The sequence below is a fragment of the Acinetobacter sp. ANC_7511 genome (genome assembly GCF_056779975.1).
Genome location: NZ_JBWYIY010000001.1, coordinates 57,672 through 173,014 on the forward strand (window position 1 = coordinate 57,672; position 115,343 = coordinate 173,014).

General features: G+C 38.4%; 127 protein-coding genes, 1 other RNA gene, 1 pseudogene and 1 riboswitch (2 of these 130 cut by a window edge). Of the genes and pseudogenes, 52 read left to right on the forward strand and 77 right to left on the reverse strand.

Going from position 1 to position 115,343, the window contains the following annotated elements; translation table 11 throughout:
• From AC1M9L_RS00305 to AC1M9L_RS00430, 26 genes are all read right to left on the reverse strand, one after another.
• Positions 1–2,055, reverse strand: partial view of a glycoside hydrolase family protein gene (locus AC1M9L_RS00305; RefSeq protein WP_481590990.1) — the 5' portion only. Its footprint begins 261 nt before the window's first position; only the first 2,055 of its 2,316 coding nucleotides appear in the window; the start codon lies at positions 2,053–2,055; its stop codon lies beyond the left edge, outside the window.
• 59 nt (positions 2,056–2,114) lie between these two features.
• Positions 2,115–2,972, reverse strand: coding sequence for a DUF2163 domain-containing protein (locus AC1M9L_RS00310; RefSeq protein ID WP_481590991.1), 858 nt, complete (start codon positions 2,970–2,972; stop codon positions 2,115–2,117).
• Positions 2,969–3,610 (reverse strand): DUF2460 domain-containing protein, encoded by a 642-nt coding sequence (locus AC1M9L_RS00315; RefSeq protein WP_481590992.1) that lies wholly within the window; start codon positions 3,608–3,610, stop codon positions 2,969–2,971. The genes AC1M9L_RS00310 and AC1M9L_RS00315 overlap by 4 nt, the downstream gene beginning before the upstream one ends.
• Positions 3,611–3,620: 10 nt before the next feature.
• Positions 3,621–7,316, reverse strand: a complete 3,696-nt coding sequence (locus AC1M9L_RS00320; RefSeq protein ID WP_481590993.1) for a lytic transglycosylase domain-containing protein — start codon at positions 7,314–7,316, stop codon at positions 3,621–3,623.
• 111 nt (positions 7,317–7,427) lie between these two features.
• Positions 7,428–8,195 carry a hypothetical protein gene (locus AC1M9L_RS00325; RefSeq protein ID WP_481590994.1) on the reverse strand — a complete coding sequence of 256 codons (768 nt, stop codon included), beginning with the start codon at positions 8,193–8,195 and terminating at the stop codon, positions 7,428–7,430.
• A 73-nt stretch (positions 8,196–8,268) separates the two neighbouring features.
• Positions 8,269–8,508, reverse strand: coding sequence for a hypothetical protein (locus tag AC1M9L_RS00330; RefSeq protein WP_481590995.1), 240 nt, complete (start codon positions 8,506–8,508; stop codon positions 8,269–8,271).
• Positions 8,509–8,531: 23 nt separating this feature from the next.
• On the reverse strand, positions 8,532–8,852 hold the full coding sequence (locus AC1M9L_RS00335) for a hypothetical protein (protein ID WP_481588146.1): 321 nt from the start codon (positions 8,850–8,852) through the stop codon (positions 8,532–8,534).
• 6 nt (positions 8,853–8,858) lie between these two features.
• Complete coding sequence (locus tag AC1M9L_RS00340) at positions 8,859–9,620, reverse strand: hypothetical protein (RefSeq protein ID WP_481590996.1); 762 nt, start codon at positions 9,618–9,620, stop codon at positions 8,859–8,861.
• A 59-nt stretch (positions 9,621–9,679) separates the two neighbouring features.
• On the reverse strand, positions 9,680–10,120 hold the full coding sequence (locus AC1M9L_RS00345; protein WP_481590997.1) for a hypothetical protein: 441 nt from the start codon (positions 10,118–10,120) through the stop codon (positions 9,680–9,682).
• Complete coding sequence (locus AC1M9L_RS00350) at positions 10,113–10,595, reverse strand: hypothetical protein (protein WP_481590998.1); 483 nt, start codon at positions 10,593–10,595, stop codon at positions 10,113–10,115. The genes AC1M9L_RS00345 and AC1M9L_RS00350 overlap by 8 nt, the downstream gene beginning before the upstream one ends.
• 7 nt (positions 10,596–10,602) lie before the next feature.
• A complete protein-coding gene (locus AC1M9L_RS00355; protein WP_481589996.1) occupies positions 10,603–10,791 on the reverse strand; it encodes a hypothetical protein in 189 nt (62 codons plus the stop codon).
• A 9-nt stretch (positions 10,792–10,800) separates the two neighbouring features.
• Positions 10,801–11,184, reverse strand: a complete 384-nt coding sequence (locus AC1M9L_RS00360; protein WP_481590999.1) for a DUF4054 domain-containing protein — start codon at positions 11,182–11,184, stop codon at positions 10,801–10,803.
• A gap of 8 nt (positions 11,185–11,192) precedes the next feature.
• Positions 11,193–11,576 carry a hypothetical protein gene (locus tag AC1M9L_RS00365; protein WP_481591000.1) on the reverse strand — a complete coding sequence of 128 codons (384 nt, stop codon included), beginning with the start codon at positions 11,574–11,576 and terminating at the stop codon, positions 11,193–11,195.
• A gap of 13 nt (positions 11,577–11,589) precedes the next feature.
• The gene (locus AC1M9L_RS00370) at positions 11,590–12,585 is read right to left on the reverse strand and encodes a DUF2184 domain-containing protein (RefSeq protein WP_481591001.1); all 996 of its coding nucleotides are present in this window, start codon (positions 12,583–12,585) and stop codon (positions 11,590–11,592) included.
• Positions 12,586–12,591: 6 nt separating this feature from the next.
• The gene (locus AC1M9L_RS00375; RefSeq protein WP_481591002.1) at positions 12,592–13,062 is read right to left on the reverse strand and encodes a structural cement protein Gp24; all 471 of its coding nucleotides are present in this window, start codon (positions 13,060–13,062) and stop codon (positions 12,592–12,594) included.
• Positions 13,063–13,076: 14 nt separating this feature from the next.
• The gene (locus AC1M9L_RS00380; RefSeq protein WP_481591003.1) at positions 13,077–14,261 is read right to left on the reverse strand and encodes a DUF2213 domain-containing protein; all 1,185 of its coding nucleotides are present in this window, start codon (positions 14,259–14,261) and stop codon (positions 13,077–13,079) included.
• A 236-nt stretch (positions 14,262–14,497) separates the two neighbouring features.
• Positions 14,498–14,794 carry a hypothetical protein gene (locus tag AC1M9L_RS00385; protein ID WP_481591004.1) on the reverse strand — a complete coding sequence of 99 codons (297 nt, stop codon included), beginning with the start codon at positions 14,792–14,794 and terminating at the stop codon, positions 14,498–14,500.
• 47 nt (positions 14,795–14,841) lie between these two features.
• Positions 14,842–15,651 carry a phage head morphogenesis protein gene (locus AC1M9L_RS00390; RefSeq protein ID WP_481591005.1) on the reverse strand — a complete coding sequence of 270 codons (810 nt, stop codon included), beginning with the start codon at positions 15,649–15,651 and terminating at the stop codon, positions 14,842–14,844.
• Positions 15,626–16,984 (reverse strand): DUF1073 domain-containing protein, encoded by a 1,359-nt coding sequence (locus AC1M9L_RS00395; protein WP_481591006.1) that lies wholly within the window; start codon positions 16,982–16,984, stop codon positions 15,626–15,628. Before AC1M9L_RS00395 ends, AC1M9L_RS00390 begins: the two co-directional genes overlap by 26 nt.
• Positions 16,985–16,992: 8 nt before the next feature.
• Positions 16,993–18,519, reverse strand: coding sequence for a phage terminase large subunit (gene terL / locus AC1M9L_RS00400; RefSeq protein WP_481591007.1), 1,527 nt, complete (start codon positions 18,517–18,519; stop codon positions 16,993–16,995).
• Positions 18,497–18,979 (reverse strand): DUF2280 domain-containing protein, encoded by a 483-nt coding sequence (locus AC1M9L_RS00405; protein ID WP_168396906.1) that lies wholly within the window; start codon positions 18,977–18,979, stop codon positions 18,497–18,499. Before AC1M9L_RS00405 ends, terL begins: the two co-directional genes overlap by 23 nt.
• A 46-nt stretch (positions 18,980–19,025) precedes the next feature.
• A complete protein-coding gene (locus tag AC1M9L_RS00410) occupies positions 19,026–19,670 on the reverse strand; it encodes a putative metallopeptidase (protein WP_481591126.1) in 645 nt (214 codons plus the stop codon).
• Between the two features lie 41 nt (positions 19,671–19,711).
• Entirely contained in the window at positions 19,712–19,963 is a 252-nt protein-coding gene (locus AC1M9L_RS00415; RefSeq protein ID WP_481591127.1) for a DUF6953 family protein, read from the reverse strand.
• A 1-nt stretch (position 19,964) separates the two neighbouring features.
• Positions 19,965–20,204, reverse strand: coding sequence for a DUF2158 domain-containing protein (locus tag AC1M9L_RS00420; protein ID WP_481591008.1), 240 nt, complete (start codon positions 20,202–20,204; stop codon positions 19,965–19,967).
• 78 nt (positions 20,205–20,282) lie between these two features.
• A complete protein-coding gene (locus AC1M9L_RS00425; protein ID WP_481591009.1) occupies positions 20,283–20,453 on the reverse strand; it encodes a hypothetical protein in 171 nt (56 codons plus the stop codon).
• Positions 20,454–20,959: 506 nt separating this feature from the next.
• On the reverse strand, positions 20,960–21,190 hold the full coding sequence (locus tag AC1M9L_RS00430) for a hypothetical protein (protein WP_481591010.1): 231 nt from the start codon (positions 21,188–21,190) through the stop codon (positions 20,960–20,962).
• Positions 21,191–21,515: 325 nt separating this feature from the next.
• Here AC1M9L_RS00430 and xseA point away from each other — a divergent pair, with 325 nt between their 5' ends.
• From xseA to AC1M9L_RS00445, 3 genes are read left to right on the forward strand one after another with little or no spacing between them, the layout of a single operon-like run.
• Positions 21,516–22,778: an exodeoxyribonuclease VII large subunit gene (gene xseA, locus AC1M9L_RS00435; protein WP_481591011.1), complete on the forward strand. Its 1,263-nt coding sequence runs from the start codon at positions 21,516–21,518 to the stop codon at positions 22,776–22,778.
• The gene (gene xseB, locus AC1M9L_RS00440; protein WP_481591012.1) at positions 22,771–22,965 is read left to right on the forward strand and encodes an exodeoxyribonuclease VII small subunit; all 195 of its coding nucleotides are present in this window, start codon (positions 22,771–22,773) and stop codon (positions 22,963–22,965) included. The genes xseA and xseB overlap by 8 nt, the downstream gene beginning before the upstream one ends.
• A gap of 1 nt (position 22,966) precedes the next feature.
• Positions 22,967–23,650, forward strand: coding sequence for a hypothetical protein (locus AC1M9L_RS00445; protein WP_481591013.1), 684 nt, complete (start codon positions 22,967–22,969; stop codon positions 23,648–23,650).
• A gap of 32 nt (positions 23,651–23,682) precedes the next feature.
• Here the strand turns inward: AC1M9L_RS00445 and AC1M9L_RS00450 are convergent, their stop codons facing one another.
• Genes AC1M9L_RS00450 through AC1M9L_RS00475 form a run of 6 tightly spaced genes read right to left on the reverse strand, consistent with a single transcriptional unit; the run spans position 23,683 to position 26,468 of the window.
• Positions 23,683–24,198 (reverse strand): hypothetical protein, encoded by a 516-nt coding sequence (locus tag AC1M9L_RS00450; RefSeq protein WP_481591014.1) that lies wholly within the window; start codon positions 24,196–24,198, stop codon positions 23,683–23,685.
• 2 nt (positions 24,199–24,200) lie between these two features.
• The gene (locus AC1M9L_RS00455) at positions 24,201–24,605 is read right to left on the reverse strand and encodes a DUF559 domain-containing protein (protein WP_481591015.1); all 405 of its coding nucleotides are present in this window, start codon (positions 24,603–24,605) and stop codon (positions 24,201–24,203) included.
• Complete coding sequence (locus tag AC1M9L_RS00460) at positions 24,602–24,862, reverse strand: helix-turn-helix domain-containing protein (protein WP_179998045.1); 261 nt, start codon at positions 24,860–24,862, stop codon at positions 24,602–24,604. The genes AC1M9L_RS00455 and AC1M9L_RS00460 overlap by 4 nt, the downstream gene beginning before the upstream one ends.
• Positions 24,859–25,782 (reverse strand): helix-turn-helix domain-containing protein, encoded by a 924-nt coding sequence (locus AC1M9L_RS00465; protein ID WP_481591016.1) that lies wholly within the window; start codon positions 25,780–25,782, stop codon positions 24,859–24,861. Before AC1M9L_RS00465 ends, AC1M9L_RS00460 begins: the two co-directional genes overlap by 4 nt.
• Positions 25,783–25,793: 11 nt before the next feature.
• Positions 25,794–26,243: a phage regulatory CII family protein gene (locus AC1M9L_RS00470; RefSeq protein ID WP_481591017.1), complete on the reverse strand. Its 450-nt coding sequence runs from the start codon at positions 26,241–26,243 to the stop codon at positions 25,794–25,796.
• Positions 26,244–26,282: 39 nt separating this feature from the next.
• Positions 26,283–26,468: a Cro/CI family transcriptional regulator gene (locus AC1M9L_RS00475; protein ID WP_116763120.1), complete on the reverse strand. Its 186-nt coding sequence runs from the start codon at positions 26,466–26,468 to the stop codon at positions 26,283–26,285.
• Between the two features lie 101 nt (positions 26,469–26,569).
• On the opposite strand from AC1M9L_RS00475, the gene AC1M9L_RS00480 reads away from it, so the two are divergent.
• The 8 genes from AC1M9L_RS00480 to AC1M9L_RS00515 all read left to right on the forward strand — a co-directional run bounded on the left by AC1M9L_RS00480 (position 26,570) and on the right by AC1M9L_RS00515 (position 32,950).
• Positions 26,570–27,217 (forward strand): LexA family protein, encoded by a 648-nt coding sequence (locus AC1M9L_RS00480; protein WP_481591018.1) that lies wholly within the window; start codon positions 26,570–26,572, stop codon positions 27,215–27,217.
• A 49-nt stretch (positions 27,218–27,266) separates the two neighbouring features.
• Positions 27,267–28,415, forward strand: coding sequence for an ABC-three component system protein (locus AC1M9L_RS00485; protein ID WP_481591019.1), 1,149 nt, complete (start codon positions 27,267–27,269; stop codon positions 28,413–28,415).
• Between the two features lie 10 nt (positions 28,416–28,425).
• Positions 28,426–28,908: a three component ABC system middle component gene (locus tag AC1M9L_RS00490; RefSeq protein ID WP_481591020.1), complete on the forward strand. Its 483-nt coding sequence runs from the start codon at positions 28,426–28,428 to the stop codon at positions 28,906–28,908.
• Positions 28,905–30,815 carry a DUF3732 domain-containing protein gene (locus AC1M9L_RS00495; RefSeq protein WP_481591021.1) on the forward strand — a complete coding sequence of 637 codons (1,911 nt, stop codon included), beginning with the start codon at positions 28,905–28,907 and terminating at the stop codon, positions 30,813–30,815. The genes AC1M9L_RS00490 and AC1M9L_RS00495 overlap by 4 nt, the downstream gene beginning before the upstream one ends.
• A gap of 114 nt (positions 30,816–30,929) precedes the next feature.
• Positions 30,930–31,358 (forward strand): hypothetical protein, encoded by a 429-nt coding sequence (locus AC1M9L_RS00500; RefSeq protein ID WP_481591022.1) that lies wholly within the window; start codon positions 30,930–30,932, stop codon positions 31,356–31,358.
• Positions 31,358–32,479 (forward strand): ATP-binding protein, encoded by a 1,122-nt coding sequence (locus tag AC1M9L_RS00505; RefSeq protein ID WP_481591023.1) that lies wholly within the window; start codon positions 31,358–31,360, stop codon positions 32,477–32,479. The genes AC1M9L_RS00500 and AC1M9L_RS00505 overlap by 1 nt, the downstream gene beginning before the upstream one ends.
• On the forward strand, positions 32,476–32,619 hold the full coding sequence (locus AC1M9L_RS00510; RefSeq protein ID WP_481591024.1) for a hypothetical protein: 144 nt from the start codon (positions 32,476–32,478) through the stop codon (positions 32,617–32,619). Before AC1M9L_RS00505 ends, AC1M9L_RS00510 begins: the two co-directional genes overlap by 4 nt.
• A gap of 64 nt (positions 32,620–32,683) precedes the next feature.
• Positions 32,684–32,950, forward strand: a complete 267-nt coding sequence (locus AC1M9L_RS00515) for a helix-turn-helix domain-containing protein (protein WP_481589973.1) — start codon at positions 32,684–32,686, stop codon at positions 32,948–32,950.
• Positions 32,951–32,964: 14 nt separating this feature from the next.
• On the opposite strand, the pseudogene AC1M9L_RS00520 reads toward AC1M9L_RS00515, so the two are convergent.
• Together AC1M9L_RS00520 and AC1M9L_RS00525 are read right to left on the reverse strand one after the other, a co-directional pair.
• Positions 32,965–34,226 (reverse strand): annotated as a pseudogene (locus AC1M9L_RS00520) (tyrosine-type recombinase/integrase).
• 313 nt (positions 34,227–34,539) lie between these two features.
• The gene (locus tag AC1M9L_RS00525) at positions 34,540–34,773 is read right to left on the reverse strand and encodes a hypothetical protein (RefSeq protein WP_035270711.1); all 234 of its coding nucleotides are present in this window, start codon (positions 34,771–34,773) and stop codon (positions 34,540–34,542) included.
• Positions 34,774–35,045: 272 nt separating this feature from the next.
• Here AC1M9L_RS00525 and AC1M9L_RS00530 point away from each other — a divergent pair, with 272 nt between their 5' ends.
• Together AC1M9L_RS00530 and AC1M9L_RS00535 are read left to right on the forward strand one after the other, a co-directional pair.
• Complete coding sequence (locus AC1M9L_RS00530; protein WP_179998064.1) at positions 35,046–35,594, forward strand: hypothetical protein; 549 nt, start codon at positions 35,046–35,048, stop codon at positions 35,592–35,594.
• 148 nt (positions 35,595–35,742) lie between these two features.
• Entirely contained in the window at positions 35,743–36,219 is a 477-nt protein-coding gene (locus AC1M9L_RS00535) for a hypothetical protein (RefSeq protein WP_035263591.1), read from the forward strand.
• Between the two features lie 43 nt (positions 36,220–36,262).
• On the opposite strand, the gene AC1M9L_RS00540 is transcribed toward AC1M9L_RS00535, so the two are convergent.
• From AC1M9L_RS00540 to prmB, 3 genes are all read right to left on the reverse strand, one after another.
• On the reverse strand, positions 36,263–36,616 hold the full coding sequence (locus AC1M9L_RS00540) for a hypothetical protein (protein ID WP_143047393.1): 354 nt from the start codon (positions 36,614–36,616) through the stop codon (positions 36,263–36,265).
• 98 nt (positions 36,617–36,714) lie between these two features.
• Positions 36,715–37,800: a chorismate synthase gene (gene aroC, locus AC1M9L_RS00545; protein ID WP_092766326.1), complete on the reverse strand. Its 1,086-nt coding sequence runs from the start codon at positions 37,798–37,800 to the stop codon at positions 36,715–36,717.
• Between the two features lie 14 nt (positions 37,801–37,814).
• The gene (gene prmB / locus AC1M9L_RS00550) at positions 37,815–38,825 is read right to left on the reverse strand and encodes a 50S ribosomal protein L3 N(5)-glutamine methyltransferase (RefSeq protein ID WP_092766327.1); all 1,011 of its coding nucleotides are present in this window, start codon (positions 38,823–38,825) and stop codon (positions 37,815–37,817) included.
• A 371-nt stretch (positions 38,826–39,196) separates the two neighbouring features.
• Here prmB and AC1M9L_RS00555 point away from each other — a divergent pair, with 371 nt between their 5' ends.
• From AC1M9L_RS00555 to AC1M9L_RS00580, 6 genes are all read left to right on the forward strand, one after another.
• Complete coding sequence (locus AC1M9L_RS00555; RefSeq protein ID WP_035263597.1) at positions 39,197–39,406, forward strand: cold-shock protein; 210 nt, start codon at positions 39,197–39,199, stop codon at positions 39,404–39,406.
• A 123-nt stretch (positions 39,407–39,529) separates the two neighbouring features.
• Positions 39,530–39,835 (forward strand): hypothetical protein, encoded by a 306-nt coding sequence (locus tag AC1M9L_RS00560; RefSeq protein WP_481589968.1) that lies wholly within the window; start codon positions 39,530–39,532, stop codon positions 39,833–39,835.
• Positions 39,836–39,978: 143 nt separating this feature from the next.
• A complete protein-coding gene (locus AC1M9L_RS00565) occupies positions 39,979–41,352 on the forward strand; it encodes an ABC1 kinase family protein (protein ID WP_481591025.1) in 1,374 nt (457 codons plus the stop codon).
• Between the two features lie 227 nt (positions 41,353–41,579).
• Positions 41,580–42,875, forward strand: coding sequence for an acyl-CoA dehydrogenase family protein (locus AC1M9L_RS00570; protein ID WP_481591026.1), 1,296 nt, complete (start codon positions 41,580–41,582; stop codon positions 42,873–42,875).
• A 30-nt stretch (positions 42,876–42,905) separates the two neighbouring features.
• Entirely contained in the window at positions 42,906–44,105 is a 1,200-nt protein-coding gene (locus AC1M9L_RS00575) for an acyl-CoA dehydrogenase family protein (RefSeq protein WP_481591027.1), read from the forward strand.
• A gap of 73 nt (positions 44,106–44,178) precedes the next feature.
• Entirely contained in the window at positions 44,179–44,664 is a 486-nt protein-coding gene (locus AC1M9L_RS00580) for a GNAT family N-acetyltransferase (protein ID WP_481591028.1), read from the forward strand.
• Positions 44,665–44,703: 39 nt separating this feature from the next.
• Here AC1M9L_RS00580 and AC1M9L_RS00585 read toward each other — a convergent pair whose 3' ends face one another.
• A complete protein-coding gene (locus AC1M9L_RS00585; RefSeq protein ID WP_035263607.1) occupies positions 44,704–45,915 on the reverse strand; it encodes an alkane 1-monooxygenase in 1,212 nt (403 codons plus the stop codon).
• A gap of 188 nt (positions 45,916–46,103) precedes the next feature.
• Here AC1M9L_RS00585 and AC1M9L_RS00590 point away from each other — a divergent pair, with 188 nt between their 5' ends.
• Positions 46,104–47,036 carry an AraC family transcriptional regulator gene (locus AC1M9L_RS00590; protein WP_179998072.1) on the forward strand — a complete coding sequence of 311 codons (933 nt, stop codon included), beginning with the start codon at positions 46,104–46,106 and terminating at the stop codon, positions 47,034–47,036.
• A 75-nt stretch (positions 47,037–47,111) separates the two neighbouring features.
• Here AC1M9L_RS00590 and AC1M9L_RS00595 read toward each other — a convergent pair whose 3' ends face one another.
• The 3 genes from AC1M9L_RS00595 to AC1M9L_RS00605 all read right to left on the reverse strand — a co-directional run bounded on the left by AC1M9L_RS00595 (position 47,112) and on the right by AC1M9L_RS00605 (position 49,975).
• On the reverse strand, positions 47,112–48,977 hold the full coding sequence (locus AC1M9L_RS00595) for a SurA N-terminal domain-containing protein (protein ID WP_481591029.1): 1,866 nt from the start codon (positions 48,975–48,977) through the stop codon (positions 47,112–47,114).
• A 128-nt stretch (positions 48,978–49,105) separates the two neighbouring features.
• Positions 49,106–49,378, reverse strand: a complete 273-nt coding sequence (locus AC1M9L_RS00600) for an HU family DNA-binding protein (RefSeq protein ID WP_035263613.1) — start codon at positions 49,376–49,378, stop codon at positions 49,106–49,108.
• Positions 49,379–49,546: 168 nt separating this feature from the next.
• Complete coding sequence (locus AC1M9L_RS00605) at positions 49,547–49,975, reverse strand: phasin family protein (RefSeq protein WP_481591128.1); 429 nt, start codon at positions 49,973–49,975, stop codon at positions 49,547–49,549.
• Positions 49,976–50,208: 233 nt separating this feature from the next.
• Here AC1M9L_RS00605 and AC1M9L_RS00610 point away from each other — a divergent pair, with 233 nt between their 5' ends.
• The 8 genes from AC1M9L_RS00610 to fdx all read left to right on the forward strand — a co-directional run bounded on the left by AC1M9L_RS00610 (position 50,209) and on the right by fdx (position 56,401).
• Positions 50,209–50,859 (forward strand): hypothetical protein, encoded by a 651-nt coding sequence (locus AC1M9L_RS00610; protein ID WP_481591030.1) that lies wholly within the window; start codon positions 50,209–50,211, stop codon positions 50,857–50,859.
• A 139-nt stretch (positions 50,860–50,998) separates the two neighbouring features.
• Positions 50,999–51,472, forward strand: coding sequence for an Rrf2 family transcriptional regulator (locus tag AC1M9L_RS00615; RefSeq protein ID WP_035263618.1), 474 nt, complete (start codon positions 50,999–51,001; stop codon positions 51,470–51,472).
• Position 51,473: 1 nt separating this feature from the next.
• Complete coding sequence (locus tag AC1M9L_RS00620) at positions 51,474–52,691, forward strand: IscS subfamily cysteine desulfurase (RefSeq protein ID WP_481591031.1); 1,218 nt, start codon at positions 51,474–51,476, stop codon at positions 52,689–52,691.
• Positions 52,692–52,794: 103 nt separating this feature from the next.
• Positions 52,795–53,181 (forward strand): Fe-S cluster assembly scaffold IscU, encoded by a 387-nt coding sequence (iscU, locus tag AC1M9L_RS00625; protein ID WP_035263622.1) that lies wholly within the window; start codon positions 52,795–52,797, stop codon positions 53,179–53,181.
• A gap of 30 nt (positions 53,182–53,211) precedes the next feature.
• Entirely contained in the window at positions 53,212–53,532 is a 321-nt protein-coding gene (gene iscA / locus AC1M9L_RS00630) for an iron-sulfur cluster assembly protein IscA (protein WP_035263624.1), read from the forward strand.
• Between the two features lie 101 nt (positions 53,533–53,633).
• A complete protein-coding gene (gene hscB, locus AC1M9L_RS00635; protein WP_092766335.1) occupies positions 53,634–54,149 on the forward strand; it encodes a Fe-S protein assembly co-chaperone HscB in 516 nt (171 codons plus the stop codon).
• A 37-nt stretch (positions 54,150–54,186) separates the two neighbouring features.
• The gene (gene hscA, locus AC1M9L_RS00640; RefSeq protein ID WP_481591032.1) at positions 54,187–56,046 is read left to right on the forward strand and encodes a Fe-S protein assembly chaperone HscA; all 1,860 of its coding nucleotides are present in this window, start codon (positions 54,187–54,189) and stop codon (positions 56,044–56,046) included.
• Between the two features lie 16 nt (positions 56,047–56,062).
• The gene (fdx, locus tag AC1M9L_RS00645; protein ID WP_481591033.1) at positions 56,063–56,401 is read left to right on the forward strand and encodes an ISC system 2Fe-2S type ferredoxin; all 339 of its coding nucleotides are present in this window, start codon (positions 56,063–56,065) and stop codon (positions 56,399–56,401) included.
• A 65-nt stretch (positions 56,402–56,466) separates the two neighbouring features.
• On the opposite strand, the gene AC1M9L_RS00650 is transcribed toward fdx, so the two are convergent.
• The 7 genes from AC1M9L_RS00650 to AC1M9L_RS00680 all read right to left on the reverse strand — a co-directional run bounded on the left by AC1M9L_RS00650 (position 56,467) and on the right by AC1M9L_RS00680 (position 64,636).
• On the reverse strand, positions 56,467–57,909 hold the full coding sequence (locus AC1M9L_RS00650; RefSeq protein ID WP_481591034.1) for an adenylate/guanylate cyclase domain-containing protein: 1,443 nt from the start codon (positions 57,907–57,909) through the stop codon (positions 56,467–56,469).
• A gap of 52 nt (positions 57,910–57,961) precedes the next feature.
• Entirely contained in the window at positions 57,962–58,399 is a 438-nt protein-coding gene (locus AC1M9L_RS00655; RefSeq protein WP_035263634.1) for an HIT domain-containing protein, read from the reverse strand.
• 224 nt (positions 58,400–58,623) lie between these two features.
• Positions 58,624–62,082 carry a transcription-repair coupling factor gene (mfd, locus tag AC1M9L_RS00660; protein ID WP_481591129.1) on the reverse strand — a complete coding sequence of 1,153 codons (3,459 nt, stop codon included), beginning with the start codon at positions 62,080–62,082 and terminating at the stop codon, positions 58,624–58,626.
• Positions 62,083–62,183: 101 nt separating this feature from the next.
• Positions 62,184–62,534: a hypothetical protein gene (locus AC1M9L_RS00665; RefSeq protein ID WP_180027816.1), complete on the reverse strand. Its 351-nt coding sequence runs from the start codon at positions 62,532–62,534 to the stop codon at positions 62,184–62,186.
• 99 nt (positions 62,535–62,633) lie between these two features.
• A complete protein-coding gene (locus AC1M9L_RS00670; RefSeq protein ID WP_481591035.1) occupies positions 62,634–63,419 on the reverse strand; it encodes a glutathione S-transferase N-terminal domain-containing protein in 786 nt (261 codons plus the stop codon).
• Between the two features lie 30 nt (positions 63,420–63,449).
• Positions 63,450–63,959 (reverse strand): ribonuclease E activity regulator RraA, encoded by a 510-nt coding sequence (rraA, locus tag AC1M9L_RS00675; RefSeq protein ID WP_481591036.1) that lies wholly within the window; start codon positions 63,957–63,959, stop codon positions 63,450–63,452.
• 11 nt (positions 63,960–63,970) lie between these two features.
• A complete protein-coding gene (locus AC1M9L_RS00680; RefSeq protein WP_092766339.1) occupies positions 63,971–64,636 on the reverse strand; it encodes a Rossmann-fold NAD(P)-binding domain-containing protein in 666 nt (221 codons plus the stop codon).
• Positions 64,637–64,851: 215 nt separating this feature from the next.
• Here AC1M9L_RS00680 and rpsT point away from each other — a divergent pair, with 215 nt between their 5' ends.
• A complete protein-coding gene (gene rpsT, locus AC1M9L_RS00685) occupies positions 64,852–65,121 on the forward strand; it encodes a 30S ribosomal protein S20 (protein ID WP_035263646.1) in 270 nt (89 codons plus the stop codon).
• Between the two features lie 78 nt (positions 65,122–65,199).
• Here the strand turns inward: rpsT and AC1M9L_RS00690 are convergent, their stop codons facing one another.
• The 3 genes from AC1M9L_RS00690 to AC1M9L_RS00700 form a co-directional block, all read right to left on the reverse strand.
• Positions 65,200–65,937 (reverse strand): histidine phosphatase family protein, encoded by a 738-nt coding sequence (locus AC1M9L_RS00690; protein WP_481591037.1) that lies wholly within the window; start codon positions 65,935–65,937, stop codon positions 65,200–65,202.
• A 61-nt stretch (positions 65,938–65,998) separates the two neighbouring features.
• Entirely contained in the window at positions 65,999–66,847 is an 849-nt protein-coding gene (locus AC1M9L_RS00695) for a 3'(2'),5'-bisphosphate nucleotidase CysQ family protein (RefSeq protein ID WP_180027811.1), read from the reverse strand.
• Between the two features lie 320 nt (positions 66,848–67,167).
• The gene (locus AC1M9L_RS00700) at positions 67,168–67,305 is read right to left on the reverse strand and encodes a hypothetical protein (protein ID WP_171076720.1); all 138 of its coding nucleotides are present in this window, start codon (positions 67,303–67,305) and stop codon (positions 67,168–67,170) included.
• Between the two features lie 297 nt (positions 67,306–67,602).
• On the opposite strand from AC1M9L_RS00700, the gene AC1M9L_RS00705 reads away from it, so the two are divergent.
• The 4 genes from AC1M9L_RS00705 (at position 67,603) to AC1M9L_RS00720 (ending at position 70,603) form a co-directional block, all read left to right on the forward strand.
• Positions 67,603–68,295: an HAD-IA family hydrolase gene (locus AC1M9L_RS00705; protein WP_481591038.1), complete on the forward strand. Its 693-nt coding sequence runs from the start codon at positions 67,603–67,605 to the stop codon at positions 68,293–68,295.
• The gene (locus tag AC1M9L_RS00710; protein WP_035263651.1) at positions 68,279–68,719 is read left to right on the forward strand and encodes an RNA-binding S4 domain-containing protein; all 441 of its coding nucleotides are present in this window, start codon (positions 68,279–68,281) and stop codon (positions 68,717–68,719) included. The genes AC1M9L_RS00705 and AC1M9L_RS00710 overlap by 17 nt, the downstream gene beginning before the upstream one ends.
• Positions 68,720–68,865: 146 nt before the next feature.
• Positions 68,866–69,909, forward strand: a complete 1,044-nt coding sequence (gene recA / locus AC1M9L_RS00715) for a recombinase RecA (protein WP_035263652.1) — start codon at positions 68,866–68,868, stop codon at positions 69,907–69,909.
• Between the two features lie 67 nt (positions 69,910–69,976).
• The gene (locus AC1M9L_RS00720) at positions 69,977–70,603 is read left to right on the forward strand and encodes a regulatory protein RecX (RefSeq protein WP_481591130.1); all 627 of its coding nucleotides are present in this window, start codon (positions 69,977–69,979) and stop codon (positions 70,601–70,603) included.
• A gap of 27 nt (positions 70,604–70,630) precedes the next feature.
• Here the strand turns inward: AC1M9L_RS00720 and ffs are convergent.
• Positions 70,631–70,727, reverse strand: an RNA gene (gene ffs / locus AC1M9L_RS00725) — signal recognition particle sRNA small type.
• Positions 70,728–71,014: 287 nt separating this feature from the next.
• Between ffs and AC1M9L_RS00730 the strand changes: the two genes are divergently transcribed.
• Positions 71,015–71,842, forward strand: a complete 828-nt coding sequence (locus AC1M9L_RS00730) for a YbgF trimerization domain-containing protein (protein ID WP_481591039.1) — start codon at positions 71,015–71,017, stop codon at positions 71,840–71,842.
• 46 nt (positions 71,843–71,888) lie between these two features.
• On the opposite strand, the gene lpxA is transcribed toward AC1M9L_RS00730, so the two are convergent.
• The 12 genes from lpxA to rimO all read right to left on the reverse strand — a co-directional run bounded on the left by lpxA (position 71,889) and on the right by rimO (position 84,172).
• Positions 71,889–72,677 carry an acyl-ACP--UDP-N-acetylglucosamine O-acyltransferase gene (gene lpxA, locus AC1M9L_RS00735; protein WP_035263657.1) on the reverse strand — a complete coding sequence of 263 codons (789 nt, stop codon included), beginning with the start codon at positions 72,675–72,677 and terminating at the stop codon, positions 71,889–71,891.
• Positions 72,674–73,156 carry a 3-hydroxyacyl-ACP dehydratase FabZ gene (fabZ, locus tag AC1M9L_RS00740; protein ID WP_035263658.1) on the reverse strand — a complete coding sequence of 161 codons (483 nt, stop codon included), beginning with the start codon at positions 73,154–73,156 and terminating at the stop codon, positions 72,674–72,676. The genes lpxA and fabZ overlap by 4 nt, the downstream gene beginning before the upstream one ends.
• Position 73,157: 1 nt before the next feature.
• Positions 73,158–74,228, reverse strand: a complete 1,071-nt coding sequence (gene lpxD / locus AC1M9L_RS00745; RefSeq protein ID WP_092766345.1) for a UDP-3-O-(3-hydroxymyristoyl)glucosamine N-acyltransferase — start codon at positions 74,226–74,228, stop codon at positions 73,158–73,160.
• 3 nt (positions 74,229–74,231) lie between these two features.
• A complete protein-coding gene (locus tag AC1M9L_RS00750) occupies positions 74,232–74,720 on the reverse strand; it encodes an OmpH/Skp family outer membrane protein (protein ID WP_481591040.1) in 489 nt (162 codons plus the stop codon).
• A 28-nt stretch (positions 74,721–74,748) separates the two neighbouring features.
• Complete coding sequence (gene bamA, locus AC1M9L_RS00755) at positions 74,749–77,244, reverse strand: outer membrane protein assembly factor BamA (protein ID WP_481591041.1); 2,496 nt, start codon at positions 77,242–77,244, stop codon at positions 74,749–74,751.
• Between the two features lie 41 nt (positions 77,245–77,285).
• Positions 77,286–78,641, reverse strand: a complete 1,356-nt coding sequence (gene rseP, locus AC1M9L_RS00760; RefSeq protein WP_481591042.1) for an RIP metalloprotease RseP — start codon at positions 78,639–78,641, stop codon at positions 77,286–77,288.
• Position 78,642: 1 nt separating this feature from the next.
• Positions 78,643–79,839, reverse strand: coding sequence for a 1-deoxy-D-xylulose-5-phosphate reductoisomerase (gene ispC, locus AC1M9L_RS00765; RefSeq protein ID WP_481591043.1), 1,197 nt, complete (start codon positions 79,837–79,839; stop codon positions 78,643–78,645).
• Positions 79,840–80,664, reverse strand: a complete 825-nt coding sequence (locus AC1M9L_RS00770; protein WP_035263666.1) for a phosphatidate cytidylyltransferase — start codon at positions 80,662–80,664, stop codon at positions 79,840–79,842.
• Between the two features lie 2 nt (positions 80,665–80,666).
• Positions 80,667–81,413: a polyprenyl diphosphate synthase gene (gene uppS / locus AC1M9L_RS00775; protein WP_481587503.1), complete on the reverse strand. Its 747-nt coding sequence runs from the start codon at positions 81,411–81,413 to the stop codon at positions 80,667–80,669.
• An 8-nt stretch (positions 81,414–81,421) separates the two neighbouring features.
• Positions 81,422–81,976, reverse strand: coding sequence for a ribosome recycling factor (gene frr / locus AC1M9L_RS00780; protein ID WP_035263669.1), 555 nt, complete (start codon positions 81,974–81,976; stop codon positions 81,422–81,424).
• Between the two features lie 76 nt (positions 81,977–82,052).
• A complete protein-coding gene (gene pyrH, locus AC1M9L_RS00785; protein WP_035263670.1) occupies positions 82,053–82,781 on the reverse strand; it encodes a UMP kinase in 729 nt (242 codons plus the stop codon).
• Positions 82,782–82,828: 47 nt separating this feature from the next.
• Positions 82,829–84,172 carry a 30S ribosomal protein S12 methylthiotransferase RimO gene (rimO, locus tag AC1M9L_RS00790; protein WP_179998097.1) on the reverse strand — a complete coding sequence of 448 codons (1,344 nt, stop codon included), beginning with the start codon at positions 84,170–84,172 and terminating at the stop codon, positions 82,829–82,831.
• Positions 84,173–84,533: 361 nt separating this feature from the next.
• Here rimO and glnL point away from each other — a divergent pair, with 361 nt between their 5' ends.
• From glnL to AC1M9L_RS00805, 3 genes are all read left to right on the forward strand, one after another.
• The gene (gene glnL, locus AC1M9L_RS00795) at positions 84,534–85,643 is read left to right on the forward strand and encodes a nitrogen regulation protein NR(II) (RefSeq protein WP_180027802.1); all 1,110 of its coding nucleotides are present in this window, start codon (positions 84,534–84,536) and stop codon (positions 85,641–85,643) included.
• Positions 85,630–87,120, forward strand: a complete 1,491-nt coding sequence (glnG, locus tag AC1M9L_RS00800; protein ID WP_481591044.1) for a nitrogen regulation protein NR(I) — start codon at positions 85,630–85,632, stop codon at positions 87,118–87,120. The genes glnL and glnG overlap by 14 nt, the downstream gene beginning before the upstream one ends.
• A 104-nt stretch (positions 87,121–87,224) precedes the next feature.
• Positions 87,225–87,875 carry an aminotransferase gene (locus AC1M9L_RS00805; protein ID WP_481591045.1) on the forward strand — a complete coding sequence of 217 codons (651 nt, stop codon included), beginning with the start codon at positions 87,225–87,227 and terminating at the stop codon, positions 87,873–87,875.
• A gap of 35 nt (positions 87,876–87,910) precedes the next feature.
• Here AC1M9L_RS00805 and prpC read toward each other — a convergent pair whose 3' ends face one another.
• Together prpC and prpB are read right to left on the reverse strand one after the other, a co-directional pair.
• The gene (gene prpC / locus AC1M9L_RS00810; protein WP_481591046.1) at positions 87,911–89,041 is read right to left on the reverse strand and encodes a bifunctional 2-methylcitrate synthase/citrate synthase; all 1,131 of its coding nucleotides are present in this window, start codon (positions 89,039–89,041) and stop codon (positions 87,911–87,913) included.
• Positions 89,042–89,045: 4 nt separating this feature from the next.
• Positions 89,046–89,930, reverse strand: a complete 885-nt coding sequence (prpB, locus tag AC1M9L_RS00815; protein ID WP_035263679.1) for a methylisocitrate lyase — start codon at positions 89,928–89,930, stop codon at positions 89,046–89,048.
• Positions 89,931–90,149: 219 nt separating this feature from the next.
• Between prpB and AC1M9L_RS00820 the strand changes: the two genes are divergently transcribed.
• Together AC1M9L_RS00820 and argF are read left to right on the forward strand one after the other, a co-directional pair.
• Positions 90,150–90,803, forward strand: a complete 654-nt coding sequence (locus AC1M9L_RS00820) for a TetR/AcrR family transcriptional regulator (protein WP_092766355.1) — start codon at positions 90,150–90,152, stop codon at positions 90,801–90,803.
• Between the two features lie 118 nt (positions 90,804–90,921).
• On the forward strand, positions 90,922–91,842 hold the full coding sequence (gene argF / locus AC1M9L_RS00825) for an ornithine carbamoyltransferase (RefSeq protein ID WP_092766356.1): 921 nt from the start codon (positions 90,922–90,924) through the stop codon (positions 91,840–91,842).
• A 49-nt stretch (positions 91,843–91,891) separates the two neighbouring features.
• Here the strand turns inward: argF and AC1M9L_RS00830 are convergent, their stop codons facing one another.
• From AC1M9L_RS00830 to rpiA, 8 genes are all read right to left on the reverse strand, one after another.
• Positions 91,892–93,184: an MFS transporter gene (locus AC1M9L_RS00830; protein WP_092766357.1), complete on the reverse strand. Its 1,293-nt coding sequence runs from the start codon at positions 93,182–93,184 to the stop codon at positions 91,892–91,894.
• Between the two features lie 215 nt (positions 93,185–93,399).
• Entirely contained in the window at positions 93,400–93,753 is a 354-nt protein-coding gene (locus AC1M9L_RS00835; RefSeq protein WP_481591047.1) for a YnfA family protein, read from the reverse strand.
• Between the two features lie 61 nt (positions 93,754–93,814).
• Positions 93,815–96,091, reverse strand: a complete 2,277-nt coding sequence (gene clpA, locus AC1M9L_RS00840; RefSeq protein ID WP_481591048.1) for an ATP-dependent Clp protease ATP-binding subunit ClpA — start codon at positions 96,089–96,091, stop codon at positions 93,815–93,817.
• Between the two features lie 9 nt (positions 96,092–96,100).
• Positions 96,101–96,514: an ATP-dependent Clp protease adapter ClpS gene (gene clpS / locus AC1M9L_RS00845; protein ID WP_035263688.1), complete on the reverse strand. Its 414-nt coding sequence runs from the start codon at positions 96,512–96,514 to the stop codon at positions 96,101–96,103.
• A 16-nt stretch (positions 96,515–96,530) separates the two neighbouring features.
• Positions 96,531–97,280 (reverse strand): DUF6776 family protein, encoded by a 750-nt coding sequence (locus AC1M9L_RS00850; RefSeq protein WP_481591049.1) that lies wholly within the window; start codon positions 97,278–97,280, stop codon positions 96,531–96,533.
• Positions 97,281–97,356: 76 nt separating this feature from the next.
• Positions 97,357–98,406 carry an N-acetyl-gamma-glutamyl-phosphate reductase gene (gene argC / locus AC1M9L_RS00855; protein ID WP_481589944.1) on the reverse strand — a complete coding sequence of 350 codons (1,050 nt, stop codon included), beginning with the start codon at positions 98,404–98,406 and terminating at the stop codon, positions 97,357–97,359.
• A 649-nt stretch (positions 98,407–99,055) separates the two neighbouring features.
• Complete coding sequence (locus AC1M9L_RS00860; RefSeq protein WP_481591050.1) at positions 99,056–99,739, reverse strand: M48 family metallopeptidase; 684 nt, start codon at positions 99,737–99,739, stop codon at positions 99,056–99,058.
• Between the two features lie 112 nt (positions 99,740–99,851).
• The gene (gene rpiA, locus AC1M9L_RS00865; RefSeq protein WP_481591051.1) at positions 99,852–100,523 is read right to left on the reverse strand and encodes a ribose-5-phosphate isomerase RpiA; all 672 of its coding nucleotides are present in this window, start codon (positions 100,521–100,523) and stop codon (positions 99,852–99,854) included.
• A 104-nt stretch (positions 100,524–100,627) separates the two neighbouring features.
• Here rpiA and ilvA point away from each other — a divergent pair, with 104 nt between their 5' ends.
• From ilvA to AC1M9L_RS00885, 4 genes are all read left to right on the forward strand, one after another.
• Positions 100,628–102,166 carry a threonine ammonia-lyase, biosynthetic gene (gene ilvA, locus AC1M9L_RS00870; protein WP_481591052.1) on the forward strand — a complete coding sequence of 513 codons (1,539 nt, stop codon included), beginning with the start codon at positions 100,628–100,630 and terminating at the stop codon, positions 102,164–102,166.
• Between the two features lie 114 nt (positions 102,167–102,280).
• Entirely contained in the window at positions 102,281–102,628 is a 348-nt protein-coding gene (locus tag AC1M9L_RS00875) for a hypothetical protein (protein ID WP_481591053.1), read from the forward strand.
• 107 nt (positions 102,629–102,735) lie between these two features.
• Positions 102,736–103,392 (forward strand): potassium channel family protein, encoded by a 657-nt coding sequence (locus AC1M9L_RS00880; RefSeq protein WP_481591054.1) that lies wholly within the window; start codon positions 102,736–102,738, stop codon positions 103,390–103,392.
• A complete protein-coding gene (locus tag AC1M9L_RS00885; protein WP_035263851.1) occupies positions 103,392–104,741 on the forward strand; it encodes a TrkH family potassium uptake protein in 1,350 nt (449 codons plus the stop codon). Before AC1M9L_RS00880 ends, AC1M9L_RS00885 begins: the two co-directional genes overlap by 1 nt.
• A 241-nt stretch (positions 104,742–104,982) precedes the next feature.
• On the opposite strand, the gene AC1M9L_RS00890 is transcribed toward AC1M9L_RS00885, so the two are convergent.
• Entirely contained in the window at positions 104,983–105,306 is a 324-nt protein-coding gene (locus tag AC1M9L_RS00890) for a hypothetical protein (protein ID WP_481591055.1), read from the reverse strand.
• Between the two features lie 186 nt (positions 105,307–105,492).
• Between AC1M9L_RS00890 and AC1M9L_RS00895 the strand changes: the two genes are divergently transcribed.
• From AC1M9L_RS00895 to AC1M9L_RS00915, 5 genes are all read left to right on the forward strand, one after another.
• Complete coding sequence (locus tag AC1M9L_RS00895; RefSeq protein WP_035263702.1) at positions 105,493–106,392, forward strand: LysR substrate-binding domain-containing protein; 900 nt, start codon at positions 105,493–105,495, stop codon at positions 106,390–106,392.
• An 85-nt stretch (positions 106,393–106,477) separates the two neighbouring features.
• Positions 106,478–107,563 (forward strand): tRNA (uridine(54)-C5)-methyltransferase TrmA, encoded by a 1,086-nt coding sequence (gene trmA / locus AC1M9L_RS00900; RefSeq protein WP_481591056.1) that lies wholly within the window; start codon positions 106,478–106,480, stop codon positions 107,561–107,563.
• A 242-nt stretch (positions 107,564–107,805) separates the two neighbouring features.
• A complete protein-coding gene (locus AC1M9L_RS00905; protein WP_035263705.1) occupies positions 107,806–108,039 on the forward strand; it encodes a hypothetical protein in 234 nt (77 codons plus the stop codon).
• Positions 108,040–108,153: 114 nt separating this feature from the next.
• Positions 108,154–108,390, forward strand: a complete 237-nt coding sequence (locus AC1M9L_RS00910; RefSeq protein WP_035263707.1) for a hypothetical protein — start codon at positions 108,154–108,156, stop codon at positions 108,388–108,390.
• Positions 108,391–108,537: 147 nt separating this feature from the next.
• The gene (locus AC1M9L_RS00915; RefSeq protein WP_481591057.1) at positions 108,538–109,125 is read left to right on the forward strand and encodes a lecithin retinol acyltransferase family protein; all 588 of its coding nucleotides are present in this window, start codon (positions 108,538–108,540) and stop codon (positions 109,123–109,125) included.
• Positions 109,126–109,343: 218 nt separating this feature from the next.
• On the opposite strand, the gene AC1M9L_RS00920 is transcribed toward AC1M9L_RS00915, so the two are convergent.
• On the reverse strand, positions 109,344–111,065 hold the full coding sequence (locus AC1M9L_RS00920) for a glutamine--tRNA ligase/YqeY domain fusion protein (RefSeq protein ID WP_481591058.1): 1,722 nt from the start codon (positions 111,063–111,065) through the stop codon (positions 109,344–109,346).
• A 165-nt stretch (positions 111,066–111,230) separates the two neighbouring features.
• On the opposite strand from AC1M9L_RS00920, the gene AC1M9L_RS00925 reads away from it, so the two are divergent.
• From AC1M9L_RS00925 to nfsB, 4 genes are all read left to right on the forward strand, one after another.
• Positions 111,231–111,740 (forward strand): peptidylprolyl isomerase, encoded by a 510-nt coding sequence (locus AC1M9L_RS00925; protein WP_481591059.1) that lies wholly within the window; start codon positions 111,231–111,233, stop codon positions 111,738–111,740.
• A 117-nt stretch (positions 111,741–111,857) separates the two neighbouring features.
• Entirely contained in the window at positions 111,858–112,589 is a 732-nt protein-coding gene (locus AC1M9L_RS00930) for a UDP-2,3-diacylglucosamine diphosphatase (RefSeq protein WP_035263713.1), read from the forward strand.
• 135 nt (positions 112,590–112,724) lie between these two features.
• Positions 112,725–113,144 (forward strand): hypothetical protein, encoded by a 420-nt coding sequence (locus AC1M9L_RS00935; protein ID WP_035263715.1) that lies wholly within the window; start codon positions 112,725–112,727, stop codon positions 113,142–113,144.
• 113 nt (positions 113,145–113,257) lie between these two features.
• Entirely contained in the window at positions 113,258–113,911 is a 654-nt protein-coding gene (nfsB, locus tag AC1M9L_RS00940) for an oxygen-insensitive NAD(P)H nitroreductase (RefSeq protein WP_035263717.1), read from the forward strand.
• Positions 113,912–113,953: 42 nt separating this feature from the next.
• Here nfsB and AC1M9L_RS00945 read toward each other — a convergent pair whose 3' ends face one another.
• On the reverse strand, positions 113,954–115,198 hold the full coding sequence (locus tag AC1M9L_RS00945; protein WP_481591060.1) for a D-amino acid dehydrogenase: 1,245 nt from the start codon (positions 115,196–115,198) through the stop codon (positions 113,954–113,956).
• 139 nt (positions 115,199–115,337) lie between these two features.
• Positions 115,338–115,343, reverse strand: a riboswitch (glycine riboswitch); it runs 83 nt beyond the window's last position.

Below are 115,343 nucleotides of genomic sequence, written 5' to 3' on the forward strand. Positions count from 1 at the left end.
ATTATCGACACTAATATTTTTAAGCTTTGATCCTCCAGATGCCAAAAGTCGGACACCATTGTGCAAACCTCTACCTGAAATACTGTTGATTTGAATATCTTCAATATCTCCACCAAAACCACGATCACCATAACCGCCTACCTGCATCGGATAAATATAGTTGCCTGACGGGTGTTGGACAATAAAGTTCTGAATCGCTGAAAGTGCAACCATGTCATCACCAGTAAAGCCAGTGATATTGTAAATTTTTCCTTTTTTACAACCCTGACGTACATCAACACCATCCCCGTTTTTAACAGTAGTGTGGAACCCAATGTTGTAGACTTCGAAATTTTCACAACCATGCTCTTGAGAAATCGCCCAACACGTTGTTTGAACCATGCCAAAGTCATGCAATTTATAGTCTTTCACATTTGCAAATAAAACTGGCAATGTTCTCCAGCCGTAGAAATCACCAACCCACGGGATCGGATCACCGCCTTTGGTTGGATGAGGCGCAGTGTATGGAACATCTGGACCGCTAAGCAAAGAGACTGACTTATTCTTACCAAATACTCGAATATTGCGATTTTCGTTGAGCTCCAGCGCATATTCAAAAGGATCGGGATTTGGAACAATCCCCTCATTGCGAATCACATTATCAAATACACCGTCAGCAAGTTTTATAGTGGCTTCGTTTAGATATATCCAACAATTATCAGGCAATAGTACAGCTGAGTTACGTAACCATACGCCTGATTCCATATCCAAAATTCCCCAACCCCGCTTTTTGATAAAACGTATTGCCGTATCAATTTGCTCATGTTGCGTAGGAGCTGAAAATTCTGAAATTTTCAGCACATTACCATTTTTGAACATTTCAGACATCATATCGGCCATTGCGCCAAAACTACTGCTACCACCACCAAGGCTTGGTGAATTTTTTAGTGTTTCAATATCGGTTTTTAATTCTTGGTATACCGCCTGAACTGATAACACGGATTTAAAACCCGTAATTTCTAAATTTGAATTTTCTGCGGTTCCAGCAACCTCAAGTGTTCTTAAAGCGTACTTTGCACCACTCGGTATGGTCAGGCTACCGTTTCCATACTTGGTTGAGATAGTTAAACGGTTTAACTGTGAATCTGCAAAAACCCAAACCCACTGTGGAATATCTGTGCGAGCATTTCTTATTTCAATGCGTTCAAACTCAGAAACATCGAGTTGTAGATAACTTCGATCAACACCTGGTGCAAGTAAATTCGGATTATCACTATTTGTAGCTACTGCAGCTCCAACAATAGGTTCAAGCTCAAGCTCAATTTCCGAAGCGCCGCCTTTCAGATCTTCTACTTTTTCCGCGACTTCACCTAAGCTTTCATTGAGTAGATCGATTCGATTATTTCCAAGCGCATCGTATACAAGATAACTTGTTGCTATGTTTTCGGAGATTGTACTTTTCACTGTTTTTAAAGCAAATACAGCTCCAGCTGGGACTATATATAAACCGTCACCATAGTTTTCTGATACAGAGATTCTATTACCTGAAGCATTAATATAATTTAGTCGCCAAGTTGACTCATTACGGCTGCCCTCAATTTTTACTTGATCCCCTGCTTTAACAGGGATCTTAATATATTGCCCGCCTGTATATGGTTTCAACACCGCATTATTAATATTCGAATCAATAATATAATCATTAACTGTAATTATCCCTTCAACTGTTTTAAAGCCAGGAGTGTAAACACTTTCAGAAAGCTTAGAATCTGTATAGTTATTTGCAAGACCGACAGGATCGTATGGACTTTTTGTTAATGTCGTCGCATTCTCTGTTGACTTATAATAATCACCGCCATTCGCTAAGCTGTTTACACGCACAGTTACGCCCAACGGTATATTCGAAATGTCATTATTAGCGGTGACTAAATCTGTATAAGACTTAAAATATCCACCGGATGTTGCGGCTTGACGAGCATCAAGTTCCCCGACAAAATTTAGAAACTTAGCTTGCGCAATTTGGAAATTACGTTGAGTAATATTTGTACCAGCAAATTCAAGAATGTTAGGTAAAGGCATTTTTTGACCCCACAAAAAAACCCAGCTCAATGGCTGGGTATGGATTAATACAAATTTGATTAAACTGCGGTTTCAGGTACCGGTATAAAAGGCGCACCACGGAAACGAGAGAAATTATTGAAACGGTTCTGGCAAGTTTCCAGTCGCTTATCACATCCTGGATAAACTTTGATTCGTTGCCCTGCCTGTGGTGCTTCCAACAACGGCAAAGTCAATAACAAAGCACCTGATTCGTGCATTCGAATCGTCCGTTTTAGACCTGCATTTCCACCTTCCAGAAACTCGATCACACCTTGAGTAAACCAACCTTGAGGCTGATTCACCTGGCATATAATTCGTGATGCAGTACTGCCTGTTTCAATAGTTGTCTGCACCATGAAATTTTGACGCAATAGACCGCATGCCGTGTCAAATAGCGTATTGGTACAACTTGGCTGATAAAGATTTCGCGGCATTTGCACGTTCAATTCATCCAGATCTGATGCAACACTAGCTTGAATTAAATTGCGATCTAAGTCAGGCTCAATGATTCGACCTTCGAATAATTTGATCGTCCCGGCACTGGTGTCCGTTGGCATACTCATATCCATAAATATGCGCTCCAACTTAAATCGAGCACCATCTAATTGACCATTATGAAACGCTTGAACAACATTAATGCCGCTCCATTCTTTATCATCAATACAATTAATGCTGATCGATAAATTATCAACTTCAATACCGAGTGACAGACTAATTCCTTCCCGGCTGATGATCGGACCTTTCGAACTATATGCTTGACCTGCAACAGTCAAATCAAAATCATAATTGGTATATCTGAATACATCACCCTGCACAGTTGTAATCGTATAGAGATCTGCCATTACAAACCGATCTGCATCAAGCAATGCAATTAATTTTGGAGAAGCAGCTCTCATACTTTATTTCCTAAAGATCCCACCAGATCAACTCTTTTTGCGTTCCAAAGTTTATGCATAAAGTTCGTAAACTGTTGCTCATCATCAGCAAATCGACACCGATAATAAAAAATGCCATCAACTTGCAACGTATCACCTTCAGCAAGGGGTATCGGTAAATTTAACAAACCGTTCTTTGTAATTTCATACTGTGTTACCCACATTTTTGCCTCAAGATCAGTCCACATTGGTTGATCAAGATCATCACTCCACATAAGAGGGTCTTCAGATACAAACTCAGCCGTATGACTTACCGGTATTTCTAGGCTGGCCATTTTCTTATGCAATTGAAAAGAAGTGGTTTCACCATCACCTTGAAAAGTGCAATTAAACTCATAATCATCAGGCATCTTGAAAAGAAATGAATCGAAAGCACCACGGCGCTCTAAAAAGAAACTTTCGAGTTGCTGCAATTCATTCCTACCATTATTTTCACGTAAAAATGCAAATGACATTGAGATTTCATACTTAGGAACGGCTTGGTAACTTGCTCGTAGCTCTCGACCATTCACAGAAGTCATAATTTTGGTATTAAAAATGGGAGTTTTTGACAACTCCCATTCAAGACCAGGTAATTCAGGAAATAATACATCAGACACGAAAACCTCCTTAGGTACCGAAATTACGGCGATGGCCCTTTAATCCACTCGCCAATTCACGACCATGCTTTTCAAAGAAACGCTTTACGTCACGTGAGTCAAAGGCTTGAATTGAGAAATGGTTACTCACTTGTTGACTTGGAGTTTGAGGTGTGCCAAAGCTTCCATCTGCACTTAGTGACTTACCTAAGGCACGAATCGTATTCGCGTGCTGCTTAGGTAAAACCATTTCTTCTTCGTGAAGTTGAGTCATGGGGTTTACACCAGCAGGAATATCGTACCCGCCTCGAGCAGAGGCCACTTTTCCAACAATTGCTGATACACCCGCGAATGCAGCAATACCAGCCGCCACACCCAATGCAGGACCTACGATTGGAATAGACGAAAGCGCAGCCCAAGCACCAGCCATAGCCTCCCAAGCTGACATCATGATTGACTTTAAGACTTCCATGAGCTTTAAACCTAAACGAGCAATTACACCTGTTGAAGTTGCAGCGGTTTTCATGCCTTCACCAGCTACCACGGCGCTAGTCTGTGCAGCTTGACCTGTCACCTCCGCAGCGGTTTCAGTTTTGATGAATCCAAGCTTCGTAGCCAAACGAACAGCGAGTTCTTTAGCTAGTTTTTTGGTTGGTTCAGTGATCATATTTTGAATGAATTCACCAGCAAGTTCTGTGAATATGGCGTTCATGGCATTTTTCCATGTGAGTGTTCCATTCATCATGGATTGAATACCTTTCTCCCATAGCCCTGACATACGTGAAGTCAGACCACCAAACTTTTCTTCAAAATCAGCTAATTGAGCATCATCCAACTTCTTAGGTTGATTTATATCGGAAAGGCTTTTTTGATAATCTAAAGCACCTAGGTTATTACTGGCAGTAGCAATGCCTTTTGGGTCACCTGTCAGTGCACCTAATTGCATCTCAAGATCAAGCCGCTCTTCTAAGCCAATCCGTTTTGTAGCAGTCAGCTTATCTTGAAGTTCTTTTTCAAGATTAACCTTGTCAACATTTGAAATCTTTCCAGCATCAAACAGTGCTTGAAGCTGAGCCATTTCAATTTCGTAAATACGATCAGCTAGGATTTCACGTCCTGATATCTCAAGCTCATTCAGGCTTAATCGGTGCTCAAGATTTTCAATATCAATTGCTTTGATTTTTTCTGCTGCATCTTTTTCTGCTTGAATCGCAAAAGCTTTTTTCTCATCACTGCTTAATGTTGATTTCTCAATCTCATCAAGCTCATTTTTGAGATCAATAGCAATCTGCTTTCGCTCATCTGCATATTTATACTGCAGTGCTAGCATTTCCTTTTCAGCTTCTTCAGCTTTGCGGATTTGTTCTTGAAGTGATTTATCAAAATCTGAAGATTCAGTCCCTGCTTCTACACCGTTAACGCCAGCCATGTAACCCTTGACGTTTTTCACGTACTGGCGATTAATTGGACCAATACCGGTACCACGATCAACATTCCCTTCACCTGCATGATAAGCAGAAATAGCCTTGTTGATATCACCATACTTATCTAGCAAGAAACGCATGTATTTGGCTGCGCCTTCAGCAGCTTGTTTTGTGTCGAATGGATCAGATACGCCAAAGCGCTTGGCGGTCATATCCAGCATTTGAAAGTTGCCTTTCGCCGTGCCGTATTTAGTCTGAACGCCTTCAACATTTCGACCCTTAGTCTCTTGCATGTTAAGAGCTGATAGCATGCCACTCGGCAAGCCATACTTGGCTTCAAATCCTGAATAGTTAAACTTTTCAGCATTAGCTTTTACACGTGCATTGACCTGCAAGATCTGTTGCTGTTTTTCAAGCTCCTTAGTTTGACGTTTTTGAGTCTCCTCAGCTTTCTTTTCAGCCTCCTCACGCGCTTCAGCTGCTTGTTTACGCTTCCAGTCCGCTTCTTCAGCCTGTTTAACAGCTTCAGGCATTGCACCGTCTTTAGCGGTGTACCCCATTCCTGCCTTATCGCGAGCATCTGCCATGTGCTCAGCACGCTCACGCGACACACCACCAACTTTCATGTTGTGTTGAATATAGCGTTCTCGTTCAGAATGTTTGTTAGATTCACGAACATACTCCATCTGCTTTGCAGTCAAATTGGCTAATGCATTTGCTTTATCGTTGATGGAATTGGTGTGTTCTTTATTATCCTTAGTACCTTGTGTCACAACTTGGTTATAAGTCTTTAGAACCCCCTGAGCATCAATGACTGCTTTACGCTCTTTAATGGCAGCCGCAGCGGTGTCATCAATGCTTTTTTTATGCTTAGCCTCAACCGTACTTAGGTTGTTAATACCAGTAGCAAGCTGATCAACAGAGATTCTTTTCTGCAGATAAAGATCATATAATTCTTTAGCTGCTTTTTTATCAGCATCTGATGCATCGGAATGATTAACAACCGCACGCACCAAGCCAAGTAATGCAATTTCCTGTTTACGGAAACCTTGCTCAGCTGTGGATAAATCTGCTGTAGCTTGTCGAGTCAATACACGCTGTTGAGCCTTATCAAGCTTTTCATATTCCTCGCGAAGTTGAGCAACTGTTTTACCTTGTGTGCTTAAAGCAGGTAGAGCTTCATCACTGCTTCGTTTCATGTAAAGAAATGCAGCACCTGCCGCTACACCTTGAAGTACTAACATACCTAGGCCAGCAGGTCCACCAAGCAATGCGGATGCGCTTCGCAGTACACCCATCGCCGTAGCGGTACGCATTGCCTGTCCTTGAAGCGCAGACAATTGCATTTGATAAGCCATGCCTTGGGCAACACCAATCACAAACTCTTTAGCTAATACGGCGCATTGAAGAACCAGTTTAGCTGAAATAGCTGCACCTAAAGCGATGACCACAGCTTTGATATTGTCAAAGTTCTGCGCAATAGCAGTCACTGCAGGCGTTAATGAATTGATCAGCATTGCCTGAAAGCCTTGGAACTGAAGCTCTAGTGTGTAAAGGTTTTCTTTAGCCTTACCGAGGTTGTCCACCATATCTTTAGACATAATAGCGCCAGCATTCTTGGCTTCTTCACCCCATTTTTTAAATCCTGCACCGCCGTCTTTGAGTAATGGAATAAGCAAACTGCCATCATTGACGATCTGCTCCATGTAAGTGATAGTTTCAGCGTGCGATAAATTGGCTTTTTCCAATCCATCGTAATATGCCTGGATAACTTCTGGACCACTTAAATCTTTGAACATATTGATGGTCACACCAATTTTAGGCGCAACATTTTCAAAGAAGTCCATCATTTCGCCTTCACCACGGCGTGCTTCACCGAGCCGATCAAGCGCATCCTTACCCATCATCCCGAACTGTTCTAATGATAATCCAGCTGTTTGAGCACCCTTGGCAAAGTATTGAAGGTCTTCTACCGATTCACCCAGCATGTCAGACATTTTCTGAACTTCTGAAGCGGTGCTAATTGCATTGCGAGTGAAACTGACCAATCCATCTACAGCTAAGGCAGAACCAATACCAGCAGCAATTTTTTTACCAAGGCCCAGCATCTGCGTTGAGATATTGCTTGAGAGATTATCAAAGGTCTTTTGCAAACCCGACACGTCAATCTGAAAGTCCACTTTTTTACCTGTGACTTCAATCTCCTGCGCCGTATCTTTAACAATACTTTCGGCTTCATTCATGCCTTTTTTAAGTTCGGAAGTCTTCGCACCAACGTGCACTTCCACTCGATTGTTGCTCATAATTCCTATCTCGCAGGCATAAAAAAACCGCCGTGAGGCGGTATAGAAAATTTTCAGGTGTTAAAAAGCACTCTAAGGTGCTTCTTTAAGTAAGTTTCAAAACTATGGGAGTTACTGTTTTGTTCCTAAGTACAGTACTGCGTTCTGCCTATTGTTATTTTCTGCCACTGCATAAAGTGATTTAATTGATGAATCATAATAAACCACGCCCTTTACAGACTGTCCCGCTAAGATACAAGGTGAATAACCAAAAGCTAAATCAACATTGTAGTAAGGTGCATTTTCTTCAACTGCTATTTTCCCCGAGAACGTGCAGCCACTTTGTCCCTTACCTGAAATCACTCCCGTATTTGAAATTGTTAAGGTTGCTTCTTCAATACCTTCAACTATCGCTGATTGACCTATATAAGATCCTGCAATTGTCGTGAGATTGGATAAAGAGTTATTTAAATCAGCATCATATAAAGTGTCAAATGTAACCTGATTTGAAGGCGTATAAGTGATCGTTCCATTTAGGCTCTTTTTAGTTTCAAAAGTACCACTAATAGATGTGTCGTAAACTGCACTACCACCAAAATAAAAGTCTTTCCCTTTATTCGCTTTTACTGTGTTATCAGAAACAGTTAAGTCACCAGTCATGAAGCCAGTAATTCCGTTAGAATAAGGTGGTGTATATAAAAACCAGAATTTATTATTTTTATCTACCAACCCAATAACATTCTGCGATTGATTGGTCTTGCCAGTATAAACACCAGTGATTTCAGCATTAGCTACAGGTGTTTTATCTCCCTCATTATTAGAAGAAGATGAATTACCCCCACCACCACCGCAAGCAGTCAATGCCAAAGTTAATAGACCCAATCCAATTACTTTTTTCATGGTTATATCCAAGTTGTTATAAAGTTCCCGCAAACTTTAACCAACTCAAAAACTTTAATCAATCAGGGTAGCCTTAGCCACCCTGAGGAAAGTTCTGCAGATCCGCAAACAGATCATCTTCATCATCGCTTTGCGTATCATCTGAACCAGTATTGTCTTCAATCCCCATAAATGCCTCAAGGATCCGACACAGACGCTGAATGCCAACATGGCTGGGAGGAAACTGCTTGTGATACGTATTCAATGCTTTGACTCTTGGGAAATCCAATTCATTACGCACATAGTCGTAATCCTTGCCCAAAGTCAGTACCAAATGCGTGTACAGCTCCTCCCAGTCTATTCCCCCGAATCAGTGGCCTGCTCGTCTTCCCCTGTATAAACCAGACCTGAAGCCCCCATGACCGTTTCAAATACGGCGTTCACGTGACCAACATCAAGTAGTTCATCAGCAATAAATTCGCGGGTAATGTCAGGATAGTTACGCTTTAAAGAGCTATGTGCTACATCTGCCACTAAAGCAAAGTCACTTGGATCAAAGGTTTTAAGCTTTGGCATCAGCTTTTCAGCAGCACCCAAGGATAACGGCGCAAAAATCCAAATCTGGCCATTAATTTTAAGCGGATTACCACGTGGGTTTTCGACCTGGTTAAATTGCATTTGGTATTACTCCGAAGTAGTCCATTTGAAGACACGACCTAAATCATCGGCCATTGGCTGGAATTCAAACTCAGGTAGATCGTAATCATCCTGTTTTGAACTGAATGCCAATTTGTTACTGACACAGCGGAAGAATTCCATACCATAGAATTTACCCTTGTAGTCACGGAACAGATCAACACTGAATTCAGGCGTATAACCCATATCCAAGTTGCTTACGACACCCGATTTGGCACCTGCCACCGTCGCTGTGTATTTAAAGCTGATAAATACCGTTTTACCCACATCAGCTGCTGCAAAGGTATAAACACCTGTCGCTTCATCCACACTGTATTGACCTGCAACCGGTGCACTTTCTACACGCTTTAAAGGAACTGCTTTGGCATCTGTCACACCCAAGTCTTTCAAGAATGTGCCGCTGTTCGGAACGACTGGTGTTACTGACGCTGCAACGACTTCACCATTAATGGTTTGCGCGACTGCAGTAATACCACCTTCAGTGACCACACCACCAAAGAAAATGGAATTCAGCAATGCGCCGTTGATGCGACCCATGGTTGCTTTACACTTAATCGAACCTTTACCGCGTGCGGCATCCACGGCGAACTGACCACGACCATAGAGTTCTTTTAAGTCATAGCTGATATCAACTGACGTTGACTGCAGTACGCCCACTTCAACGGGTGTACCGTTGATGATTGGATTACCGTGCACATCCTGTAATGGTGTGGCAAAGATTTTACCGGCACCAAATAAATATTGAGCCATATCGACCTCTTAAAAATGAAAAACCGCCGTATTGGCGGTCATGGAATTTATAAATTGCTTTAGGTAGTGGTAAGGATCCGAATCGGAATGATGGCAATCCCTTGGTCATCGAGCATGTTTTCCACTGCTTCAAAAACTTCGATGGTGCCCTCAATCCAACAATGCTCGACCAATCCCCCTAAGGTTTGGTATTCGCAGATGTCAGGATGATCAGGCGCAAGCTTGGCACGTACTTGATCAATCATCTGATTCAACTGGACCGACGGCGGTATTGTTGGATCTGATTCATGAATGTAAACGTACACTTCCGCTTCAAGCTCAACCTTGGCATCCAAGCCTTTCACTGGCACTTCGGTTTGATTACCTTGCGTCACGAATAAGGCAGGACGGTCATCAGGTGCTACATGATTAAAATGCTTCAAGCGTCGACTGGTGGTTTTAATCCCATCAATACATGAAAGTCGGTCAAACAATGCCTGGTAAATGGCTTCACTATTCACTGCTCAACCCCCTCTCAATTGCAGCATCAATATTCTTCGGCACGATCTTCGCCACGTCATCCAATGAATCACGCATAAAACGGCGTTCTCGAAAGTCTGCTTTACGCGAATGGGCTTTGATCATGATTTGACGTGGTGTGATCGGCTTACCAAAGACTTTCTTGATCATCCGAAGATGTGCCTTAATGGCCATTGCACCTTTAAGCCCAAATTCATGAGCAAAGGCATACGGTACCAAGGCACCACCAGCTCCGACTGTACCCTCGATCCAGTCCTTATCCTCTTCCACCTTGGATGAAACGGATCCTCTTAAACGTCCAGACTGCACATTCAAACGCTGACCTGTCAGCATATCTTCCTGAATAGTGCGCTGAAGTTTAAGTGTGAGTGCATTTACCGTGCGCCGTATTTCAGCACGTACACGTTCATTGACCTCGTTAAAATCAACATCAGCATCAACACGGTAATCACTCATACATCACCTACTTTGCAGCAGTTTCCTTTTTAGGTTCTGCTTTGGTTTCAACCGCACGTTTAAAACCATGCGGTGCCAGAATGTGTGCAATATCGGTATCCGACTCAATCACACCTTTTTCAACCTTGTATGTGGTGCCTGCAATTTCAAGCGAAGTCGCTTTAAAGTTTTCAGGCGCTTGATACTTAAATGACATGCCTTGCTCCTAAACAACGAAAGCACCAACACCAATACGATTGGGATTAGTACCATCATTGCCAACTGGAATTGAATTTTTTAATGCCAGGTAACGCTGGCCATAAATGCTTTGGTTATAAAATGCATCGGTACCAGAACGTGAAAAGCTCACACTCTGACCTGCAATAGTCATACTTGATGCATCTGAAAAGCTGTTACCAGACTTTGATTTGTGTGCAACTCTGAGAATATGTGCTGCATATAGACCCACAGCACGTTCTTTCAGATCACCAAATTCAAGCGCCGTTACAACAAGATCAGCCTCTTCTAATGCATCGGCAATTTCAGCATCAGAAGTATTTAATAATGTTGTGTCGTACTTAAACTTTAATTTAAAAGCTTGTGGGTCCATAGTTCACCTTATTCAGTAGCTTGAGCAAGTTTTTCTTGCAACTGTTCAAGGGTTTCATCTTCAGCAAAGGTGATTTCAAGATCAGTCAGCGCTTTACGCACGTCATCAATCGTGAGCTCAGCAGGTTTGGATTCATCCTTACCTTTACCATCGTCAGCTTTGCCAGATTGTGCACCTTTACCACGACCTGAAGCAGGTTTTTCAACCGCTTCTGCAACTTCTTCAAAAGCAAGCTCACCCGCATCAATCAGGTGCTTAGCAAACTTATTTTTTTGAAGTGCTTTGTGGTGATTGGCTTCGACTACTACGGCGATACCTTTAGGCAAAGTTGCCACACCCGCAAAAACAAAAGCGGCATTAGAGCCGCTGTAAGTGTATAAATATTTAGCCATGTGGTTTTAATCCTTATGCATGGTCAAGGTAACGAAGTGAATCAACACGCTTCAGCCAAACACCTTGGTATTTGTAGTGGCCTGGCACAAGTACATCCAGTCCTTTCGGTTGCGCCGTCAGGAACTCAACGCTGTTGCCTTTGAATTGAATACATGATGGATCACGGCGATAGATGATCGAACGGTCAGCACCAGCGGTACCTTTACCATTGCCACGACCAGAACCACGAATAGTTAATGTTTTGCCTTGAGTGGTGAAGATGTTGTTTTCTTCAATGTACTTCAGGAATGTTTTACCACCTGAGTTTGGTACCACACGTGTTGAAAGGTGTGTGTACTGCGCTGATGCCATCAAGTAGGTATCAGGCTCAATAGACGCATCACCGTCAAACAGGTCTGCTGAGTCAGCCAGCGAATTATTGAAGTCGGATAATACCTCTTCAATGGTCGCCGTAGACCAATCATGCTGACCTGTCACAATAGTGACGCCTGTTTGGTTTAGGAAACCATTCACCTGTTCAAGTTGACCACTTGCATTGGCTTTTGTGTAACCATACCAAGCCACATTCGACATGTGCTTTTCAGCTGCCAAATTTGCAGCCTGAACTTTATCCGCTTCAAGCGTGAGGTTCATTTGCTGTGCGGTCGCCAATTCAACCACTGAATATTGGTAGCCAATCACACCCACCTTCACAGGTAGGCTTACAGTATCGTATTCAACTTCTGCAAGCGGAATATCATCACCAGTACCAGCATAATCTTCGCCGATACCCACACCTTTTTTACGAGACAGAATTTCACCACCACCATAAATCGCATTTACATTGGTCACTGGGATGAACTTGGCATAGTCAAGGACCTGTGCAAGCTGTGGTGTAATTTCGTTTTGTTCTTCGATCTTTACGAAGAGCTGTGCCAATGCATCCATGTTGAACGCATCGCCTACTTGTGCCTGAATGGCAGGTGAAATCGGCGTTAAACGCGCTTTCATTTTTGCTAATTTGCTCATGTTTAATTAAGCTCCACGAAGATTAAGAAGGGCTAAACCATCGGCACCTGTCACGGTTTCCCATGCTGCGCCTGGCAATACTGTTCCGTCAGTTGCTGAGCTCGACAAAGAACCCAACGGCGCTGCTGTAGTACCGTTAGCAGTTTTTACATAAACCGCAGCAGTAATGTCTGTGATCGGCGCTGAAGGCTTAACCCAAATCGCACCTTCAAACATCACTGGCACCATATCAGCCGCTTTATAGGCTTCTTTGCCAGCCGCCGTTTTGCCTGTCTTACCAACGCCGTGGCGTACCACCACGCCAAAACGTGTCGGTGTAGCTCCTGTTACAGCCGTTACAGATTTACCATCGGTCGTGCGAACAACCACATCACCATCATTGACTAAAGTCAGACCTGAAAGTGGTAATGACAGTACAACCTCTTTGGCAGTTAAGCGGCCACGCTGACCGACCACCGCATTTAATTGCTGAACCATGATTCAAGTTCCCCTTAAATTGTTTTGTATGCAGCAGACTTGTCATAACCCTTATTTTCTTTAGGGTCCTGATTATTGTTTTGCTGTTGTTGCTGTTGATGTAATGCATCACCGACGGCATTGCCTGGTGTGGTCGATTTCACGGCTGACAGTGCACGGAATACCGTGTCGATCTGCTCAGGTTTAGCATCACCGACGGCAACACCACCCAGTACAGCGGTCACCAATGTGTCACCTGCTTTGGCTGCAATCACATCACGTTTGATTTGCTCACATGAACAGCCTTCAGTTTTGATACCTGGTACCAAGGCAACGGCGTCCGCAACCACTGACGCACGTTCAGCCACAACCTGATCCAGTTTTTCAGGTGTGATTTGGTTTTTCTCAAGATCACCGATTTTTTGTTTCAGTTCCGCATTTTCAGTCTGCAAGGTATCAACCACTGCTTGTACAGCTGGCAATTCGTCACCGATGGCAAATTGTTTATCACCGACTTTGAGTTTTGCTGCTTTTAAGTTTTCAAGCTGGTCTTCTTGTTGCTTTACAGCATCAGCTAGCGCTTGGTTGTCACCAATCTCAAAGCGAATACCGTTTACTTTAATTTCCATCTTCTTCCCCTTTGGGTTTGGTTTATGGTCACCGACGCGACAATCACCGCCACAGCGACCGTATTTCACCAGCGCCACGTGATTGCCTTTAAAATTGATAAATTTGGCTTGATACGGCGTACCATCTGGCGCCGTGCCTTGTTCAAGGACAAGATCAGCCGCATAGCCTAATGAGATCTCAACGCGCTCATTGTTTTGGATTAAACCGATACTGTTCTGGTCTTTAATGATCAGATCACCGACCAAGAAATCACCCTCTTGGCGCACATTGAAACATTCGCCAATGTGGTATTCCTTCCAGTTGGATGCATTGATTTCATTCTTAGGTGGGTGATAGTCCGTTGTGTCTACGCCGTCGAATCCTTTAATGACTTCAGGCTTAAATAGATCCTCAGCTGCCACATAGACATTGATGACCTGATCCGCTGAATAGCCTTCCAAATTTGGAAATTCATAAGCGTAGTACTGACGGACTTGAGGTGCTTTGGCCAAACGTACATTGACGCATTTCAGATACCCTTCTTGAGTAAATGAGCGTGTACTTTCGCTTGGTGCAAAGTCACCAATTTTGAGTTGGTAAATGAGTTTCATAAATTGAGCTCAATAAAAAACCACCCTAAGGTGGTCTGCTATGGTTTCTTTGGTGGATAAACGACTATTGGCGGTGTGTCTATATTGGGTGGAATTGGTCTTGGTTTTGGTTGATAGCCTGAGGCTCTATTGCACGAGCAAGCACAACAATGTTTACAGCACATACATCACCTTTCTGTGGGCAATAAAAAACCCACCGAAGTGGGTTAAATTAGATAAAACATCAAGTGACTTTACTATTGATCTTTAAGTGAATTCATCATTACCGAAGCATCTGCTGCCCAACACTCTAAAGCACAATCTTTATCAAATTTACTTAATCCAATCCCTTCACAACAATTTTTAGTCACTTGTAGAATTTCAATTGAATCCATATTCAACAGCAACTCGATATCGAAGTTCGATTCTTTAAAAACATCAAATAAAGGCTGAAAGTGGGGATCAACCACATCCATAGAAAGATACTCTCCAATCCATTCAATTGATCTATTTTTTACATCCAACAAAATATCTAGTTTTTGGTATTGTTGCATCTGTAATCCCCTGCATATCGAAAGATACTTTAAACCAACCTTTTAAATCAGTCGATCAAAATATCCTCATAATTCGGCAACGCCGTGCATCGACATCTAATCTTTTGACCAGGATGACCTCCCTTTGGCGGTGTATCCCATCGAAAGGTTTTACCATGATGGCTTCGGCATAACGGACGAACTTTTTCATCCTTTGATGTTAAATAATCGTAAGTCGTTACACCTAAAGACGTCTGACGTTTCTTATTGATAGCGCCGTTGATCTTACCCATCTGATCGGCTGCAATCAGTCGTGCACGACTGTCTGTGCTATGACCGAGTTTTTTTATTTCCTGAGCTAATTCCTCGTTGGTCTGCCCTGTCTGCAAGGCATTCATCACCAATGCTTCAAGCTTATCAGTGTATTGACTTGGGATAGACTTAATCAGTGAAACGTTTGCAGCAATCTGATTATCGATTTCATCCTGAATATCAGCACCTCGGAAAAACGGCGTCAAATCCACACCAAGGATGGTCTTGGTATGACTGGCAATTTGCTTATCCACTTCCTTGCTGGTATCCATGACCACCTTAGTGGCCAAAGATACCGACACTTCCATGGTGTACTTGACCATCTTTTCACGTAACGCCGTGAATAGATCCGTCACCCAGCTATCACCAATATTCCGCCCTACAGTGGGTAAAACTAGATCCTTGGTTTGTTCCTGGCAATATTTGGAGATTTCCAAAAGCTGACGAGTATAGAACAGCTCAACACGGCGATTTACCTTGACTGCCTTAGGTTTAGCCTTGCGTCCTTTCTTACTTTTCTTGATCTGCTGAAGCTGAGGCTTAAGGATCTGTATGATCGTCGTCATTGGCTGTCACCATGGTTTCCAGCAATTTGATGTGATCTTCACTAATCACAGAGTAAACGCCATCAATATTAAGCTGACGTGCGATCTGCGGTTCAGTAATGATGCCCATATTGAGATACTTTTCATCACGCTCAGCATTGGCTTTTTCCACTTCCGCTCGGACTTTCGCATCCAATTGCCAAAGCGGGTTAAATACGACATCCAGCTCAGGTATTTTACGCCCAAACGTGGACTGACAGATCACAGCGAGAAACTTCATCAAGATCGGCTTAAGGTCCCATTCCTGCTTAGTAGCAATCGAGTCGTAATAATTACGAGTGTCATGCTCACCAGTGGCATTCATGCCTGCAGGTGATTGGCCAAACAGAATCGTATAAGGGATATCTGCCGCGCCTGCTGTCTGGACTGAGAATTCACGCATCATGTCAGGCAAGCCGCCGAAACTATACGTTTTTGATTCGTACTTTTCTTCAGCATCAAGGACCAACATGCCGTTTAAGCTTTTCATCAGCCCCACAGACATGAAACGTTCCATGACGCCTTTCATATCCTCTCTAATCTTATCGACCAAGTTCGGCGTTTGAATGACATCAATCTTTGATTCATGAATAAGGCTAGCAGATCCACGCTTTACACTGGCATGGTCAAGTAGATCCTCATAGACTTCTTGCAGAATGCTTTGAGGCTCTTCATTCACCACATCAGCATGAGCAATACGAATTAGACGAGTATGGTGAATGCGCTTTTTCGCTTCATTCCCCATTTTCATTTCGTAAAATTCAGGCTGTTTTAGCAATCCACAGCATGCCGACGGCGGTAAATAACTGTTTTTATCCGCCGTGATGTATTTCTTCTTGATGACCGTAAAGAATTCCAAACGACCTTGACCAAGTTTAGAAATATCTAAAGGTTGATCTAAGGCAGCACCGTCAGCTGTTCCAAGCAGGATATACACAACGCCGTAAAGGCGAGACAGGATTAAGCCTGATAAAAGCACATGCTCTAAGTTAAATGCCTTACACGCTTCCTCAAGACGTTTTAAATCATCACCTTGAATGCCTTCATAAAACCATCCAGCACGCAGCATGTCAGATGCAGGACGATTGACAATACGGCGTGCAAGCCAATTCTGATACACCGCTTCAAGTTGATCATCGTCGATGTCTTTACGGACGAACTTGCCACCTGTAGCTTTGTCACGCTCGGTACCAATATTCGATACCAAGTTTGTATATGCACCCGCATCGCCAATGGCGTTGATTGCCTGTTTTACTGCGTCAGCTACAAGCGTTTTAATTTTACCGCCTGTATCAGACTTTTTATCTTTAGCCATAAATACCTCTAATCAAATACAGTCGGCTTTTTCGCAAGTGAGTCATTAATCGCATCGATGGTAGGGTCCCATTGGTCATCATGCTCATGTGTGAAGTCGGCTTTAAGACCCTCGATTTCTTCAACATAATTCAATAACCACGGCGCACTCACAGGTAGAACAACACGGCGATCTTCAACGTAGAACACCACATCCATAGTACGAGTCAGCTTGTCTGTATCACGCTGAATCGCTTTGATCGGTAATGTGGTTTCACGCGAAATGTTTTGAATCAGCATCGTTCCAGATGCTTTATCCTCGATGGCCATGTATCGAAGCTTGCCGATCTTGGTATTGCTTTCCTTATGCTTATTGATGAAAGCCTTAGCTTCCTTAATCAGCTCAGGTGCTTCCCATTTGCCACGGCGCACATCGATGATGTACAGGCGATTGTCATAACCAAGCCCTGCACATAAGAACACTGAATAGTCGTTATGCTCTTTGGTTTTTTGCGCCGTATCTGCCCATATCGCACGCCACTTCAGTGGAGGCAATTCAAGATAGCGATCAAACCATTCAGCTTTAACAAGGTCACCGCCAAGCTTTTTAGGTTCTTGCTGGTACTGACTGCTGAACGTGTAACGCGACACTGTGGCGCCGTCTTTGTCCTGACCGCCTTTCTCCAACTGCAGTAATGACTGCAATGATTCTTTCAGTGGCCAATAACTCTGACGTCCTTTCTCATCACGCTCGACATCACGTGGCACTTTACGGCGTATATGCTCAGGCAAGGTATTGATGTAAGCATCATCAATCAGTGCCGGTATCGAGATCTGATGCCATTTCCCTGGCACGTTGCCAGTCATCACAAAGTTAGTCGGATCCTCAACGTGTAAACGCTGCATAATCAGAATAATCGGTGTAGATGATTTGGCTTTACGTGAGTTGACCGTGTTCAGAATCTTACGATTTGCCTTGTTACGTGCCGTCTTACTAAATGCATCTTCAGGCTTGAGCGGATCGTCCAGGATAATCGCACCAGTAAATCCAGCATCTGCCAAAGTACCTGCACGGCGGCCCGTAACTTGACCACCCATCGAAGCGGAATAAACATGTCCCGCTTCATAGCCGTCTACAGTCGTTTTCCAGCTTGCCTTAGCATCGGTACTGGTCGAGATCTTCACAGGCCATAAGCCCTGAAAATCAGCCGATTTCACGATGTTTCGCGCCGTAGATGACACATCCTCTACAAGTGACTGCGAGAATGACAAATATAAGAATCGTGAACGCTGGTTTCGAGCAATACCACGTGCAATCAGATTGGTCAGTAGTTCAGTCTTACCCGAACCCGGTGGAACGTTAATGACTAAATTTTCAATGCGACCAGCAATGACTTCATCAATTGCCCATGCAATATATTCATGGTGCCAATTAACTGAGAACTTAAACCCCATACGAGGCATGAAAAAACGGCGTGTGAAAAACAAATGTTCACGTTCACATTTCTCACGTTCGATCTTTATCTCAAGCGGTCTAGTATTTACTTTCGAGTTCATCTAACACCTGCTTCACTAATTCAGGGCTAGCATCCACGTAGGTAACATTTTCGCTTTGTAATGGTCCACCACCCGCGCCAGTCAATTCTGTTTTATTGGTGTACTTACCACCGACATCTTCAGCCACCTGTTTAAGAATGGTCAGCTGTAAAATCGGGTTACGTTTGTTCTGTGGGTTATTCAGCAAATTCTCATAATGACGTAAGCGCACGGCGAGATTCGCCAAGGGCATTTCATCTGTGTTTTTACGGAACTGCTCCCGGGTTTTATAAAACTCGTCAGCGAGTGCTTTACTGAGGTTTTGCCCTGTACGTTTGGTCGGGTCGTATGCCTCACACTGCTGACGTGAAATAGTGATGCCAAACTCTTGTTGGACAAGCTCAACGGTTTCAGTAGGTGTATTCCACTGCGCTAAGCTACGCACGATAAAGAGTTTGTGCTTTTGATTTAGCGTTGCCATTGCTCTTTATCCGTCCAACTTCGTCCAACTTAATGGACAAAAAAATTTAAACGACCTTCAGGAAGCAAGTACCGCACGCATGGTAAATATCGGCTCTTGAAATTTCAGGTCGCTGTTTCGCTGCATCAATCATGGTTTGAACTTCTTCGCTTGCACCATAACGGCGTACCACACCAGTGAATTCCTCCACGTCATGCCCTTTTATCTCAAGCTTTGGTAAACCTGTTTCACGGTTAAATTGAGGAATACCCCATTCATCACGCTTATGTGCAATGTGGTAAAGCTCATGCTCAACCAGTGCACAAAATGCAATATCATTCGCCACCTGGGCAAATTTGGCATCAAACGTAATAAGGTATTCAGGAACTTGACCAAACCATTGTTCAAATTGTTCCTCTTGGCGTGCTTTCTTCCATCCACCCATATTGATCATGACTTTTTCAGCCTGACCAACAACGAAGCGCCCCTGTTTGATAAATCCGCCGTTTGCCCACATCACGGCGATCTGTGGCCAGTAAAATGAGTCCAGATGAATATGATCAGGGTTAAACACTTCGGAATGTTCATCCAGAAATACCGCTTTAATCCATGCCCATAGTTCTGGTGCTGGCATGAAGTTCGGTGTATCTAAATCGAATATTTGTTTTGGCGGGTATGGTCGAACTGGTATGGCTTGTCCGACTTCTTTCATAAATTTTTCCATTAAAAAAGCCACCTTACGGTAGCTTAAATTTAACCTCTAGCTTCTCTGCCAGTCTCATCTTCAGCAATTCGATAACGCCAATATCGATCTGGCTTAACCCAAACCACATTATCTTCAGTTTGCATTTTGAATCCACTATTTACATTGAGCTTAAGAACCAAGTTTCCATCTGTATTTTCTTTCAAAAAATCCATTTGGTTTTGTTTTACAAGGAAATCAACCACATCTTCTTGATAGAGACATCCATCTTTTTCCAAATTATTAAGCATCCAATGAATCACATCACTCAAGTTCAGGCTCTGAACTGGGAGTAGACCCTGCTTGCTGCTCCTCTTTAACCAGTACTAACTCACTTTTATAAAAGAAGCCTGACTCCAATTTCTTTCCAGCAAACCACTGACAGCGATATTGTCCTATATTTTGTCCAGTAGTCATAAGTTTGTTCACAGACATATCTGGGCCACCTGCTACGGACTTAACCACTGTTCCTACAACTAATTCTTGATTATTGTCTTCACTCATTTTTTTCTCTAAAAGTACTAATGAAATTAATACTTTGGGTTTAACACAAGTAATTCAAGATATAAATTTAAAAATTTTTTAATATAATACGTTCCGTAAGTTTCGGATGCGCTCCTTAAGCTCAATCATGATTTCATCAATCGCAATCATTTGATGACGCTTAAGTCCTGAACGGCTGAGGTTTTGATATTTAGCCAGCTCCGCACAACAGAACTGTAAATCTTGTTTAGCTTGCACACGATCTGTCATATAAGTCCCTACCGCGTTAATACAATATTTCAAACAAAAGAAACCCCACTAACAATTACGTTAGTGAGGTTTAGTGCCGTAATAAGTTCGGCAAGTACTTCAAAAAGGGCTTGCTCTTACCTGCGAGCCCTTTAGGTTGGCATGGTGCAAATACATGCATGCGTTAGAAATTCAAGTTAGATGTTAAACATCCAAGTTTGTTGAAAGGAAAACGCAATTCCGTATTTCAACTTGAACACTTCCGTATTGCTTACGGTTACAACCCAAGATCACATTAACACCCCTTTAAACTTGAAAAATAAAGTTAATGTAAGGGAATTTATTTATCGCTTTAACTTGCTAATTCAATGAACGATTAATTATGTTAATAATTTAAATGGCAAAAAAATACCTCCTGGGTGAGGAGGTAAAATTGAAGAACAGGTTAGGTCCTGTGCATAAATAATATTCAATTTCTAAAAGCGTAGCATTAGCAATAAGTTACAATATTATATTAGAAGAATTCATTAACCCGAAGATTTTAATTCAAGCTGTCTATCATCTTGAGTAATCTTAATTTTAATATTTTGATAAGTACGCTTACTAGGATTCATAGCGGATCCTACTACCTCTTCAAAAAACCATCTATCTTTCATTAACTCTGCATATAGCTTGTAGCCTATCAATATTCTTTCAGGTTTTTTATTATTCGCTAATGTTTCTTTAAAAATATTGTTTAACTGGTTTACATCTACCATAAATAAAAATTAGCTCTAAGTTTAAGAAGCCCATTATGCCTTATTTAAAAGTTCAAACAATGACAACTGCCTGTTATTAAAGCTTTCAGAACAAACAAACGTTTAAAACACTATACTTCGTAACTTTATCACCAAAAAAAAGAAATATTGATAACAAAAAAGCCCACCATTTGGCGAGCTTTTAAATTAACTTCATGTATCAACGTACACTTCGGTCACTATAGCTGAAATATGCCATAACCCTTGTGCAAGGTCAAACATTCATCATTGTCTTTGAACAATATGTTCGTTAGTATTTTTAGTAACCTCATCTCGCTGCTCAATGATGTCTGATTACAAGCTAACCTTAAGTGAATATTTATCCACTGTTCAAGAAGTTATACGGGTCACCTTTGATGAACCTGTTTGGGTCAAAGCAGAGATAAGAAATTTAAATATTAAAAGCGGACATTATTATCTTGAGCTGGCAGAAAAAGAGGAAGGTTCAGACAAAGTGATCGCCAGTTGTAAAGCGACTATTTGGAAGTCTTCTGCTCAAAAGATGGTTCTAAAGTTCGAACGTGAAAGTGGTATTGAGTTATCACGAGATCTTAATGTTCTGATAAAAGTTAAAGCCAAGTTTGACCCTCAATATGGTTTCTCAGTTAATGTAGAAGATATTGATTCAAGCTTTACGTTAGGTGATATAGCACGGCGCTATCAGCAGACATTAGAAAAATTACAAACCGAAGGTCTTACAGATAAAAATAAACAGCTACCTACGCCGTTTGATATTCAAAATGTCCTGGTCATTGCACCTGAAAATGCTGCAGGTTTAGGCGATTTCAAAAAGGATGCTGACGCATTAGACAAAGCCGGTGTCTGCCATTTCGTTTATCACAGTGCAACTTTCCAAGGCAATACAGCGCCAACAAGTATCCGAGATTCTTTAATAACTGCCCTTAAGCAATGGGTCAAAGATTATGAAGTTGCCCCTGATCTCATCGTTCTTATACGCGGTGGTGGATCTGTAAATGATTTAGCATATTTAAATGATTTTGATTTGGCAGCTCTGCTTTGTAAGCGTTCCGTCCCTATCTGGGTCGGTATTGGCCATGAAAAAGACCGAACGATTTTAGATGAAATTGCACATCGATCTTTTGATACACCCAGTAAGGTCATTGGAGGTATACGTAATTTGATTGTAGAGCGTGTCCAAAATGTATCTGATTCTCTACAAACTATTAAGTTGTTATCTCAGCATCAGATCACGGCGTATCAAAGCCAGAATGATCAATACATAAAGTCAATCAAGACACTGGCGAATAATCAAATTAGTTTAACTAATCGAAATTTAGACTTAATTAAAGACACCACTCAATATTTAGCTCAGCAACAGGTTAAGCTGGCTTCTCAGCAAGTTGAATCTCTCATGCGCGAAACATTACTTCAGAATCCCAAAAATGTTATGGCCAAAGGTTTTGGTATCGTCCGTAGCCAAGGCAAAGCCATACGTTCTATTCAACAAATATCAGGTCATAGCATTCAAGTAGAATTACAGGATGGTATTATCAATGCCAATGTGACTCAGGTATCTAGCAATGACTAAGAAAGAATTAACATTTAAAGAAGGCTATGAAATTCTCAAAAAGAACGCCGAGCTCCTTGAGTCTCAAGATGAACCAGATATTGATAATTTGATGAAAATTGTTGAAGAATCGATGTCAGCATATAAAGCCTGTAAATCACGTGTAGACGCCGTTCAACAAGCTTTGAATGAGACATTTAAGGATTGAAATGCATAATTCACTTGAAAGCTTCTTAAAAAGAATATCTTTTTTCCTTATTTATTTACCAGCACTCATTTATGGTTGCCAAATTGCTTATTTTTCAGGAATAAGTGAACCGTTGGGAATAGACATCTCATCCTTAGGAATGAATTATTTTGAGGTTTCATTTTTTGGTTATTTAAATCTATCTACTACGTTTTTAGATAATTTAAATAAACTAGCATTATTAATTGCATTTTCTATGTTGTATTTAGCCATAGCATTTTTATTACATGTTTTGGCGATTCACCCTTCAGAAAAAGAAAATGAAAAATTCAGAGTTGATGCACTATTATCTAGTTTTGAATTTCAGAAACCGATTATTTACTCTAAGTTTGTCAAAATGGTAAATTCATTTTGGTTTACTACTACTATCTATTTCTTTATATTTATTTTTAGTCTATTGCTCATTCTTACATTCTATAATAAAGGTAAAAAAGATATTATTTCTACTGTTGATAAGATTAAGACATCTGAAATTTGTGAATACACTACTGGTTATATCAAACAAAATAACGAACAATTCAGAGTCAAACCTATTCTGTGTGGCAACTATAAATGTTATGGAATTAACTTAGATAGACTTGAAGTAATCACTTACCTCCCTGAAAACTATAGTCAATTTTTAAATGTCCCAAATAAATTTAAATAAATTAATACTTCAAGAACGATTAATTAAGCACCTTATTTGGTGCTTTTTTTATATCCAACAAACCCATACCGACTATGCAAAGCAGCTAAACCGCACTTAACATCCATTCTTGAATCTGCTTGAGTACGATTCTCTCGTACCATTTCAGACCAAGAATTCCCATAAAAATAACGATCAATAACTGCATCCATCCAATCATCTAAAACTTCAGATTGTCCCTGCATATCTAATATTAAACGTTGTACGGCGCGTGCTTCATTATCATCAATCTGACACACAATTTTTGTCTGCTTTAATTTTGGTAATTGATAATCACCAGTCAGGAAATCAACAATGATTTTTGATTCCTGTAAATCGGTCAGTTTTTTCTGTTTTCTTTTCTTAGTGGCATGATCCATGGCCACTGCAATTGGATTAATACTTTGGCTACATGTTCCACTAACTGAATTCATCCATGCGCCGAATTGGTGTAACCATCCTTCTAAATCAAAACGTGACCAATCTATTGTTTGTAAAATATGTTGTTTCGTTGCCTCTGCTACAACCATGACTATTCCCCTACCATCTTCTCAATTTGTTGTATTGCTAAACCTGATTTCACTTGTTCTGTACTAAACCGTATTACCTGGTAACCCATCATTGTTGCTGCGTTGTATTTTTCCATATCGTCGATATAACCTTTGCCTCTAGTGTGTCTACCTCCACTCCATATTCCACCTTCAACCTCGATCAATATTTTTTTGCAGTTTAGATGGAAATCAGCTCTCCATTTACGTTTGGGATGAAACCTAAACTCTCTCTCAAATTCGATTCTGTGCGCCTTAAGTTGTAAAGCTAATATCGACTCTCCCATACTTTCAATTTGCTTATCACGGCGCGGAGATTTTGACTTAAGTACATTTTTACTCTTTGAGCCGTACAAGCTTTTATATTCAGCAAGGGAAATACTTGTCATACTGATTTTCCAAAAGCGATATCAGCAAATAATTCCCTTGCTGATTTGCTCAATCTGAATCCCTGCGGAGTTTGGCCATCCTTTTCCACGAGCCCCCAATTCGCTAGTCCATTCAAATAACGTTGCAGGCTACGGATTGAAATTCCCATGTTCGGTTGAATCTCATCGAAAATTTGTTTCACAGAGATTCTTCCATTCGTTGAAGACATAATTCTCAAGATCATCAGGTTTGTAATCGTGCGATCAGCTTCAGTCACGCTGCACCTCCCATTAGCACGCCGTTGAAACCTACTTGTTTCAAATAGGATTCCCACTTTTTCGCCTGTTCAGGTTTTTCAAGTTTCATTGAGATACGAGCTGCAAGTTTTTCATAGGACTCGCCTGGCTCAGCGTACTTACCAGCAAACTCTGGGTGCTTAGCTAATTTCTGAGCAAACACCTGAATCTGTTTGTCAGTGAGGTATTTTGGTTCTGCAGTAGAATTTAATTTCTGATGGCCAGTGAAATTTGAGTACTTGGTGCGGTATGCGTTGATCAACCAATCTGCAAAATGGAAATTCATCAGTTCATCACAGAGATTCTTTCCAGCGTTGTATATTTCAAATGCACGTTTTTCACGATCACCCCAAGTTGCGTTCATGAGCATTTCAAAATCCAAATCGGGATCAGCCAGAAAAATTTCTTCACGAAGTTTTTTGAAGCAAAGCCACCCTTTTTTATTTTTAGATTCAAATGGGAGATTCATTGGGAGATTCTGTGTCCCAATTTCGGTACTGGTCTCGGTACCGTTTTTGGGACTGGTACTTGTTCCGTTTTCGGTACTAGTACCAATATAGGAACCTGTACCTAAATTGGAACTAGTCCCGTTTTTACCACTAGTCCCCTTTTTGGTACTGGTTGGATGATCTTCCCGACCGACCACACCCAGCAGTTGGTAGACTTTTACGCCGTTGCCGACGATCTTCCCTGTATATTTAATAAAGGCTTTTTTCTCTAGGTCGTCTAAAACTTTGATGATGGTTTTGCGGTTCATCTTGGTGTCTTTGACCATTCGCATAATGCTTGGGTAGCATTTGTGGTCTTCCCCTGCGCGGTCTGCCAGTGATAGCAATATGAGGCGTTGTGTAGAACTGTCTACATCCGCTCTCCAAGCCCAAATCGTTGCATCTAAACTCATATGGGTTACCTCTATTTGTCTTCTACGCACTGGTGTATTTGTGCATCCAGTTCGGCCAGTATTTCGTGTAGTCGGTGAATGACCTTAGACATGTCTATGGCTTCTCCGCGTGTGATACGTCCGTCTGCCATCATTTCTTTAAATAGCGTGTAGACGTTTCCGCCTTTCATCCCAAAGCTCAGCACCAAATCTGTGAGTGCTGTATCTCTGCATTCGGGTATGACAGGCAGGTTGATTGCGACTTTGCCGTGTTGGGCATTGAGGCTTTGAAGTATTCGGTAGTCATTCGTTAACGCCATCAGCTTGGATGCTTCTACTAGCGTCAAGTGATGGGTGTCTGTATTTGGATTGACTTTGCTATTGAGCACGGCGGGACTTTTCATGTCCATACGGGGTGCGAGTGCGTTTGCTCCACCTTTGTAGTCGTGCACGGTGTGATAAGCAGCATCTAATAAGTTCATAACGGCTTCCTTTGAACGTGTTTTTAAATTTGATGCGGCTTAATTTATTGATGTACTTCTTTTTAAAGGTAATAAGCCTTTGGCCAAATCTCTTATTTGATATTCACGCACAAGTGGAATTTTATTTTCTGACCATTGACTGATTGCTTGAGAGCTAATTCCTAGTTTCAAAGCTAAGTCTGTAACGTTGCAATTCAAAAGCTCTAATGCTTCTTGTTTTGTCATTAAGTGCACTCGATTAGGTAACTTTTCTTACCTTATTAAATAACATAAAACTTACCTAGTCAAATGGTAAGATTCCTTACATTGAAAATGGGCAAAAAATTATGGAAACTTTAGGAACTCGCCTGAAAGAACTAAGAAAAAATAAAAAAATTACGCAACAACAAATTGCTGATGCGATAGGCGTGTCTAAGACATCCGTTATTTATTGGGAAAAAGACGACAATCTTCCTAAACATGAAAGTTTAATGGCACTAGCAAAAGTACTTAGCGTATCTCCTGCATATTTATTAAATGGGGACACAAATGATAATTCTGACTCAAATGTATCCATGCCTTTTCAAATTTCAGGGCGATTAATTCCTGTTATTTCGTGGGTTCAAGCTGGTACTTGGACTAGTGTAGAAGCTGTGCCTGCGGGTACACAGTTTGATGAGTGGTTACCGCCAAACCCTAAATGTGGAAAACATGGGTACGGACTAGAAGTATCTGGAGAGTCCATGCTTCCAGACTTCCGCCCTGGCGATAAAATTTATGTGAATCCTGACTTTCAAGTAAGTGACTTAAAAACTGGAGATCTAGTCATTGTTTCGAGTGAGGGTGGTAAAGCTGCTACTTTCAAGAAGCTAATTGTTGAGACTGACAACATGTATTTGCAGCCGCTAAATCCTGAATGGTTGGAAAAAGCTATAGCGTTAGAAGATGGATGTAAATTGGTCGGAAAAGTTGTGGGCCTTTATAGAGATGTATAATTATAATTTATAAAGATGTCACATTATAATTCATAGAGGGGAAACTATTTTGAAAAATAATCCTTATGCTGCTGCTGCATCAAGTATTGGTTACGATTACCAAATAAGATTAGCTCTTCTCAAGTCATTTAAAATCAATGAAGAGAGCGAAGTCCATATTGAAGCATTAGATGATATAGAGCTTAATACAAAGGATGGAAAACAATTACTATCATTAAAGCATAAACAGATTAATGATACTCTTACAGACCTTTCAGTTGATTTCTGGAAATCAGTCAATATCTGGATCGATAGAATAAAAATTATCACTACTCCAATAAATTTCTTATTATGTACAACAGCTGAAGTATCTGATAGCTCATTTTTAAAAATCATCACAGATGGAAGTAAGAGAACTATTCAGTTAAAGGATATAACTCAAATTGAAGAAATTTTAGATACTTCAACTAACAAAACTATAATTCCTATCAGAGAAAAATTTAAAGCACTTGAAGATTCTAAAAAAATTGAATTATTCAACAGGATTACAATTATAGATAAATCAATAAGAATCAATGACATACCTAATTATATTATGGATAATTATTTTAGAACGGTGAACCAACAATATAGAAATAATGTATACGAAACATTAGAAGGATGGTGGTTTTCTAAAGTTATTGAAAAAATGACAGGTAGTTTAAAAGATCCTTTAATTGTTAGAGATATAAGTGCAAAACTTCAACAAATAAGTGAGCAATATTTTGTAGATAATCTTCCTATAACATTTGATGAATTGACACAAGATCAAGTTGATATAACAAGTTATTTGGACAATGAATTTCTTTTTGTACAAAAAATGAAACATATAAGCATACGAGACACCCAACTTCAACGCTCTATTTTCGACTTCTACCGCGCCTATAATCAAAGAGTTGAATGGTTAAAATCCAATTTAGTAACATCTGAAGAAATATCAAAATTTGAAAAAAAACTAATAGATGAATGGGAACGATTTAAAGATGATCAATATTTTGATGATAAAGAAATTACACAACCTGAATTGTTAAAAATTGGACGTGCAATTTTTAGTTGGGCTCAGAACACAAATATATTTATCAGACCCAAAGTTACAGAACAATATGTAACGAGAGGAAGTTTTCATATCTTAGCTGACAAAGAAGACGACTTAATCTATTGGCTGCCAAAACTTCCTTGATAGGTATAAAATGACTGATTTTAAGAAACAACCTAGTGAATCAAGAGCTTTATTTTCGCCATCTTATTGTGCGCTGATTATTGCAAATTTCATTGATCATTATCAAAAAAAATCTGGTAAAAGTATCCCACCAGCATTGATACATGTAATTCTCCCCTTAGTACTTAATGAAGACTATGCATCATGCTTTCTAAATAATAGTAGAAAAAATTTTTTCCATATAGTTGAATCTAATAGAAATATTTACTCATCATTCCCATTAAAATACTTTAACTCAATTGAGATCACTAACAACGCCCTACTTTTCCTTGCCGAAGCTAAAATTTTGTCTGTACAAGACGGCACAATTGAATTGAATGATAATTTTCTAAATAAAAGTTACTTTAAAACCAATCTTAAATATGAATTCCAAACTTCTAATACTATTTCTAACTCTATTTCAAAAATAGATGATGTAACTGGTATATTTATTACGCTAGGTATTAATCCATGAAAATTAAATCCATACATATATATAGTCACAATGGTGATGTTAGAAGTATTAACTTCAAAATTAATGGGCTAAATATTATTACAGGATTAAGCTCTACTGGAAAATCTTCAATTATCAATATTATTGAATATTGCTTGGGAAAATCAGATTGTTTAATTGCAGAAGGTGTTATCACGTCTAAGGTTTCATGGGTTAGTGTAATTTATACTATAGGTGAGCAAGATGTATTGATTGCAAAGAAACTACCCGAAAATGGAAAAGCTAGCTGTAGCCAGTTAATGTTAAAAAGAGGAGTAGATCTCACTGCTTGTGATTTCAAAGAATTAGAAAATAACTCTAATGATGATACTTTAACCTTGTTATTTAATAATTTACTGAATATTCCGAATGAATATACGAATGTTGATTCTAATCAAACACGTACTTCATTTAATATCAATTTATCTCATACCAAATTTTATTTATTTCAGCCTCAATCTTTAATAGCAAATAAAGATAGTTTGTTCTACAGACAATCAGAAAGTTTTATTCCTCAAGCCATTAAAGATACTTTCCCAATTATCGTGAAAGCGGAATCCTTAGAATATAGAATAATCTTCGAAAAAATCAAACAGTTATCAAAAGATATAAATTTAATTGAAAAAAGAATTGAAAATGAACAAAATGATGGCAGCTATTTAATATTTGATCATCTAAAAAATGAAGCATCAAATTTTAAAATCGACATTTCAAATGTATTATCACCAGAAAAACTCTTAAGTTTAGTAAAATTAAAAACTAGTGAAGCTAATCTTCAAGAAGATTTTTCCGAAGCAATCGTTAGTATCCAAAGAGAAATTCTCGAGCTCCGAAAGGAAAAAAGCAAATTAATTACTGAACAGTCTCTACTAGAAAAATTTTTCTCAGAAAAAGACACTTATTTTACAAATCAAAAACTATTGGAATCTAGGCTATCTACAATAAATGCTTTCAAAAATATAGAGTTATCAGATAGTCAAAGTTTCAATGAAATTATTAACTTAGTTAAATCAGACTTGGTAAGTATTAGTAAAAAACTAAAAACTTACAATAAGATTTCTGATGATCTTAATAAAGACAAAGTTTTTGATGAATTATCAAAGAGAATCAATGATATAGATAAAAATATTATCAAACTAAATCATCAACTTGCAGATCTCAATGAAGCCAATAATACATATTTAAATGATTCATTCGATCTTGCAAACTATTATATTTTAATTGGAAAAATTAAAAGTTTCATCGAGAATATAAATATTAAATCGTCTGAAAGCCTTCAAGAAGAATTAATTCAAAAACAGCTCAAACTTTCAGATCTAAAAACAGCTCTTGAAGAGTATGATAGTATTTCGGAGAAATTAGATTCAATTATTTTTCAGATTTCTTTAAAAATTACCGAGTATTTGAAACTATTAAATTATGAACATGGTACTTCTACAACCAGATTCGATTTAAAAAATTTAACTTTAATTACAACAAGATCTTCTGGAAAATCTATACCTATGAATAAAATAGGTAGTGGTGCTAATCATCTAGCTTTACATATTTCTGCTCTTTTAGCTTTTCATTATTATTTTCAAAATTTTAGTTGCCCAGTTCCATCTTTCATAATTTTCGATCAACCAAGTCAAGTATACTTTCCTCAATTAGGATTAGAAGCCAAAACTGATTTACGCGATAACAAACACTATAATAGAGATGATATTCAAGCAGTAAAAAACTTGTTCAAGTTCCTAATTAATTTTATAAAAGAGGAAGTACCTAATTTTCAAATCATTGTTACAGAACATGCACTTTTCAATGAACAATGGTTTACAGATTGTATGATTGAACCATTTTGGGCACCTCCACATGCACTTGTACCAGAAAATTGGCCCAACCTTGGGTAAGCTAAATTACTATTTGACATTTTAGGTAAGTTAACTTACCTTTATCTCGTACACAACAAAAAAGCACCCCTGCCTTCGAACTCATGGGTGCTTTGCATCACTGCGAGATCAATTATGAATCTAAATTTTAGCCCATTCAATACCGTCGCCGTAAGTTTAATGATATCTACTGTAACGATTGGTGCATTAGTCTTCACTAAACAACCTCAAGCGACAGATTTGAAGCTTAGCTACTCAAGCTATATACCTAATCAAACATCAGTCGCAGCATTAAAACTGACTTCTGAATCGACTGGCTACGCTGTAATACGTTTTGATGAATACACACTCGACGTGTCATTTGACTATGAAAAGTTTACGAATGATTACGGCGTTCCTGGTAGTGAATTTGATGATGCAATGATTACATCGCTGACGATCGACAAAATTCACGATGTCTTAGGTAACTCAGTATCAGATTTTACAGATCACAATGACCATTACAACATTAATCAAATGTTGATCACTCACATGCATCAGAATCGCATGTTAGGGGGTGTGTAATGGCCCTTCCTATCATTGAAGCGAACCAAACACTATTGGTTCAAGCAATCATTATTTATCTCTATGCGGATCCAGGACTTGGCAAAACTTCGATTGGCTTTACAGGTGATAAAGCAATTTCCTTTGACTTTGATAAAGGTGCACATCGTACTGGTGAGCTTCGTCGTGGTGCAGTAGTTCAAGTTCAACAATGGTCGGATGTAGCAAATCTCACACCTCAAGATTTAGCACCATATAACACAGTGGTTATTGATACTGTTGGCGCCATGCTTGAAAGCATCAAGACGCACTTGGCCTTAAACAATACCAACAAACAAAAAGATGGTTCACTGAAATTAAAAGCTCAAGGTTTAGCGAACAATATCTTCAAACAATATGTAAATACATTGATTGCATCAGGCAAGGACGTGGTTTTCATTGCACATGCTTCTGAAGATCAAAACGGCGAACAAATTGTATATCGTCCTGATCTAGGCGGTAAGAACCGTAATGAGCTTTACCGTATTGCAGACATTATGGGTTACCTGACTACCGTGACTACAGGTGAAGGTAAAAATGCACGTGTCATTAGCTTTAAGCCTTGCCCTACTCATCATGCAAAAAATGCTGGTGGCTTAGGTGGTGAAACTGGTGAGGTGTGGGTACCTGACTTAAAACAGAATCCTACATTCTTGGCTGACATCATTAAACAAGCGAAAGACCATATCAACAGAATGACACCTGAGCAGTTGGAAACCATCAAAGCGGATGAAGACTTTGAAAATTGGAAACAAAGTTGCTCAGAAGCTCAACATGCTGGGGATTTAAACCAACTCACTGAATCATTACCTCAGGGCCATCGTTACGTAATGGATATGTGGTACGCAGTTCAGCGTCGGGCTAAAGAACTAGGCTGTCCATACAACAAAGATGAAAAGAAATGGCTCAATTCACCTGAATTCAATGGCATTTCAAATGAGCAACTTGCTCAGCTTCAAGACTTCATTGCAGAACGTGGCTTAGACACTAAAACCGTTTGTGAATACTTAGGCTTAGATGCCTTGGCACAGATTGAGGTAAAGCAATTTGCAGCGGTTAAAGTCGATATAGATAACTATGCGAAAAGTATGGTGAAAACATGAAATTTAATTATTCCTCTATTACCCGAACACTGACAGTGATCGGGACGCGAATGACCCATATTTTCGAAAATGTTGGTATTGGTGAAATTGATTCTTTGGTCATCAATGCAAAGTTTAAAGAAGCAACTTGGAGAAAGTAATGAAAAAAATTTATGTATCAGATTTTCAAAATGAAAAACAAATACAAACAACAGAGGTGTTTTCATGGCTTTGAAAAGTTTTAAGAATATCAATGAAGATGAACGATCTAAATTATTAAAACCATTTTTAGATGCACCTAATGATCAAAAGTTTGGACAAGATTTGGTAGCTCTATATTTAGATTGTTCCCCGTGGACTTTAGCCAGAATGCGCTGTGATGGGTCTGAACTTCCCTACACCAAAATAGGTCGTCGAGTTGCTTATAGAAAAGCTGATGTACTCGCTTTCGAAAAAAGAAGAACTGTCACCTGCACAGCACAATACGCATAATTAAAAAGGCAGGTTTATCCTGCCTTTAATTGTTTGAGTCTTTCATCCCAGACACTTTCGTAGTTAAAACAATCAATTTTTCCTTGGTATACAGCCTCAATCATATTCATGGAAGCTCTTAATTCCTCCATCGGTATTTGTACATATCCACCTGTGACATCTAAACGCGGTCTAGCAGTATGGTTTAGCAGTCGTTTAGTCACATAGATATTAAATCTTAGTAAATTACATATCGTCGCGAAGGTGCGTCTAAAATCATGCATCGATACATAAAAATTAACTTGGGTACCTATTTTTTTGAGTGCAGTATCTACTACAGTAGCGTGAATATTATGAGACGTTGGAAGTTTAGTCGCCGGGAATACCCAATCATTTTCTTTAAGTAAGTATCTTTCTTTTAGTACGGATAGTAAGTGGTCCCCTACTGGAAACTCATGATTTGAACCATTTTTCGTGTCTCTAAAAATAACTATACCTTCTTTAAAATTTACATCTTCCCATTTAAGACCGCAGACTTCTTGACGACGACAACCGGTATACATGGTAAATAAAATGATATCTCTATGCGTGTTGGATCGTGCTGTATTTTCTAGATTAAGTTCATCCTCATAATTCAAAACGGCGTTGTAGTACTTATGAATGATACTTTTATCTAAATGCCTATTACGACTTTCAATCTTATTCCAGCCTTTAGTTACGGCAATAATATCTACCGGATTGCTTTTTAAAATTGGGTTTTCATAGGTCGAATAAAGCACATGAATATATTTCCAAACCGTGCCGAGCAATGAAATTGCACCATTGGCTGATGACTTGCTGAGCTCAGATACTTCGATAAATTTATCCAGGACTTCTTTTTTGTTATTTCAAAGAGCGTACGATCTGACCACTTTAAGTATAAATCAAAGTATTTTTTATACTGCCTAATTGTTTTAGGTTTGAAATCATTTCTATCGATATAAATCTTTAAAGCTTCATCGACAGTGATATTTAAAAAATTATTTACGGAAACTTTTTCATTTAGACTAATGTATTCCCCATTGGAGATTTGAGCCAAAATCATTTGGGCTTTTGCTCGAGCAGAATTTACGGATATTTCGTTCGCTTTCCCAATCACGACTCGATAAAGTTTCCCCTCGTGTCTCCGTTCTACAATATAGGATTTTGATTTAGTGGTGACTCGAATCGCGAAACCGATCAAATCTGTATCTCTAATAATTTTTTGACCAGAATCCGTCAATGGGATAGCATCAACATTAGACTTGTTGAGTTTCATGATTAATCCAATAAACCTTCAGTAAGTTTATTAAATCATGCTTCTCAACAGTCTACAAATAGTCTACACGTGATTTTTTAAGACTTTTATAGCATCGTTAAAATTTATATAAACTACTAATAAATATATAATTTTAAGTTAATAATAATCCACAATGGTGCTATAGAAAAAGTAGAATCCACCTAACCTACTTTGGATTGGGAATGTTTGGTGCATATTGAACCGTGCTTAATTTCGAATAGAACTATAATATTATAAAATAGATAATGAATAGTGATGAGAATGAGTAAGGCAGCTCAAGGCTGCCATTAAATTAATTCAGTGCGATGACTTTAACTAAGATTGTTTGTGATTCTTCAAAGTCATCAAATATTTGCTTTCGATTAAGTTCTTTTGACTTCACTTTAAACTCATGATTCTGGTACTGAATGACTGATGGAATTGAATCGAAATACGCATAGTCTGCCTCGATGGTTTCTTCAAACAATGGAGTGCCCAATTGATAGTCTTTGCTCTTCAGCACCACATATTTCACAGTCGTTTTCATTTCATACTCTTTTATTAACGCTTTATTTTTAGTTATATCACCTTTTGAAAAGTGTTCAATCAAAAATAGAAACGTTTGACCATAAAGGACTCAATCAATTATTTTTTACCACCTTTAAACTTAATTCAAGCAACCTGACAAGCATCACAAAAAGAAAAATAGCAAAACACGACAATAAATATATATTTTTTGATAACTGGTTAACATTTATATGGATTGTATGCTAAATTTAGCATATACAAAAACAACATCTATTTAACTGGTTGATAATAATGAAAGTTCAATTTATATCTATTCTTACTGCTCTTTCACTGAGTGGGTGTATAGTTGTATCCAATAAACCAAATGCAAGTTCTGCAAAAGCTTATGCATCTAATGTTATTGATTTTAAACCTTCAGAAAATGCCAAACGAATTGAAACACGTGGTCAGGTGATTTGTGAACCATCAAAACCATGCACTGAGTTAACATTTGATTGGAAACAGCAGAGCAATAATTTATTTAGAGTACATACCAATCTATTTGATCGAAAATCTTTTGATATCAAGCAAGTGATTTTCACGCTAGATGGTCAAACTTATCCTTACACAACTTTAACTCAAACCAATACACGATCAGTCAACAATTCTGATCTCATTAACTCTACAAATTACATTGATGTACCAATGAATTTTGTCGTTATGTTTGATCAGTCTAAATCTATCGATATTGCTGTAGTAACAGATCAAGGTGCTATTACGCATAGCATTTTAAAAGATGGGCATGCATCGTTTGCCTATCAAACATTTAAAAGTGGCTACCAACAATTTAAGCAAAAGTAAAAAAAGACCCACTATGGGTCTTTTTTTAATCATCGATACAAAACTGCAACGTGTTATTAGACTGCTAGGCATTTCATTTTTTAGAATTTTTCGTTAGATTTAACAAATTGTGTACACAGTTATAATAAACAAGACAATAGGTAAAATCATGAAAATCAAACTAGCGCTTATTTCAGCATTGGTTGTATTAACAGGTTGTGCAGGAAGTTATCCAGAACGTGTTGTAACCAAAGGACCTCTCATCTGTGCTACTGATGAAATTTGCCCTGAGCTTGCACTCCGTTGGAATGATGAAAAGCGTAATGGTTTTAAAATAACTGCAGATGTAAATGACACTATACAGCACGATATAAAACAATTGAACTTTATTGTTGATGGTCAGCCTTATGTCTATTCAACAATTCAACCAACCCAATATGCAACTGCAGCTGGTGTAACGAATTCATCTAATTTTATTGTCGTTCCTGTAAGTTTTTTAAACTCATTTAGAGACGCAAAACAAATTGATCTAAAAATCGTGACAGCTAACGGCGAAGTGACTCGTCCCATCCTGCAAGCTGACGGTCAGAAGTCTTCTGCTTACTTAACATTTATCAAAGGTTATACAGGTCAAACTATCGAATAAATGAATTATTCACTAAAAAGCCAGTTCGTTGAACTGGCTTTTTTTAAGGCTTACAACTTTTTTGATAACTTGTTCCTAAATCTTGGAATGATAACTCAAAAGAATTTCTCATTTTTTTTGCAAATAATGCTTCTTCTTTTGCTTTAGCCATATGAATATTCTTTTGTGCTATTCGCTCTAAAGCATTTAATGCATCTGCATATTCACAAGCTCTTTGAATGATCAACGAAATATTCTGCTTACTATCGACCGATTGATGTAATCGAATTTGACTCGCTTCAATTTCGTTATAAATTGACTTCACTTCAATATCAAACTGAGATTGTGTTAAGCCATTCGCATAACTATACGATAATCCGCATAAGACCATCGCCCCAACCAATATCCTTATTTTCAATTGAATTCCCCATAAAACGTTCAATTGCAATTTTAAAATTATATTAAAAAGCCAGATCAATCATCTGGCTTTTTACATCATACGCTTTTTTACTTTGGTTAAATTGGCTCAAATGGCGCAACAACGTCGGCATTTTGGGCACGATGACGCATAAAGTGATCCATTAACACGATTGCAAGCATCGCTTCAGCGATTGGTGTCGCACGAACACCCACACAAGGATCGTGACGACCTTTAGTAAGAACATCCGTATCTTCACGATTAATGGTAATCGTTTTGCCTGGTGTGGTAATAGAAGCAGTAGGTTTTAGTGCAATTGATACACGAATATCTTGACCACTTGAGATACCACCTAATATACCACCAGCGTGATTCGCTAAGAAGCCATCAGTTGTCAGTTCATCACGTGTTTCATGACCAAATTGTTCAGCCACACCAAAACCATCACCAATCTCTACACCTTTAACCGCATTAATTGACATCATCGCATGTGCGATATCAGCATCTAAACGGTCGAAAACAGGTTCTCCCCAGCCTACGGGTACTTTAGAAGCAATAATTTCAAGTCGTGCTCCACAGCTTGTTCCTTTTTCACGCAATGATGTCACAAGTGCTTCAAAGCGTGGTACGGCATCAACATCACCACAAAAGAATGGATTATTCGGCACTTCATTCCAATCTAATTTTGCTGTTTTTTCAGTTCCGATTTGAGTTACATGGCCACGGATTTCAATACCAAATTTTTCAAATAAGAATTTTTTAGCAATTGCACCCGCTGCAACACGCATCGCTGTTTCACGTGCGCTTGAGCGACCACCACCACGGTAATCACGGAAACCATACTTTTGTGTATAGGTATAGTCTGCATGACCTGGACGGAAAGTTTGTGCGATATTACCGTAATCTTTAGATTTTTGGTCTGTATTACGAATTAAAAGACCAATGGATGTCCCAGTGGTTTTACCTTCGAACACACCTGAAATAATTTCAACTTCATCTGGTTCTTTGCGTTGTGTTGCAAATTTAGAGGTACCTGGTTTACGACGATCTAAGTCTATTTGTAAGTCCTCAGCTGATAACTTCAGACCTGGTGGAACTCCATCTACAATCGCCATCAAACCCACACCGTGAGATTCACCACAAGTTGTTACACGGAACAATTGTCCAATACTATTGCCAGCCATGTTCAACAACTCCTTTAAACTTGAACAGATTGAATGAATAAATCACGATATTGACGGCATTGTGCTGCAGTCAGTGCAAAAATACCTGATCCACCACGTTGGAATTGCAACCAGTAGAAATCAACAGTATTAAAGTTTTGCTTCATCGCCCATTCTGAGTTGCCCACTTCAATGACGATTAAACCATCTTCAGTTAAATAGTCTGCGGCTTGAGCCAGCATTTTACGCACAAGATCCAAACCATCTTGACCCGCTGCCAATGCCAATTCTGGCTCGTGATGAAACTCATCTGGTAAATCTGCCATATCTTCAGCATCGACATACGGCGGATTAGAAATAATTAAATCGTATTGATTTTCAGCAGGTATTTTAGCGAAAAGATCAGATTCCAATAAAGCGACTTGATACTGTTTATTGTGATGCTCACAGTTGATTTGAGCAACCTCAAGGGCTTCTTTTGAAATATCAGTAGCATCGACTTCAGAATCAGGGAATGCATATGCCAAAGCAATTGCGATACAACCAGAGCCAGTACACATATCCAAAATACGCTGTGGAGTTTTAGGATTTGGATTCACTGGCAAATTATTGACCGCTTCACCCATTTCACCATTTTCAGTCAAACAATAAGGTGCAAAACGATTTTCAATTAGCTCAACGATTGGTGAGCGTGGAATCAGTACACGCTCATCTACATAAAATGGTTTACCAAAGAAATAAGCAAGATTTAATAAATATGAAGTAGGAACACGGTCATTGATACGACGTTCGAGTAAACTCAAGAATTCCGCAACTTCGCTTGGCAGCAATTTTGAGTCTAAAATCTCAGCATCGGCATTCCAGTCTAGTGACAAAGTTTGTAAAACTAAAGCAGAACTTTCAGCAAAATAATCTTCAGTACCTTGACCTAAGTGTGCATCGTATTGACGTAATGCTGTAACTCCAAAACGAATAAAATCTCGAATAGTTGTTAAGTTTTCAGCGGCTTCCTGTAGATGTTCAGGGCTAATAGTCGGTCGATCCACTTAAGGCGTCTCCAAGGTCAATTTTTTAAAAACGGTCTATGATACCTTGTTTTATCTTATTAATAAAAAGTTCTATCGGTGTTATTCGGCAAATTTGTATTGAAAATTTGAATAGTTAGAATTATCCATTGAATAAGGTCTACTCATTCAGGTTTTAAAATAGCGAGAAAGTTGATTAAAACTAACGATATTGAAAATAATCGTGTATACTCGAAGCCAACTAGAAAATTTATGTTGTTTCATTAAATCTTTTATTTCGCAGTGTTAGTCATAATCCTACGTTTGGTTTCAGATTTTAAGTTTCATTTTTTTTCCAAGTTACATCATTGAGTTCAAACTCATAACATTAAAGTTTTATTAGGATTCCTATTATGTCTAATACTGTTAAAGGTACAGTTAAATGGTTCAACGAAACTAAAGGTTTCGGTTTCATCCAACAAGAAAACGGTCCTGACGTTTTTGCTCACTTTAGCGAAATCAAGGGTTCAGGCTTTAAAACTTTGGCTGAAGGCCAACAAGTTGAATTCAGCGTAACTCAAGGTCCTAAAGGTCCTAACGCTGTTGACATCGTAGCAGTTTAATTAACTGTTAAAAAAAAGCGGGCTTTGCCCGCTTTTTTTGTCTCTCGAAAAGCTCACCAGACTTGAAAAAGAAAATTTAGACTCAAACTAATAAAAGTTAAAGTGAATTTCAAAAGTTAAAGTATGAGTTATAAACACAATAATTTAATGGCAATGCGTCAAAATTACTGGGGTGATGATTCTTCCCCTCGTGTCACAACAGAAAAACAATTTCTTAAGCAATTTTTGATGGATCATCAAATTTTTGAAAATCCAAGTTTGGATGATGTTAAATATTTTTTCTTCAGCTTACCTAGCGTCATTATTATCAAAGCATATGCCCTTGGATTTATTCATGAAACTGTTGTCAACTTAATGAAGTTATTCATCTCTGAGTATCGCGTGTCTCTGTCTACTCGAGCTCAACTCCCAGTTAAATATCGACTTTAAAAAGCTTAGGCTATTTCAGTTTGAATAAATTGACCATTTATACACCTGATATTGAAATACTTGAACTATTTTAATACGTTCATAACATGTAATATTCAATACAATGATTTCTCTGCGCGATTCGCTTAAAGGACCTAAACTTCATGTCAGATCAGAATGAAAAGCTTAAACAATTAAAAACTTCTTCAATGGATCGCCGTCTTTCGATTGCGAAAGCTTCTCTACTGGCTGGCACACGCTGGGCTGCTTCAAGTGCGAGTTCTATTTTTTCAAGCGAAGAAGAAAAAGAAAAAAAACGTAAACAAGCGATGAAAGAACAAGCTGACTATCTCGTTGCTGAAATCGGTAAATTAAAAGGCTCTATCGTCAAAATTGGTCAAATGATGGCGTTATATGGTGAGCATTTTCTACCTGAAGAGATCACGCAAGCTTTAAACACTTTAAATAATCAGACCGTTGCCCTCGCGTGGCCTGCGATACATGAGCAACTGCGCAACCAACTTGGCTCTAAACTCGATGATCTCACTATTGATCATGAGCCTTTAGGCACCGCATCATTAGCACAGGTTCACCGTGCAACACGTAAGTCTGATGGTCTTGAATTGGTGCTCAAAGTTCAATATCCCGGTGTAGCAAGCGCAATTGACTCAGATATGAGCTTGTTTAAGAACATGCTCAAACTTACACGCATGGTTCCTCAAACTCGTGAATTTGATCAATGGTTTGATGAGGTTCGCGAAATGATGCACCGTGAAGTAAATTACAAAATTGAAGCTGAAACAACACGTCGTTTTAGAGCGCGTTTAAAAGATGATCCGCGTTATGTTGTTCCACAAATTATTGATCCATATTGTACAGATCAAGTGCTTTGTATGACTTTTGAGCGTGGTGTTCCGATTAATAGCCCAGTCATGCTTTCACTCCCTCAGGAACGTCGCAACAAATTAGGTGAAGCATCGCTTGAAATTGCCGTTCGTGAAGTGTTTGAATGGGGCGAGATGCAGACTGATCCTAACTTTGGTAACTACCTAGTACGCTTAGGTGACGGCGCGCAAATTGAAGATAAAATCATTCTTTTAGACTTCGGTGCGATCCGTCAATTTGATGATCAACTCCTCAAGGTAGCTCGTAATTTAATTACCGCGGGCTATCATCATGATGCTCAAGCCATGGTCAATGCTATGACAGGTTATGAGTTTTTCGATGCAATGCCATTAAGCATTAAACCTGACATGGCAAAAGTGTTCCTTCTAGCTACTGAAGCTTTTAGTACTTATAGCAATAATCCAGACCTACCAACAGGCATTATGGATGAACAGCAGCGCTATGATTGGAAACAAAGCCAACTGCATAGCCGTGTGATGCAACGAGCATCCAAGTCGATGGCATCGCGCTATTTTTCAGTTCCACCGAAAGAATTTATGTTCATCAGCCGTAAGTTCATAGGTGCATATACATTCATGACTGTGATCGAAGCAAAAACAAATGTGCGCAAAATGATCCAATCATATGTTTAAGGAACAAAGACCATAGTGATCTATCGTGTCACTATGGTCAATTTATTAAATAAAAAATTTAATTACTAAAAAGAATATATCTTAAATTTCATTAGAATACCTATTCAATTACCATTTATCTGTTTGGTCAAAAAAGTCTTTTAAGCTAGTCATTTTCGACATAGTCATTTCACTAAACACATGTCACGATCTTGTTGTATAAAAAAACCATCAGGGAATTTACAACAATGAATGATATCGCAAACAAAGCGCAAGGTTTAGGCTTAGCCTTGATCACTAAGCTCGCAGGCAGTGATTTAATCGATCAATTAAAACTAAGAAAAATTATCGAACGCTCGCTTTATCAAGGTTCTAAGGCTGGATTTAAAACCTTGGGCTCTACACAGAAAATTTTTAAACAAAAATCCAATACTCCGACTCAACGTCTATCCAATCAGCAAAAAGGGTTATTTGATCTCAGCCTTTCTGAAGAACAACAGATGACTGTTGATGCGATGCAACAATTTGCTCATGAAGTTCTCTACCCCCTAGCACATACAGCCGACCACCAAGCTACTTTTCCAGAAAACTTATGGGCTCAATTTAAAGATTTAGGTGTCAATTATTATGCATTGCCTGAACAATACGGCGGCGTTGCTTCAGAAAAGAATGTGGTTACAAATGTGCTGATCGCAGAGCAACTTGCACAAGGTGACTTCTCATTAACAGCTACATTACTCTCCACGTTCTCAGTCATTAATGCAATTACACAGTGGGGTTCAGCAGAGATTCAAAATAAGTATTTGTCGGCATTTAGCGAACAAGATGATCTATTTGCAACTTTTGCTGTTCAGGAAAATACACCTGCTTTCAACCCTTTCCAATTAAAAACAAAAGCGACACGCCAAGGCGATCATTTTGTCATTAATGGTGAAAAAACTATCGTTATTCTAGGTGAGCAGGCAGATCTTTTATTGGTTTCCGCAGATTTAGATGGAACAGCTCAGGTTTTCATTGTTGAGCGAAATGAAACGATTTCATATAAAGCAAATCCAGCAATGGGGCTGAAAGCAACCCAATCTGTGAGCCTAAAATTTAACAACACACCAGCATTTAAACTAAATGAGCAAGATTTTGATTATACAGCGTTCATTGATCTGGGCAATTTAATGTGGTGTGCAATGGCAGTGGGTACATGCCAAGCGGTTAAACAATATTGCATTCAGTATGCCAATGAACGCACTGCATTTGGTGAACCAATATCCCACCGTCAAAGTGTTGCATTTATGATCGCGGATATGGCTATTGAAATTGATGCTATGAAAATGTTGGTTTTGAATGCTGCAAGCCGCGCAGAATCAGGTTTAAGTTTCTATCGTGAAGCATACTTAGCACGAATTTTGTGTGCAGAAAAATCAATGAAAATTGGCACTGATGGCGTACAACTCTTAGGTGGACATGGCTTTACCAAAGAACATCCAGTTGAACGTTGGTATCGGGATTTGCGTGCTACTGCCATTATGCATTCTGGTTTACATGCTTAATCAAATAATAAAAATTTAAGGACAAAGATGATGAATTTAGAAAATCCGAGAAAATTTAAAATGCTTGTTGATCAAGCTCATCAGACAGCGTTAAACGTGCTTCGCCCTATTTCACGCAAATATGATAAAGCTGAACATGATTATCCCAAAGAACTCGACATGTTAGCATCCCTATTGGATGGTATGAATGAAGGTGGCGATGGCATGAATGCTGGCGCTGCCGTCAATAAACGTGGAGATACGACTCAAGGCAACAAAAATGGCGTGAACATGTCTACTGCTTTGGGTGTAATTGAGATGTGTTATGGCGATACTGGTTTATTACTTACCATGCCTCGCCAAGGATTAGGTAACTCTGCAATTGCTGCTGTAGCCAATGAAGAGCAACTTGAACGCTTCAAAGGAACTTGGGCTGCGATGGCAATTACCGAACCAGGCTGTGGATCTGATTCTGCAGCAATACGCACCACAGCAACTAAAGATGGTGATGATTATATTTTAAATGGCGAGAAAATTTTCGTCACTTCTGGTGAACGAGCTGATTCAGTCGTGGTTTGGGCAACACTCGATAAAAAACTTGGGCGTGCAGCAATCAAATCATTTGTTGTTCCTAAAGGCACGCCTGGCATGACCGTTGAACGTCTTGAACATAAACTCGGAATTAAAGCTTCAGATACTGCTGTCATTCGCTTTATCGATTGTCGTGTCCCTGCTGCAAATTTATTAGGCAATGCTGAAATCGATGTTGCAAAAGGTTTCGCTGGCGTCATGGAAACTTTTGATAATACACGCCCTCTTGTGGCCGCAATGGCAGTTGGGTGCTCTAAAGCGTCTTTAGAGCGTATCAAGGAAATTTTTAAAGACCAACTAGATGCTGAATATGCCACCCCCTACCTTCAATCCTCAAATATTGCAGCTCAGATTTATCGTATGGAAGCAGAATGGGAAGCTGCTCGTTTATTAACCCTAAAAGCTGCATGGATGGCTGACAATAAAAAGCCTAACTCGCGTGAAGCTTCAATTGCAAAAGCGAAAGCTGGACGAATTTGTAATGAAATTACATTGAAGTGTGTCGAACTTGCTGCAAGTGTAGGCTATACCGAAGATGAGTTGTTGGAAAAATGGGCGCGTGACTCCAAAATCCTAGATATCTTCGAGGGCACACAACAAATTCAACAGCTTATTGTTGCGCGCCGTGAACTTGGAAAATCATCAAGCGAATTGAAATAAATCACGTTGAATTAAACTCAACTCCGATGAAACTTAGATATACTCTGTGAAGATTTACTAAGTTTCATCGATTATGTACTTTATTCGAACTATTCAACCCCAAGATAATCTCCATATTGCAAAAATCATTCGTGAAGTCTCAGTGGAGTTTGCTCTCGCTGCTGAATCAGGCTTCGCAGTAGCAGATCCAATTCTAGATCAACTCTATGACGTTTATACAAAACCTCACTCCATATATTGGGTTATTAGCAATGACCAACACGAGGTCTTTGGTGGTGGGGGCATTGCACCTTTGCTGTGCCACGAAAACACCCTAGAGATACAAAAAATGTATTTTATGCCCTCAATACGAGGTTTGGGTTTTGCAAAACAAATTCTAGAAAAATGTATCCAATTTGCACGAGATCAGGGTTACACGCAAATTTATCTCGAAACCACAGCATCTCTCTGGCAGGCTGTAAAATTATATGAAAAATTAGGTTTTCAACATCTACAACACCCATTAGGAAATACTGGACATAGTGATGCATGCGAAATACGCATGTTAAGAGTATTATAAAAAAACCGACCCATGGTCGGTTTTTTTTATTTTTGAGTGTTAGCCCAATAATTTATCAATAACACCAAATTTTTTAAAAATTTTTGCTCGTCGTTTTGGATGAATATTGGCTTTATTTAAATCGCCACCATAATGGTCAAATACGCGCTTATCCATAATTTTAAACCATAACTTAGGTATTAAAACTGGGATCAACATCGTCGCATATCCACTTGGCAACACTGGCGCTTCTTCAAAGTTTCTCAATGCTTGGAATGGTCGTGTCGGATAAGCATGATGATCCGAATGGCGCTGCAACTGGTATAAGAATAGATTGGTTGTGATGTTATTATTATTCCAACTATGTTCAGGCATAGTACGCGAATAACTTCCATCTTCTTTCTTTTCTCGCAATAAGCCGTAGTGCTCAAGATAGTTGACCATTTCAAATAAAGTCACACCGTAAAGTGACTGTATGGCTAAGAATGGTAAAATTTTCTTACCATACAGTTTTAGCATCGTTGCGTGAAAAGTTGCACTAATGGCTGCGCCGTGAAATAACTCATTTTTCAGTGAAAAGAACGACTCACCCTTACGATTTAATCGATGTTTTTCAATCTGTATTGCTGACTTCAAGCCACCGCTAATGGTTCTTGGAAGAAACTCGTAAAAGGTCTCACCCATCTTAGAAGTCGCTGGATCTTCTGGAGTAGCTGCGCGCTTATGATGCCCATATGGGTGCTCAATACGGAAATGATTGTATCCAAGTGGTGCTAGTGTCACGTGTGACCAATAATGATCTGCACGCTTCGGTCGATGGCATAGTTCATGGGCAGTATTCACACCAATACCGTTGATCAACCCCATAGTACAACCAATCAACAACTGATCCAACAATGGGGTTTCTTTACGAGAGACCACGTACCCAGCAAAAAAATTGGCTGCATATTGTAAAGGAACAAACATTTTTACTATACGATCATAGTAAGGATCACTGACTAATTTTTTGATCTGCTCATCACTCGGATTATTCTCATCAGTACCGACCAAAGCATCAATGGTGGGAATAATTACGTGTAATAATAAAGGTCCACCTAATGCAAACAATTTTTTAGTTGCTTTAGGTCCGTATTGATATCCAGCCAAAAAGCCCATCCCTAATACAGGTAGTGCTGGACTAAGCAACCATAAGTAACGCTTCTTATCCAGTTGTAAGCCTTGCGCTATCGGGTTCTGACTCAATAACTCTTCAACTTTTACCTTTGCATTCACTTGCAATTTTCCTTTTCTATTTCTTATTTTTATCTTTGGTCATTTCAAACTTCAAATACAGTCGTAATCGTCCAAAAAAGCTATTGAGTCGTATTTCCACGATGATTTTGAAGTTAAAATACATTATAGAAATATTTACACATGTTAAGATTCAGCAATTGTAAGCGTATAGGGAATATACAAAAAACATGGATGCCCTCAGTCAAGTTTTTGAAGATATTCACCTCAAAAATACGGAATATCTCTACCTTCAAGCACAAGGTAAATGGGCTTTTGAGTTAAGTCATCAAACAGCCATGATTACCTATATTTTATTATACGGTGAAGCCTTTTTTAAATTTCAAAATGGCGAACAGCTACACTTAAAAGCTGGAGATATGGCAATTATTCCTTCTGGAATGTCACATCAAGCCTATAGCCATCAAGAACAAAGATTAGTCAACATTACTCAAATAGAACATTTATTTAAAGGTTTAAGAGATGATGAAATTATCCTCGGTGACGAAGATGATAAATCTGAGAAATCTCTCATCTTCAGTATACGATCTAACATGGACAGTATTATGGGTGGACCATTGATTCAAGCCTTACCCACTTATATCCATTTAAACAATGCACTGAATGCTAGAGAGCCGGAGTGGTTAAGGATCGGGCTTTATTTCGTAGCTGATGAAACCAAGATGAACCGACCTGGTCGCCATAAGATTATGGATCACGTGGTGAGTATTATGTTAATCGAATGCGTGAGAGATTACATTTCCACGCTTACAGATCAGAATAACTGGTTAAATGCACTGACTCACCCAGAACTGAGCCCTGCATTTTCAGCGATTCACAGCCAACCAGAACGAAACTGGACTGTAGAATCATTGGCAGAAACTTGCTTTATGTCGCGTTCAAAATTCGCTCATTTATTTCAAAATATGGTGAATGAAACACCATTAGCATACTTACAGAAACACCGTTTAAGATTAGCCAGTCAACTTTTACGCTTGAGCCAGCTTTCAATTCAACAAATCGCGCACAAAGTTGGTTATTCATCAGAGACTGCATTTAGCCAAGCCTTTAAAAAACATTATCTATGCAGTCCAAGCCAATATCGTAATACTTATTTGAATTAATCGAATTGAATAAATCATAGCAAAATAAAAAAAGCACCGAAGTGCTTTTTTTATGAAGATAGAATTACTGGTGAGTTACTTGATTTTTGCAACTGACTTTAAATACTCAGTGTAATCTTTAAGTAATTGTGTACCACGATAGTTTTGATAAAGCTGTGCAAGCTGCTGTTTTTCTTCAGCCGAAATCGAATCCATAGATGGTTTTTTTACCTCAGCCACACCGATAATTACCATTTCATTTGGTAATTGAGCTGTAGTCACAGACCACATTCCTGCTTTAGGTGCAGGTACACTAAATGCAGCACGTTCAATTTCTCGTTTAAGACCTTGAGAACGACTAAAAACACCAGCATTTACGAAAGATTGCTGATGCTTAGTTAAAACCTGCTGCGAAGGTAGTGTTTTAAAATCCTTTAACATTGCAGCAACTTTTGCTTGAGCAGCTTCATATGCCTTTTGATTCAACAGCTTTTCTTTAACCTTCGCTTTTGCTACTGATAAAGGTTGAACACCAGCTTCACGGTATTCACGAACTTTCAACCAAACTGTATCACCATTCGCCAATTGTATATTGCTGGTCGCGTTACGATCACCATTTTTTACATCTTGACTAAAGATCTTAGATTTTACAGCAGGATCCGCTAGGACTGTATTTTGAGTGGCAAGAGTTACATTATTCGCAGTGACCAATTTAGCCGATTTTAATTCCTGAGGGACTACATCTAATGCATCGCTACTTACAACGAGCTCGTTCAAACCATTTACTAGATCAGAATAAGCATTGGCATTTTTAGATTTTAATAAATCAGCTTCAAGACGTGCTTTTTCAGACTCAAAACTAGCAACATTCACTTGATCAGCTTTAGCTTGAATAATATGTACACCAAAATCGGTTTTTACTGGCTTAGAAATCGTACCTTTTGAAGCTTGAACTGCATTATCAAAAGCATCACCGAATACACCGGCTTCATAACCATCAACTCGACCCGCATTATCTTTGGAACTAGAATCTTCAGAATACTGTTGAGCGGCCTCTGCAAAAGATAATCCTGATTTAATTTTTGCATAGACCTCATTGGCTTTTTTTTCAGCCTCAAGCGCAGTACGATTATCTGTTGTAATCAAAATATGTTGGACTTCAACTTTGGCATTTTTATTTTGTTGAGCTACATATTGATCATAAGCTTGTTTTAATTCTGCCTCTGTAACAGGTGTTGTGGCATTTGCTACCATAGCAGGCGTTACCAATACATAATCAAGATCAACTGAGGCAGGTTGCTTAAACAGCACTTTATGTTTTTCATAATAAGCCGCGACTTCAGCATCAGTTATTTTTACAGACGTTTTGTAATCATCCAATTTTACAGATGACATAAATAACGTACGTTGCTCACCTTGTAGATTTGCGATTTGCTGAATATCACTTTGGCTTACCAAAGAATTATCACGAATGCTTGAAACTAACATTTGAAGCGCATGATCTTGTCTTAAATTTTGGATTAGACCCTGGCTCGTCATATTAATTGATCGAAGATAGTTTTCATAAGCTTGTTGTGAAAATTTACCATCAACCTGCAGACTTGGCTGTTGAGCAATCATTTGTTCAATCTGAGCATCACTTAAACTGATGCCTAACTTTTCAGCCTGCTGAACCAATAAAGCACGATCAATTAAACTATCTAGAGCCATTTGTTCAATATACGATTGATTCAGAAGTGATTCATCACCTTGAACCATTTGTAAGAATTGATCTTTATAATTCTTCGTTTGAACTTCTAGCTCTTTATTAGAAATTTCTAAATCATTAACGGTTTTAGCAATCCCATCTTTGTTTCCGCCACCGAAATAGCCTTCAATACCGACCAATGCCAATGGTGTCAAAAATAATACTAGAAGGACTTTGCCGAGCCACCCTTTAATGAGTTTACGAAACGATTCCATAGGTATTCCAATATTTTATTTCAAAGCGATTCTAACTGATAATCTAAACCGAATATATCAGATGAAGCCATAAATTTTCTTTTTAATAAAAAACGCGCCAAGTCGGCGCGTTTTGGACTTAATAAGAATTAAGCTACAGAATCTTTTAAACCTTTACCAGCTTTAAAGCTAGGAACTTTGCTTGCTTTAATTTGTAATTCTTCGCCAGTTTTCGGGTTACGACCAGTGCGTGCAGCACGATCTTTAACGCTGAAAGTACCAAATCCTACTAAAGTAACAGAGTCACCTTTTTTCAGCGCTTCGCCAATAGAAGCAATAGTCGCGTCCAATGCCTTACCAGCATCAGTCTTAGACAATCCCCCTTTCTCTGCAATTGCATCAATCAATTCTGATTTATTCATGAAGATTACGTCCTCTTATATCGTTTGTTTAAAATCCAAGGCTTGTATTTTAAAAGGCCATGACGACTTTATAGCAATGCTTTGGGGGGAAACGCAATACTGCTCGACCTGTTTTGATCAAAATAAGCGACAAAAAATACCAAAATTACAGTTTTATCTCTAAATCCATCATTTTTTTTCGAGTTTAGCTCGTAAAGCTTGATTTTCAGCAATGAGCACATCTAATTTCTGGTGAATATCTAAAATCATATTCTCAAGATGTTGTACATCTTTAGTTGAGACGAGCCCAATACGATTAAGCGAAGTACTCACCCCGTGATCTAAAAGTTTTTCCACCTTATCTTTTTTATCCGTAACAGACTCTTTAGTTTTTTCCGCAACTTTGTTTACTGTTTGATCAGTAAATTCAACCGTTTTAGATTCAAGCTCTTCACCAACTTTGACTAAAGAGTCAAACATTTTATTACCTTCTTCCTCTGCGCGAGAAAAAGCACCTAAACCAGCAAGCCAAATTTGTTTAGTATATTTACGAAAATCAAGTGTAGACTTACGTTGATACTTTGTTTTACGTGAGTTTGCAGGTTGTGAGTTGTCCATTAATTCCTGTTCTTTATTGTTATTTACATCTTGATCCACCGTTACACTCCTGTATATTTTAGCCTCTAAACTGACTATTCGTGCATAAAATACATTGATAATATCAAATATCGCTATTGAACCTTGTTCAAAACTGTTCTACAAAGCAATGATAAATGATGTAATCTTAGACTTAATTTAAGTTTGTGTTAATAGAACTTTTTAGATTTATTAAATTTGAATAGGATTTATTTATGAGTGAATCGCAACAACAACAAGGTCATACCCGTTTGTTGCTTAACATTGTTATGTTAGTTTTAGAGACATTCTATTCTTTCGTCTTGAAACATGACCGTGTTGTTCGCCTTCAAGCAAAAAAATTTGTAGAACAACAAATTACAATTAAAATGAATAGCTATATCCCCTATTTTGACTTTTATATCCAATTTACGGATAAAGGCATCTTATTTGACCTTCAAGCGCCAGAAAAAGAACCTGACCTCAAGGTAAGTAGTACTTTAGTCGATATCATTCAAATTTTCGGGTTTGCAAACCGCAGAAGTTTGAAAAAAATGCGTATTGAAGGTGATCAAACCCTTAAAGACGAATTCAGAGATTTAGCATTGCATCTCTCAACACCGAAATTACTTGCAGATTGGAAAAATTGGTTAACAACAGCTTCTGAAGACCAAGATACAAAGGCTTCGAGAAAACGCATTGCACCATTACTTGAAAAAATTGACTTACAAAGATCTAAAATCAATACACTTCAAGTAGAGGTAAAACAATATAAAAATCGTATTCGTCGCATGCAATCCAACCAAAAACGTATCAACATTGCATTCGGGATAGTTTCGGTTCTATTCGTGGCTTTAATCGTGTATAATTTATTGAATATTTATTAAAATAATAAAGTTTTATCTGTTTGAATCCTCGCCATATTTAATTCCGATTAATTTAGTTGGTTTTTAGAAAAAATACTTGACTAAATTAGTCGGAATTCATAAAATTTCATCATCTAGCCTTTTACACGTGTATCGAATCATGCGCTTAACCACTCGCGGTCGCTACGCAGTGACTGCATTACTTGATCTAGCTTTGCAGCCGACTGAACAAACCATTACTTTGGCAGAAATTGCTACTCGCCAAACTATTTCTGTGGCTTATTTAGAACAACTATTTGCTAAATTAAAGCGTCATGGCTTGGTTTCGAGTGTACGTGGTGCTAATGGTGGATACCATTTAGCGCGTAATGCTTCTGATATTACGGTCTTAGAAATTATTGAAGCTGTAAACGAAACTGTTGATGCAACACGTTGTGACCACAAAGGTAACTGCCAAAATGGCGCAATGTGTCTAACTCACGATTTATGGCAAGAACTCTCCCTCCACATTGCCGATTACTTAGCTAAAATCTCTCTTGCTGATTTAGTTGCTCGCGATAACGTTCAAACTGTTGCGATCCGCCAGAATACAGCTCCATTAGATTCAGCCCTTTTATCGGTTACAGGTATTTGACATGAAACGTCCAATTTATCTTGATTATGCTGCAACGACTCCAGTCGACCCACAAGTTGCTGAGCGCATGATGGAATGCCTTACATTCGATGGGACTTTTGGTAACCCTGCATCACGTTCGCACGCATATGGTTGGCAAGCTGAAGAAAAAGTTGAATACGCTCGTGAGCAAGTTGCAAATCTTGTAAAAGCAGATCCACGCGAAATCGTTTGGACATCTGGCGCTACAGAATCTGACAACCTTGCACTGAAAGGTGTTGCACAGTTCTACGCTTCAAAAGGCAAACACATCATTACGAGTAAAATTGAACATAAAGCAATTTTAGATACTTGCCGTGAATTAGAACAAGAAGGCTTTGAAATTACCTATCTTGAACCAGAAGCTCAAACAGGTCTAATTACTCCTGAAATGGTTCAAGCTGCTTTACGTCCAGATACAATTCTTGTTTCATTAATGATGGTCAATAATGAAATTGGCACTGTGACTGATGTTGCCGCTATTGGTGAATTAACTCGTGCGAATAAGACATATTTCCACGTAGATGCCGCTCAAGCTGCCGGTAAAGTTGAAATCGATTTATCAACCATGAAAATTGATTTAATGAGTTTCTCTGCTCACAAAATTTATGGCCCTAAAGGTATCGGTGCACTTTACGTACGTCGTAGTCCACGTGTGCGTCTTAAAGCTCAAATGCATGGTGGTGGTCATGAGCGCGGTATGCGTTCTGGTACGCTTGCAACTCACCAAATCGTTGGTATGGGTGAAGCATTTGAACTTGCAGGTAAAAACCTAGTTACTGAACAAACTCGTTTACGCACTCTACGTGACAAACTTTGGAATGGTCTACAAGATCTTGAACAAGTTTTCTTAAATGGTCACCCGACTCAAAACGTAGCAAACTACTTAAACGTAAGTTTTAATTTCGTTGAGGGTGAATCTTTAATGATGTCACTTAAAGATGCTGCTGTTTCATCTGGTTCAGCTTGTACTTCTGCAACATTAGAACCTTCTTATGTTCTTCGTGCATTAGGCTTATCTGATGAGTTAGCACACAGTTCAATTCGCTTCAGTTTTGGTAAATATACGACTGAAGAAGACATTGATCACGTACTAGAAGTGACAAAAGCTGCTGTAGAAAAATTACGTGACCTTTCTCCACTTTGGGATATGTACAAAGAAGGGATTGATCTGTCGAAAGTTGAATGGACAGAACACTAATTTAAACCAAACACATGCATCTTATTAAGCTTAAATATTGAAATTTAATAAGATGCACCCATATTAAATATTATCAGCCGACCCTGAGGTTTGGAGACGCATCATGGCTTATAGCGAAAAAGTGATTGATCATTACGAAAATCCTCGTAATGTTGGTGTTTTAGATAAAAACGCAGAAAACGTAGGTACAGGTATGGTCGGTGCACCAGCTTGTGGTGACGTTATGCGTCTTCAAATCCAAGTGGATGAGAATGGTGTAATTGAAGAAGCTCGCTTCAAAACTTACGGATGTGGTTCTGCAATTGCTTCAAGTTCACTTGTAACTGAATGGCTAAAAGGTAAAACTTTAGACCAAGCACAGCAAATCAAGAATATTGATATTGCAAATGAACTTGCGCTTCCTCCTGTAAAAGTACACTGCTCTGTACTTGCAGAAGATGCAATTAAAGCTGCTGTAGAAGACTACCGTAGCAAAAAAGCGAAAGCTTAATTTAGCGCTTGATGATTGAATGGAGTTTTCATGATCAATTTAACTGAAAATGCTGCAACTCATATCAGCAATTATTTATTGAATCGCGGTAAGGGTGAAGGTATTCGCGTTGGTGTGAAAACTTCAGGTTGTTCGGGATTGGCTTATGTTCTCGAATTCGTTGATGAAGTTGACGAACATGATCAAGTCTTTGAACAGTTTGGGGTTAAAGTTTTCGTTGATCCGAAGAGCCTTGTTTATCTAGAAGGTATGGAAATGGACTATGTTAAAAATGGTCTAAACGAAGGTTTTGAATTCAACAACCCAAACAAAAAAGGTGAATGTGGTTGTGGTGAATCTTTCACTGTTTAAGATAATCATTCTCTTTTTACCTGATTAAAACAGTGCCCTGCACTGTTTTAATTCTATTCAGTGCCCACTTTTATTTTTCACTATTTTGGAATTTCCAATCCATGAATCATTTTGAGTTGTTTAATCTCCCTGTAGCACTCGATATTGATTTAGCAACTTTGAAAGCTAACTTTCTAAAATTGCAGCAACAATATCATCCAGATAAAGCTGAAAATAAAGACCAAGCCTTGATCAAATCTAGCGAAATCAATCAAGCTTATAAAGTTTTATCTCAAGTTGACAGCCGTGCTGGATATTTACTTACACTCAAAAAACAAGACTATCATTTAGATCAATCCATCAATGATTTCGAATTTTTACAATCTGCATTAGAAATTCGTGAACAGTTAGATGAAGCTCAAAGTTCTGAACAACTTTCATCTTTAAAAACTGAAGTGCAACAATGGATTGATGGTTTAGTTCGCGAATTCAAAATAGACTATGAAGCTGAAGATTGGGCTGAGTCTCGCGATACTGTTCGAAAATTACGTTTCTTCCAAAAAGTGATGAATGATATACATCAAGCTGAAGATCGTATTCTCGATGATGAAGATTTTGACTTAGATGACGAATTCTAATTTTATTTTTTTGTTTTATTTTCAAGGGATTTAACACATGGCACTCTTGCAAATTGCTGAACCTGGACAATCAAGTGCGCCACATGAACATCGCATTGCTATTGGTATTGATTTAGGTACGACCCACTCTCTTGTAGCAACTGTGCTTTCTGGCAAACCTAAAGTTCTAAACGATGAACAAGGTCAAGTGTTACTTCCTTCTATCGTACATTATGCTGAAAACTCTACTGTGCTCGGCAATGACGCAAAACCGTTTATAACTCGTGACCCACAGAATACTATTGTCTCTGTAAAACGTTTTATGGGACGCTCAAAAGCTGATATTAAATTTCAACACCCATATCAATTGGTGGGTGAGGACAATCAGATGCCTGCTTTTGAAACAGCGCAAGGTCGTAAAACACCTGTCGAAATTTCTGCTGAAATTCTAAAAAATCTAAAAGATCGTGCTGAAGCAAGTTTAAAAAATCCCATAAATGGTGCTGTCATTACAGTACCTGCCTATTTTGATGAGGCACAACGTCAAGCAACACGAGACGCTGCACAGCTCGCTGGTTTAAACGTAATGAGATTATTAAACGAACCTACAGCAGCAGCTGTAGCGTATGGTTTAGATCAAGCAACAAATTTAAGTACAGATCAAAATTATGTGATTTACGACTTAGGTGGTGGTACTTTCGACGTCTCCATCCTACGTTTCTCACAGGGTGTATTTGAGGTACTCGCTACAGGTGGACACACTGCACTTGGAGGCGATGATTTAGATCGTCTTATCGTAAAGTGGGCTAAAAAATCACTCAATATCGAGACCTTAGATGATAACGAGTATGCACACTTCCTTGTTGCAGCACGTAAAGCGAAAGAAGCTTTATCGGACCAAGATCAAGTTAATCTTCAGCTTTTAGAAAACGAATTAACTTTGGATCGTTCAACGTTTGAAAGCATCATTAAAGTTGCTCTAGATAAAACGATTTCAGTGTGCAAACGAGTATTACGTGACGCTAAATTGAAATTAGACGATATAAAAAATGTCGTTTTAGTAGGTGGCTCTACTCGCTCTTATGCGGTACAAAAAGCTGTAGCAGAAGTATTTAGTCAAGAACCCCTGTGTACCATTAATCCAGATGAAGTCGTTGCAATCGGTGCTGCAATTACTGCCAACCAATTAATTGGTAATAGTACAGATGGTTCTCTACTACTTGATGTAACACCATTATCACTTGGTATTGAAACCATGGGTGGACTAGTAGAGCGATTAATTTCACGCAATACTGCAATTCCTGTCGCTCGTCGTCAAGAGTTCACCACGTATCAGGATGGTCAAACTGCGATGTTAATCCATGTTGTCCAAGGTGAGCGCGATTTAGTAGAACATTGCCGTAGTCTCGGACGTTTTGTTTTACGCGGCATTCCACCGATGACTGCTGGTCAAGCACGCATTGAAGTGACTTATCAAGTCGATGCTGACGGTCTCTTATCGGTATCTGCTCGTGAAACAACATCTAACGTCTCAGCTCAGATTGATATTAAACCATCGTATGGTTTATCTGATACTGATATGGAGCGCCTACTGGTTGATGGTTTTAAATTTGCAGCAGAAGATAAAGCCCTTCGTCATTTACATGAAACTAAAGTTGAAGCTCAACGAGAACTTGAAGCTCTTTCTCAAGCGCTTAAAGCTGATATTAAACTCTTGACTGAACAGGAAGCTCAGGATTTAATTTCTGCACAAACTCATTTGGCTCAACAACTTGAAACTTCTGATATTGAAGCAATTGAAGCTGCTGTTGCTGCGTTAAAAGTTCATAGTGATGCATTTGCTGCAAAACGAATGAATCAACATATTGATCATGCTCTCAAAGGCACTAAGCTTGACGATTGGTCAAACTCAAACTAAACATAGGTAAAAATTTATGCCACGTATTAAAGTTCTTCCAAATGCGCAAATTTGCCCTGAAGGTGCTGAGTTTGAAGTTGAGCAAAATGCCAATCTTTGCGAAAGCCTTCTAAAAAATGGTATTAAAATTGAACATGCTTGTGATATGTCTGCAGCTTGTACGACCTGCCATGTCATTGTTCGTAAAGGTTTTGATGGTCTTGAAGAAATGAATGATGTAGAAGCAGATTTACTCGATCGTGCTTGGGGTCTAGAGCCAGATTCACGTCTCTCTTGCCAAGTAAAAATTGAAAATGATGATTTAGAAGTTGAAATTCCGAAGTACACGATTAACCATGCTTCTGAAAATCATTAATCATTTGTAAAACCATATAAAAAAGGTCACTTAAGTGACCTTTTTATTTGTGTAGATATAAAATCCTAATTTAGATATTTTACTTCATCAGATAGTTTTAATTTCACAATACCAGAAGAGTTGGTTAAATCCTGCTGAAGTTTAATACGTTTAATCATTTTTTCTAAAACTGCGATTAATTCAGCATATTCGTAATTTTGTACTTCTTCCATATTCAGGACCAGTTGAAACCCTTTGTACTCATAATCAAACCAATGCTGATGGGTTTGCTTGGTGCTATATTTTTCCATGACCTGCCAACTTTTAATTGAACCATGAATCCCTTTCAGCTCTATAGGTTCCTGAGGTGCACAAAGATAATAGTTTTTAACTAACTTATAAGTCTCATCCGAGATTAAAATTTCATCAATTTCTGCAGCATTTTGAAGTCTTGCAGCTAAATTCGCATCCCGCCCAACAATGGTATATGCCATTCGATGAACTGCGCCATAGTTACCAACGTGACAATAACCTGTACTAATGCCCATACGTATATGCAATGCTGAGTATCCCATTTTCACCCAGCGTTCACGTAAAAATTTCATTTGTTGACGCATTGCCATCGCCATATCGATGCAATTTTTGGCATCCTGCTCAACCCCTTGCGAATCTGGATCTCCAAAGAAAATGAGAATCGCGTCTCCCATAAACTTGTCAATTGTTCCACCATATTGCTTGGCAATTTCAGTCATATGGCTCAGATAGTCATTCAAAACAAAAGCTAAGTCATCTGGAATAAGAGTCTCTGAAAGCTCAGTAAATCCCTGAATGTCAGAGAAAAAAATCGTAATTTTTTTTCGTTTATATTCAAGTTTCGCTTCAGTTTCACCACGCATGATTGATTGCCACAATTGAATTGGTGCATAGCGACTTAACTGATTCGATAACTCAATATATCGATTCATTTCTTTAAAATAAGTTTGACGTTGAACATCTAATTTTTTTACACGTCGATTCTGATAATAATTAGCAAAATTCACAAAAAGAATCGCACATATACATGAGACTACGGACAATTCGATTGAAGTTTGCTGGAAATAATCTTCAAAACCAAAAATAAAAATTGTACAAATATAAAAAACAATGATCGCAACTAAAATTGCAATCGAACTCACCATCATCGAAATTTTATTATTAACGGCGGTAAACACCAATCCAAACAGGAACACAAATGTTGGCAACAAACTTAAATGCACTGCTGCTAAGGCGGTAGCTACAACAACAACATCAATAATAAAGAACGCAAAACGTCTGGTTTTACTACCATAACGATATTGGATACTGTGTGAAATTCGGGGTGCCAATAGAATCAGCAAGAAAATAAACAGAGGGTATAAAATCTGATAATTTTGGTTTTGTGAAGTGAAATAATAGATCACAACAAGAATCGCGATCATCACATACCCCATCATCCTGAGGAGTACTTCAAACTGCTGTGGCTCTTTATCCAGCATTCGTTCAAATGGCAATTGCTATTACCTCAATTCACATTATTTTTATTCTTCCTTGAAATTGACGTATTTACTCCATACGCCAATCGAAAGGCATGTCACCTTGACCACGTAGCGCGAGCATGAGCGTTTGACGCATATGCGCTAAAACATCATTACTGTAAGGAACTGCAGGTGAAGCACCCCAAACAGGCTTAGGCCATGCAGAATCATTCTGATAACGAACTACATGATGAAAATGAAGTTGAGGAACCATATTTCCTAGTGCTGCAACGTTCATTTTATCCGCACGGAAAACTCGAGATAATTGACTAGATAACCAGCTAGATTCTCTTAAAAATTGTTCTTGGTCTGCTTGGCTTAATTCATATAATTCAGTTACACCAGGAACACGCGGTACCAAAATCAACCATGGAAATTGCATGTCATTCATTAAACGACAAGTTGAAAGTGGAAAGTCGCCAACAAAAAAAGTATCTTGAGCAAGTTGTGGATGCAAACTAAACATATATTTATAAATGACGCAAAAATTAAATGGATAGCTAATACTAACACAACAGTTTTAGACTGAGTATTATTAGTCATGTGTTTCGATACAAAAAAATATGTATTTCATTGATTTGAATCTCACTCATTCATTGCAACTCATCGCTAAAAAATCAACCTATAAAGTTGACTGTCAGCCAGTGCATTTTGAGCAATGAACAAGTATTGATTCAAGCCCAACTTAGATCAGTTGAGCCCTCTCATCAATTCATCTAAAAGATCATTAATAAACTGAATTCTTTTGTCATTGTCCTCAAGCATAACCATCACTTTCAGACGTTGACCACCGTCCATTCTAAAAAATGTCGGATGTTTTTGCATCATTTGGATAATACTCATCGCTTGAACAGGAGTATCAGGTGAAAATTCAATTTGGCCACCCTGCTTACTCAAGTCAATCTTGGTAATACCTAATTTTTCTGCTTTTATACGCACCTGATGAACAGTAAAAAGATATTTCACTTGTTGAGGTAGCACACCAAAACGATCGATAAGCTCCATACGGATATGATCGAGTTTTTCTTGTGTATCCGTATTACTAATTCGCTTATAGAACAATAAACGCTGATGCACATCACCTAAATATTCATCTGGAATTAATGCAGGCATATGTAAACTAATTTCAGCCGTGAGTGACAAAGGGGCATCAAAGTTAGGAGTCTTACCATTTTGGATGGCTTTAGTCGCTTTCTCAAGCATTTCCATATATAGACTATATCCAATTGCATGCATTGAACCACTTTGTTGCTCACCTAAAAGCTCGCCTGCTCCACGTATTTCTAAATCCTCTGTTGCCAATACAAAACCAGCGCCTAAAGTAGAAGCACGCTGAATGGCATCAAGTCGTTTTTCAGCATCACCTTTTAAGCCTTTAATAGACGGAACCATCAGATACGCATAGGCTTGATGATGAGAGCGCCCCACACGACCACGCAGTTGATGAAGTTGTGCCAAACCTAGCTTGTCTGCTCGCTCGATGATAATTGTATTGGCATTTGGTACATCAATTCCCGTTTCAATAATGGTCGAACACACCAATACATTATATTCTTTATGATAAAACTGCTGCATGACCTGTTCTAACTCACGCTCACGCATTTGACCATGCGCAACTGCAACCCGAGCTTCAGGAACTAACAACCGAATATTTTCAGCCGCTCGTTCAATGGTATCCACTTCATTATGCAAAATATAAACCTGACCACCACGTAATAGTTCACGCAAGATCGCCTCTTTCATCGTGGCATCGGTCTGCTCATTTACAAAGGTCTTAACAGCGAGACGGCGTGCAGGTGGTGTAGCAATAATTGAGAGGTCACGCATACCTGAAAACGCCATATTTAAGGTACGCGGGATTGGCGTAGCGGTTAGCGTCAGCATATCTACATCGGCACGCATCGCTTTAATACGTTCTTTATCTCTCACACCAAAGCGATGTTCTTCATCAACAATCATCAATCCAAGTTGTTTAAACTGGACATTTTCCTGCAAAATTTTATGCGTTCCAATGAAGATATCAACTTTACCCTCTGCCAAATCTTCGATCGTTTTTAAGTGTGTTTTATTTGAGCCAAATCGAGATAACACTTCAATACGGATAGGCCAATCAGCAAATCGATCTTTGAAAGATTCATAATGCTGTTGCGCAAGTAAAGTTGTTGGAACTAAAACAGCAACTTGCTTATTGTTCTGTACAGCAACAAAAGCAGCTCTCATCGCTACTTCTGTCTTACCAAATCCAACATCACCACAGACTAAACGATCCATTGGTTTAGCTTGTTGCATGTCGTATAAAGTCGCTTCGATAGCATTCGCTTGATCAAGCGTTTCTTCATAAGCAAAACCACTGACAAACTGCATATAAGTAGTGTGATCTAATTCAAATTGAATACCTGGTTTTGAGTGGCGTCTTGCTTGAATATGAAGAAGTTCGGCTGCAACATCATGTATTTGCTCTAGTGCTTTGCGCTTAGCTTTATTCCAAGCATCAGTACCAAGTTTATGCAGTGGTGCTAAATCAGGATCACCTCCACTGTATCGACTAATCAGATGCAAATTGGTGACAGGAACATAGACTTTGGCATCATCAGCATAATTAAGTTGCAAAAATTCGTGGTCTTGATCATCAATACATAAAGTCACTAATCCCGCATAGCGACCTACACCGTGATCAATATGAACTACAGGTGCACCTATACTTAATTCAGTTAAACTTTTAACTAAGAACTCTTCAGAAACTTCATGCTGGCGTTTTCTACGGCGTTGTACAACACGATGCTCATAGAGTTGATTTTCTGAAATGACAGATATTTGTCCTTTAATCTCCAAGCCACGTTCAAGTGGTGCATGCGTTACTGCTACTGAATATTGTTGATTAATAAACTCCTGATAATGCTCTACAACAGGAATTTCACCCATACTTGCTCGCAAGGAGTCCTTTAACGATTCACGACGTCCCGCACTTTCAGCAACTAGTAAGACAGGGTGTTGCGCAGCATCAATAAATGATTTTACAGCATGAAAAGGCTGTTGATGTTTAGGCTCTACCGCTAAACGAGGTGGCTGTTCAGCAGAGGTATTAATTACACCCGCTTTAGGTTCAAAAACTTCGTCAGATGCGATAATACGAGGAAACTGATTGAGTTGTTCAAAAATTTGATTTTGTTGAAAGAAGATTTGTTCTGGAGCTAATAAAGGTTGATCAACATTATGACGTCGGTCTTCATAACGCTGATAAATATCTTTCCAAAATTGAGTTAATTCACTTTCAATATTGCGATCTGTAATGACAATGGAATGATTTGGTAAGTATGATGTAATACTACTTTGTTCTAGCATTTCTTTTTTTGAAAAGAACAGCGGAAAGTAATAGTCCAATCCCGGTGAAGATATACCCTCCATTACATCCTGATAAATTGGATTTTTTTTCGGGTTCGCCGTTGGAAACTCTTCAGCATAACGGTCTCGAAATTGAGCTCTACCTTCTTTTAAAGGAAACTCTTTAGCTGGTAAAACCTTAAAATGTTCAAGTTTCGTCGTGGTCCTTTGAGTTTCTGGATCAAAAAATTTTAAAGAATCAATTTCATCATCAAACAAATCTATTCGAATTGGAGCATCTTGCCCTGAAGCAAAAATATCAACTAAACTTCCCCGAACAGCAAATTCTCCATGATCATATACAGTATCGACCAAATGATAACCAGCCTGAATCAGGCGTTGTTTCTGCTTTTCTAAATTAAATTTTTGCCCAACGCTAATATCAAAATGCTCACCTAACACCCAAGACGTCGGCGCAACACGTTGTGCCAAAGTTGTGCTTGAAATGAGTAGTATCCCTTTTGTTGGCATATTAGAGAGCACTGATAATCTTTCTGAGACAATATCTTGATGCGGAGACAACCGATCGTAAGGTAAGATCTCCCAATCTGGAAAGATGGTGGGCTTCACACCATAAAATTCAAGTTCGCTCTCAAGTTGAGCTAAATGTTGATTATTTCTAGCTACCAGAACAAAGAGTCGATCAGAGTTTTGACTTATTTCTTTTAAAAGCAAAGCGATGGCAGAGCCTTTAAGCGCCCCTAACCATCTTTTTTCGCCAGATTTTATTTGTGATAGATTAAGTTGAGAAATTTCTTTTTGGAACATGAAGATCGCTTTAAAAGTCTGGTAGGACATTGCACTATTTTATCATGTTCAAAATCGAGAATGAGTTATTTTTAGATATCACAAACATTCAGTCGCAAACATTAGCGCTCACGTTTGAATTCACGATAATAATCATTGAGCAATATCACGAATTTTTTTAACTGTTCTAGATTCTGTTGATTATTACCTAATCTCGTTGTAAAACGACCTGTATTCAACTCAAGATCTATTTTCTCTTTGATCAACATTCCCCGATAAAATAAATTTTCCAAATCATCAAAACGAGTAACCTTTCGGTTCGAAAAATATGACAATCTTTCATTTAGTTCATTCAAAACAACGTCATCGATAATATATCCTAATTCAGGATCATGACGAATTTGATGGGTCTGTAAATAAACTTGCTCAGCCGATGGTTTTTTTTGAAACAAATCAGAAATTTTTTTAAACATAGTTTGGGAAGAAAAGCGGAAAACTCAAAATGATGGTCTATCTTAGCATCTGGTCACGAATACACCTATATTCATGACCAAAAAGCACTCAAACTAAAATTAACCGTAATTTTTTCTTAAATACTCTACAATCTTCTTCGATTCGAACAATTTTACGCCTGTATTAGGATCAACTAAGTACGGGACTTGTATATCCTGCCCCTTGCGACTCATTACCTTTACAACCTGCTCGCGTTTACCGCCAACCAAAGGAATATATTTCCCAGGCTTCAATCGTAAAATCGCTGGTCCTTGATCCTGCCAACGCTCTTTAGCAACATTATGAAACTTAAATGGTAATTCAAGTTCTGTGAGTTCAGCGCGCACGATTCTGGTGTATGGACTCGCTTCAAACCCCCATAGCTCAATTAAATGCTTGGGTTGTGGTCTCTGCTTAATCGCTTTATTTATAAAAATCCCACGAGCACCATTAATCAGTGTTCCAGCTAGAGCAACTACAGGCAATTTGGGGTAATGTGAGAATTGCTTCGGTGTTTGACCTGTCTCACCATAATGATTAAAAAGATAGTGAATAATATCCTGAGACTCGTAAAGTTTAGCCCCAGTATTTTCATCAATCAAAAAAGGAAATTGAGTCTTACCCCCAAGTGTTTTTACTTGATCTCGATAGACCCTTCCACCTTTTGGACAAGGATACACTTCGTAATCAAGATTAAGTAAAGTCAACACTTCTCTTACACGACGACAGAATGGTGATCCTTCAAATTCGTAAAGCTTTAATGCTTTTTCTGGCTGTTTAGGAAACGGTGTACCTGAAGTCCCACGTCCACCTTCTGCAACAGCTGAAGCTAGCGCTTGAGCCACTTTTAATTGATGAATCACCATACTGATTACCTCGTTTTTGTTTTATTTAAATTAGTCGACTAATTTTTTCTTGGAAACAATGATTCCATTATTGTCTGCATAGATATAATCACCTGGTTGGATTGTGATATTTCCAATTTGAATCGTGATATTGGTTTCGCCCACCCCTTTACGGTTACTTTTTTGAGGTATAGCTGCAAGTGCGTGCACGCCTAGATTTAAACTCGCAATGGCATCAACATCTCTAACACAACCATTAATAATGACACCACTCCATCCATATTTAACGGCAGACTCAGCAATCATATCTCCCATCAATGCACAACGCATGGAAGAACCACCATCTACAACTAAAACTTTGCCTTGCCCATCTGTAGCGAGTAACTCTTTTACTCGTGAATTGTCCTCAAAACATTTAACAGTGACAGCTTCACCACTAAAGCTTTTTACACCGCCGTAACTTTTGAAGAATTTTCCATCAATAGATGGATACAATACTTGAATATCTAAATCAGGATGGTCATCCAGTAAATCACACGTCACAAATGTTGGCGTTGTCACTTTTTATACCCTCAGTTATGTTTTTGAATCTCTAAATTATCATAAATCTTAATTTTTTCATTTTGAGTTCTTGCGCTCACGACCATAGTATTAGCGACTTGCTCTGCTGTCACTGGCTTATATTTGAATGTATTTGGCAGAAATTGCGATACTCGCTTGAAAATACTCTGAGAAATATCTTCGAGTGTCCTTGTTTCAGCTCTTTCACCAATTAAGAGTGAAGGTCGAATGATCGCCAATTGATAGAGTGATAATGATTTTAGATAATTTTCTAACTTTCCCTTCACTTGATTATAAAAGAATGGAGATCTTTCATTCGCACCTTCCGCACTTACAATTGCAAAAAAAGTATCGGTATTCACGAGCAAATCAGCAAAATGAGCATTTATTTCAAAATCGATATTGTAAAAATTTTCTTTAGAGCCTGCTTTTTTAATTGTACTTCCTAGGCAACTAAACGCATGTGAGAATCCAGAAGCGTCCTCATCATTTAACATTAAAAAGTCATCAATGACCAACTGATCAACTTTAGTGAACTTTTCAAATTGTTCATCATGGTTACGAACAACTACGACAATTCTTTCGCAATCTACCAATTGATTCAAATGATTTACCAAAGATCGACCAACTAAACCAGTTGCCCCTATAACTATTGCACTTTTAATATTTTTAATCATTTTTTCGCCATTCCTTCCAATATTCATATAATCTAACGCGCTAACCGCATTTTATCTGCATCAAAAATGTTGTCAAAGCATGTCAAGACTTGACTTTGCCGCATCATTTAATCACAATATGGCACTTGTTTACGGGCTGGTGTAAATTCTTCTAATGTTTGTATTTAGTTGAAATTTCAGCCCGCCCAGACCAATCAATTTCAAGGAGTGCACGAGTGGCAAACTCTGCTCAAGCAAAAAAACGTGCTCGTCAAAACGTTAAAGCACGTAAACACAACGCAAGCTTACGTTCTATGGTTCGTACTTACCTTAAACGCACAGTAGCAGCGATCGCTGCGGGTGACTATGCAGCAGCTTCTGAAGCTTACAAAACTGCAGTACCTGTAATCGACCGTATGGCTGACAAAGGTATCATCCACAAGAACAAAGCTGCTCGTCATAAGAGCCGTTTAAATGCACAAGTTAAAGCTTTAGCTTCTAACTAAGTTGCGTTAAAAAAAGCCCTTTAAGGGCTTTTTTTATATCTTAAATTTATCAACAATACTTAAATAATATTAAAATTACTATCTTTCTTGCTCTACAAATTCACGAATAGACAGCTCATTACGTTCACCACGCCATATCCATTTCAATTTTGCATCTATGAATGCTTCACCTTCAAACCAAACAAACAAACCTTCCATCATTTCTGGCCAATCCTGCTGAATAATCTGTGTTTTACCTGAAATCACAGCCAGAATACCAGCCAGAATAGTGTCATGGCTAACCGCCAAACTTAATCCATGATTCTGTTGAGGGTGAGTTTGATAAAGCAAATGTAAAACATCAATCACACCTGTAATTGGCTGCTTCATCCCAGGTAAAGTATTGTTTACAAAGCTATTGATAAATCCCAAAGCACCTTGTTGCTTAAAATATGGCGCAGCTTGCTCGATATCTAAAACGAAGCTACCAGGCTCGACCAAAAGCCCCTGCTCAACAATTTTAATATGATGGGTATTTGACTTAGGATTGATTTGATCAGCACCTTGAATCATCAGTGCTGCAGTATCAATACAACGTTGAATTGGACTAGAAATACAGTGTTCAATCACACGATCTGTTTGATCAATAAGATAAGCCCCCCAAGCCTGCGCCAGATCCTTACCTTGATCTGTTAATTGCAAATCATATCCAGCGAGTCCTTGGCCCACCGCCATTTCACGAATTGAGTGGCGAGTAAATAGTGTAACAGGCACAGCAACATCGGGCAGTAAATCAACCGCTCTGAGCATACTTGGAGGAAGCAACTTCAGCGACATAATAATTCTAATAAATGAAATTAATTTGACTATAACACGATGAAATTATAGTTCCACTCCCCTAAAGTACATTTGACAACGCATCTAAAGCCAATTGCCTCATTTCAGGATCACGATAGGCGATAAAACCATTATTCAAAACAGTATCACGCTGATTATAGGTAAATGGCACAGAATCCAAGGTCAACAAACCACCTCCTATGCTCTCTAGCAAGCCTTGTCCAGCACTAGTGTCCCACTCGGAGGTTGGATGAAATCTTGGGTAAATATCTATTTCACCCTCAAGCATCATACAAAATTTATAAGCACTTCCAGCTTCACGACGTATAACCGGTATTTCTCTTTCAATATAATCAATATAGTGTTGATACTTAGGATTTTTACTACTATGACTCAGCCCAATTTGGATGGCATCGACTGGTGAGGCTTTAAATTTGCAATATTTTTCCCAAATATTGTTCATAAATGAATATTTATAAGGAAGATCTGTCAAATAGCCCATATACATAACTTTCTCAGTCGGCACAACTATGACTGAAAATACAGTTTGATGGTTCTGAATAAGACTCAGATTAATTGTAAATTCATCACGTTCATGAATAAACTCCTTCGTACCATCCAAAGGGTCTAGCATCCAACATTGAGGCCATTCATGTCGCTCTGAATAATCACTTTCTTCAGAAATGATCGGAATATCAGGTGTAAGTTTTGCAAGCTCTCTGAGCAGATATTGATTGACCTTTAAATCTGCTTGAGTTACAGGAGAATGGTCATCTTTTTCGTTGATTTTAAAATCACGTCCAGCACAATAGTTTTGATATTCTTCTAATAATATTTGGCTTGCAACAGCCAAAATCGGAACCAAATTTAACATTTGTTGATCTTGGGGAGCATGCGTTGTGATAAACATGGATAAAACCTATTTTTTCTGGCGCTACACACTCTAAGCACGACGATCATATTAAGAACCTCAGCCTAAAATGCAGCGTGATTTAATTTGCATTGTTGGATTTATATTTATAGTAGCAAACCTATAAAATATAACCACTTTGAAACACATAACCCATTTCAATCATAAGAACTCTAACACTTTTAAAACAAAATCCGAAGCGTGATTGCCAACAACCCTCAATACATCTTAAATAACACCCGCAATAGTTCCAAAAATCAGAGCGCCTTAGAGTCAGTATCAACATAAAAAAACAAGCCTTCTTAAAGAAGGCTTGTTTTTTATTTTTGCTCTTTGACTGGACTTTCAGGCTGTTCATTCGGTTTTTTTACAGGCTCTTTATTTTTAAAAGAGTCCTGATTCCCTTTATCCTCATTAGATTCTTTGTGTGGTTTCGAACTATTATCATGTTTTGTCATACTTCAAACTCCTATGCACCATTTTCAAAAAATATGATGCTTTCATAGCGACTTCTATACTATTTTTGTATTCATTCTTAAGATCTAAATTTGTGACCTTACACATCCAATTCGATATAATACGAATGGAATGAAATATAGAAGTCACCACGCACACCCATTCTTGAAGTTCAATTTTAAAATGCTGATGCAAGTCCAACCTTTTGCATCAAATGATGGTGTAAATCGATATTTAAATAACACCCATTTTGTTGTTTTTATTTGTGCTAAATTGAAACAATACCTGAGGAAAGATGAATGAATAAACCCATCATCATGTTCGACATGGATGGAACCCTACTCGATCTTGCTTTTGACGATTTAATTTGGAATCACAAACTCCCTGAGCGACATGCCAAAACTCATCAAATCAGTTTAGAGCAGAGCAATCAAATTCTATTTAAATTTTATCAAGATCATAAGCACACGCTCGATTGGTATTCTACGCGCTTTTGGACAGCCAAAGTCGGCGTTGATACTTTTCAGCTTCAACACGATCACAAAGAATTCATCAAGCCGAGACAGGGATGCATTGCGTTACTATCAAGCCTTAAGCAAGCTGGATACCGAATATGGTTAGTCACCAATGCTGATGAAAGAGGTTTGGCATTGAAAATGAATCAAGTTGACCTCACCTCTTATTTTGAAGTGATGATCAGTAGTGAAACAATCGGTTTTGCTAAAGAGCGTTTTGAATTTTGGGATCAATTACAGCAAATGCACCCATTTGAACCTCTTCACTGCGTTCTCGTTGATGATACAGCGGTAGTACTCGAAGGTGCTAAATCTTTTGGTATTGAACATCTAATCACAATTACCCAACCATCTAGCGCTCAACCTGAGCGCGAAAGGTCTAAACTTCAGTATCCTGCAATTAATGATCTAAGATCATTAATCCCCTATTTAGACCAAATTAACCATGAGAAAGAAATGAATGTCAAAACAGCATGAAACTAAAATCACAGATTCAATGCGAATTGATAAGTGGCTTTGGGCAGCACGCTTTTTTAAAACCCGCTCAATTGCCAAAGCAGCAATCGAAGGTGGTAAAGTTCATCACAACAATGATCGTGTTAAAGTTTCCAGAGAAGTACGTGTAGGAATGGAGTTAACGATTCAGCAGGGATTTGAAAAGAAAACCGTCATTGTGAAAGCATTATCATCTGTACGAGGCGGGGCACCTACTGCACAATTACTCTATGAAGAAACTGAAGTCAGTATCGCGCGTCGTGAGTTGCTTTCTGCACAAAGAAAATTGCATAATCTTGCACGACCAGATCATCGACCAAGCAAAAAAGATCGACGTGATATTACAAGATTCCGTCAACAAAATGGTCAGCAATATGACGAAGTTTGGTCATACGATGATGAATAAGTTAAAGCGACAAATACTGTCGTTTTGAAGTTTAAAATTATAGAACAGTCCTATTTTTTCTGTCACTATAAATGCCGTGGACATTAGACTTAATTAAAGACATCCACTTAAGTTATCAGTGATTTACATCGTTTTGAGGTTATGAGATGGATGATAATAAAAGCAAAGCACTGAGTGCTGCTTTAAGCCAAATTGAAAAACAATTTGGTAAAAATACGGTAATGCGCCTTGGTGACAATACTGTTCAAGCTGTAGAAGCTGTATCTACAGGCTCTCTTACACTGGATATCGCATTAGGTATTGGTGGTTTACCTAAAGGCCGTATTATTGAAATTTATGGTCCAGAATCATCAGGTAAAACCACCATGACACTTCAAGCGATTGCGCAATGTCAAAAAGCTGGTGGTACTTGTGCATTTATTGATGCTGAGCATGCTTTAGATCCTCAATATGCTCGCAAACTTGGTGTAGATATCGATAACTTATTGGTGTCACAACCTGATCACGGTGAACAAGCACTAGAAATTGCAGATATGCTGGTACGATCTGGCGCTATCGATTTAATTGTTGTCGATTCTGTAGCAGCCTTAACCCCTAAAGCCGAAATTGAGGGTGAAATGGGTGACTCTCATATGGGTCTACAAGCACGCTTGATGAGCCAAGCATTGCGTAAAATTACAGGTAATGCAAAGCGCTCCAACTGCATGGTGATCTTCATTAACCAAATTCGTATGAAAATTGGAGTCATGTTTGGAAGTCCAGAAACCACTACTGGTGGTAATGCGCTCAAATTCTATGCTTCTGTACGCTTAGATATTCGCCGCATTGGTCAAGTGAAAGAAGGCGATGAGATTGTTGGTTCTGAAACACGCGTTAAAGTGGTGAAGAACAAAATGGCACCTCCTTTCCGTGAAGCATTATTCCAAATCATGTACGGTAAAGGTACAAATCAGCTTGCTGAATTGGTCGATCTCGCTGTACAACAAGAACTTGTTCAAAAAGCTGGTGCTTGGTATTCATATCAAGGCAACAAGATTGGACAAGGTAAGAACAACGTGATTCGTCACCTTGAGGAAAATCCTCAACTTGCACAAGATCTTGATCGCATGATTCGTGAACAGTTGTTAACCACAGCGACACCAGCTCCAACTGAAGAAAATGACGAAGAAGCAGATTTATTTGAAGTATAATTTTTCAAAAATTTGAAATCGAAGCGCCCAAATTCTGGGCGCTTTTGTTTAAGTGCATGGATTTAAAATGTCAGAGAAGTTTCCCAAGTTCATTCATTATGAGCAATTAAAATCAATAATGAATGAAGATGAACCTCAACATCTCATCAATGATCAACACTCGGCTAGTCAACACCTAACCGATCAAGCACCAGATGAATGTGATTTAGATGATACTCATTCATCAGTTCTAGCACAGAATAAAGGCTTAACAGGGACTCGTTTGAGATCGTATGCATTTGCAGTCTTAACTCGCAAAGAATACTCAAAAAAAGACTTAATTGATAAACTTGCTTTGTATGCACAAAATAAGGAAGAGGTTTTGAGCTTAGTTGATGAGCTAGCGCGAGAAAATTATCAAAGTGATGCTCGCGTTGCAGAAATGACGGTACGCAGCCAATTACGTAAAGGAAAAGGTCCAAATCGAATAAATCTAGCGCTTAAAAGCAAACACGTTGATAAAGCCTTGGCTGAACCAGAAATGGAAGAAATAGATTGGTATGAACAAGCATACTTATTGAAGGTCAAAAAATATGGCTATGAAGTTGCTCAGGACGCAAAATTAAAAGCAAAACAAATTCGCTTTTTACAATATAGAGGCTTTGAAATGGATGCGATTATGAAAGCTATAAAAAGAAAAGAGAATGAAGAATAAGAAATAAAATTATTATAGTGGTGGCAACCCTACTAGCAAAACTCCGGCACATCATAGTTCTGATACCGTTGCTACCTTCCGGTCCTGGCGGGGTTCTCAGAGTACAATTGCGAAGCCACCAGCAGGGCTACCATTGCAAGAACAGAGTATAGAGATTTTTAACGATCTTGCAAGACCATAATGGGCTTTAAAGGCACTAAAAAAGTTCAAGTGAATATTTACTAATCTATTAACAACAAACTTGATATTTTTCATCTAAATAACTTCAACTTAAATTTCTTCATTTATACAGTTTCATTGTAAATTTATATTGATTTTAAATGCTATGACGTTTTTAATGATCTGATTATTAAGAATTGAAAATACTCAAAGTTCAAATTTGAGTATGGACATACAAATGGAATAATGAACATGCTCAATAAGCGTACTTTTCTTGCACTAGCATTGATGAGCTCAACATCAGTTTTTGCCAATATTCCTATCGAATCAAAAGGATTAAGCCAAAATTCGAGTTTGAACCAAACAGCAGTCGCAGCGAATAACACCGCTACAGCCCCTACCAACACCAGTTGGCAGCTTATCCAACAAAGTCAACGCTTAGAAAATCAAATTCGTGCACTTCAAGGCAAATTAGAAGAACAAGAACATCAAATTAATCAACTGACCAACGAATTAAAAAATCGCTATACAGATCTAGATCAAAGATTAGAACTCCTTCAACAAAAAATTGATCCTGTGGAAGAGTCCAATATCGAGGATCCTAATGCTGCACCACCCGTTCCTAATAAGTCAACTGCACCAAGCACTAGCACTAACTCAAATACCACAGCATCACAAAATGCAACGAACTTGAATCAAACCAACCAACAAGAACTTGATAAAGCAGCTTATACAGTTGCCTTAGATGCATACAAACAAGGTGGCGCAAAAAAAGCCATTGCACCTATGCAAAACTTTGTACGTAATAATCCAAATAGTGTGTATACAGGTAATGCCTATTTTTGGTTAGCTGAATTCAATTTAGCAATTGAACCACCCAATTATGAAGAAGCAAGAAAACACTATGAAACTGTCGCGTCGAAGTTTCCAAATTCAGGAAAAGCAGCGCGATCTTTATATCAGCTGTATAGCATCGCGAAAGATGTAAATAAAAACGCTCAAACTGCTGAAATTTATAAAAATAAACTACTGAGCACCTATCCTGACTCTGAAGAAGCTGGATATTTCAAAAAAAGTTGAATAAAAAAAGACATCATAAGATGTCTTTTTTTTCTAGCAAAAGCTCTTAACGAACAATACCGCGCTTAGATTCATTTAGAGAATCTATGAGGAGCTGAGCTTCAGAAACATTTGGTAAAATTTCAGCAGTAATCTGCTCAATGGCTTGTTGTGTCGTTAGACCACTTTTATAAATTAACTTAAATGATTCTCGCAAACCATTGATTACATCTTTTGACCAACCCTTACGACGCATACCTTCTACATTCATTCCAAATGCATGCGCCGGATTACCAGACACCATCACATAAGCAGGAACATCCTTCAAAATCAATGATGCTCCACCAATCATGCTGTATGAGTCGATCTTACAGAATTGATGAATACCGGAGTTGCCACCGACAACAACGAAGTCACCAACATGCACATGACCTGCGACACCAACATTATTTGCAAAGATGTTGTTATTACCCACCACACAGTCATGCGCAATATGCGTATTGACCATCAACAGATTATTACTACCAATTTTAGTAATACTTTGATCCTGCACTGTACCGCGATGCAGACTACAATGCTCACGAATTTTGTTGTTGTCGCCAATCTCAAGCCAAGTTTCTTCACCAGCATACTTAAGATCCTGACACACCTCACCCACACTGGCAAACTGGAAAATTTCGTTTGATTTACCGATGCGGGTATATCCACCAACCACCACATGAGAATGTAACACTGTCCCACTATCAATCGTCACATGAGGACCAATAATCGAATAAGGACCAATTTTTACATCAGAAGCAATCGTTGCCGTAGGATCAATAATTGCTGTAGGGTGGATTAAATCACTGTTACTCATGCTTGCTCTAATTTCTGATGAGAAATAATAATTTCAGCTGTCGCTGCAATTACACCATCAACGCTCGCACTACAAAGATACTTGTAAATACCACGTTTCTGCATTACAAGCTCTGATTTTAACACGAGTTGATCACCAGGAACGACTTGTTTTTTAAAACGAACTTTTTCAGCGCCAGCGAAAAGAAAAAGTGAACCAGGTTTGGGTTTTTCATTGTTCATGATAAAGCCAAGCACGCCAGAAATTTGTGCCATCGCCTCAACGATTAAGACACCCGGCATGATTGGATAACCTGGAAAATGACCTTGCATAAACTCTTCATTTATGGAGACATTTTTAAATCCGACAATTCCATTCTCAGTCACTTCTGTAACACGGTCTACCAATAGAAATGGATAACGATGCGGCAAATATTCACGAATTGTTTGAATATTCATCGGCAATTCAGGAATTGAAAAAGATAAAGTAGACTCTGTCATATTATTTACGCAATTTTAAAGTTGATTCGATTGACTCTAACTGAGCCTGCATATCATCTATTTGTTTGACTAATTTGGTCAATGGCACATCTGCTAATTGTCTTAGACGAACAACTGTTCGTTTCCAACGAGAATTTTCGAGCAATCCCATTCCTGAAGAATATGTACCAGCTTCTAAAATGCTACCTGTGACCATTGACATTCCAGTTAGCGTCACATTATCTACAATTTTTAGATGTCCTGAGATACCACAAGCACCTGCAAGGATACAGTTTTTGCCAATCACAGTACTGCCCGCAATACCGCATTTTGCAGCAATTGCAGTATTTTCACCGATTTGAACGTTATGTGCGACTTGCACAAGATTATCAATAATCACACCATCATGAAGTATAGTGTCATCCAAAGCGCCACGATCAATACTACAGTTGGAACCAATTCTGACATCATTTCCAATTTGAACAGACCCGAGTTGAGCAATTCGGTTCCACTTACCTTGATAAGGAGCAAAGCCAAAACCCTCTCCTCCAATTACGGTATTCGCATGGATACGAACACGTTTAGCAATTTTAGATCGACCCGTAATCGTGACATGCGAATCAATGAAACAATCCTCACCGATTTCAACATACTCATCAATTTTAGTTTGCGAATGAATGACTGTATTTGAACCAATCACGGCATGCGGGCCAACCACCACATAATGTCCAATATATACATTATCCCCTATCATAGCACTCGGATCGATTACTGCGGTGGCCTCGATACCACGTTGCACAGTTTTAGATTCGAACACATGAGTTAAAATCGCGAAAGCAAGATACGGATTTTGTACGACAATAAAATTATTATGCTGATTAAGCTGAGCCTGCATCTCAGAAGTGACAATTAAGGCACCTGCTTGAGATGAAATCGCTTCGTCTAAATACTTATCAGAATTTACAAAAGAAATTTGGTTTGAGTTCGCTTGAGTTAAACTTGCAAGACCCTCTAGCAACAGATCTGCATCACCAATAACTTGGCCTTGTACAAGTTTGGCCAAGTGATCGAGACGAAATTGATTTGATTTCATTGACTATTTGATTGCATTAACCTTTTGAATCATTTTAGCAGTTAAATCGTATTTTGGGTCATATGCCAAGGCAGCATTTTTATTTAAAACTAAATCAAGATTATTTTCTTTGCGCAATTGTTCAGCAACTTGTTTAATTCTTGAGTCGAAAACTTTATTTGTATTTTGAATGGTACTTTGAACACGTGATTGAACAATCTGTTGCAAAGATTGAAATTCGTTCATCTTCGTTTGATATTGAGAGGATAGTTTCTGAGCATTCGATTGATTGGCTTGAGCTGATTTAGCCAACGCTTCAATTTCTTTACCCAATTGTTCTAATTTTACCGTTTGCGGTTTAATTGACTGCTCAAGCTGAGTATTCTGCTGTTTTAAGTACGTGCTATTTTCTACCACTTTTTCCAAATCGATTACCCCATATCCTGCTGCATGCGCAAAGCCAACTACAGATGTGAGTAAAACCGTTGATATCATTGTTTTAAATATATTCATTATTATTCCTTAAAGGCAAAAGGCCGTACTAGAAAGTACGACCAATTTCAAACTGAACAGACTTAGTTTCATCACCAGGCTTATCATTCAGTGGGTACGCATAGCTTAATGATAGTGGACCAATCATCGTAATCCATGTGAAGCCTACACCAACACTATAACGCATATTCCCGGCATCGAAGCCAAAGTTATCTTTACAGTATTGTCTCGCACCAACTGGAGTTGCTGGAGAATTACCAAAATATATGTCCCCAGTTGGAACATCACATTGAGTGTCGAACACTTGAGCGCCTTCTGCAAAGATCACAGGACGGACTTGGCGTGCCCAATCACCTTTAAATGGTACTGGTAAAATCAATTCAGTACCAAATTGCACTAATGCATTACCCCCCACTTCTTCAGGGTTTCTATCTTCTCGAGTTAAAGCAGCATCTGTAATACTCGGGTATTTTGGACCTAATGTACTATTATCAAAACCACGGACAGACCCATAGCCACCAGCGTAATAGTTTTTATAGAATGGTAAATCATTACCGAAACCTAACTTACCATAACCACGCCATACAAAATCCTTACCTATCGGAATAAAGGCTTGCGTATCGTATGTTACCTTCTGATATTCAACATCACTACCTGGCAATGCAATCTCAGCATTAACACGATGAGACATCCCAGACGTTGGGAAGCGTGGATTATTTAATGTGTTATAAGACCAACCTAAATTTAAACTATAAGTAAAGAAATCACCTTTGAACTCAGTGCCAATCTCATCAGTTTCATTAACACATAATGTTGGGTCATCTTTACTATACTCGAGACAATATTTCTGAGCTTTCGTTTGTCGACCATCATTTGCAAGCAAATAATCACGCACATATGTAGAAACAAATGGACCAGTCGTTACTTCAGTTTGATCAATATTAATACCAGCACTTAAGCTCTGATTCTCATCAATTGGGTAACCAAAGCTCAGACCACCACCAAAACTATCCGTAACATAGTTGTTAACGTTATAGTCTTCGTCTAATTTCGTCTTACGATAATAGAGATTGTAACCACGGCTGACACCATCAATTGTAAAGTATGGATCAGTAACACTTAGGTTATAATAATCTTGTGTCTCAGAACGAGAAAGATCAATCGCTACACGGTTACCTGTACCTAAGAAGTTAGTTTGACTTAAACCTGCTTGGAACGTGATACCGCCATTTTGCGAATAACCCACAGCTAAAGTACTTGATCCTGAGTGTTGTTCTTCAACAGCGATATTCAAATCAATCTGATCAGGCGCCCCCGGAACACGTACCGGCTTAACATCTACTTTACTGAAAAATCCAGTACGCATTAAACGGACTTTTGAAAGATCAATTTTTTCGTTACTCGCTAATGCACCTTCCATCTGGCGCATTTCACGACGTAAAACTTCATCAGCAGTCTTGGTATTACCTGTAAAATTAATACGTCTAACCGTAACTTGCTGACCCGGATTGATGTAATAATTCAAATTAACTTTTTTTGTTTCATTGTCAATTTGAGGCACAACATTAATTTCAGCATAGTAATAACCAGCATTACCATACTTACGCTGTAACAACTGTTTTACTGCATTCACCAACTCTTGTGAATAAGTTGCATCATCTTTATAAATCTTTAGTGCACGAAGATCTTCGTCTTTATATAAAGCATCACCTAAAAATTTGGTTTCACCAAATTTAAATTGCTCACCCTCATTCATTGAAACTTCAATGAAAATATTTTTTTTATCTTCACTGATATTCAAATTAGAGTTGGTAATTTCAAAATTGATATAACCTTTATTAAGGTATAAAGCTCTTAATGCTTCAAGGCTTGCTGCCATTTTTTCACGCGCGTAGCGATCATTTCTGGAAATGACAGATAACCATCCGCTTTCCTTGACAGCAAAGACTTGCTTAATTTCATCGTCTTTAAATACAGTATTACCAATTAAATTAATTTCAAAAACTTTAGCTGGTTTACCTTCAATGAAATTAATATTGACATCTACACGGTTATTAGCTTTTGCAACAGTTTCAACCTGAATATCAGCATTGTAGCGACCTTGTTGTGAATACTGTTGTTCAAGCTCGGTTTCTAGCGTCTGAAGTGCAGATTTAGTGAGCACCTCACCTTCAGCTAGACCCATTTTCTTCAAGCCCTCTTCCAAGGCTTCTTTTGGAATGAGCTTATTACCCTTGAAATTAATTTTAGAAATAATAGGACGTTCAACGACTTTGAAAACCAAAACATCGTTTTCTTTGAAAGCTTGAATATCATCAAACGAATTAGAGGCATACAACGCACGAATCGCATTCGCAATCACTGGATCATTAATGCGATCCCCAGCATTCACCGGTAACATTGCGAGTACATTAGCTTGCGTTAGTCGAACTAATCCATCAACACGCACATCCCGCGCGATAAACTCGTCTGCTGCATATACTTGTTGTACTGCTGCCATTGCGCTAACGAGTGCCAATGGCATAAATAAATGTTTGTGCTGCATGCCTATTGTTTTCCAGTAAGTTAATTATCCATCTATAACGCTTATAAACGCATAAAATCATTAAATATTGCGAGAAACATCATACTTCCCAGCAACACCATACCAATTTTTATTCCAACCAATTGTATTTGTTCAGAAACAGGTTTACCACGAATTAATTCAATTATGTAATAAACTAAATGCCCACCATCCAACATCGGAATCGGAAGCAAATTTAATATACCCAAACTTACACTCATTAATGCCATAAATGAAATGAAAGTTTGCCACCCCATTTCAGCACTTTGACCTGCAACTTTAGCAATCGTAATTGGACCCGAGAGATTATCCAACCCAATCAATCCACGAATCATTTTGACAATTGAGCCAAGTATCATAGAAGATAATTGACCCGTTTTTTCAACCGCAACCACGAAAGCTTCCGCTGGATTATATTGAATTGTATGCTTATATTCAGCAGGAATATTGATCTGACCAGATTGAGCTTGCACTCCCAACATTCCTGCCGTATTGCCCATATTGTCACGCTTTCCTTGCGGCATGACCTTTAATTGAACAACCTCGCCTTGACGCATCACTTCAATATTCAATAGTTTTTCTGGTGATTTTTGTACTATATCAACAACTTCAAACCAATCGTTAATTTTTTTATTATCAATCGCGACAATTACATCACCTTCTTTCATCCCTTGGCGTATAGCTGCACCATCTTCAGATAATTTATGTACAACTGGTTGAATATGAGGTCGATATGGTAAAAACCCCAAGACATCCAATGGTGATTGAGACTGATCTTTTAAAAATTGCTGAATCGGTAAATTAAAAGTTTGTACCTGACCATCACGATCAGCTTGAATTTGAATCGTACCAGTTTCACCTACGCGATCAATCAGCGCATAATTCAATTTTTCCCAAGTTGGTGTCGCAGTTCCATCCACTGCTATGATTTTATCACCTGAACGCATCTCTACTTGTGCGGCTGGCGTATTTTCAATCACTTTACCAACTCGAGTGTTTAATTGTTCCTGAGCTGGTAAGAACAGAATCCAAAAAAGTAAAACAGCAAAAATTAAATTAACAAGTGGTCCCGCAGCAACGATTGCAATTCGTTTTAAAGGGGATTGCCGATTAAACGCATAAGGTAAATCTTCTGCACTTACATTACCTTCACGTTCATCTAGCATTTTTACATAACCACCTAAAGGCAATGCAGAGAGCTGATATTGAATGCCTGACTTTTTAGAGGTCCACTTTAGAACTGTTGGACCAAATCCAATTGAATACACAAGAACCTTAACGCCAAGTTTTCGTGCTACCCAGTAATGTCCAAATTCATGAATTGCAATCAATGGACCTAGAAGCAAAATAGCCGCGACGATAATGAAAAGTATATTCATCTTAGGTACTCAGTGAATTCGTGAGTTGAATAGCATAGCGACGTGCAAGCGCATCAGTCTCTAAGATTAGCTCTACAGAATCAGCATTTGAATTTTGAACATGATTCAAAGTGGATTCAACAACTTTAGGAATATCTAAAAATTTGATTTTATCTTTTAAAAATGCTTCAACCGCGATTTCATTTGCAGCATTTAAGATCGCAGGCGCCAATCCTCCAGATTTCATTGCTTCACGAGCCAATTGCAACGCTGGAAAGCGTACAGTATCAGGCTGCATAAAATTAAGCGTATCGTTTAGAAATAAATCTAGCGGAGGAACATGTGTTTCAATCCGATCTGGCCATGCAAATGCATGTGCAATCGGCGTACACATATCAGGATTACCCATTTGAGCCAAAGTACTACCATCAACATACTGAACCATTGAGTGAATAATACTTTGTGGGTGCACAACCACTGTAACAAAATGTTCTTGAATTGAAAATAAATGACAGGCCTCGATCAACTCGAGACCTTTGTTCATTAGCGTTGCCGAATCAACTGATATCTTCTGTCCCATTGACCAATTAGGGTGCTTACAAGCCTGTGCAGGTGTCACATTACTGAGCTCATCTAGCGTATGATGCAAAAATGGACCGCCAGAAGCAGTCAACAAAATTTGTGAAACACCTAACTGGGGTTTACCACCTGTATCTAATTGTAAATAATTTTGAGGCAGGCACTGAAATATTGCGTTATGTTCAGAATCTACAGGTAATAATAAGGCTTTATTCTCTTTAGCGGCCTTCATCATGATGTCACCAGACATCACCAACGATTCTTTATTTGCTAGAAGAACACGCTTACTAGCTTGAACAGCAGCGAGTGTTGGCAATAATCCTGCCGCACCCACTATCGCCGCCATCACGATATCAACCTGAGGATGCTCAGCAACAGCGATTAAACCCGACTCATCAGAGAGAATTTCGGTTGAAGTGATATTTTTTAATTTGAAAAATTGATGTAGTTCATCCACCTTGCCTGAAGGTACAACAGCATACTGTGGATGATATTGTTGACATATTTCGCTTAACTGCTCTACACGACTAAATGCAGATACCGCAAAAACATTGTACTTCTCTGGATGTCGATCAATGACTTTTAAGGTACTTTGTCCAATTGAACCCGTTACACCTAATATACATACTGATTGAGACATCTATAAATCTACACCAACAAGTTTTAAAACAAATATTCCCGCAGCAAAAATAGGTGCGGCAGCAAGCAATGAGTCAATGCGATCTAATACACCACCATGACCAGGCAAAATACGACCTGAATCCTTAATACCTGCACGACGCTTAATCATTGATTCAAATAAATCACCTTGAACTGAGCTAAATACTGTCAGCACAGATAGGAGTAAAAATAGAATATGCTCTACTGCGGTTAAATCTAAATAGTTAAATTGTACAAATAAGATAACAATGATGACTGTAATTACACCACCGATTAACCCTTCAATAGATTTATTCGGGCTCACCTCAGGTGCAAGCTTACGCTTACCAAGCTTCCTACCTACAAAATACGCCCCACTATCAGCACCCCACACTAAGAGGAATAGATACATGAGCCACCAAGGTGAACTTATCCAGACTTCGTATATTGCCGATACTGCAGCGCTAATAATCACTACACCAATCCAATTCAGTGAAGTGTTATACCACGCATCATAAAGAGGATATTGCTTAACCCAATAAATGGTAATAACCCAAGTAATAATCGAAGCACTCCACAACAGCAGTACTAGATCATCAAAATAAAGCGCAATTGCAGAAAATACCGCAGTGATTACACCAAAGCATCCTGCTTTAAATTTATTCACTTGATCAGTTTGACGAGGCATGAGTTTAAACCACTCATAGCCAGCCCCCCCGGCAGCGATAATCATTAACGCTAACATTGGATAAATGGATGTAGTTGCAAACATACAGCTCAAGACTACAGCCACTAAAATCAATGCGGTAATTATCCGCTCTAACATTATTAGTTCTCTATTTTCTCTTGTTGGACCTGCTCAGAGGTTTTTCCAAAGCGCCTTTCACGCCCTAAAAACACACCAAAGGCATGATCCAATTCTTCTGTTGTGAATTCTGGCCACAACGTCTCAGTAAAATACAACTCAGCATATGCAGATTGCCATAATAAAAAATTAGACAATCGATAATCACCACCAGTACGAATCAATAAGTCGACTGGAGGTAAGTCACCTAAACTGACATGCTGAGCAAACAAATCAACATCAACTTGATCAACATCAATTTTTTGTTCTTTGACGAGTTGTGCGATTGTTTTAGCAGTTTGTGCGATATCCCACATTCCACCATAGCTCACAGCAATTGTGAGCGTCATTTCTGTGAAAGTAGCAGTCCTTTGTTCTGCTTGCAACATTAATTGTTGCAATTCTGGCGATAAACGAGAGCGATCCCCAATGAATCTAAGCCCAATCTGAAACTTTATCATTCGAGGAATTTGTTCATTAATCGTCTCTTCCAACAGTTTCATGAGCAAATCAACTTCGTATTGAGGTCGATTCCAGTTTTCACTTGAGAAGGCATAAACAGTAAGTGCTTTTACACCCACTTTACGACAATGCTCTACAATCGGATCAAGGACATTTTTTCCTTCACGGTGTCCATCACCTTTTTGTAGATGTTTCTTTTTTGCAAAACGATTGTTGCCATCCATAATGATGGCAACATGTTGAGGCAGAAGCTCTGCTGAGATGGTCATTATATAGCTTAGACCTTCATCAACTCTGCTTCTTTTGCTGCTAAACGCTTTTCAACTTCAGCAACAAATTTATCTGTGATTTTTTGGATTTCATCGCCAGCACGACGCTCATCGTCTTCAGAAATTTCTTTTTCTTTCAGCAACGCTTTAATATCACCTAATACATCACGGCGAATATTACGAATCGCAACTTTTGCATTTTCAGCCTCGTTACGTGCCACTTTTTGCATATCACGGCGTGTTTCTTCAGTTAATGCCGCCATTGGTACACGAATTGAATCAGCAGTAATTGGGTTCAAACCTAAATCTGACTCACGAATTGCTTTATCAATTGCAGCAACCATAGTGCGCTCGAAAGGTTGAACAAGCAATGTACGCGAATCTTCAACACCAATGTTAGCAACTTGGTTTAATGGCACATCAGAGCCATAGTAAGGAACCATTACGCCGTTAAGAATTGATGGATGTGCACGACCTGTACGAACTTTAGCAAAACCATGCTCTAATGAGTCCAATGATTTATTCATGCGCTCTTCAGCATCTTTTTTAAGATCGTTAATCATGTGATCTTCCTTACCTAATTCTCAAAATTTAAATCAAAATAGTGTTTAGTATAAATAGCTTTGAAAGCCACGTACATCAATTAGTAACGTGAGTACCTTCTTTTTCACCCATAACCACTGACAATAACGCACCTGATTTATTCATATCGAATACTTGAAGTGGAACATTATGGTCACGGCATAAGCAAATCGCGGTTAAATCCATTACACCAAGTTTCTCATCTAAGACTTGGTCAAATGTTAATGCATCATATTTAACAGCATCTTCGTATTTGCTTGGATCTTTATTGTAGACACCATCTACCTTCGTCGCTTTAAGAATTAAGTTGGCCTCAATCTCAATACCACGTAAGCAAGCAGCGGTATCTGTCGTAAAGAATGGATTACCAGTACCCGCCACAAACACACAAACTTCACCATTATTTAAATGACGAATCGCATCACGGCTAGAATATGATTCTACAACTGTACCGATTGGTAATGCTGACATTAAACGGGTTTTAATATTACGACGTACCAATGCATCTCGTAGCGCCAAACCGTTCATCACAGTTGCTAGCATACCCATTTGATCACCTGTTACGCGACCAACCAAACCATCTTGCTGTAATTGGCTACCACGATAAAGGTTACCACCACCCACAACGATACCAACTTGCACACCTAGACCAACCAAGTGAGCAATAGATAAAGACATTTGATCAAGCACTTGTGCATCAATACCCATATCTTTATTGCCTGCTAGCGCTTCACCCGAAAGTTTTAGCAGAATACGACCAAAGCGTGGTTTTTTAGAATCTAACATCACAAACTCCAATATCCGAATTCATTTATAAGTATTACTTCAAACAATTATGCGGTTTTAATTTCAATCAATTCTGCATAAAGGTCGTATTCATCCGCATCAGTGATTTTAACAACCAGTAAATCACCTGCTTTAATCATGCTCTTATCAATATCTTCCACAAAGACATTTCCATCAATTTCAGGGGCATCTGCATAAGAACGCGCCACTGCAACTGGAAACTCTTCTTCTAGATCATCAACCAGCACAGTCATGGTTTGACCAATACGCTTTTGTAGTTTTGCAGCAGAAATTTCTTGCTGAACCTGCATAAAGCGTTCGTAGCGTTCCTGTTTAATTTCTTCAGGCACATGATCTGGCAGATCATTTGCAGTTGCACCTTCAACTGGAGAGTATGTAAAACAACCAACGCGATCGAGCTGAGCTTCTTTCAACCAATCTAGAAGTTGCACGAAATCTTCTTCAGTTTCACCCGGGAAGCCAACAACAAATGTTGAACGAATGACTAAATCAGGACACTTTTCACGCCAAACTTTTAAACGCTCTAGCGTGTTTTCACTATGCGCTGGACGCTTCATTAGTTTTAAAATTTTAGGGCTAGCGTGTTGGAATGGAATATCTAAGTAAGGCAAGATCTTACCCTGTGCCATCAAATCGATAACCGCATCAACATGTGGATATGGGTAGACATAATGCAGACGGACCCAAATACCCAATTGACCTAATGCTTCACACATATCATAGAACTTAGTTTTTACAGGCTGACCATTCCAAAAATCAAGCTTGTATTTTGTATCTACACCATATGCCGAAGTATCTTGAGAAATAACCAAGACTTCCTTTACACCAGATCGTTTTAAAGCCGCCGCTTCTTCTAATACAGAACCAACTGGGCGAGATACGAGATCGCCACGCATACTTGGAATAATACAGAAGGTACAACGGTGGTTACAGCCTTCAGATATCTTTAAATATGCATAATGTTTTGGTGTTAATCGAATACCTTGTTCTGGCACAAGATCAATAAACGGATTATGTTTAGGAGGTTCAGGAACATATTGATGCACAGCTTCCATTACTTCTTGATAAGCTGCTGCACCAGTAACTTTAAGTACGTTTGGATGCATTTGACGAATTTTTTCTTCATCTTTACCCAAACAACCTGTTACGATGACGCGACCGTTCGCACTCATCGCCTCACCAATCGCGTCTAATGACTCTTGTACTGCAGATTCAATAAAACCACAGGTATTAACAACAACTAAATCAGCACCGTCATAATCCGACGCTACATCATAACCTTCAGTTTTTAACTGAGTAAGAATTCGCTCGGAATCTACCAATGCCTTAGGACAACCTAAAGAAACAAAACCGACTTTGGGGGATTTCATGAATCTGCGCTCCACTAGAATCCGCGTATTGTATGTCTTTTCAATTCATAAAAACAGTTGAAAACCCCACTCTTTGCATAACGCACCAAAATATTCCCATAAATTTTAAAAAATATTGCAATCGCACCAATATGATGCATTATTAAATAAACCCAACTTTGCATGAATATTTTGCAATCGCTTCGTGCTTTTTTTCTTAATAAATGAGTTCATTTTAGTTGTTTTTAACGATTTCAAACAAAGTTGGCTCATATTTTGCTTTATTTGAGGACGTTAAAATTAAATAACTCCCTCTTTGTGAGCAGTGATGGAAAAACTCATAGATGCAATTGCTCTATTTTAAGACAGGATTTTGAGGTTAATGAATCAACAACCAACGATTGATTACCGTTTACTCGTAGACAACTTGAGCACTGCGATACTTTTAGTCGATAGTGAATTAAATATTTTTTATTTAAATTCCTCATGTGAAGCACTCTTTGATATCAGCTTATTAAGAGCATCAGGTCAATCTGTGCTCAGTATTTTACAATCTCCAGGTGATTCATTTAACACAGAAGAAGCACTCACGAATACATTACTCACGGGGCAAGCTTATACCCGCCGTGAAGCGACTATTATTGTGAACTTTAAAGATGTACATGTTGACTATTCTGTTGCCCAACTTAACACTGGCAAAAGTTATCACCCCCTCCTTCTGATTGAACTCAATCCAATTGATCGAATGTTGAAAATTTCTAAAGAAGAAAATTTTATTCAACAACATCAGGTCGCACGCCAATTAATCAGAGGTGTCGCGCATGAGATTAAGAATCCATTAGGGGGCATACGTGGCGCAACTCAATTATTGGCACGTAGTTTAAATGATCCTGAATATAAAGAATTTACGGACATTATTATTAGTGAAGTAGATCGCCTGAGAAATCTTGCTGACACAATGCTCGGTTCTCGGCAGTTACCAAGCTATGAACCTGTAAATATTCACGAGCCTTTGGAACGCGTTCGTTCTCTGATTGTGAACCAAACAAAAAAGAAAATTAAAATTACTCGTGATTATGATCTTTCTTTACCTGATGTTGAAGCAGATCGGGATCAACTTATTCAAGTGATGTTGAACATCAGTGTAAATGCTATTCAGGCCATGACTGAAAATAAAGAGTTTTTTCAAGACACTCAACCTGAATTAACCCTGCGTACACGTATTCATCGCCTTGTCACGATTAACGGAACTTTACATCGCTCAACTGTTCGAATTGATATCGAAGATAACGGCCCTGGCGTTCCAGAGGAAATTTTAGAGTCCGTATTTTATCCATTAGTCACAGGACGCGCTAAAGGAACAGGCTTAGGTCTGAGCATCGCACAAAATATTATGCATCAACACAATGGAATGATTGAATGCCAATCTGTTCCAGGCAAAACCGTATTTAGTCTTTATATACCTTGGGAGTTAAACCATGTCGCGAAATAAAATTTGGGTAATAGATGACGATCGCGCCATGCGTTGGGTTCTAGAAAAAACATTTAAAGAAGAAGGTTTAGATGTTACCAGTTTCGAAGAAGCTCAATCTGCACTGGATCAGTTACTTGATGATACACCTGATGTAATTTTGACAGATATACGGATGCCAGGAATTGATGGTCTTACCTTTCTCGCTAAAGTCAAAGGTCATTATCCTGATCTACCTGTGATCATCATGACGGCACATTCGGATCTAGAGTCAGCAGTATCAAGCTATCAAACGGGTGCTTTTGAATATTTACCAAAACCATTTGATATTGATGAGGCTTTAGCACTTGTCAATCGTGCCATCATGCACATTAATAAGCTCCAACAACAAGAATCTGCGAAATCATCCGTACAGCCAATTCAATCAACTGAGATCATTGGAGAATCTCCTGCAATGCAGGAAGTCTTCCGAGCAATTGGACGTTTGTCGCAATCACACATTACGGTATTAATTAATGGTGAGTCAGGTACAGGTAAAGAGTTAGTCGCTCATGCATTGCATCGTCATTCACCACGTAGCAGCAAGCCATTTATTGCGCTTAATATGGCTGCCATTCCGAAAGATTTGATTGAAACTGAATTATTTGGTCATGAAAAAGGTGCATTCACTGGCGCTAATACTCAGCGACAAGGTCGTTTTGAGCAAGCCAATGGCGGTACATTATTCCTTGATGAAATTGGGGACATGCCATTCGAAACCCAAACGCGTTTATTGCGTGTTTTAGCTGATGGCGAGTTTTATCGCGTCGGTGGACACATTCCAGTGCGTGTTGATGTCCGCATTGTCGCTGCGACTCACCAAGATCTAGAAAAATTAGTACATGATGGACGCTTCCGTGAGGATCTTTATCATCGTCTGAATGTAATTCGTATTCATATTCCTAAACTTGCTCACCGCTCGGAAGACATTCCGATGCTCGCACAACACTTTCTCGCACGAGCAGGTAAAGAACTTGGTGTAAGTCCAAAGATTTTACGTACAGAAACTATTGAATACATGAAACAGTTGCCTTGGCAAGGTAATGTACGTCAACTTGAAAACACATGTCGCTGGCTGACAGTGATGATTACTGGAAGAGAGGTTTACCCAGAAGATCTTCCTTCTGAGTTAAAACAACTACCAATCCAAAAATCTGATGATCCAAATCATCCACACAATCAAGCAGATCGTATCGCTATTCAGCATTGGGATGAGTTGCTTAGTCAGTGGGCTGTACAAAAACTCAAAAATGGCGAAATGAAATTATTGGATATCGCCACGCCTATGTTTGAACGCACCTTAATTAATGCTGCACTACAACAAACTCGAGGAAGAAAACGCCATGCTGCTGAGCTTTTAGGTTGGGGTCGCAATACCTTGACTCGTAAGCTAAAAGAATTAGGAATGGATACTGCTGAAGATGATGAAGATGAAGTTGTAAGCACTACTGCCGAGTAAACTTCTAGATTTAGGTTAATCAACACATTTGATTAACCTATTCTTCATCATAATTCTAAAATTTTAAATCATGCTCAATATAAAATACAAAAAGATGAGTCCAAATGAACAATAATCACTTAAAGCATAAAACTTATCTAGGTATCATCTTCTGCCTTATTTCTTCACCCTCCTTTGCCACAGTCGGCGGTCCGGAGACAATAGAAGTACTAGGTTCAGATATTAAAGATCAGAAAATATATTATTTACGCCATTACCATGATGAATCTGGTCGACTACCAACACTTTATTATTATTTGCTCAACAGCAGAAACCCACATAAAGCGATTGAGGTTCAATCCATTTATACCCCATTAAATAGCCGAAATCACATTACTGAAACTCAGCATACGCTTCGCAAAATTCAAAGTATTCAAGCTCGCCTTGTCAAACCAGCGCCATTAAGCCCTAAGACTGCTAACCTAAAATTAAATAAACAAAGAGAACAGACTGGAAATTTTTGGTTAAACGTGCCTGAAATTAAAGTAAGTAAATTCCAATCTCAGGTACAACTCAGCCAACGTTCTAAACCTTCAATGCATAAAAGCCAACAATTCGAGAATATTCGATATCATCGTAATTTACCTCAGATCAAAAAACTTTACGCATTTCCTCACACTTTCCCCAATTATCGCGTTGCAGTTATTAGTTATATGGGTATTCCTACTGAAACAGGCTACGAAAAACAAGATGCCATTTTACTCTGCTCAACATAATAAAAAGCTCCCGAAGGAGCTTTTTATTATGCTTTTCAAGCACGCTGTTCAATTGGTAAAACTTTGCGTAATTCAGGTCCTGTGTAATCTGCACTTGGTCGAATAATACGGTTGTCCGCACGCTGCTCCATCACATGTGCCGCCCATCCTGTTACACGAGACATCACAAAAATTGGCGTGAATAGCTTCGTTGGTATACCCATAAAGTGATAAGCAGAAGCATGGAAGAAATCAGCATTACAGAATAATTTTTTCTCTCGCCACATGACTTCTTCACAACGTACTGATACTGGATATAAAACAGTATCTCCTACGTCCTTAGCCAAGCGCTCAGACCATACCTTAATAATCCCATTACGTGGATCATTGTCTTTGTAAATTGCATGACCAAAGCCCATGATTTTTTCTTTGCGTTCGAGCATACCCAGCATTTCGCGCTCAGCTTCTTCAGGAGATTTCCATTGCTCAATCATATCCATTGCCGCTTCATTTGCACCGCCATGCAGTGGACCACGCAAAGAACCAATCGCACCTGTAATACACGAATGTAAATCTGATAACGTCGAAGCACACACACGTGCCGTAAATGTTGAAGCGTTAAATTCATGTTCTGCATAGAGAATTAAAGAAACATTCATGACTTGTTCATGCAATTCATTAGGTTTTTCGCCACGCAATAAATGCAAGAATTGAGCACCAATTGAGTCGTCATCAGTATTTTCTTCGATACGAACACCATCATGGCTATATCGATACCAATAACAAATAATGGCTGGCAATGTTGCCAAAATACGATCAGCTATATCTTGCTGTTCACCAAAGGACTGTTCTGTTTCTAAGTTACCCAACATAGAAACACCTGTACGCATAACATCCATAGGATGTGAATCTGCTGGAATACGCTCAAGCACTTCTTTTAGTGCTTGTGGTAATGCTCTCAGTGATTTTAGTTTTGCTTTATAGTCCGCAAGTTGTTGCGCCGTAGGTAGTTCACCAAAGAAAATTAAATATGCAACTTCTTCAAATTGGCAATTTTCCGCCAAATCCTGAACATCATAACCACGATATGTTAAGCCTGCACCACTTTTCCCAACGGTTGAAAGTGCTGTTTTACCTGCGACTTGTCCACGCAATCCTGCGCCAGTCAATACTTTTCCTTCAGCCATTTTTTTATTTCTCCTGAGTGAATAGCTTATCTAGTGTGTTTTCGAAAGTATGATAATCAAGGAACTCGTATAATTCTTTTCGTTGTTGCATTTTATCAATAACATTCACTTGCGTGCCGTCTTTACGAATTGAATGCATCACTTCTAATGCTGCTTTCTGCATCGCACGTGTCGCAGACAATGGGTATAACACCATTGAAATCCCCTGTTCTGCTAGCTCTTCGGTAGTATAATAAGGGGTATCACCAAATTCAGTGATATTCGCTAGCACAGGCACACCTACAGCATCACAGACTGTTTTATACATCGTTATATCAGTCATCGCTTCCGCAAAAATAGCATCAGCTCCAGCTTCAACACATGCACATGCACGATCAATGACGGCTTGAAGCCCTTCTTTTTGCAGCGCATCCGTACGTGCCATGACCACGAAATTAGAATCAGTTTTTGCATCAACAGCAGCCTTAATACGGTCTACCATTTCTTGTTGTGACACAATTTCTTTATTCGGACGATGTCCGCAGCGTTTTTGCGCAACTTGGTCTTCAATATGAACAGCAGCAGCGCCAGCAGCGATCATTTGCTTGATACTTCGTGCGATATTAAATGCACCGCCCCAACCAGTATCAATATCCACAAGCAAAGGCGTATCTACACGTTCAGTGATACGACGAACATCTTCAAGCACATTATCTAAACTCGTCATTCCCAAATCAGGAAGACCATAGGAATAGTTTGCAACACCTGCGCCTGATAGATAAATTGCTTTATAGCCAACTTGTTTTGCCATCATTGCTGCATATGCATTTACAGTTCCGATGATTTGTAATGGCTTTTCCACTTCTAATGCTTGTCTAAATCTTAAGCCTGCAGACGATTGTTCTGTCATATTCCTTTCCACAGTGTTTACTATAATTATCGAGTTTTTAGTATATCTATAAATTTAGTTTGATATATGACCGTTTAGTATTTTTGCTCTAAAACTTTAGTCATATAAAAATGAATTATCATTCATTTTTTGATTTTGTTATTATTTTGAGTGTCAGGCGTTAAGTGCTTTAATTTGTTATACTCCATCTTCAATTTCATTTTTCGCTATTGTTACTGCATGCAACATCCATTTCCGCATATTGAAACTTCTGGTTGTGATATGCCCCATACTCGCCGTGGTCAAGAACGACGTTTAGCATTATTGCTAAGCGCCAATACGCTATTCTTGGAACGTGGCTACGATGCTGTGTCTTTGGATGATATTGTTCAACATGCTGGAGGCTCCAAAGCATCTATTTATAAATATTTTGGCGGCAAAGAAGGCCTTTTTACTGCTATATGTGATTATCGACGTGAACTCTTTTTTAAAGATATCTGTGTTGCATATGATCCAGATCATGGCGATTTTAGATCTTATCTGATACATACACTACTTAACTTTCATCGCCACATTAAAAAAGAAGATCATACTGCCTTTATGCGCCTCGTGATTGAGCAATCCCAAAAAAATCCAGAACTTGCTCTTTATTTGCACGAAAAAGGCCCTAAACATATCCAGTTAGCGATCGCAAATGCATTAGAAAATGCGCATAAACTTGGTGTGTTAAAATGTGAAAATCCTTTATTTTCTGCTCAATTATATTTTGGAATCTTAAGAAATTTAGAATGGAAAATTTTAATGGGGATACCAGTACTTGAAACCGATCAAGAAACCATCGAATACATCAGCTATTCTGTCGATCGCTTCCTAGATGGGCACCAAAAAGTCTAGTTTTTTTGCAATTCTCTTTACATATAGTATATTAGTCGATTCTCGTTTTTTTTCATCAACCAACAATTATTGGTCGTCTCATTCACTATTTTGACGAAACAATGATTGTGGAGTAACCATGGCTCTACGACATTTTCTTACTTTACGTGACCTTTCAACTGCAGAATTAAATCGCATTATTGATCGTGCTATAGAATTAAAACGCATGCAGCATAATCATGAAGTCTACCAACCCTTTGTTGGTAAAGTAATGGGAATGATTTTTGAAAAATCGAGCACACGTACCCGTGTTTCTTTTGAAGCTGGTATGACCCAATTTGGTGGTAGCGCAATTTTCCTCTCGTCCCGGGATACGCAATTAGGTCGCGGCGAACCGATTGAAGATTCAGCTCGCGTTATTTCAAGCATGCTTGATATTGTGATGATTCGTACTTTTGGCCACGATATTGTCACACGTTTTGCAGAATATTCTAAAGTCCCAGTTATTAATGCACTGACCGATGATCACCACCCTTGCCAATTGCTTGCTGATGTTCAAACATTCGTAGAACACCGTGGCGCTATCCAAGGCAAAACCGTTGCGTGGATTGGTGATGGTAATAATATGTGTAACTCATATATCGAAGCTGCACATATGTGGGGCTTTAAACTTAAGATTGCATCACCAAAAGGTTATGAACCAAAACCTGAATTTCTCTCTGAATTCGCGCACTGCGCCGAAGTTGTAGACTCTGCTGAAGATGCTGCAGTGAATGCCGACCTTATCGTTACTGATGTTTGGGCCAGCATGGGACAAGAAGAAGAGCAAAAAATTCGTGAAAAAGCTTTTGCTGATTTTCAAGTCAATGAACGTCTAATGGATCTTGCTCATCCAGACTGTTTATTTATGCACTGTTTACCTGCCCATCGCGGTGAAGAAATTTCAGAAAATATGCTCGATCACAAAAATGCTGTGGTATGGGATGAAGCTGAAAACCGCCTTCACGCTCAAAAAGCACTTGTTGAGTTCCTCATCAATGAAAGCTTAAAAAAAGATTAATTTCATCCACTAAAAAAGCACCCTCGGGTGCTTTTTTATTTTCTAAATCTTAATGATCATCTTTTAAATATTTAGGTTCTTTGGGAAGTTGCCAACTACAAAAGAAACATACGATTAAAATAATGATCACGTAAATAAAAAATGAATTTTCAATTCCTGCGGCCTTAAACTGCAAGGCAACAGAAGGTGCAGAACCACCAAATACGGCATTACCTATCGCATAAGAGAAACCTACACCCAACGCACGAACATGCGGAGGGAACATTTCAGCTTTTACAATACCGCCAATAGAGGTATACAAACTAAGCAATAGCATCAGGAAAATCAGTAGCATCGCTACAATGAATGGAGTTTCGCTGAAATATCTCATCCCAATTGCCATGACTGGATAGATAAATATAGCCATCAGACCACTAAATAACAGCATAGAATTTCTGCGACCAATACGATCTGACAATGCACCAAAGAATGGTTGCGCCACCATGAGTACAAAAATGCAGGCTGTCATCATCAACCCTACCGTTTTAGGATCTATTCCAATATTGGTAAGGTAAGTTTTTGAGTAAACTGTAATCACATAGAAACTAAGAGAGCCTGCTGAAGTATAACCAACTACCAAAAGGAAAGTTTTCCAGTGATTTTTAAAAAGCTCACGAAGTGTACCAGAATCTTCTTTATCACTTTCATCACTGGATAAAGTCTCTTCTAATCTACTTCTCGCTAATAAAGATAAAATTGCTGCAACACCACCAATAATAAATGGAATTCGCCATCCCCCATCATAAAGCTGCTGTTCAGACATAAAAGCTAAGAATATTACACCCAATAAACTTGCAAGGAGTTGACCACCCGTGAGCGTTACGTATTGAAATGATGAAAAAAAGCCACGTTGACCTTTTAAACCCAATTCACTCATATAAGTCGCCACAGCACCATATTCACCACCAACGGATAAGCCTTGAAGCAATCGAACCATTAATAATAAAAACGGTGCAGCCATACCCACTTGCTCATACGTTGGTAACGCTGCAAACATGAAAGAACTTATAGCCATCAATATAATTGAGATGACCATTGATTTTTTTCGACCGTGTTTATCTGCAATTCGACCAAAAAGCCAACTACCGATGGGTCGCATAAAAAAGCTTGCTGCAAATACACCCCACACATAGATGGCTTGGGTAGAACTATCCATATCTGGCGCAGTTAAAGCTTGGGTAAAATATACAGCGAATACTGCATAAATATAAAAATCGAACCATTCAACTAAATTACCTGAAGCTGCACCAATAATTCCTTTGATACGGCTGGTTTTTTCTTGCTTGGAATATGTTGTAGACAAATGAAAAATCCTTATTCTAATTACATCGTTTGTTGTCGAATAATGATGAAACTCTGAAGTATTTCAAAATTATAGGCGGAAAATATATGCCTATTTCATGCCAATTTAAAAAGCCTTTATGTAAATTTTATTAAATAGGCTTCTAAATTTTTCTCAAAAATATTCAAAGTCGATTTATTATTAATTTAATTAAATAGACTTTCTCCTATAACAACTCACCGAATTAAGCCTTGTGGCTGTAAAATGATAATCAGCGCCCCGAAAATAACCACTCCGCCACCAATGATATCCCATTTAGTAAGATCCATTTGATCCACAAACTTTAACCACAACAATGCCGAACAAATATAAATACCTCCATATGCAGCATATATTCGACCTGATGCTGCTGGATGCAAAGTCAATAACCACACAAAAGCAGCGAGTGCGACAAAAGTGGGTAGCCACAACCAATGCGCACGCCCTTGATTTAGGATCAAATATGGAAAGTAACACCCTAATATTTCCATCAGTGCAGTCAGAAAAAATAAAGCTGTCGTAGATATTACTTTTGTAACTTGTATGTCCATACTTTCACCCAAAAATTAAAGCCCGTTTAAATAAACGGGCTTTAATACAATTAATAACACACTATGCTGGTTCAGCTGCAGAATCTTCAAATACTTCCAACTTTAATCCAACAGCTTTGCCATCTTCTTTTTTAACTGTTACTGCTACATTACCGCCGTTTTCAGCCAGCTCACCAAATAAAATCATTTCAGCAAGCGGCTTTTTCAAATGCTCTTGAATCAAACGCTGCATTGGACGAGCACCCATCAGACGATCATAACCATTTTCACTTAACCAATCTCGTGCAGACTGATCTACTTCTACAACAACTTTTTTGTCATCAAGTTGAGCTTGAAGTTCTGTAAGGAATTTATCTACTACAGAATCGATTACTGTCGTAGGTAGAGCTTTAAATTGAATAACCCCATCTAAGCGGTTTCTAAACTCTGGTGTAAATGCCTTCTTCATTGCTTCCTGATTATCACGACTATTATCTTGCTCTGTAAAACCAATACTTGTACGGGAAATACTTTCAGCGCCAATATTCGTTGTTAACACTATAATGACATTTCTGAAGTCTGACTTACGACCATTATTATCAGTTAATGAACCATGATCCATGACTTGCAGCAATAAATTAAACACATCAGGATGTGCCTTTTCAATCTCATCCAATAACAATACACAATGTGGATTTTTATGTATTGCGTCAGTCAGTAAGCCACCTTGATCAAAACCAACATAACCTGGAGGTGCACCAATTAAACGTGAAACCGCATGGCGTTCCATATATTCAGACATATCAAATCTGACTAGTTCAACACCGAGTAGTTTTGCAAGTTGTTTTGTTACCTCAGTTTTACCTACACCAGTAGGTCCTGCAAATACAAAACTACCAACTGGCTTATCTGGTGCTTTAAGCCCAGCTCGTGACAATTTAATTGCAGAGGATAATGCGGTAATCGCCTCATCTTGACCAAATACAACTCGTTTAAGATCACGCTCTAAGTGCTCAAGTACAGATTTATCATCTTTAGACACAGTTTTAGGTGGAATTCGTGCAATTTTCGAAACAATATCTTCAATATTTTCAACTGTAATCAAAGTGTTATCTTGATCAGCTCTCAAACGTCGTTGTGCCCCTGCTTCATCTATTACGTCAATCGCTTTATCTGGGAGGAAGCGATCATTGATAAATTTAGCCGATAACTCAACTGCAGAAACAAGAGCTGCATCATCATATTGAACTTTATGAAATTCTTCAAATTTAGACTTGAGTCCACGAAGAATATCAATTGTTTCATTAATTGATGGCTCATTAACATCAATTTTTTGGAAACGGCGTGATAATGCATGATCTTTTTCAAAAACTTGACGATATTCTTGAAACGTTGTTGAGCCAATGCAACGTAAAGTACCATTTGCCAATGCAGGTTTGATTAAATTCGATGCATCCATAGTGCTACCCATACTTGAGCCTGCACCAATGATCATATGAATTTCATCAATAAACAAAATTGCTTCGGGCTTCTTCTTTAGGGCATTTAACAATTGCTTTAATCGTTTCTCAAAGTCACCACGGTATTTTGTACCTGCAACAAGTGCACCGATATCTAAACTATAGATTTCCGCATTCAGCAGTGGCTTTGGTGCTTTATTGTTAACAATCAGCCAAGCCAAACCTTCTGCTATGGATGTTTTACCCACACCTGGATCACCCACCAAAAGCGGATTGTTTTTACGACGTCGACATAGAATTTGAGCTGCACGCTCAATTTCTTTTTCACGACCAATCAAAGGATCGGTTTTACCCTTTAAAGCTTCTGCATTGAGATTTAGGGTATAAAGTTCTAATGGACCTGCATTTGCTGAGGCTGAGTTTTCACCATCTAAGTCATCCGTTTCTTCTTCAGCTGGAACATCTTCCTTACGCGCACCGTGTGAAAGATATTGAGTTAAAGTAAGACGATTGATTTGGTGGCGTTTTAGCAAATAAACCGCAAATGAATCTCTTTCTGAGTACATTGCAACCAGTACATCTGCACCTTCAACTGTCCGATCTCCACCACTAGACTGAACATGGAAAATTGCACGTTGCAATATACGATCAAAGCTTTCTGTAGGATGAGGCGCTTGCTCAGCATTATCGCCTAATTTAGGCGTATGTTGCTCTACATACTCTTCAAGTTCTTTACGCAAACTGACAATTTCTGCACCGCAGGCTTTTAGTGCATTCACGGCAGAATCATTATCTAAAAGTGCGAGTAACAAATGTTCAACTGTAAGAAACTCATGTCTCTTTTGACGAGCCATGCTAACAGCCAAACGCAGTGATACTTCTAATTGACGACTGAGCATGTGATCCCCTTATTCTTGTGGCTCGATCTGGCAAAGCAATGGATGACTTTGAGAGCGCGCATAATTGTTGACTTGATTCGCCTTGGTTTCAGCAATGTCTCTAGGATAGACACCTGCGATACCTTTCCCTTGATAATGTACTGTTAGCATTACTTCGGTAGCTTGGTCAAGATTCAATGCAAAGTATTGTTGTAAAATTTCAATTACAAAATCCATTGGCGTGTAATCATCATTCAACAATACCACATTGTATAAGGGAGGTCGCTTAAATTGCGGTGGTGCTGTTGCTACAGCTAAATCGCCATCGGCTTCATCATTTTGTGCATCACTCAATCGTGGATTGAAGTGCCAATCCACCAATCCAGATTGTTGAAATGATAATTTAATGTCATTGAGACATTTATGACGTTTATTACTTCGCATAGCACTCTATAATCTATTATTGAGAATTTGCCGCAGCTTGCGGTACTTCAGCTGCAAATGCAGCAGTTGATTCGATTGCTTCACCACGTTGCCAACTAAAGCGCTTGGTTTGAGCACTTGAGCCTTTTACACGGATTTCAATAAATTGGGGCGTAAAGCCTTTTGGCATCGTCCAACGACCAGTTAATCGCTGATAATGGTCGAAATTGAATGATTTTTCTGAAATTGGAACAACCAAGACTTCCGTACCTTGAATTAATCTGATTTCAATTTCACCAGATGCTTTACGTTTATTCGAACTGACTTGAACTAAATCAACCTGATATTCATATACATTTTCTGGAAGCGACTTAACAGCTAAATTTTGCACTGTTAAACTTAATCCACCACGTTGTCTCAGCACTTCTCGGAAAATCGCACTCTGACCTTCAATTTGAAGTTTTTCAGCGTTGGCTTGATTTAATGCAGCATACATATCATTTGAGTTAGTTACAGCAACATCACGTTCTTGAACTGAGGTATTTAATTTCTTATTCAGCTCAGATAATTCTTTTTTTTGTTTTTCGACAACTTCAACCAATTGTTCCGCGTCAGCATCATAACCAACTACAGTTAGACCTTGACGATGACCAACCGTATAGCCCAGAAGTAAACTGCCTGCACATAAGATGATTCCACCCGCCATAAGGGGTTTATTCGATTGAAAAAAACCGATATTTTTTTCATCTTTATGCTGTGACGTATTATTTGATTCTGAGTTTTGCATCGTCATCTCTAATTTATAAAATCAAAACACACATTTAACTGCAAAGTTAAATGTGTGTGAAGTCAAAAAAGGTTTTTTATGGTAATAAACCAATCACGTTAAGGCCTGCATTTTCCGCAAATCCAAACATTAAATTCATGTTTTGAACAGCTTGTCCTGCTGCACCTTTCACCAAGTTATCTTGGGCAACTAAAATGACTAACTTTGTTGGTTGTGGTTTATACAACGCAATACGTAAATCATTTGATCCACGAACAGAACGAGTTTCTGGTGAACTTCCTGCCGGCATAACATCAACAAACTGCTCGTTTTGGTAGAACTGTTCGTAAATTACTTGCAAATCGGCTTGCTGACCTGCTTCTGTTAAGTCGATATATATTGTAGATAACATGCCACGAATCATCGGCACCAAATGCGGAACAAAAAGGATATTGTCAAATACACCTTTCTGTCCCGATATATTTTCAAGCGCTTCAACAATTTCAGGATGATGGCGATGCCCTGCAACACCGTAGGCTTTGAAGTTATCAGCATTTTCAGTATAGATCATGCCTAAACTTGCTTTGCGTCCAGCTCCAGATACACCAGATTTTGCATCAATAATAATACTTTCAGGTTTTACCAATACTTCTGAAGATCTCAGTACAGGCGCCAAACCAATTTGAACTGTCGTTGGATAACAACCAGGATTACCAATCACTTGAGCTTGTTTAATTTTTTCACGATTGAGCTCAGAAAGCCCATACACTGAATTTTTAAGTAGATCTGGACAAGCATGCTCCATACCGTACCATTTTTCAAATTGCGCTAAATCCTGCAAACGAAAGTCAGCGGCTAAATCGATTACTTTTGTATTCGCTGCTACTAATTCTTCAGCGTGTTTCATCGCTACACCATGTGGTGTCGCAAAAAACACAACATCGCAAGACTTTAATAAATCTAAGCTTAAATCTGAAAACTCTAGATCGGTATGACCACGTAAACTTGGAAACATATCATCGACACGACGACCAGCCTCAGTACGAGAAGTCAGTGCTTTCACTTGAACATTTGGGTGTCGCAGCAAAAGACGCAAAAGTTCAACGCCTGTATATCCTGTACCACCAACAATACCAACTGAAATCACGATATCTACCTCTAAATGACTGTATTCGTTACAGGCAGTAGTATGACAGGAACTTGTGACTTTCTGAACCCTTTCATATGGGAATGCTGTTATTTTATAAGTTTAATAATTTAGATGGTTCTGTTAAGCATCTAATAAAGTCTATCATGTGACTTCTTTGATTTACCTGCCAACTCAAATAGCATAAATACAGTGCAAATATAAACCCTGGGAGAGCAAGAAATACGATCGGATCCTGTTTCACAACAAAAGGAGTTACTCCCCATACCGAACATAACCCTCCACTCACGGAAAGCAATTTAGAAATCTTTTTTTTTGATTTATCTATAAAATTGCCATGATCAATAATATCAACCACGCTATAGCCCCGCCAAAAAGCGATAAATAGTTTGTCCAATGAAAGTGAATAGGATTACTCGGGTTCAGTAGAATATACATGAGGATGCTATAAAGCATTAAAGCAGGTACAGACAAAATTAGAATCAAAAAAACACACACCAATTCGTCTTATGAGCATATTAGAGACAAACTAACCAAACAGAGCAATCATGATAGCCAAAATTTAGAATACCAGTCGCCAGATCAGACTAATTGACTAGCGCTAAACAATTGATTTTTTAATATCGACAAAGCAATCCCAGCATAATAATTAATTATGCATCCACCAATGTGGCAACGGCGTTATTTTTAATTTTTTTCGGTTAAGTTTAAAATCTGGATCATACTTCGCCACTTCCGCCCAAAACTGAGCACTATGATCAAAATGCTTTGTATGTGCTAATTCATGCACACAAACATAGCGTGTTATTTCCTGAGGAAAAAGCACCAAAGCACTATTCAACATAATGTCATGACGTGCTGTACAACTTCCCCACCGCGTTTTTGGCTGACGAATCTTACAGCCATGATAAGCTAAACCACACTGATCAGATACTTGAGCCAGATATACAGGCAGATGCTGTTTAGCATAATCAATAACAAAGGCTTTTAAATATTGTTGAGGCTGACGATCACTCACACTCAGCTCATTCATCACTGAATCAAACTTATAGTTTAATTTCTGCTGAATATATTGAATTTTAATAGAATTTTCTAAATTAAATAACTGTAAAGATAAAGGTAAAACGCGATCAATCTGTTGAATTTTACTTTGTTGTGCCTGCCAAGTTTGAACGATCCAAGCTTCTGAATCTTGAACAAACTGTTGTATTTGTTTATGGGTACAAAACCATGGCGCAGTCACACGAATTGACGTTCCATCTATACGTAGACGTAGTCTTTTCGATCGAATACTTTTGGTGATTTCAATATCAGGAAGGTCGGATAAAGTCATTGTTATTCTTTAATTATTAAATCCCCATCTCCCCCTTTAAGAAAGGGGGAAGAAAAGCCCCTCTATTTAAAAAGAGGGAGTTTAGGGAGACTAGCTCGTCAAGGAGTTAAAATTAAATCGCTGTACGCTCTTCAATACCGTTGTTGGTCGCAACAATCGCAATGTCTGCTTTATTCAAAGCAAAGATACCGTTGCATACCACACCAGGGATATCATTCAATGTTTTTTCAAGCTCAAGTGCATTTAAGATATTTAAGTTATGCACGTCTAAAATCACGTTACCATTGTCGGTCACTACACCTTCACGGTACGCTGGGTCGCCACCTAAAGAGACAATTTTACGAGCAACAGCAGAACGTGCCATTGGAATCACTTCAACAGGAAGTGGAAAATCACGCCCCAACTGATCTACCCATTTAGAATCATCTACGATACAGACGAATTTTTTTGCAATCGATGCCACGATTTTTTCACGTGTCAATGCCGCACCACCACCTTTGATCATGTGCATATGACGATCAATCTCATCTGCACCATCTACATATGCATCAAGACCACCCACTGAGTTCATATCTACCACTTCAATACCCAGCTTCTTCAAACGCTGCGCAGTCGCTTCCGAACTTGCAACTGCAGCTTCTAATTGAAGTTCAGGAAGTAAATCAATCAAAAAGTTAACAGTACTGCCTGTGCCTACGCCTAAAATGCCCCCTTTCGGTAAGTGTTTTAAAGCTGCTTGTGCTGCTGCTTGTTTTTTCTCATCTTGGGTTGCATATAGACTCATGACTTCACTCAACTAATTTGGACTTTTGCAGTTATTTTAAACCGCTAAGCCTTATGGTTTGTTACAATAAGCGCCTATTTTAAACTGTTAGATGGAAAATTAACATGCTGTCTCGTTTGGTTCGACAAATTTTACAAGCAACGGTATACGACGTTGCTATCGAAACCCCACTCGAAGCGGCACCACGAATTAGTGAACGTCTTAACAATAATATTCGTTTTAAACGTGAAGACCTACAACCCGTATTCTCCTTCAAACTCCGCGGTGCCTATAACAGAATCAGCCAACTTCCTAAAGCTCAACTAGAACGAGGTGTCATTACCGCTTCTGCTGGTAACCATGCTCAAGGTGTAGCACTCTCAGGAAAAAAATTAGGAATTCGCGCGATTATTGTGATGCCTAAGACAACACCAGACATTAAAGTCCAAGCTGTAAAGCGTTTGGGTGGTGAAGTCGTACTTCATGGTGATTCTTTTGACATCGCAAATAAATACGCAATTCAACGTGCGCAAGAAGAAGGAATGACTTTTATTCCGCCTTATGACGATGAACTCGTTATGGCTGGTCAAGGTACAATTGCCAATGAAATTTTACGTCAATGGCGAGATGTGGATTATGTATTTGTTGCCGTTGGTGGTGGAGGTTTGATTGCAGGTGTTGCTGCTTACCTTGGTGATGTAGCACCGCATGTCAAAGTTATTCCTGTGGAATATGACGAGTCAGCTTGTTTAAAAGCTGCTTTAGAAGCAAATGAACGTGTGATTCTTCCTTCAGTTGGTTTATTCGCCGATGGTACAGCCGTGGCGCAAATCGGTGAAAAACCTTTTGAAGTGATTCGTCTGCAAAAATCTGACAATTCAGGTCCAATCGTAGAACCAGAAGTTGTTCTTGTGAATACTGATGAAATATGCGCAGCAATTAAAGACACCTATGATGAATGCCGTAGTATTGTTGAGCCCTCAGGTGCGATGGCACTTGCTGGTATAAAAAAATATGTGGCTGAGCACGGCTTAGAAGGTAAAAACATCGTTTCAATTGTATGCGGTGCAAATATGAACTTTGACCGTTTACGTTATATTGCAGAACGAACTGAATTAGGTGAACGTAAAGAAGCTATTTTTGCCGTCACGATTCCTGAACAAAAAGGTGCATTCCTCAATTTCTGTCGTGCCCTTCAAGGTCGAAATATTACTGAATTCAACTACCGTGCAAGTAGTGCGACTGCAGCGCAGGTATTTGTTGGAATTAGTTTAAAAAGCGGCGAAAAAGAACGTCAAGAAATATTCGAGACATTAAAGTTTCAGTACGATGTGGATGACTTATCTGATGATGAAGTTGCCAAATTACATATTCGCTACCTGATCGGTGGTCATGCTGATATTGAAAATGAACGTTTATTCCGCGTTGAATTTCCTGAACGTCCAGGTGCATTATTAACATTCTTGGAACGTCTTGGTCCAATGCATAACATTACCCTGTTCCATTATCGTAATCATGGTGCGGCTGAAGGTCGTGTATTGGTTGGACTCGAAGCTGAAGATGCACAACAAAACCCTGATGGTTTAGTTGAAACATTAGAAAGTATCAATTATCCATACCAAGAAATTACCAATAATCTTGGTTATCAACGTTTCCTCAAATAAAATCAATACAGCCTGTCATTTTGACAGGCTTTTTTAATTCAATAATTGATATACAATTAAAATCGAAAGATAGAAAAAACGATCACTTTAAAATTTTAGATATTAAGATAAATCATGCAAATATGGTTCAGTTTTGTAGTAATTCCTTTTCTCATGTGGATCATCTTTTCCGCAATTCTGTTTATTTCGAAATATCTATATCCTGAAGTTACCACCGTAAGCAAATTCCTCGAAGTTTTTATTTTTTTAGGTTATGCAGCACTACCCTATATCATGTTGGGATTAGCACCTATTTATCGTTATCGTATGACGTTGATATATATGATGGCAATTGTGCTCATGACAAGTTTCGTTCATGCTAACTTTATGATCGATCATATTCATTTAACTTATATTTACTTAGCACTTTCATGGACATTGATTTCAATTACGATTTACTATTTTTATAGTGATCACAAATAATCCTCAACAAATGAATTGAATCAACTCAGATCAACAAGATAAACTCAATCGAAGCGAAATTAAAATCAAATCATTACTTTCTGATCTTTAAAATTTTAGGATATTCAATGGCGCTATTTGCAGTAATTGGCTTAGGCAGCTTTGGTGGTACAGTTGCATTAGAACTCACTCAATTAAAACATGATGTGATTGGAATCGATACTGAAAAAAAATACGTTGAAAATATCTCTGATAACATCAGTCATGCTGTCATCGCCGATGCCACAGATGAACATGTACTTCGAGAACTGAATGTACAGAATTGCGATGCCGTCGTTGTCGCAATTGGAGAAGATATTGAAGCCAGTATTCTATGTGTCCTCAACCTCAAAAATTTAGGCGTAGAAAAAATCCTAGTAAAAGCAAAATCGAAAGCCCATCATATGATTTTGACGCATCTCGGTATTGGTCAAATTATTCATCCAGAAGAGGACATGGGGATTCGCGTTGCACAATCATTAAGCTATCCAATGGTCAGACGCTATATGGCGTTGAATGATGACCGTTATATTGTCAAAGTGGAAGTGAGTGAAAAACTACAAGGTGTAGAATTTAAAGATATCATGGAGCACAGCGACGGCGTACAAACATTACTATTACAACGTGGCACACATGTAATTTATGACATCGCACCTGGTACATTGCTGCAAAAAAATGACATTTTAATTATTGAAGGTCCTGTCAATCTTCTACGTAAACTCTCATCGAGATTTATTTCGAAATGATGAAATTTTATGATCAATTGATCAATAAAAAAACGCAAAGTATTAATTTGAGTCCACCAAGTTTGCTTGCTTTGGGCTTTCTCAGTTTTATTATCATTGGAACATTACTGCTAAAACTTCCCTTTGCACACGAAGGAAATGTCTCTTGGCTAGAAGCTTTATTTACCGCCACGTCTGCTGTGACAATTACGGGACTTTCTGTGGTCAATATTGGCGAGGCATATACGACTTTTGGTCAATTCATCATTATGCTACTCATCCAATGTGGTGGCTTAGGATTCATGACTTTCGCAATTTTGGCTGCTTTGAGCCTTTCCACTAAACTTGGTTTAAAGCAACAAGTGATGGCTCAAGAAACAATTGGTCAAACCAGTTTAGCAAGGGCCTCGTTCACTGTTAAAGCCGTCTTATTGTATTCTCTATTTTTCGAAGGGATTGGAACATTCATCCTGACATTTACGTGGCTTCAATACTACGATTTTAGTGATGCCCTGTTTTATGCAGCCTTTTACAGTATCTCAGCATTTAATAATGGTGGTTTCTCTCTTTTTCCAGACAGTTTAATGAGTTTTTCAGGCCAATATGCTGTAACTCTGACCATCAGCATGTTGTATATCATTGGTGGAATAGGTTTTGTGGTACTTATGGATATCAAACGCGCTCATAAGTGGAAAAAACTCTCAACCAACAGCAAACTGATTCTTTCTACTATCGCGGGACTCAATCTATTTGCCTTTATTATGATTTGGTGTTTAGAAGCAAATAATCCATTGACCCTCGCCCCAATGTCAATTGGAGACCAAGCATTAAATGCTTGGTTTCATGCCACAGTACCACGATCCTCTGGATTTAATAGTATTGATATGGCCAGTATGAGTGATCCAGCAACCTTGGTGACTATGCTATTAATGTTTATTGGAGGCGGATCTTTAAGTACTGCTGGTGGTATTAAAGTAGGTACATTTATTATTGTTGTATTGAGTGTGATCACGTTTTTGAGACGAGCTGACGAAGTCACTGTTTTTAAACACTCGATTCCCGCAACGGTCACCTATAAAGCTCTTGCGGTCATTAGCATAACTGCTATGCTCATTTTCATTGGTTTCTTTACGCTGTTAATTTTAGAGCCTAATAAACGTTTTCTAGATTTACTATTTGAAGCTGTTTCCGCGGCTTGTACAGTCGGATTATCTAGAGGTATTACTTCAGAATTACAACCTGCAAGTTTATATATGCTCATGATACTGATGTTTGCGGGTCGTCTCGGTCCTTTGACATTAGCATATTTAATTGCAACCCCTAAAAAAAGCAGGTTGAGTCATCCTAATGCTGAAATCCAAGTGGGTTAGATAGAATTCACTTGGATCTAAGGTGAAGTTGATCGATAAAACACGAACCAATCCAAAAGTAGATCAGATGTTTATAGCCATAAGTGCATTTTATAATAGCCGTGATTTCTTTATGCAAAGCATTGAACTTATCATGAATTAACACAAACTTAGAACTTTGCAATCAATATCAAAATACAATGAAATTAAAAGACTCAAGGAAACCCCAAGTCTTTTCACCATATGCGTGTGATTAAAAAAATTATGATTGGAAACCAATATAACGATTGAGGTTTTCGACACCCAATGCAACTTTATAAATTTTAAACTGAGGTAAATCAGAACGTGTAATCTCAGTAAACACATCCGAGTTTTCATCATCTGCATGAATTTCATCTACTGTGCGAGGCATAGTTGCTTCAAATTCATCCGAAATAAATTCAAATCCCAAGTCCATGGCAACAAACAATGTATGCTCACAAGGTTGAATATATTGCTCTTCATTCCAGTCGATAACAGCATGTTGACAATGCGGGCACTGTACATTTTCTTGAGGATCTTGAAGTTCAATTGTTGTATAAGCCATGTCAACCTTAAGTATTACGCGCTATAAAACATAAGTTTAACCATTGCTTTTAGATTTTTAAATAGCCCTGTTTATTCATTACTACATATAACAACCTTAGATTTTTGAGAAAACACAGCAACTCAATTGACTATTCAGAACAATAATGTATTTTTTAACAAAACGTCGCATATATGGAATGAATCCATGCTTTCAGATTTAGATGATTTTTATTGCTTTGCCCTTGTTGTCGAACATGGTGGTTTTAGCGCTGCCGAACGAGCAACCGACATTCCCAAATCAAAATTGAGTCGACGTGTTTATAATTTAGAAGAAAATCTCGGTGTAAGGCTTATTCAACGTAGTTCACGTCATTTTGCTGTCACTGATATTGGAATGAACATTTATCGCCATGCGCAAGTAATGATGAATGCTGCCCAATCTGCTCATGATTTGGTAGATCATTTAAGTGAACAACCAAGAGGCTTAATTCGTGTCAGTTTACCCGTATCAATTGCCCAGCATGAAATGACCAAAATACTGCCAAATTTCCTTAAGCAGTATCCTGAAATCAAAGTTCAATTGATGGTTACTAATCGACGTGTCGATATCATCAATGAAGGAATTGATTTAGCGCTTCGTGTTCGCTCAAGTTTGGATGATGACCCAAGTTTGGTCATTCGAAAATTTGAAAATATTGAACAACATCTTTTCGCCAGCCAGGCTTATCTCAATGAATTTGGATCTATCAAAAAACCTGAAGAACTCTCAAATCATCGAATATTAAGTATGGTTGATGAACATACTGATCAACAACTCGTACTACATGATTCAAACAACAAATCGATTAAAGTCAAAGTGAGTCCAGTCGTGATGGGCTCTGACTTACTTATGCTTGCACAACTTGCAAGTGACAATTGTGGGGTAGCATTACTCCCAGACAGTATTGTTGAAGATTATATTAAAGATGGGCGTCTTGTTAAGGTTCTGCCTAACTGGAATGCACCACACGGTATTTTTCATGTGGTTTACCCTTCTCGCCGTGGTTTATTACCAGCTGTACGAGTGTTCATCGACTACTTAGTTGAGCACCTCACCAAAAGATAGTCACAACAGCATAAAGATTTAGAAGAATGTTGGCTTATTATTTGCTACCATTCACTCTGCTTTGTGCTAGTTTTTTTTAGATTTTATGACTTCTATTTATCAACAACAACTTGATGCAAAAATTGAACGTATCCGCAATCAATTTGCTGAATATCAACCACCTGAACTAGAAGTTTTTTCATCTCCTGAAAAACATTTCCGTATGCGAGCTGAGTTCCGTATTTGGCATACAGAAGATGATATGTTTTATGCCATGTTTGAACGCGCGGAAGATGGTATTCAAAAGAAAGTTGTACGTGTTGATGAGTTTCCAATCGCGGATAAATCTATTAATGATTTAATGCCAATTCTCCTGTTTGAACTAAAATCAAATGCAGTGCTCTCTAAGCGTCTGTTTGAAGTACATTTTCTTTCTACGTTGAACGGTGAAATGCTGGTTTCATTGATTTATCGTTGTCCGCTTGATCAAGACTGGGAACAACTAGCAAAAAATTTATCTTCAAAACTCAATATTAAGATTATTGGTCGCAGCCGTGGTCAAAAAATTGTATTGACGGATGAATATGTAGTTGAAGAATTACAAGTATTTGACCGTAAATTCAAATATAAGCAAATTGAAAGTAGCTTCACGCAACCAAATGCGCAAGTTTGTCAAAAAATGCTGGAGTGGGCATGTAATGCAGCTCAAACTAGTGATAAAGATCTTTTAGAGCTTTATTGCGGTAATGGTAATTTTACCCTTCCATTATCGCTAAAGTTTAATCGCGTTCTAGCAACAGAACTGGCTAAATCATCAGTTTATGCAGCGCAATGGAATATTGAGCAAAATCAAATTAATAATATTCAAGTTGCTCGCCTTTCAGCTGAAGATTTTACCTTAGCATTCAATGCAGAACGTGAGTTTAGACGTTTACAAGAAGCCAATATTGATATTCAAAGTTATGACTTCGATACTGTATTTGTAGATCCACCTCGTGCAGGCATTGATGATGATACCTTGAAGCTGCTTCAACGCTTTAACCGTATTATTTATATTTCATGCAATCCAGATACTTTGCACGACAATTTAAAGATGTTATCGGAAACTCATAAAATCACTAAATTTGCGCTGTTCGATCAATTTCCTTATACCCACCATGTCGAGTCAGGCGTTCTTTTAGAGAAAATTTAAACAATTTATTTCTTACTAAATGGACAGTTCTTACACTGTCCATTTTTTATGCTTTTTGAATTTCACTTAAAAATCATATGAATAAAGAAAAATTTAATTTTTCAATGTCATAATTTCGTTAAACTTTAGGTTTATCATCGAAATATTTATTTTAAAATGTGCCTTAAATCACGATTACAAACTTGCATTAAATTTCAAATCGACTATATTTCGACCTATCTTTGGTTGCAAATGAAGGCTCTATGAGTTTTTGGCAAAAGCTGTTTTCATCAGATTCGCAGCAGAACGAGCATAAAAATCAAATTGCTTGTGTTGAAAATGATTGTTCATGTAAGACTAACGATCAGTTGATCGAGGCTTTACAAAAGGCATCAGATGAAGATGTAATCCGCGGAATCAAAAAAGTTCTTATTTCGCGTGGCTATTCAAAAAAAGATCTTACTGATTTATTGAGTAACAAAATCACCCTTCAGTAAAGAAAAAAAGCACTGCATAGACAGTGCTTTTTTTATGATAAATTTTCTGTTCAATTTAAAAATGTTCAATTAAGATAAGCTCATAGGATAATTAAAAATACATTTGGGGATTCAATGAAAAATATTCTATTCATTATTTTAGGGGCGACTTTCATATCGCTTAGTGGTTGTAATAAGCTACCTTCAGCATGTGAGGAAGTTTGGGGCAACATTGAAAAATTAGCGAAAGAGAGCGGTATTCCTCAAACTGCCATAGATCGTCAAAAAAACGAGTTTGAAGAGCAAATTAAACAGCTTCCTAAAGAAGATGCAATTAAAAATTGTGAAGCACAAAATGCTTTCTTCTCATAACTTCATTTGAGTTGAATAAAAAATTTAGGCACCTTTTTTAGAGTGCTTATATTGTATTTATACCTCATTATTTATTTCCAATTCGGTTATACTGTGGACTCTCTTTCAATAAATGTACATCTGTAAAGTTATTGGAATATTTTATAAATGCGGCATAAACACGTCAAAACATTCCCTCTTGGTGCTCACTTAATTGTTAAGCATTTTGGTTATTCACATCATGGTATTTATGTTGGTAAGGGTCGTGTTATTCATTATTCAGGTTTTGCTCATCTCTTTAAAAAACATCCGATCGAAATTACATCTCTGCAAAAATTTGCACATGGCAAAAAAATTACGATTCGGCATTATAGCACCCCCAAATATTCAGGTCGTGCTGTCGTAAGACGAATGCGCTCTCGAATGCATGAAAATAACTATCATCTCATTATTAATAATTGTGAACACTTATGTTCTTGGGCGATCACGGGCATCGAAAGTAGCCCACAAGTCATCAAAATGATGAATAGACTCACCACTATTGGTTATATCAGCTCACTCATGAGCTACTTAAATAGTCTTCTTTTAACTTTAGCAACCACCTGTTTTGCTTTGGTATTTTATATTAAAAAAAAGTTAAATGATCAGCGCAAACTGAAAGGCCCTGTGTATATCGCTTTACAGCAACATCAGAAACTAAATCAAAAAAAAGCCCCGCTTAAGCAGGGTTTCGAGGAAAACAAAGTTTCAAATTAACCTTTCGGTTGAATTAAATATGCGCTTGAAAATCCAAATAGTCAAATATATATTTGAAATATAATGTTATTTTAGTTTTTATTTATAACTTATTAAATTATTCTTAAATACTCACCTTTATCTAATCATGTGAATTTAATCACAAAAATTATTTATTAACCTAAATTTGAATAAAAAAAAGCCTGAATCAATCAGGCTTTTTTTGATATTACCAAACTTTATTTTGCAGGCTTAAAACTATCTTTTAAATCCAAAATACGGTTAAAGACAGGTTTTTCAACAATATGATCAAATTGATCAGCGACAAAATAACCTTCACGTTCGAATTGGAATCGATCTTCAGGTTTCGCTTGAGCTAAAGCAGGCTCAATTACCGCTTGAACAATTTTTAGAGAATCTGGATTTAAATTCGCTAAGAAATCATCGTCCGCATCAGGTGCGGCTTCAGTAAATAGACGATCATAAATACGAACTTCAGCAGGAATCCCTTTATTTGCAGATACCCAATGAATAACACCTTTGACTTTACGACCTTCTGGATTCTTACCTAAAGTATGCGGATCGATAGAGCATTTAAGTTCAACAACTTCGCCATTTTCATCCTTAATCACTTCATCACATTTAATCACATAAGCATGACGTAAACGGACTTCACCACCAGGAATTAAGCGTTTAAACCCTTTAGGCGGCTCTTCCTCAAAATCTTTACGATCAATATACAATTCAGAAGTCAGTGGAATTACACGATCACCCATATCAACATTTGGATGGCGTGCGTGTGTTAAATCCATATCCTCTGGAAGGTTGGTCAATGTCACTTTAAGAGGATTCAATACCGCCATACCACGTGCAGCAGTATTTTCTAATGATTGTCGAATGCAGAATTCAAGCATTGCAACATCGACAATACCATCAGTTTTAGATACGCCCACACGCTTACAGAAATCACGTAAGCCTTCTGGAGTAAAGCCACGACGACGCATTCCCACGACTGTAGGCATACGTGGATCATTCCAACCATTGACGTAACCACCTTCGACCAGCTTACGTAATTTACGTTTTGAGGTGATGGTGTAATCAACATTCAAACGGCTTGATTCGTACTGGCGTGGAACTGCTGGAGAATTTACCTTAGCGACAACCCAATCATAGAACGGGCGATGGTCTTGGAATTCAAGCGTACATAACGAGTGCGTAATGCCTTCAATCGCATCAGACAAAGGATGAGCATAGTCATACATTGGATAGATTTTCCACGTATCGCCTGTTTGATGATGCTCAGAATGTAAAACACGGTAAAGAATTGGATCACGCATATGTACGTTCGGTGATGCCATATCAATCTTGGCACGAAGTACTGCTTGGCCTTCTCCAAGCTCACCATTACGCATTTGTTCAAAACGTGCTAAGTTTTCTTCAACCGTTGCATCACGTTGCGGAGAATTTTTACCTGGTTCTACAAAATTTCCACGATTCAGCTTAATTTCTTCAGGAGATTGCAAATCGACATATGCATCACCTTGTTTAATTAATTGAATCGCCCATTGATACAATTGATCAAAGTAACTTGATGCGTAGCGTGGTTCACCATTCCAGTCGAAACCGAGCCATTTAACATCGTTCGCAATACCATCTACATATTCTTGTTCTTCTGCATCTGGATTTGTATCGTCAAAACGAAGATTACATAAACCAGAAAATTCTTCTGCAATACCAAAATTCAGGCAAATCGCTTTAACATGTCCAATGTGTAAATAACCATTAGGCTCTGGTGGAAAGCGCGTCACGACTTTATCTGTACGCCCTGCTGCAAGATCTTCTGTAATTACTTGACGTACAAAGTCTAAGCCCGGTTGTTGTTCTTGCTGCGCAGCATCGACTGATGGATTGTTAGTCGTCGGGGTATTTGGCAGGGATGAAACAACATCATTCGGCTTCATAGTTGATAAATCACTTCTATAAGATAAAATAGGATAATTAAAACGCTATCTTCATATTATTAACAAAGAAAATAACGTTTTTGCTTGCCTTGTAGTTTACAGTTTGCTTATGCTTCTCTCAACCACAAACCCATGGCTTTTTGTCCATGATCAGGAGATTATAGAATGAGTTTTCCTCAAGTCGAATTAAACACCAATAAAGGACGTATTGTTCTAGAGCTTAACTCTGAAAAAGCACCTAAAACTGTTGCTAACTTTTTAGAGTACGTTCGTGATGGTTTTTATGATGGCGTAATTTTCCACCGTGTAATTGACGGTTTCATGATCCAAGGCGGTGGCATGGATGAAAACTTCAAAGAAAAAGCAACTCGCGATTCTATTGAAAATGAAGCTGACAACGGTTTAAGCAATGACGAAGGTACGATTGCTATGGCACGTACTCAAGCTCCTCACTCAGCATCTGCACAATTCTTCATTAACGTGAAAAACAATGCTTTCCTTAACCATACGGGTAAAACAGCTCAAGGTTGGGGTTATGCAGTATTTGGTAAAGTTGTAGAAGGTATGGACGTTGTTAATGAAATCAAAAGTGTTCGCACTGGCAACCGTGGCTACCACGCTGACGTTCCACTAGAAAACGTTGTGATCGAATCTGCTAAAATTCTCTCTGAATAAGAAACCTACTCCCTAACTTATTAAGTTTTCAAGCACTGCTTTAAAACGAATATCATGTTCAAGGGATCGTTTCGCCATCTAAAGTTGATGGGGATGTAGGCAAATAAGGAATATTAAGTGACCTATCTGTTTATTTCAGATTTACACCTGTCACCTGAACACCCTCGACTCGTTCGAGGGTTTTTAGATTTATTAGATCATTATCAAGACCAGCAAACCCAACTCTATATTTTAGGTGATTGGTTTAATGCATGGATTGGTGATGACTATACAGCTCCTTGGCTCGATGAAATCGTTGAACGCTTAAAAAGATTTACTGCTCAGGGAAATCAAGTTTTATTTTCTGTCGGCAATCGTGATTTTGCGCTGAATCAAATTTTTTTAAATAAATTTGGTGGCATCTTATTGTCCGAAGTCTCTAACTTAAAAATAAATGACGTCCAAATTCGTATAGAACATGGTGATTCACTGTGTACAGACGATGTCGCCTATCAACGTTTTAAAAAAATAATCAGAAATCCACTCATCATTTGGATACTGCGGAATACCCCACTTTCTTTTCGTACTCAACTTGCAAATGGATTTAGAAAAAAAAGCCACGAATCAAAAGAATTTAAATCTTATGATGTCATGGATGTAAATCAAGATGCTGTCCACGATGCATTGAAAGAAGTTGATTTACTAATTCATGGTCATACGCATCGCCCTCAAATCCATATCTCTCAAGATAAAAGAAGAATTGTTTTAGGCGACTGGCGTTTGGATCAAGCTCAAATTTTGGAAATTAATCAATCGAAATTCTCTAAGCAGTCAATCAATGATCTGACACTGAAAACATGGTCTTATTAGTTCCTCTATTTTTATAATGATCTCATCAACCTTTAAATTGAAATTTCACTCAATGTTTGAATATTAATCAGTATGTTTTGCTTTAAGTTTTTTTGCATATGATAATAACGACTCAATTCAATTCGTGAGTTTGTCATGTCTAATTTCAGCAATATTACTGTTCAACACCATGAAGATGATAAAGTGTCATTATTAATCGATGGTAAAGCAATCTCTGAACGTTATGATGTACGGCTAGATGCCACAATTATTGATGAACTCAAAAATCTTGCTGATGGCGCCGCATTGACAATCTTTGAACAATTTATATTTTCCCATCAAGATCTCAACTTTGAGCATTCATATCAATATGTGACTAACATCGTAAACCATAATAACGATTACGAATTGATCACCCACCTTGTCTACAAAATTAAGGCCGCAGACCAAGCACCGATCGAACATAATATCAGCAAGAATGGTCAACCTATGACTGAAGAAGATGTGCGCGCATTTATCAACCAACAAATTGCAATGTCATTAGAAAAATATACTGATTTAAAATATGCCTATTGATTTAAAGACAAGTCAGATTTTTCATATCATTTAGCATCAACTATAGAAAATATTTAAGTTCAGAGTCATTTAAAATTTTTAGATGAATATATTGTGAATAATCGGAGGATAATATGGATTTGTTAAACATCTCCCAATCTCGCTACACCACCAAAGCATACGATTCTTCAAAAAAGATCCCTCAAGAAAAGTTTGAAAAATTATTGGAATCTTTAAGGCTCGCACCTTCATCTATCAATATTCAACCGTGGCATTTCTTTGTCATCGAAACTGATGAAGCCAAACAGCGCATTGCTAAAGCACTGGTTGGTAAGTATGTTTATAATGCACCCAAAGTCCTTGAATCTTCACACACAATTCTGTTTTGTACGCATAAAGACATTACAGACTCTCATCTAGATCGATTATTAAATCAAGATGAAATCAGTGGTCGTTTTAAAGATGACCAAGCAAAACAAGCTCAAAAAGATACGCGCTTAGGCTATGTTGATTATTATCGCAACGAAAAAGGCGATATCCAGCGCTGGTCTGAAAATCAAACTTTTATTGCACTTGGGCAAACCTTATTTGCTGCAGGTTTAGAAGGTATCGATGCCACTCCAATTGGAGGATTCGATGAAAAAATTATCGCTGAAGAGTTAAATCTTGACGCAAAAGGCCTGATTCCGTCAGTGCTATTGGCACTTGGTTATCGAAGTGAAAAAGATTTTAATGCCAAATTACCTAAATCTCGTTTGAATGCAGATCAAGTTTTCACTCGACTATAAATGTATTTGCCACAATAGTTTTCATACTATTGTGGCTTTTCATTAAGCCGCTATTTTCTGTGAAATTTCTAAACTGATCATTGCAGCAGTTGCAGCTGACAGCGTCCAACCCAGATGCCCATGACCGGTATTATAAAAGACTCTCGGATGCTTCCCTTGTCTTACCACTGGCATCATATTCGGCATCATCGGTCTTAATCCAGCCCAAGGGACACAATGCTCAGTTGAAATATCAAAATTACGATTCACCCAATGAACTAAAGGTTGTATGCGATCAATACGGATGTCTCGGTTATAGCCATTAAATTCCGCAGTACCAGCAATTCTTAAACGATCTCGACCTAATCTCGACGTCACAATTTTTGCACTTTCATCCAATAAACTTACCCATGGTGCATGTTGTTGGCTATGTTCATCATTCAGCTGAACTGTAATCGAGTACCCTTTCACTGGATAAACATTGACACGATCTCCAGCCTGTTGTGCTAAATGATAGCTTCCAACTCCACCACAAATGACCATTGCATCAGCTTGAATAAATCCATCGGGTATATCTCTACTTTTAGGATCACAAGCGCGATATTTAGCTGAAACTTGTTCTGTTGAATGATCCAGATTTAAATCTTCAACTTCTACACCGTATAAAAATTTCCCACCTTTATTCGCCACCACTTGGGCTAAATGCGTGGTGTATTTGTGTATATCTCCTGTGGCATCGTCAGGACAATAAAAACCACCGTAATATTCTCCCTTCAAACTTGGTTCAATACTGTGAATTTCTCCATTTGTAACAGCGTGACGCTCTAATCCACCTTTGCATAACAAATCATTCACTCTTATTGCGACATCATAATCCTGCTGATTATGATAAAAGTGCAAAATTCCACGCTTTACCAAATCAAATTGAATATTTTCTTTCTGTGCAATTTCAAACAGCCGTTTTCTTGCCAATAATGCCAGTCTTACCGTTTCTTGTGTGTTGGCTTCGTAGTGTTTGATATTACCCATAAATTCAATCAGCCAAGCGTATTTATGCAAATCAAAAGATGGGTTGAGTAATAATGGTGCATCTTTTTGGGTCATCCATTTGATACCCTTCAGTACCGTTGCTTTCTGATTCCACACCTCTGCATTACATGCAGAAAGTTGACCTCCGTTCGCAAATGAAGTCTCCATTGCTGGATATAAGTTTTTATCCAAAATCGTGACTTGATAACCAAGTTCTAATAATTCGTAGGCAGTGGTTATTCCTGTAATGCCAGCACCAATCACCATAATATGTGACATAAAAGCTCCTTGAAAATTTTATATTTTCAATGCCCCATCTGTCACGGTACCTGAGAGCTTCGGAAATCTTCATGACATATGAATTTTTCCATCCCCTTCGGTGAGTCTAAACATCATTAGACTTCTCTCCAGATGATTGAGAATA

Excerpts from the sequence above, each read along its gene's own strand:
- xseB (WP_481591012.1), top strand. The coding sequence starts at position 22,771 with ATGACTAAGAAAGAATTAACATTTAAAGAAGGCTATGAAATTCTCAAA.
- AC1M9L_RS00375 (WP_481591002.1), bottom strand. The coding sequence starts at position 13,062 with ATGGTTCAGCAATTAAATGCGGTGGTCGGTCAGCGTGGCCGCTTAACT.
- rseP (WP_481591042.1), bottom strand. The coding sequence starts at position 78,641 with ATGAATATACTTTTCATTATCGTCGCGGCTATTTTGCTTCTAGGTCCA.
- AC1M9L_RS00360 (WP_481590999.1), bottom strand. The coding sequence starts at position 11,184 with ATGGACCCACAAGCTTTTAAATTAAAGTTTAAGTACGACACAACATTA.
- nfsB (WP_035263717.1), top strand. The coding sequence starts at position 113,258 with ATGGATTTGTTAAACATCTCCCAATCTCGCTACACCACCAAAGCATAC.
- AC1M9L_RS00820 (WP_092766355.1), top strand. The coding sequence starts at position 90,150 with ATGCAACATCCATTTCCGCATATTGAAACTTCTGGTTGTGATATGCCC.
- AC1M9L_RS00945 (WP_481591060.1), bottom strand. The coding sequence starts at position 115,198 with ATGTCACATATTATGGTGATTGGTGCTGGCATTACAGGAATAACCACT.
- AC1M9L_RS00905 (WP_035263705.1), top strand. The coding sequence starts at position 107,806 with ATGAGTTTTTGGCAAAAGCTGTTTTCATCAGATTCGCAGCAGAACGAG.
- AC1M9L_RS00465 (WP_481591016.1), bottom strand. The coding sequence starts at position 25,782 with ATGAGTTTAGATGCAACGATTTGGGCTTGGAGAGCGGATGTAGACAGT.
- AC1M9L_RS00700 (WP_171076720.1), bottom strand. The coding sequence starts at position 67,305 with ATGACAAAACATGATAATAGTTCGAAACCACACAAAGAATCTAATGAG.
- hscA (WP_481591032.1), top strand. The coding sequence starts at position 54,187 with ATGGCACTCTTGCAAATTGCTGAACCTGGACAATCAAGTGCGCCACAT.
- AC1M9L_RS00575 (WP_481591027.1), top strand. The coding sequence starts at position 42,906 with ATGAATTTAGAAAATCCGAGAAAATTTAAAATGCTTGTTGATCAAGCT.
- AC1M9L_RS00720 (WP_481591130.1), top strand. The coding sequence starts at position 69,977 with ATGTCAGAGAAGTTTCCCAAGTTCATTCATTATGAGCAATTAAAATCA.
- iscU (WP_035263622.1), top strand. The coding sequence starts at position 52,795 with ATGGCTTATAGCGAAAAAGTGATTGATCATTACGAAAATCCTCGTAAT.
- AC1M9L_RS00325 (WP_481590994.1), bottom strand. The coding sequence starts at position 8,195 with ATGAAAAAAGTAATTGGATTGGGTCTATTAACTTTGGCATTGACTGCT.
- AC1M9L_RS00350 (WP_481590998.1), bottom strand. The coding sequence starts at position 10,595 with ATGAGTGATTACCGTGTTGATGCTGATGTTGATTTTAACGAGGTCAAT.
- AC1M9L_RS00510 (WP_481591024.1), top strand. The coding sequence starts at position 32,476 with ATGAAATTTAATTATTCCTCTATTACCCGAACACTGACAGTGATCGGG.
- AC1M9L_RS00860 (WP_481591050.1), bottom strand. The coding sequence starts at position 99,739 with ATGACTTTATCCGACCTTCCTGATATTGAAATCACCAAAAGTATTCGA.
- aroC (WP_092766326.1), bottom strand. The coding sequence starts at position 37,800 with ATGGCTGGCAATAGTATTGGACAATTGTTCCGTGTAACAACTTGTGGT.
- AC1M9L_RS00705 (WP_481591038.1), top strand. The coding sequence starts at position 67,603 with ATGAATAAACCCATCATCATGTTCGACATGGATGGAACCCTACTCGAT.
- AC1M9L_RS00555 (WP_035263597.1), top strand. The coding sequence starts at position 39,197 with ATGTCTAATACTGTTAAAGGTACAGTTAAATGGTTCAACGAAACTAAA.
- AC1M9L_RS00835 (WP_481591047.1), bottom strand. The coding sequence starts at position 93,753 with ATGGACATACAAGTTACAAAAGTAATATCTACGACAGCTTTATTTTTT.
- hscB (WP_092766335.1), top strand. The coding sequence starts at position 53,634 with ATGAATCATTTTGAGTTGTTTAATCTCCCTGTAGCACTCGATATTGAT.
- glnL (WP_180027802.1), top strand. The coding sequence starts at position 84,534 with ATGAATCAACAACCAACGATTGATTACCGTTTACTCGTAGACAACTTG.
- ispC (WP_481591043.1), bottom strand. The coding sequence starts at position 79,839 with ATGTCTCAATCAGTATGTATATTAGGTGTAACGGGTTCAATTGGACAA.
- AC1M9L_RS00895 (WP_035263702.1), top strand. The coding sequence starts at position 105,493 with ATGCTTTCAGATTTAGATGATTTTTATTGCTTTGCCCTTGTTGTCGAA.
- AC1M9L_RS00320 (WP_481590993.1), bottom strand. The coding sequence starts at position 7,316 with ATGAGCAACAATCGAGTGGAAGTGCACGTTGGTGCGAAGACTTCCGAA.
- AC1M9L_RS00410 (WP_481591126.1), bottom strand. The coding sequence starts at position 19,670 with ATGAAAGAAGTCGGACAAGCCATACCAGTTCGACCATACCCGCCAAAA.
- AC1M9L_RS00335 (WP_481588146.1), bottom strand. The coding sequence starts at position 8,852 with ATGCAATTTAACCAGGTCGAAAACCCACGTGGTAATCCGCTTAAAATT.
- glnG (WP_481591044.1), top strand. The coding sequence starts at position 85,630 with ATGTCGCGAAATAAAATTTGGGTAATAGATGACGATCGCGCCATGCGT.
- AC1M9L_RS00875 (WP_481591053.1), top strand. The coding sequence starts at position 102,281 with ATGCAAATATGGTTCAGTTTTGTAGTAATTCCTTTTCTCATGTGGATC.
- AC1M9L_RS00750 (WP_481591040.1), bottom strand. The coding sequence starts at position 74,720 with ATGAATATATTTAAAACAATGATATCAACGGTTTTACTCACATCTGTA.
- AC1M9L_RS00880 (WP_481591054.1), top strand. The coding sequence starts at position 102,736 with ATGGCGCTATTTGCAGTAATTGGCTTAGGCAGCTTTGGTGGTACAGTT.
- AC1M9L_RS00920 (WP_481591058.1), bottom strand. The coding sequence starts at position 111,065 with ATGAAGCCGAATGATGTTGTTTCATCCCTGCCAAATACCCCGACGACT.
- AC1M9L_RS00495 (WP_481591021.1), top strand. The coding sequence starts at position 28,905 with ATGAAAATTAAATCCATACATATATATAGTCACAATGGTGATGTTAGA.
- uppS (WP_481587503.1), bottom strand. The coding sequence starts at position 81,413 with ATGACCATCTCAGCAGAGCTTCTGCCTCAACATGTTGCCATCATTATG.
- AC1M9L_RS00570 (WP_481591026.1), top strand. The coding sequence starts at position 41,580 with ATGAATGATATCGCAAACAAAGCGCAAGGTTTAGGCTTAGCCTTGATC.
- AC1M9L_RS00490 (WP_481591020.1), top strand. The coding sequence starts at position 28,426 with ATGACTGATTTTAAGAAACAACCTAGTGAATCAAGAGCTTTATTTTCG.
- AC1M9L_RS00450 (WP_481591014.1), bottom strand. The coding sequence starts at position 24,198 with ATGGTTGTAGCAGAGGCAACGAAACAACATATTTTACAAACAATAGAT.
- AC1M9L_RS00620 (WP_481591031.1), top strand. The coding sequence starts at position 51,474 with ATGAAACGTCCAATTTATCTTGATTATGCTGCAACGACTCCAGTCGAC.
- AC1M9L_RS00690 (WP_481591037.1), bottom strand. The coding sequence starts at position 65,937 with ATGTCGCTGAAGTTGCTTCCTCCAAGTATGCTCAGAGCGGTTGATTTA.
- AC1M9L_RS00885 (WP_035263851.1), top strand. The coding sequence starts at position 103,392 with ATGAAATTTTATGATCAATTGATCAATAAAAAAACGCAAAGTATTAAT.
- AC1M9L_RS00580 (WP_481591028.1), top strand. The coding sequence starts at position 44,179 with ATGTACTTTATTCGAACTATTCAACCCCAAGATAATCTCCATATTGCA.
- AC1M9L_RS00475 (WP_116763120.1), bottom strand. The coding sequence starts at position 26,468 with ATGACAAAACAAGAAGCATTAGAGCTTTTGAATTGCAACGTTACAGAC.
- AC1M9L_RS00600 (WP_035263613.1), bottom strand. The coding sequence starts at position 49,378 with ATGAATAAATCAGAATTGATTGATGCAATTGCAGAGAAAGGGGGATTG.
- AC1M9L_RS00445 (WP_481591013.1), top strand. The coding sequence starts at position 22,967 with ATGCATAATTCACTTGAAAGCTTCTTAAAAAGAATATCTTTTTTCCTT.
- AC1M9L_RS00515 (WP_481589973.1), top strand. The coding sequence starts at position 32,684 with ATGGCTTTGAAAAGTTTTAAGAATATCAATGAAGATGAACGATCTAAA.
- AC1M9L_RS00560 (WP_481589968.1), top strand. The coding sequence starts at position 39,530 with ATGAGTTATAAACACAATAATTTAATGGCAATGCGTCAAAATTACTGG.
- frr (WP_035263669.1), bottom strand. The coding sequence starts at position 81,976 with ATGATTAACGATCTTAAAAAAGATGCTGAAGAGCGCATGAATAAATCA.
- iscA (WP_035263624.1), top strand. The coding sequence starts at position 53,212 with ATGATCAATTTAACTGAAAATGCTGCAACTCATATCAGCAATTATTTA.
- AC1M9L_RS00615 (WP_035263618.1), top strand. The coding sequence starts at position 50,999 with ATGCGCTTAACCACTCGCGGTCGCTACGCAGTGACTGCATTACTTGAT.
- AC1M9L_RS00365 (WP_481591000.1), bottom strand. The coding sequence starts at position 11,576 with ATGGCTAAATATTTATACACTTACAGCGGCTCTAATGCCGCTTTTGTT.
- prpB (WP_035263679.1), bottom strand. The coding sequence starts at position 89,930 with ATGACAGAACAATCGTCTGCAGGCTTAAGATTTAGACAAGCATTAGAA.
- AC1M9L_RS00340 (WP_481590996.1), bottom strand. The coding sequence starts at position 9,620 with ATGGCTCAATATTTATTTGGTGCCGGTAAAATCTTTGCCACACCATTA.
- AC1M9L_RS00665 (WP_180027816.1), bottom strand. The coding sequence starts at position 62,534 with ATGTTTAAAAAAATTTCTGATTTGTTTCAAAAAAAACCATCGGCTGAG.
- AC1M9L_RS00730 (WP_481591039.1), top strand. The coding sequence starts at position 71,015 with ATGCTCAATAAGCGTACTTTTCTTGCACTAGCATTGATGAGCTCAACA.
- AC1M9L_RS00455 (WP_481591015.1), bottom strand. The coding sequence starts at position 24,605 with ATGACAAGTATTTCCCTTGCTGAATATAAAAGCTTGTACGGCTCAAAG.
- AC1M9L_RS00525 (WP_035270711.1), bottom strand. The coding sequence starts at position 34,773 with ATGAAAACGACTGTGAAATATGTGGTGCTGAAGAGCAAAGACTATCAA.
- AC1M9L_RS00925 (WP_481591059.1), top strand. The coding sequence starts at position 111,231 with ATGAGTTTTCCTCAAGTCGAATTAAACACCAATAAAGGACGTATTGTT.
- argF (WP_092766356.1), top strand. The coding sequence starts at position 90,922 with ATGGCTCTACGACATTTTCTTACTTTACGTGACCTTTCAACTGCAGAA.
- AC1M9L_RS00565 (WP_481591025.1), top strand. The coding sequence starts at position 39,979 with ATGTCAGATCAGAATGAAAAGCTTAAACAATTAAAAACTTCTTCAATG.
- AC1M9L_RS00500 (WP_481591022.1), top strand. The coding sequence starts at position 30,930 with ATGAATCTAAATTTTAGCCCATTCAATACCGTCGCCGTAAGTTTAATG.
- AC1M9L_RS00385 (WP_481591004.1), bottom strand. The coding sequence starts at position 14,794 with ATGCAACAATACCAAAAACTAGATATTTTGTTGGATGTAAAAAATAGA.
- terL (WP_481591007.1), bottom strand. The coding sequence starts at position 18,519 with ATGAACTCGAAAGTAAATACTAGACCGCTTGAGATAAAGATCGAACGT.
- AC1M9L_RS00535 (WP_035263591.1), top strand. The coding sequence starts at position 35,743 with ATGAAAATCAAACTAGCGCTTATTTCAGCATTGGTTGTATTAACAGGT.
- AC1M9L_RS00425 (WP_481591009.1), bottom strand. The coding sequence starts at position 20,453 with ATGACAGATCGTGTGCAAGCTAAACAAGATTTACAGTTCTGTTGTGCG.
- AC1M9L_RS00890 (WP_481591055.1), bottom strand. The coding sequence starts at position 105,306 with ATGGCTTATACAACAATTGAACTTCAAGATCCTCAAGAAAATGTACAG.
- AC1M9L_RS00480 (WP_481591018.1), top strand. The coding sequence starts at position 26,570 with ATGGAAACTTTAGGAACTCGCCTGAAAGAACTAAGAAAAAATAAAAAA.
- ilvA (WP_481591052.1), top strand. The coding sequence starts at position 100,628 with ATGCTGTCTCGTTTGGTTCGACAAATTTTACAAGCAACGGTATACGAC.
- AC1M9L_RS00680 (WP_092766339.1), bottom strand. The coding sequence starts at position 64,636 with ATGATTAAAAATATTAAAAGTGCAATAGTTATAGGGGCAACTGGTTTA.
- pyrH (WP_035263670.1), bottom strand. The coding sequence starts at position 82,781 with ATGTTAGATTCTAAAAAACCACGCTTTGGTCGTATTCTGCTAAAACTT.
- AC1M9L_RS00850 (WP_481591049.1), bottom strand. The coding sequence starts at position 97,280 with ATGCAAAACTCAGAATCAAATAATACGTCACAGCATAAAGATGAAAAA.
- AC1M9L_RS00390 (WP_481591005.1), bottom strand. The coding sequence starts at position 15,651 with ATGACGACGATCATACAGATCCTTAAGCCTCAGCTTCAGCAGATCAAG.
- AC1M9L_RS00655 (WP_035263634.1), bottom strand. The coding sequence starts at position 58,399 with ATGTTTAGTTTGCATCCACAACTTGCTCAAGATACTTTTTTTGTTGGC.
- mfd (WP_481591129.1), bottom strand. The coding sequence starts at position 62,082 with ATGTTCCAAAAAGAAATTTCTCAACTTAATCTATCACAAATAAAATCT.
- rimO (WP_179998097.1), bottom strand. The coding sequence starts at position 84,172 with ATGAAATCCCCCAAAGTCGGTTTTGTTTCTTTAGGTTGTCCTAAGGCA.
- AC1M9L_RS00935 (WP_035263715.1), top strand. The coding sequence starts at position 112,725 with ATGTCTAATTTCAGCAATATTACTGTTCAACACCATGAAGATGATAAA.
- AC1M9L_RS00605 (WP_481591128.1), bottom strand. The coding sequence starts at position 49,975 with ATGGACAACTCACAACCTGCAAACTCACGTAAAACAAAGTATCAACGT.
- AC1M9L_RS00430 (WP_481591010.1), bottom strand. The coding sequence starts at position 21,190 with ATGGTAGATGTAAACCAGTTAAACAATATTTTTAAAGAAACATTAGCG.
- lpxA (WP_035263657.1), bottom strand. The coding sequence starts at position 72,677 with ATGAGTAACAGTGATTTAATCCACCCTACAGCAATTATTGATCCTACG.
- AC1M9L_RS00405 (WP_168396906.1), bottom strand. The coding sequence starts at position 18,979 with ATGGCAACGCTAAATCAAAAGCACAAACTCTTTATCGTGCGTAGCTTA.
- AC1M9L_RS00505 (WP_481591023.1), top strand. The coding sequence starts at position 31,358 with ATGGCCCTTCCTATCATTGAAGCGAACCAAACACTATTGGTTCAAGCA.
- AC1M9L_RS00420 (WP_481591008.1), bottom strand. The coding sequence starts at position 20,204 with ATGAGTGAAGACAATAATCAAGAATTAGTTGTAGGAACAGTGGTTAAG.
- rpiA (WP_481591051.1), bottom strand. The coding sequence starts at position 100,523 with ATGAGTCTATATGCAACCCAAGATGAGAAAAAACAAGCAGCAGCACAA.
- AC1M9L_RS00470 (WP_481591017.1), bottom strand. The coding sequence starts at position 26,243 with ATGAACTTATTAGATGCTGCTTATCACACCGTGCACGACTACAAAGGT.
- AC1M9L_RS00370 (WP_481591001.1), bottom strand. The coding sequence starts at position 12,585 with ATGAGCAAATTAGCAAAAATGAAAGCGCGTTTAACGCCGATTTCACCT.
- AC1M9L_RS00695 (WP_180027811.1), bottom strand. The coding sequence starts at position 66,847 with ATGTTTATCACAACGCATGCTCCCCAAGATCAACAAATGTTAAATTTG.
- bamA (WP_481591041.1), bottom strand. The coding sequence starts at position 77,244 with ATGCAGCACAAACATTTATTTATGCCATTGGCACTCGTTAGCGCAATG.
- fdx (WP_481591033.1), top strand. The coding sequence starts at position 56,063 with ATGCCACGTATTAAAGTTCTTCCAAATGCGCAAATTTGCCCTGAAGGT.
- AC1M9L_RS00395 (WP_481591006.1), bottom strand. The coding sequence starts at position 16,984 with ATGGCTAAAGATAAAAAGTCTGATACAGGCGGTAAAATTAAAACGCTT.
- xseA (WP_481591011.1), top strand. The coding sequence starts at position 21,516 with ATGTCTGATTACAAGCTAACCTTAAGTGAATATTTATCCACTGTTCAA.
- AC1M9L_RS00805 (WP_481591045.1), top strand. The coding sequence starts at position 87,225 with ATGAACAATAATCACTTAAAGCATAAAACTTATCTAGGTATCATCTTC.
- AC1M9L_RS00380 (WP_481591003.1), bottom strand. The coding sequence starts at position 14,261 with ATGAAACTCATTTACCAACTCAAAATTGGTGACTTTGCACCAAGCGAA.
- clpS (WP_035263688.1), bottom strand. The coding sequence starts at position 96,514 with ATGCGAAGTAATAAACGTCATAAATGTCTCAATGACATTAAATTATCA.
- AC1M9L_RS00670 (WP_481591035.1), bottom strand. The coding sequence starts at position 63,419 with ATGGTGATTCATCAATTAAAAGTGGCTCAAGCGCTAGCTTCAGCTGTT.
- AC1M9L_RS00590 (WP_179998072.1), top strand. The coding sequence starts at position 46,104 with ATGGATGCCCTCAGTCAAGTTTTTGAAGATATTCACCTCAAAAATACG.
- trmA (WP_481591056.1), top strand. The coding sequence starts at position 106,478 with ATGACTTCTATTTATCAACAACAACTTGATGCAAAAATTGAACGTATC.
- AC1M9L_RS00355 (WP_481589996.1), bottom strand. The coding sequence starts at position 10,791 with ATGTCATTTAAGTATCAAGCGCCTGAAAACTTTAAAGCGACTTCGCTT.
- AC1M9L_RS00595 (WP_481591029.1), bottom strand. The coding sequence starts at position 48,977 with ATGGAATCGTTTCGTAAACTCATTAAAGGGTGGCTCGGCAAAGTCCTT.
- AC1M9L_RS00610 (WP_481591030.1), top strand. The coding sequence starts at position 50,209 with ATGAGTGAATCGCAACAACAACAAGGTCATACCCGTTTGTTGCTTAAC.
- AC1M9L_RS00910 (WP_035263707.1), top strand. The coding sequence starts at position 108,154 with ATGAAAAATATTCTATTCATTATTTTAGGGGCGACTTTCATATCGCTT.
- fabZ (WP_035263658.1), bottom strand. The coding sequence starts at position 73,156 with ATGACAGAGTCTACTTTATCTTTTTCAATTCCTGAATTGCCGATGAAT.
- AC1M9L_RS00710 (WP_035263651.1), top strand. The coding sequence starts at position 68,279 with ATGTCAAAACAGCATGAAACTAAAATCACAGATTCAATGCGAATTGAT.
- clpA (WP_481591048.1), bottom strand. The coding sequence starts at position 96,091 with ATGCTCAGTCGTCAATTAGAAGTATCACTGCGTTTGGCTGTTAGCATG.
- AC1M9L_RS00530 (WP_179998064.1), top strand. The coding sequence starts at position 35,046 with ATGAAAGTTCAATTTATATCTATTCTTACTGCTCTTTCACTGAGTGGG.
- AC1M9L_RS00310 (WP_481590991.1), bottom strand. The coding sequence starts at position 2,972 with ATGAGAGCTGCTTCTCCAAAATTAATTGCATTGCTTGATGCAGATCGG.
- AC1M9L_RS00770 (WP_035263666.1), bottom strand. The coding sequence starts at position 80,664 with ATGTTAGAGCGGATAATTACCGCATTGATTTTAGTGGCTGTAGTCTTG.
- AC1M9L_RS00915 (WP_481591057.1), top strand. The coding sequence starts at position 108,538 with ATGCGGCATAAACACGTCAAAACATTCCCTCTTGGTGCTCACTTAATT.
- recA (WP_035263652.1), top strand. The coding sequence starts at position 68,866 with ATGGATGATAATAAAAGCAAAGCACTGAGTGCTGCTTTAAGCCAAATT.
- lpxD (WP_092766345.1), bottom strand. The coding sequence starts at position 74,228 with ATGAAATCAAATCAATTTCGTCTCGATCACTTGGCCAAACTTGTACAA.
- prpC (WP_481591046.1), bottom strand. The coding sequence starts at position 89,041 with ATGGCTGAAGGAAAAGTATTGACTGGCGCAGGATTGCGTGGACAAGTC.